98 protein-coding genes, 1 tRNA gene and 2 pseudogenes (1 of these 101 running past the window's edge) are annotated in these 115,343 nt (G+C 41.3%); 48 read left to right on the top strand and 53 right to left on the bottom strand.

The window, feature by feature from the left end; translation table 11 throughout:
- A protein-coding gene (locus tag RMZ43_RS26380; protein ID WP_322652565.1) for a tetratricopeptide repeat protein crosses the window boundary here: on the bottom strand, positions 1 to 1,830 show its 5' portion. It extends 1,653 nt beyond the left edge of the window; the window shows 1,830 of its 3,483 coding nt (coding positions 1–1,830); the start codon lies at positions 1,828 to 1,830; its stop codon lies beyond the left edge, outside the window.
- Positions 1,831 to 2,157: a hypothetical protein gene (locus RMZ43_RS26375; RefSeq protein ID WP_322652566.1), complete on the bottom strand. Its 327-nt coding sequence runs from the start codon at positions 2,155 to 2,157 to the stop codon at positions 1,831 to 1,833.
- A 243-nt stretch (positions 2,158 to 2,400) separates the two neighbouring features.
- On the opposite strand from RMZ43_RS26375, the gene RMZ43_RS26370 reads away from it, so the two are divergent.
- The 4 genes from RMZ43_RS26370 to RMZ43_RS26355 are packed head-to-tail and all read left to right on the top strand — an operon-like array spanning position 2,401 to position 4,759.
- Positions 2,401 to 3,018 (top strand): Uma2 family endonuclease, encoded by a 618-nt coding sequence (locus RMZ43_RS26370; RefSeq protein WP_322652567.1) that lies wholly within the window; start codon positions 2,401 to 2,403, stop codon positions 3,016 to 3,018.
- 12 nt (positions 3,019 to 3,030) lie between these two features.
- Positions 3,031 to 4,044: a tRNA lysidine(34) synthetase TilS gene (tilS, locus tag RMZ43_RS26365; protein WP_322648226.1), complete on the top strand. Its 1,014-nt coding sequence runs from the start codon at positions 3,031 to 3,033 to the stop codon at positions 4,042 to 4,044.
- A gap of 30 nt (positions 4,045 to 4,074) precedes the next feature.
- Positions 4,075 to 4,374, top strand: coding sequence for a type II toxin-antitoxin system HigB family toxin (locus tag RMZ43_RS26360; RefSeq protein ID WP_322648227.1), 300 nt, complete (start codon positions 4,075 to 4,077; stop codon positions 4,372 to 4,374).
- Complete coding sequence (locus RMZ43_RS26355) at positions 4,358 to 4,759, top strand: helix-turn-helix domain-containing protein (protein ID WP_322648228.1); 402 nt, start codon at positions 4,358 to 4,360, stop codon at positions 4,757 to 4,759. The genes RMZ43_RS26360 and RMZ43_RS26355 overlap by 17 nt, the downstream gene beginning before the upstream one ends.
- Before the next feature lie 190 nt (positions 4,760 to 4,949).
- Here the strand turns inward: RMZ43_RS26355 and hmpF are convergent, their stop codons facing one another.
- Positions 4,950 to 6,710 (bottom strand): pilus motility taxis protein HmpF, encoded by a 1,761-nt coding sequence (gene hmpF / locus RMZ43_RS26350; RefSeq protein WP_322648229.1) that lies wholly within the window; start codon positions 6,708 to 6,710, stop codon positions 4,950 to 4,952.
- Between the two features lie 361 nt (positions 6,711 to 7,071).
- Between hmpF and RMZ43_RS26345 the strand changes: the two genes are divergently transcribed.
- The 6 genes from RMZ43_RS26345 (at position 7,072) to RMZ43_RS26320 (ending at position 19,640) form a co-directional block, all read left to right on the top strand.
- Complete coding sequence (locus RMZ43_RS26345) at positions 7,072 to 8,250, top strand: response regulator (RefSeq protein WP_322648230.1); 1,179 nt, start codon at positions 7,072 to 7,074, stop codon at positions 8,248 to 8,250.
- A 320-nt stretch (positions 8,251 to 8,570) separates the two neighbouring features.
- Positions 8,571 to 8,936 carry a response regulator transcription factor gene (locus RMZ43_RS26340; protein ID WP_012412195.1) on the top strand — a complete coding sequence of 122 codons (366 nt, stop codon included), beginning with the start codon at positions 8,571 to 8,573 and terminating at the stop codon, positions 8,934 to 8,936.
- Between the two features lie 13 nt (positions 8,937 to 8,949).
- On the top strand, positions 8,950 to 9,480 hold the full coding sequence (locus RMZ43_RS26335; RefSeq protein WP_109007276.1) for a chemotaxis protein CheW: 531 nt from the start codon (positions 8,950 to 8,952) through the stop codon (positions 9,478 to 9,480).
- Positions 9,481 to 9,494: 14 nt separating this feature from the next.
- Positions 9,495 to 12,422 (top strand): methyl-accepting chemotaxis protein, encoded by a 2,928-nt coding sequence (locus tag RMZ43_RS26330; RefSeq protein ID WP_322652568.1) that lies wholly within the window; start codon positions 9,495 to 9,497, stop codon positions 12,420 to 12,422.
- Between the two features lie 91 nt (positions 12,423 to 12,513).
- Positions 12,514 to 18,213 carry a hybrid sensor histidine kinase/response regulator gene (locus RMZ43_RS26325; RefSeq protein WP_322652569.1) on the top strand — a complete coding sequence of 1,900 codons (5,700 nt, stop codon included), beginning with the start codon at positions 12,514 to 12,516 and terminating at the stop codon, positions 18,211 to 18,213.
- Between the two features lie 1,082 nt (positions 18,214 to 19,295).
- Positions 19,296 to 19,640, top strand: coding sequence for a DUF1815 family protein (locus RMZ43_RS26320; protein ID WP_100898754.1), 345 nt, complete (start codon positions 19,296 to 19,298; stop codon positions 19,638 to 19,640).
- A gap of 700 nt (positions 19,641 to 20,340) precedes the next feature.
- Here RMZ43_RS26320 and RMZ43_RS26315 read toward each other — a convergent pair.
- A pseudogene (locus RMZ43_RS26315) lies at positions 20,341 to 20,697 on the bottom strand (CHAT domain-containing protein); the annotation flags it as partial.
- A gap of 134 nt (positions 20,698 to 20,831) precedes the next feature.
- Here RMZ43_RS26315 and RMZ43_RS26310 point away from each other — a divergent pair.
- Positions 20,832 to 21,332, top strand: coding sequence for an acyl-CoA thioesterase (locus RMZ43_RS26310; RefSeq protein WP_322652570.1), 501 nt, complete (start codon positions 20,832 to 20,834; stop codon positions 21,330 to 21,332).
- 66 nt (positions 21,333 to 21,398) lie between these two features.
- Here the strand turns inward: RMZ43_RS26310 and RMZ43_RS26305 are convergent, their stop codons facing one another.
- Together RMZ43_RS26305 and RMZ43_RS26300 are read right to left on the bottom strand one after the other, a co-directional pair.
- Positions 21,399 to 21,596 carry a hypothetical protein gene (locus RMZ43_RS26305; RefSeq protein ID WP_322652571.1) on the bottom strand — a complete coding sequence of 66 codons (198 nt, stop codon included), beginning with the start codon at positions 21,594 to 21,596 and terminating at the stop codon, positions 21,399 to 21,401.
- A gap of 420 nt (positions 21,597 to 22,016) precedes the next feature.
- Positions 22,017 to 22,268: a hypothetical protein gene (locus tag RMZ43_RS26300; RefSeq protein WP_322648236.1), complete on the bottom strand. Its 252-nt coding sequence runs from the start codon at positions 22,266 to 22,268 to the stop codon at positions 22,017 to 22,019.
- A gap of 152 nt (positions 22,269 to 22,420) precedes the next feature.
- On the opposite strand from RMZ43_RS26300, the gene RMZ43_RS26295 reads away from it, so the two are divergent.
- From RMZ43_RS26295 to RMZ43_RS26280, 4 genes are all read left to right on the top strand, one after another.
- Positions 22,421 to 22,609, top strand: coding sequence for a hypothetical protein (locus RMZ43_RS26295; RefSeq protein WP_322652572.1), 189 nt, complete (start codon positions 22,421 to 22,423; stop codon positions 22,607 to 22,609).
- Positions 22,610 to 22,777: 168 nt separating this feature from the next.
- Complete coding sequence (locus tag RMZ43_RS26290) at positions 22,778 to 22,936, top strand: hypothetical protein (RefSeq protein ID WP_322652573.1); 159 nt, start codon at positions 22,778 to 22,780, stop codon at positions 22,934 to 22,936.
- A 125-nt stretch (positions 22,937 to 23,061) separates the two neighbouring features.
- On the top strand, positions 23,062 to 23,310 hold the full coding sequence (locus RMZ43_RS26285) for a type II toxin-antitoxin system HicA family toxin (protein WP_322648239.1): 249 nt from the start codon (positions 23,062 to 23,064) through the stop codon (positions 23,308 to 23,310).
- Entirely contained in the window at positions 23,307 to 23,537 is a 231-nt protein-coding gene (locus tag RMZ43_RS26280; protein ID WP_096575287.1) for a type II toxin-antitoxin system HicB family antitoxin, read from the top strand. Before RMZ43_RS26285 ends, RMZ43_RS26280 begins: the two co-directional genes overlap by 4 nt.
- Positions 23,538 to 23,549: 12 nt before the next feature.
- Here RMZ43_RS26280 and RMZ43_RS26275 read toward each other — a convergent pair whose 3' ends face one another.
- Both RMZ43_RS26275 and dxr read right to left on the bottom strand, forming a co-directional pair.
- Complete coding sequence (locus tag RMZ43_RS26275; protein WP_322648240.1) at positions 23,550 to 23,756, bottom strand: hypothetical protein; 207 nt, start codon at positions 23,754 to 23,756, stop codon at positions 23,550 to 23,552.
- 147 nt (positions 23,757 to 23,903) lie between these two features.
- Positions 23,904 to 25,100, bottom strand: coding sequence for a 1-deoxy-D-xylulose-5-phosphate reductoisomerase (dxr, locus tag RMZ43_RS26270; RefSeq protein ID WP_322652574.1), 1,197 nt, complete (start codon positions 25,098 to 25,100; stop codon positions 23,904 to 23,906).
- Between the two features lie 704 nt (positions 25,101 to 25,804).
- On the opposite strand from dxr, the gene leuC reads away from it, so the two are divergent.
- Both leuC and leuD read left to right on the top strand, forming a co-directional pair.
- Entirely contained in the window at positions 25,805 to 27,208 is a 1,404-nt protein-coding gene (gene leuC / locus RMZ43_RS26265; protein WP_322648242.1) for a 3-isopropylmalate dehydratase large subunit, read from the top strand.
- Between the two features lie 116 nt (positions 27,209 to 27,324).
- A complete protein-coding gene (gene leuD, locus RMZ43_RS26260) occupies positions 27,325 to 27,933 on the top strand; it encodes a 3-isopropylmalate dehydratase small subunit (RefSeq protein ID WP_322648243.1) in 609 nt (202 codons plus the stop codon).
- 330 nt (positions 27,934 to 28,263) lie between these two features.
- Here leuD and RMZ43_RS26255 read toward each other — a convergent pair whose 3' ends face one another.
- The 3 genes from RMZ43_RS26255 to RMZ43_RS26245 form a co-directional block, all read right to left on the bottom strand.
- The gene (locus tag RMZ43_RS26255) at positions 28,264 to 29,535 is read right to left on the bottom strand and encodes a hypothetical protein (protein WP_322652575.1); all 1,272 of its coding nucleotides are present in this window, start codon (positions 29,533 to 29,535) and stop codon (positions 28,264 to 28,266) included.
- A gap of 735 nt (positions 29,536 to 30,270) precedes the next feature.
- Positions 30,271 to 32,637, bottom strand: a complete 2,367-nt coding sequence (locus RMZ43_RS26250; RefSeq protein WP_428850927.1) for a CHAT domain-containing protein — start codon at positions 32,635 to 32,637, stop codon at positions 30,271 to 30,273.
- Between the two features lie 203 nt (positions 32,638 to 32,840).
- Entirely contained in the window at positions 32,841 to 33,473 is a 633-nt protein-coding gene (locus RMZ43_RS26245; RefSeq protein WP_322652577.1) for a hypothetical protein, read from the bottom strand.
- Between the two features lie 102 nt (positions 33,474 to 33,575).
- Here RMZ43_RS26245 and RMZ43_RS26240 point away from each other — a divergent pair, with 102 nt between their 5' ends.
- Positions 33,576 to 34,451, top strand: a complete 876-nt coding sequence (locus tag RMZ43_RS26240) for a hypothetical protein (RefSeq protein ID WP_322652578.1) — start codon at positions 33,576 to 33,578, stop codon at positions 34,449 to 34,451.
- A 125-nt stretch (positions 34,452 to 34,576) separates the two neighbouring features.
- Positions 34,577 to 35,749 (top strand): sulfate ABC transporter substrate-binding protein, encoded by a 1,173-nt coding sequence (locus RMZ43_RS26235; RefSeq protein ID WP_416212418.1) that lies wholly within the window; start codon positions 34,577 to 34,579, stop codon positions 35,747 to 35,749.
- A gap of 180 nt (positions 35,750 to 35,929) precedes the next feature.
- Here RMZ43_RS26235 and RMZ43_RS26230 read toward each other — a convergent pair whose 3' ends face one another.
- The 4 genes from RMZ43_RS26230 to RMZ43_RS26215 form a co-directional block, all read right to left on the bottom strand.
- A complete protein-coding gene (locus tag RMZ43_RS26230; RefSeq protein WP_322648249.1) occupies positions 35,930 to 37,336 on the bottom strand; it encodes a lysophospholipid acyltransferase family protein in 1,407 nt (468 codons plus the stop codon).
- Between the two features lie 313 nt (positions 37,337 to 37,649).
- Complete coding sequence (locus RMZ43_RS26225) at positions 37,650 to 37,910, bottom strand: hypothetical protein (protein ID WP_322648250.1); 261 nt, start codon at positions 37,908 to 37,910, stop codon at positions 37,650 to 37,652.
- A 385-nt stretch (positions 37,911 to 38,295) separates the two neighbouring features.
- A complete protein-coding gene (locus tag RMZ43_RS26220) occupies positions 38,296 to 38,739 on the bottom strand; it encodes a DUF2127 domain-containing protein (protein ID WP_322648251.1) in 444 nt (147 codons plus the stop codon).
- Between the two features lie 216 nt (positions 38,740 to 38,955).
- Positions 38,956 to 39,028 (bottom strand) — tRNA-Ala (locus RMZ43_RS26215).
- Positions 39,029 to 39,099: 71 nt separating this feature from the next.
- Between RMZ43_RS26215 and RMZ43_RS26210 the strand changes: the two genes are divergently transcribed.
- On the top strand, positions 39,100 to 40,017 hold the full coding sequence (locus RMZ43_RS26210; RefSeq protein ID WP_322652580.1) for a rhodanese-related sulfurtransferase: 918 nt from the start codon (positions 39,100 to 39,102) through the stop codon (positions 40,015 to 40,017).
- A gap of 22 nt (positions 40,018 to 40,039) precedes the next feature.
- Here the strand turns inward: RMZ43_RS26210 and RMZ43_RS26205 are convergent, their stop codons facing one another.
- The 3 genes from RMZ43_RS26205 to RMZ43_RS26195 all read right to left on the bottom strand — a co-directional run bounded on the left by RMZ43_RS26205 (position 40,040) and on the right by RMZ43_RS26195 (position 46,274).
- Positions 40,040 to 41,563 (bottom strand): hybrid sensor histidine kinase/response regulator, encoded by a 1,524-nt coding sequence (locus tag RMZ43_RS26205; protein WP_322652581.1) that lies wholly within the window; start codon positions 41,561 to 41,563, stop codon positions 40,040 to 40,042.
- Positions 41,564 to 41,573: 10 nt separating this feature from the next.
- Entirely contained in the window at positions 41,574 to 44,369 is a 2,796-nt protein-coding gene (locus RMZ43_RS26200; RefSeq protein WP_322652582.1) for a PAS domain S-box protein, read from the bottom strand.
- Between the two features lie 372 nt (positions 44,370 to 44,741).
- The gene (locus tag RMZ43_RS26195; protein ID WP_322652614.1) at positions 44,742 to 46,274 is read right to left on the bottom strand and encodes a SagB/ThcOx family dehydrogenase; all 1,533 of its coding nucleotides are present in this window, start codon (positions 46,272 to 46,274) and stop codon (positions 44,742 to 44,744) included.
- A 291-nt stretch (positions 46,275 to 46,565) separates the two neighbouring features.
- Between RMZ43_RS26195 and RMZ43_RS26190 the strand changes: the two genes are divergently transcribed.
- Together RMZ43_RS26190 and RMZ43_RS26185 are read left to right on the top strand one after the other, a co-directional pair.
- Positions 46,566 to 46,796 (top strand): addiction module protein, encoded by a 231-nt coding sequence (locus RMZ43_RS26190; RefSeq protein ID WP_322648255.1) that lies wholly within the window; start codon positions 46,566 to 46,568, stop codon positions 46,794 to 46,796.
- A gap of 18 nt (positions 46,797 to 46,814) precedes the next feature.
- Positions 46,815 to 47,096 (top strand): type II toxin-antitoxin system RelE/ParE family toxin, encoded by a 282-nt coding sequence (locus tag RMZ43_RS26185; RefSeq protein ID WP_322652583.1) that lies wholly within the window; start codon positions 46,815 to 46,817, stop codon positions 47,094 to 47,096.
- Positions 47,097 to 47,141: 45 nt separating this feature from the next.
- On the opposite strand, the gene RMZ43_RS26180 is transcribed toward RMZ43_RS26185, so the two are convergent.
- Positions 47,142 to 47,990 carry a M28 family peptidase gene (locus RMZ43_RS26180; RefSeq protein WP_322652584.1) on the bottom strand — a complete coding sequence of 283 codons (849 nt, stop codon included), beginning with the start codon at positions 47,988 to 47,990 and terminating at the stop codon, positions 47,142 to 47,144.
- A 317-nt stretch (positions 47,991 to 48,307) separates the two neighbouring features.
- Between RMZ43_RS26180 and dnaK the strand changes: the two genes are divergently transcribed.
- Together dnaK and RMZ43_RS26170 are read left to right on the top strand one after the other, a co-directional pair.
- Positions 48,308 to 50,389: a molecular chaperone DnaK gene (gene dnaK, locus RMZ43_RS26175; RefSeq protein ID WP_322652585.1), complete on the top strand. Its 2,082-nt coding sequence runs from the start codon at positions 48,308 to 48,310 to the stop codon at positions 50,387 to 50,389.
- A 142-nt stretch (positions 50,390 to 50,531) separates the two neighbouring features.
- Positions 50,532 to 51,527 carry a J domain-containing protein gene (locus RMZ43_RS26170; protein WP_322648259.1) on the top strand — a complete coding sequence of 332 codons (996 nt, stop codon included), beginning with the start codon at positions 50,532 to 50,534 and terminating at the stop codon, positions 51,525 to 51,527.
- A gap of 153 nt (positions 51,528 to 51,680) precedes the next feature.
- Here RMZ43_RS26170 and RMZ43_RS26165 read toward each other — a convergent pair whose 3' ends face one another.
- Both RMZ43_RS26165 and RMZ43_RS26160 read right to left on the bottom strand, forming a co-directional pair.
- Positions 51,681 to 51,932 carry a type II toxin-antitoxin system RelE/ParE family toxin gene (locus RMZ43_RS26165; protein ID WP_428850930.1) on the bottom strand — a complete coding sequence of 84 codons (252 nt, stop codon included), beginning with the start codon at positions 51,930 to 51,932 and terminating at the stop codon, positions 51,681 to 51,683.
- Between the two features lie 44 nt (positions 51,933 to 51,976).
- Complete coding sequence (locus RMZ43_RS26160) at positions 51,977 to 52,336, bottom strand: type II toxin-antitoxin system Phd/YefM family antitoxin (RefSeq protein WP_322648260.1); 360 nt, start codon at positions 52,334 to 52,336, stop codon at positions 51,977 to 51,979.
- A 147-nt stretch (positions 52,337 to 52,483) separates the two neighbouring features.
- Between RMZ43_RS26160 and RMZ43_RS26155 the strand changes: the two genes are divergently transcribed.
- From RMZ43_RS26155 to RMZ43_RS26140, 4 genes are all read left to right on the top strand, one after another.
- A complete protein-coding gene (locus tag RMZ43_RS26155) occupies positions 52,484 to 53,005 on the top strand; it encodes a J domain-containing protein (protein WP_322648286.1) in 522 nt (173 codons plus the stop codon).
- Between the two features lie 38 nt (positions 53,006 to 53,043).
- Entirely contained in the window at positions 53,044 to 53,316 is a 273-nt protein-coding gene (locus tag RMZ43_RS26150; RefSeq protein ID WP_322648261.1) for a DUF3143 domain-containing protein, read from the top strand.
- Positions 53,317 to 53,427: 111 nt separating this feature from the next.
- Entirely contained in the window at positions 53,428 to 53,700 is a 273-nt protein-coding gene (locus RMZ43_RS26145) for a ribbon-helix-helix domain-containing protein (RefSeq protein ID WP_322652586.1), read from the top strand.
- The gene (locus tag RMZ43_RS26140; RefSeq protein WP_322648263.1) at positions 53,697 to 54,005 is read left to right on the top strand and encodes a type II toxin-antitoxin system RelE/ParE family toxin; all 309 of its coding nucleotides are present in this window, start codon (positions 53,697 to 53,699) and stop codon (positions 54,003 to 54,005) included. The genes RMZ43_RS26145 and RMZ43_RS26140 overlap by 4 nt, the downstream gene beginning before the upstream one ends.
- Position 54,006: 1 nt before the next feature.
- Here RMZ43_RS26140 and RMZ43_RS26135 read toward each other — a convergent pair whose 3' ends face one another.
- The 3 genes from RMZ43_RS26135 to lysA all read right to left on the bottom strand — a co-directional run bounded on the left by RMZ43_RS26135 (position 54,007) and on the right by lysA (position 57,465).
- Positions 54,007 to 54,756 (bottom strand): isoprenyl transferase, encoded by a 750-nt coding sequence (locus RMZ43_RS26135; RefSeq protein ID WP_322648264.1) that lies wholly within the window; start codon positions 54,754 to 54,756, stop codon positions 54,007 to 54,009.
- Positions 54,753 to 55,676: a diadenylate cyclase CdaA gene (gene cdaA / locus RMZ43_RS26130; protein ID WP_322648265.1), complete on the bottom strand. Its 924-nt coding sequence runs from the start codon at positions 55,674 to 55,676 to the stop codon at positions 54,753 to 54,755. The genes RMZ43_RS26135 and cdaA overlap by 4 nt, the downstream gene beginning before the upstream one ends.
- 385 nt (positions 55,677 to 56,061) lie before the next feature.
- Positions 56,062 to 57,465: a diaminopimelate decarboxylase gene (lysA, locus tag RMZ43_RS26125; protein WP_322648266.1), complete on the bottom strand. Its 1,404-nt coding sequence runs from the start codon at positions 57,463 to 57,465 to the stop codon at positions 56,062 to 56,064.
- Positions 57,466 to 57,558: 93 nt separating this feature from the next.
- On the opposite strand from lysA, the gene rimI reads away from it, so the two are divergent.
- The 3 genes from rimI to RMZ43_RS26110 all read left to right on the top strand — a co-directional run bounded on the left by rimI (position 57,559) and on the right by RMZ43_RS26110 (position 62,841).
- Entirely contained in the window at positions 57,559 to 58,110 is a 552-nt protein-coding gene (gene rimI / locus RMZ43_RS26120; RefSeq protein WP_322648267.1) for a ribosomal protein S18-alanine N-acetyltransferase, read from the top strand.
- A gap of 568 nt (positions 58,111 to 58,678) precedes the next feature.
- Positions 58,679 to 61,147 carry an ATP-dependent Clp protease ATP-binding subunit gene (locus tag RMZ43_RS26115; protein ID WP_322648268.1) on the top strand — a complete coding sequence of 823 codons (2,469 nt, stop codon included), beginning with the start codon at positions 58,679 to 58,681 and terminating at the stop codon, positions 61,145 to 61,147.
- 332 nt (positions 61,148 to 61,479) lie between these two features.
- Positions 61,480 to 62,841, top strand: a complete 1,362-nt coding sequence (locus RMZ43_RS26110; protein ID WP_322652587.1) for a GUN4 domain-containing protein — start codon at positions 61,480 to 61,482, stop codon at positions 62,839 to 62,841.
- A gap of 73 nt (positions 62,842 to 62,914) precedes the next feature.
- On the opposite strand, the gene RMZ43_RS26105 is transcribed toward RMZ43_RS26110, so the two are convergent.
- Together RMZ43_RS26105 and RMZ43_RS26100 are read right to left on the bottom strand one after the other, a co-directional pair.
- Positions 62,915 to 63,409 (bottom strand): hypothetical protein, encoded by a 495-nt coding sequence (locus RMZ43_RS26105; protein WP_322652588.1) that lies wholly within the window; start codon positions 63,407 to 63,409, stop codon positions 62,915 to 62,917.
- A gap of 42 nt (positions 63,410 to 63,451) precedes the next feature.
- Complete coding sequence (locus RMZ43_RS26100) at positions 63,452 to 63,988, bottom strand: NUDIX hydrolase (RefSeq protein ID WP_322648271.1); 537 nt, start codon at positions 63,986 to 63,988, stop codon at positions 63,452 to 63,454.
- Here RMZ43_RS26100 and RMZ43_RS26095 point away from each other — a divergent pair.
- From RMZ43_RS26095 to RMZ43_RS26085, 3 genes are all read left to right on the top strand, one after another.
- Complete coding sequence (locus RMZ43_RS26095) at positions 63,969 to 64,103, top strand: DUF6972 family protein (protein WP_416212068.1); 135 nt, start codon at positions 63,969 to 63,971, stop codon at positions 64,101 to 64,103. The two genes, RMZ43_RS26100 and RMZ43_RS26095, sit on opposite strands and share 20 nt — an antisense overlap.
- Positions 64,051 to 64,320 carry a hypothetical protein gene (locus RMZ43_RS26090; protein WP_322648272.1) on the top strand — a complete coding sequence of 90 codons (270 nt, stop codon included), beginning with the start codon at positions 64,051 to 64,053 and terminating at the stop codon, positions 64,318 to 64,320. The genes RMZ43_RS26095 and RMZ43_RS26090 overlap by 53 nt, the downstream gene beginning before the upstream one ends.
- A 153-nt stretch (positions 64,321 to 64,473) precedes the next feature.
- Positions 64,474 to 66,012 carry an ArnT family glycosyltransferase gene (locus RMZ43_RS26085; protein ID WP_322652615.1) on the top strand — a complete coding sequence of 513 codons (1,539 nt, stop codon included), beginning with the start codon at positions 64,474 to 64,476 and terminating at the stop codon, positions 66,010 to 66,012.
- 165 nt (positions 66,013 to 66,177) lie between these two features.
- Here RMZ43_RS26085 and RMZ43_RS26080 read toward each other — a convergent pair whose 3' ends face one another.
- Together RMZ43_RS26080 and RMZ43_RS26075 are read right to left on the bottom strand one after the other, a co-directional pair.
- Positions 66,178 to 68,109, bottom strand: coding sequence for a DMT family transporter (locus RMZ43_RS26080; protein WP_322652589.1), 1,932 nt, complete (start codon positions 68,107 to 68,109; stop codon positions 66,178 to 66,180).
- 30 nt (positions 68,110 to 68,139) lie between these two features.
- Positions 68,140 to 69,447 (bottom strand): mannosyltransferase family protein, encoded by a 1,308-nt coding sequence (locus tag RMZ43_RS26075; protein WP_322652590.1) that lies wholly within the window; start codon positions 69,445 to 69,447, stop codon positions 68,140 to 68,142.
- Between the two features lie 291 nt (positions 69,448 to 69,738).
- Between RMZ43_RS26075 and RMZ43_RS26070 the strand changes: the two genes are divergently transcribed.
- From RMZ43_RS26070 to RMZ43_RS26060, 3 genes are all read left to right on the top strand, one after another.
- A complete protein-coding gene (locus tag RMZ43_RS26070; protein WP_322652591.1) occupies positions 69,739 to 71,088 on the top strand; it encodes a P-loop NTPase fold protein in 1,350 nt (449 codons plus the stop codon).
- Positions 71,089 to 71,238: 150 nt separating this feature from the next.
- The gene (locus RMZ43_RS26065) at positions 71,239 to 71,427 is read left to right on the top strand and encodes a hypothetical protein (protein WP_322648276.1); all 189 of its coding nucleotides are present in this window, start codon (positions 71,239 to 71,241) and stop codon (positions 71,425 to 71,427) included.
- A 61-nt stretch (positions 71,428 to 71,488) separates the two neighbouring features.
- A complete protein-coding gene (locus RMZ43_RS26060) occupies positions 71,489 to 75,727 on the top strand; it encodes a ribosome assembly protein 4 (protein ID WP_322652592.1) in 4,239 nt (1,412 codons plus the stop codon).
- A gap of 292 nt (positions 75,728 to 76,019) precedes the next feature.
- On the opposite strand, the gene RMZ43_RS26055 is transcribed toward RMZ43_RS26060, so the two are convergent.
- The 10 genes from RMZ43_RS26055 to RMZ43_RS26010 form a co-directional block, all read right to left on the bottom strand.
- Entirely contained in the window at positions 76,020 to 77,201 is a 1,182-nt protein-coding gene (locus RMZ43_RS26055) for an ABC transporter permease (RefSeq protein ID WP_322652593.1), read from the bottom strand.
- A 13-nt stretch (positions 77,202 to 77,214) separates the two neighbouring features.
- Positions 77,215 to 78,453 (bottom strand): efflux RND transporter periplasmic adaptor subunit, encoded by a 1,239-nt coding sequence (locus RMZ43_RS26050; RefSeq protein ID WP_322652594.1) that lies wholly within the window; start codon positions 78,451 to 78,453, stop codon positions 77,215 to 77,217.
- Between the two features lie 47 nt (positions 78,454 to 78,500).
- On the bottom strand, positions 78,501 to 79,694 hold the full coding sequence (locus tag RMZ43_RS26045) for a glycosyltransferase (protein WP_322652595.1): 1,194 nt from the start codon (positions 79,692 to 79,694) through the stop codon (positions 78,501 to 78,503).
- 113 nt (positions 79,695 to 79,807) lie between these two features.
- A complete protein-coding gene (locus tag RMZ43_RS26040; RefSeq protein WP_322652596.1) occupies positions 79,808 to 81,586 on the bottom strand; it encodes a glycosyltransferase in 1,779 nt (592 codons plus the stop codon).
- Between the two features lie 15 nt (positions 81,587 to 81,601).
- Positions 81,602 to 82,807, bottom strand: coding sequence for a glycosyltransferase (locus RMZ43_RS26035; protein WP_322652597.1), 1,206 nt, complete (start codon positions 82,805 to 82,807; stop codon positions 81,602 to 81,604).
- Positions 82,808 to 82,817: 10 nt separating this feature from the next.
- The gene (locus RMZ43_RS26030) at positions 82,818 to 84,005 is read right to left on the bottom strand and encodes a hypothetical protein (RefSeq protein WP_322652598.1); all 1,188 of its coding nucleotides are present in this window, start codon (positions 84,003 to 84,005) and stop codon (positions 82,818 to 82,820) included.
- A 216-nt stretch (positions 84,006 to 84,221) separates the two neighbouring features.
- Positions 84,222 to 85,958, bottom strand: coding sequence for an ABC transporter ATP-binding protein (locus RMZ43_RS26025; RefSeq protein WP_322652599.1), 1,737 nt, complete (start codon positions 85,956 to 85,958; stop codon positions 84,222 to 84,224).
- Positions 85,958 to 86,524: a hypothetical protein gene (locus RMZ43_RS26020; protein ID WP_322651838.1), complete on the bottom strand. Its 567-nt coding sequence runs from the start codon at positions 86,522 to 86,524 to the stop codon at positions 85,958 to 85,960. The genes RMZ43_RS26025 and RMZ43_RS26020 overlap by 1 nt, the downstream gene beginning before the upstream one ends.
- A gap of 24 nt (positions 86,525 to 86,548) precedes the next feature.
- Positions 86,549 to 88,603, bottom strand: a complete 2,055-nt coding sequence (locus RMZ43_RS26015; protein ID WP_322652600.1) for a glycosyltransferase — start codon at positions 88,601 to 88,603, stop codon at positions 86,549 to 86,551.
- Positions 88,604 to 89,297: 694 nt separating this feature from the next.
- A complete protein-coding gene (locus RMZ43_RS26010; protein ID WP_322652601.1) occupies positions 89,298 to 91,625 on the bottom strand; it encodes an NACHT domain-containing protein in 2,328 nt (775 codons plus the stop codon).
- Positions 91,626 to 92,244: 619 nt separating this feature from the next.
- On the opposite strand from RMZ43_RS26010, the gene RMZ43_RS26005 reads away from it, so the two are divergent.
- The 6 genes from RMZ43_RS26005 (at position 92,245) to RMZ43_RS25980 (ending at position 98,286) form a co-directional block, all read left to right on the top strand.
- Positions 92,245 to 93,318, top strand: a complete 1,074-nt coding sequence (locus RMZ43_RS26005) for an SDR family oxidoreductase (RefSeq protein WP_322652602.1) — start codon at positions 92,245 to 92,247, stop codon at positions 93,316 to 93,318.
- Complete coding sequence (gene rfbC / locus RMZ43_RS26000; RefSeq protein WP_322651842.1) at positions 93,270 to 93,821, top strand: dTDP-4-dehydrorhamnose 3,5-epimerase; 552 nt, start codon at positions 93,270 to 93,272, stop codon at positions 93,819 to 93,821. The genes RMZ43_RS26005 and rfbC overlap by 49 nt, the downstream gene beginning before the upstream one ends.
- Before the next feature lie 70 nt (positions 93,822 to 93,891).
- Positions 93,892 to 95,172, top strand: a complete 1,281-nt coding sequence (locus RMZ43_RS25995) for a class I SAM-dependent methyltransferase (RefSeq protein ID WP_322652603.1) — start codon at positions 93,892 to 93,894, stop codon at positions 95,170 to 95,172.
- Positions 95,173 to 95,225: 53 nt separating this feature from the next.
- Positions 95,226 to 96,086, top strand: coding sequence for a glucose-1-phosphate cytidylyltransferase (locus RMZ43_RS25990; RefSeq protein WP_322652604.1), 861 nt, complete (start codon positions 95,226 to 95,228; stop codon positions 96,084 to 96,086).
- 107 nt (positions 96,087 to 96,193) lie between these two features.
- Positions 96,194 to 96,847 (top strand): PIG-L deacetylase family protein, encoded by a 654-nt coding sequence (locus tag RMZ43_RS25985; protein WP_322651845.1) that lies wholly within the window; start codon positions 96,194 to 96,196, stop codon positions 96,845 to 96,847.
- A gap of 122 nt (positions 96,848 to 96,969) precedes the next feature.
- On the top strand, positions 96,970 to 98,286 hold the full coding sequence (locus RMZ43_RS25980; protein WP_322652605.1) for a DUF4910 domain-containing protein: 1,317 nt from the start codon (positions 96,970 to 96,972) through the stop codon (positions 98,284 to 98,286).
- 49 nt (positions 98,287 to 98,335) lie between these two features.
- On the opposite strand, the pseudogene RMZ43_RS25975 reads toward RMZ43_RS25980, so the two are convergent.
- The 9 genes and pseudogenes from RMZ43_RS25975 to RMZ43_RS25935 form a co-directional block, all read right to left on the bottom strand.
- A pseudogene (locus RMZ43_RS25975) lies at positions 98,336 to 98,518 on the bottom strand (IS66 family transposase); the annotation flags it as partial.
- Positions 98,519 to 98,711: 193 nt separating this feature from the next.
- Positions 98,712 to 99,074, bottom strand: a complete 363-nt coding sequence (locus RMZ43_RS25970; protein WP_322651847.1) for a hypothetical protein — start codon at positions 99,072 to 99,074, stop codon at positions 98,712 to 98,714.
- A 128-nt stretch (positions 99,075 to 99,202) separates the two neighbouring features.
- Positions 99,203 to 99,571: a hypothetical protein gene (locus RMZ43_RS25965; RefSeq protein ID WP_322651848.1), complete on the bottom strand. Its 369-nt coding sequence runs from the start codon at positions 99,569 to 99,571 to the stop codon at positions 99,203 to 99,205.
- An 85-nt stretch (positions 99,572 to 99,656) separates the two neighbouring features.
- Positions 99,657 to 100,598 carry a type I restriction endonuclease gene (locus RMZ43_RS25960; RefSeq protein WP_322651849.1) on the bottom strand — a complete coding sequence of 314 codons (942 nt, stop codon included), beginning with the start codon at positions 100,596 to 100,598 and terminating at the stop codon, positions 99,657 to 99,659.
- Between the two features lie 180 nt (positions 100,599 to 100,778).
- Positions 100,779 to 102,089, bottom strand: coding sequence for a nitrogenase iron-molybdenum cofactor biosynthesis protein NifN (nifN, locus tag RMZ43_RS25955; protein ID WP_322651850.1), 1,311 nt, complete (start codon positions 102,087 to 102,089; stop codon positions 100,779 to 100,781).
- Complete coding sequence (nifE, locus tag RMZ43_RS25950) at positions 102,089 to 103,498, bottom strand: nitrogenase iron-molybdenum cofactor biosynthesis protein NifE (RefSeq protein WP_322652606.1); 1,410 nt, start codon at positions 103,496 to 103,498, stop codon at positions 102,089 to 102,091. The genes nifN and nifE overlap by 1 nt, the downstream gene beginning before the upstream one ends.
- A gap of 367 nt (positions 103,499 to 103,865) precedes the next feature.
- Positions 103,866 to 104,831 carry a nitrogenase iron protein gene (nifH, locus tag RMZ43_RS25945; RefSeq protein WP_322651852.1) on the bottom strand — a complete coding sequence of 322 codons (966 nt, stop codon included), beginning with the start codon at positions 104,829 to 104,831 and terminating at the stop codon, positions 103,866 to 103,868.
- Positions 104,832 to 105,305: 474 nt separating this feature from the next.
- Positions 105,306 to 106,439 carry a substrate-binding domain-containing protein gene (locus RMZ43_RS25940; protein WP_322652607.1) on the bottom strand — a complete coding sequence of 378 codons (1,134 nt, stop codon included), beginning with the start codon at positions 106,437 to 106,439 and terminating at the stop codon, positions 105,306 to 105,308.
- A gap of 290 nt (positions 106,440 to 106,729) precedes the next feature.
- Positions 106,730 to 106,870: a hypothetical protein gene (locus RMZ43_RS25935; protein ID WP_322652608.1), complete on the bottom strand. Its 141-nt coding sequence runs from the start codon at positions 106,868 to 106,870 to the stop codon at positions 106,730 to 106,732.
- Between the two features lie 145 nt (positions 106,871 to 107,015).
- Between RMZ43_RS25935 and RMZ43_RS25930 the strand changes: the two genes are divergently transcribed.
- Positions 107,016 to 107,774: a HesA/MoeB/ThiF family protein gene (locus RMZ43_RS25930; RefSeq protein WP_322651855.1), complete on the top strand. Its 759-nt coding sequence runs from the start codon at positions 107,016 to 107,018 to the stop codon at positions 107,772 to 107,774.
- 65 nt (positions 107,775 to 107,839) lie between these two features.
- On the opposite strand, the gene RMZ43_RS25925 is transcribed toward RMZ43_RS25930, so the two are convergent.
- The 3 genes from RMZ43_RS25925 to RMZ43_RS25915 all read right to left on the bottom strand — a co-directional run bounded on the left by RMZ43_RS25925 (position 107,840) and on the right by RMZ43_RS25915 (position 110,403).
- Positions 107,840 to 108,049, bottom strand: a complete 210-nt coding sequence (locus tag RMZ43_RS25925; protein ID WP_094352046.1) for a TOBE domain-containing protein — start codon at positions 108,047 to 108,049, stop codon at positions 107,840 to 107,842.
- Between the two features lie 373 nt (positions 108,050 to 108,422).
- A complete protein-coding gene (gene modA, locus RMZ43_RS25920; RefSeq protein WP_322651856.1) occupies positions 108,423 to 109,361 on the bottom strand; it encodes a molybdate ABC transporter substrate-binding protein in 939 nt (312 codons plus the stop codon).
- 364 nt (positions 109,362 to 109,725) lie between these two features.
- A complete protein-coding gene (locus tag RMZ43_RS25915) occupies positions 109,726 to 110,403 on the bottom strand; it encodes a hypothetical protein (RefSeq protein ID WP_322651857.1) in 678 nt (225 codons plus the stop codon).
- A gap of 633 nt (positions 110,404 to 111,036) precedes the next feature.
- On the opposite strand from RMZ43_RS25915, the gene RMZ43_RS25910 reads away from it, so the two are divergent.
- From RMZ43_RS25910 to RMZ43_RS25900, 3 genes are read left to right on the top strand one after another with little or no spacing between them, the layout of a single operon-like run.
- A complete protein-coding gene (locus RMZ43_RS25910; protein ID WP_322652609.1) occupies positions 111,037 to 111,432 on the top strand; it encodes an IS630 transposase-related protein in 396 nt (131 codons plus the stop codon).
- Between the two features lie 48 nt (positions 111,433 to 111,480).
- Complete coding sequence (locus tag RMZ43_RS25905; RefSeq protein WP_322651859.1) at positions 111,481 to 111,669, top strand: hypothetical protein; 189 nt, start codon at positions 111,481 to 111,483, stop codon at positions 111,667 to 111,669.
- Positions 111,654 to 111,947 (top strand): transposase, encoded by a 294-nt coding sequence (locus RMZ43_RS25900; protein ID WP_322651860.1) that lies wholly within the window; start codon positions 111,654 to 111,656, stop codon positions 111,945 to 111,947. Before RMZ43_RS25905 ends, RMZ43_RS25900 begins: the two co-directional genes overlap by 16 nt.
- Positions 111,948 to 112,102: 155 nt before the next feature.
- Here the strand turns inward: RMZ43_RS25900 and modD are convergent, their stop codons facing one another.
- Together modD and RMZ43_RS25890 are read right to left on the bottom strand one after the other, a co-directional pair.
- Entirely contained in the window at positions 112,103 to 112,954 is an 852-nt protein-coding gene (modD, locus tag RMZ43_RS25895) for a ModD protein (RefSeq protein ID WP_322652610.1), read from the bottom strand.
- 442 nt (positions 112,955 to 113,396) lie between these two features.
- On the bottom strand, positions 113,397 to 114,008 hold the full coding sequence (locus tag RMZ43_RS25890) for a PEP-CTERM sorting domain-containing protein (protein ID WP_322652611.1): 612 nt from the start codon (positions 114,006 to 114,008) through the stop codon (positions 113,397 to 113,399).
- Positions 114,009 to 114,376: 368 nt separating this feature from the next.
- On the opposite strand from RMZ43_RS25890, the gene RMZ43_RS25885 reads away from it, so the two are divergent.
- A complete protein-coding gene (locus tag RMZ43_RS25885) occupies positions 114,377 to 114,538 on the top strand; it encodes a hypothetical protein (protein WP_322651863.1) in 162 nt (53 codons plus the stop codon).
- Positions 114,539 to 114,658: 120 nt separating this feature from the next.
- Here the strand turns inward: RMZ43_RS25885 and RMZ43_RS25880 are convergent.
- Positions 114,659 to 115,343 (bottom strand): CAAD domain-containing protein (locus RMZ43_RS25880; RefSeq protein ID WP_428850926.1); only part of this gene is annotated, 685 nt, incomplete at its 5' end.

The raw sequence follows: 115,343 nt of genomic DNA, 5'->3' as shown, positions 1-115,343 counted from the left end.
TTGCAGAATCATCTCAACTCCCCTCTCCGCTTCCAGCGACTTCGGGGAATTTTGCAAAATCTTATCTAACCATTCCAACAGCCGAGGATTTCCGTCTGCTGCTTGTTTGGCACGTTCGGGCAAATCTGGTTGAAATTGCCAACTGCCATTAAACGAATCCAGACGATTATACTTTTTAATTAAATCTGCCCCAGCCAAAGCCCCCAGAGGTTCGCGGTACAGACGATGATTCAGTTCCGACAATGTGAAATTGTAGCGACAGGTAATAATTACCTTGTGGGGAAGTTGGGAATTTTGCATCGCCTTCAGCAACGCCAGCAGTACATTCACAACTTGTGGTTGCAAGACATAAACCCCATTTCGTAATTCCAAATTTGCCTCAAAGTCATCCAGCACAAAGGCAAAGCGCTGTTCTTTGGTATTGAGTCCATCAGTGAAAAACTTGGTAAGGCGCTGCATCAAGGGTAACTTGCCATTGAGAATTTCATGCCCCCGTTCCGAGGTACATTGTTCAGCAAGGGTTTTGAGCAGTTTGTCCTCATCGAGTTGCCGAAAGTTCACCAGCCTGTGATAGCCAACCATCCTTTCCAGAAGTCGCGCCGTCACAGTACTCTTACCCACACCCCCCAGTCCGTGAATTAGTACCCCTAATGAAGTGCAAATCGCTTTGAGACAACGTTGCAAAGTCCGCCGTCTGCCAACAAACTCAGAGGGTTTCGCCACCCGCACCTGTTGGGTATCGGGATCTAAAAACTGTTCATAAGCAGGTTCCGGCACTGAGGGTGGCAAATCTCCCAACACATCCACCAACGCACCGGGACATTCTCCCTGGACATATAACCGTAACAAATGCCAGTCACGCACTTTCTGTTTAAACAACTGCTGGTAAGTGCTAGCGAGTGCTTCAGCTAATTGATATCCGGCTGCCAATTTCCCGTAGAGGTGCGCGGCGGCGGCTGTAGCTGTCCGGTCTTCCACAGGTCGCCCCCAACTTAAAACCGCCCTAGCACCTTGTTCAATAAGTGCCTCAGCCATAGAAGGGACAGCACCTTTATCTGCTGCTTGTCCAGTCCGACACCCAGACAAAAACACCAATTTAGGAAAGCGAAACCGAAAGACTTCCGCCAGTTCTGCGGCTGTGGTTTCGTGGCGTTCCCCGATTTCCGTCTCAGTGATAAAGTAAGGCGTGTAAGGTGCTTCAGCTTTAATTGAGGCGTGTCCTGTAAGATGAAACACATCAAAGTCATCAAGATAGCGACTCCACACCTTACCCAACTCGCTAACGCAACCGCTTTCTTCCACCCGCAAATCTACAGCAAAATCTCGCGTATCTGCCAGAATTTTCGCTTCTTCCTGTTCAAACTCTAACTTTGGTTCCACATCTTCCGGGTCGGTTGCCATAAACAATACTCGCAATTGTCGTGCTTCCACAGAAAACGGTTCCGTTTCTTTTTCAATCCAGCGCAGAGGTAACACCACTGGATTAACCCGCTTGACCAAAAAATCCTCACCATCATGCAGCACTTCCCAAGGTAGATATGCCAGTTTTTGATCGGTATCAATGGCAATTACCAACCCCTCACCGCGACAGTTAGCAATTCCCCGACTCAACCAGCGTCCATCACCATCCAACCAAAAAAATAACTGCTGCCCGATTCCTTGTAAATTGGGCAGCAGTTTATAGTAATCTCGTTCTCCTTGCTTGAGCAAATTAGCGATTTCTGCCAATTTCAGACGACGTGATTCATAGTGCTTTATTTGAGGTAGCCAATACCTGAGTTCAACTGTTTCCTGCGTACTTTCCCGAAGTTGAATGCGGATAGTTTGCACTTATTTGCTGATAGATTTGAGGATTTCCGTGATTTCCTCTATAGTAGCTTCTTCGAGTAAAATCCTGTTTCCAGTCTCAGGGTCAAGAATTACCACATCAAATTGCTTACCTGGATGGGATTTCTGCCATTCTTGATACCATTTGCGAATTTGTTCAGCTAAAGCTGCAACACCACCCACAATGCCGACAATAGTAGCAATGGCGGCGAGAGTTCCCTCTCTTTGCGTCGGAACTTCATAGCTTCCCGATATTCCAGGGATTTCTAGCAATGCTTCAGCTGCTGTTGGTGCGTCTTCGCCTTCGATTCCGATTTGAATTTGTGCCATAAGGTTATCTAGGAATTTATACAGTATTTTTATCTCACGCAAAGGCGCAAAGCAGAAAGGATTTCTAAATTATTTATTTTGTGTTGTACCAATTATCTAAAATAAGGCAACAGACGTAGCGAATTATCTTTAGAAAACCTCCGCGTACCTTTGCATTGAAAAAAATTAGGATTTGAAACAGTACTAGCAATGTAGGAGCATCATTATCAATTACTTTAAGTCTTTTTTTAGCAGGTGAACAATATGGTTCAGACTCCAGTTAAAAAACTAACTTTTGAAGAGTTTCTAGAGCAATACCCTGATGGTGGCATTTACGAACTGATCAACGGAGAGATTGTACCAGTGGAGCCAACTAGAGCGCATAAGAATGTGGCAAGGTTTTTAATGCTTGTCTTCAATGATGAAATTAGACGCTTGGGACTTGAATATATTGCTGACAAAGATGTGATTGTTAGGACGTTTACTGATATTGGGGAAGAACGAGGTAGAAATCCAGATGTGGGTGTAGTTAATGCATCACAGTGGAACAGCAATGTTCTAGCATACGGGGCGCTGATTGAGCCGATTCAACTTGCTGTAGAAGTCACGTCAACAAACTGGGATGATGATTATGTTGACAAACTAGATGAATATCAGCGACTTGGTATCTCTGAATATTGGATTGTAGATTATTTAGCGATCGCTAGTCGCGCTTATCTCGGTAATCCTAAACTCCCCACGATTTTCGTTTACCAATTGGTTGGGGATCAATACCAAGTTCAAAAGTTTACCGGCAATGACCGCATTCTCTCTACTACTTTCCCCGAACTAGCGTTAACTGTTAAACAAGTTGTAGCTGCAAGTCAAATCCAAAAACTATGATAAGTTTCAAAAATGGTATGGACTCCCCTACACGCGAAAATCCATCGCACTATCCGATCGCGCCACTTATTTGAGCGCAACCGGCATCTATTAGTCGCTGTCTCCGGCGGACAGGATTCTCTGTGTTTAATAAAATTACTTTTAGATTTACAATCCAAATGGGGATGGCATTTAGGTATTGCTCACTGCGATCATCGCTGGCGCTCTGACTCCGAAGCTAATGCTGATCACGTCGAAAATTTAGCTAAAACTTGGGATACATCCTTTTATTTAGAAACAGCGAACGAACCTATAAATAGTGAAGCTGCTGCACGCGATTGGCGCTATCAAGCTTTAAGTGCGATCGCCAAAGCAAATAATTATCAATATATAGTTACAGGACACACGGCGAGCGATCGCGCCGAAACTCTCCTCTACAATTTAATTCGCGGTACTGGTGCTGATGGCTTACAAGCCCTAACTTGGCAACGCCCCCTAACTACAAGCATTATACTAGTGCGTCCACTATTAGAAATTACTCGTTCACAAACAGAGCAATTTTGTCAAGAATTTAAATTGCCAATTTGGGAAGATTCCACCAATCAAGATTTGCAATACGCCCGCAACCGTATTCGCCAAGAGTTGATACCATATTTGCGCGAAAATTTCAATCTCCAAGTAGAATCAGCCTTAGCCCAAACAGCAGAACTTCTCCAAGCAGAAGTAGAATATTTGGAAAAAGCCGCCCAGCAGTTACGGGAAGAGGCATTGGGCATGGGTGATGAAAAATTACCTTCTCCCCTACTCCCTACTCCCTACTCCCCACTCCTCTTACGCTTAAATCGTCGGGTATTGCAGAAAGCGCCATTGGCACTGCAACGTCGGGTGATGCGTCAAGTATTGCAGCAAATACTGACTGACGCACCTAGTTTTGAACACATCGAAAAATTAACGGCTTTAATTATAGCGCCCAACCGATCGCAAACTGATCCATTTCCTGGTGGTGCGATCGCTCAAGTAGAAGGTGATTGGATCTGTTTGAAATAGTTATTTAAAGTCTTTTTGTTATCAGGGACGATGCACATTATTAGTTTTAGAATTTTAAGAGAATATGCAGAAAGCCATGCAGATTGTCAGGAAACATTAAGCAATTGGTATAAGATTGCTACTAAAGCGAAATGGTCAAATTTAGTAGAAGTACAGCAAATTTTTATTAAAGCTGAAACTGTTGGTAACTTTACAGTATTCAATATTAAAGGAAATAAATATCGCTTGATTGTTAGTATAGATTATGAAGGACAGTTAATTTATATTAAGTATATTCTCACACATGCGGAATATGATAAGGAGAACTGGAAAGATGACCCTTACTTTTAATTCAGATAAATACAAGGAATTATTAACAGCTTATCTTCCCAAACTGATAAAAAGCGAACTTGAAAATGAGCAAGCTTTAAAGATAGTAGAAGATTTAATGCACCGGGAACGCACTCCAGAAGAAGACGAACTTTATCAGTTATTAATTACTTTAATTGAAAAGTTTGAACAGGAATATTATCAGCCAATCCAGCAGAATAATCCTGTATCTATATTGTTATTTATTTTAGATGAATCTGAGAAAAGTAGAGATGATTTAGTAGCAGTTTTAGGAACAGAAGATTTTGTTAATAATATTTTAAATGGACAAGAGAAGATAAATACAGAACAAGCGCGTAAGCTGGGAAATTTTTTTAATGTAGATTCTAGTTTATTTATGGAATAACTAAGCTTGTAGTTCGTAGTTGGGCTTTAGCCCGAAAAAAATAATAAGTTAGGGCTGAGGCTTGATCGCAAACCGATCCATTTCCTGGTGGTGCGATCGCTTAAGTAGAAGGCGACAGGATCTGCTTTAAATAGTTAGGAGTTAGAAATTCTCTTTAATTCATAACTCATCACTCCTAACTTTTAACTTGCTAAGACACTACTAATTGTGGCTGAGACATTAAACTTTGGAGAGTATGACGCAACTGAGCGATCGCTTGGACTTGATAATCACCAGTTTCCTGGAATTGTTCTAAAGATTCTCTAATTTCTTGTAGCTTCTGGCGTAATCCATCTAAAGAATCTTGAATTGGTTGTAGTGCTTCTTGATAAAGATTCACTCGACCACAGCATTCAGCAGTTGTTCTTCTTAGGGATAGCAAATTTTCCTCCATTGCTTTGAGTTCTTGGCGCTTTTCATCCAAATCGTGAGTTTGATTGTCAATCATTCCCTGATTTAGCTCAATACCAGAACGAATCTGATCAATTTCACGTTCCAGCTTTTGCACTTCCTGTGAACATTCTTGTCGCTGGGTTTCAAGTTGTAACAGAATCGGTTCTAAATTAACTTTATTACCCTCTTCTTCATCAACAACAGTATGTCCTTGTCGCCGTAGCAATACAGCTTGGTGTTGCTTGAGAAACTTTTGATGCTGTAACATATTTCGGCGTTGCCCCACCAAACTGGAGTTCAGCATCTGATACATGTCTTTTTCATCTGTTAATTCCAGTTCCAAATTGATATGGTCATGGTCAGATGCTTGGTTCAATTTATTTTGCAGTTCTTTTATAGCTTCTTCTTTATATTTCAATTCTTGTTCTTGATCGTGAACAAAGCTAGCGTCTATTTCTAACTTATACTGCAAATCTTGGACTATCTTTTGCAGTTCTTCTAAAGGCATTTTCTCTAAAGCTTCCACATTAGCTTGCTGGCCGAGAACTACACTACCAGAAGTTGCAGCTAAAGAGTGAATCTGTTGATATAACTCTTCGGCGTTTCGTAGCTGCTCTTTGATTATCCGAGCATACTCTTGCTTGCTGCTAAGGTCTGCTGTATTTATTTGCAATTGGGCTGTTTGCTGGACTAGAGAATTTTGTGCTTGTTGCAATGCATTTTGGCGATCGCTAAAGGTTTGTGACAAACGCTCCACTTCTTCTTGCTGTTGTGCGATCGCAGTTTTTTGCTCCTCCAATTTTTGCCAGTGCGGGGTAAGAGTCGCTTGCTGCTTTTCGACCAATTCAAAGGCTAGATGGAGGTGTTCTCTGACTGTTTCTGTGGGAGCAACACGATTAGATAAGCGATCGAGTAATTCACTCATTACTCGACTTTGCTCCTCATCTAAAACCGTCCCCTGCTGGAAATCCGCAAGACGTTCCTCCAAGCGGCGCTGCTCACCCCGCAAATGCTCCCAAGCGCCTTCCAATTCTAGGCGGTTGCGTTCAACTTCTGTTTGTAACCGTTCAATTTCCTGGCGGGATGTGTCAACTTCCTGTTTTTGCTGCTCCAGTTGTTGCAACTCATCCTCCATATTGTGCAACTGTTCAGAGCGTACTTCCATGTCCATTTCACGGCGATTCAACTCTTGCGCCTGAAACGTCAGCGATTGCTTCCACTGATCAATTTCATCTTCCTTGAGCTTAAATTTCTCCAATTGGCGGGAAAAATTCTGCAAAATGTTGACCAGTGGCCGCCCTGCTTCTTGAATCCGTTGTACTTGACGATTTGGATTCAGTTCAACCAGTACCAAAGCACCATCATTTAATTTGCTTGCCTCCTCGGCGGCGATCACTTCTTCTGACACAGGATTCCAATTCTGGTCAGTTCGCTGACAAGCTAGTAGTTTCAGTTCAGTTTTGCCACTGCCACTGAGTAAGCCACCCTTCTGTTTTTGTACTTCTGCTAAATACAGCACACCGTTAGTCCTTTATTGATGCACTTAAAGTTTATGTTTTGGGATATACCTTAAATAATTCTGTTAACTTGTCTCACTGAACCGAAGTTTAGGAGAACAAGACAGACAAAACTATAGACGCGAGATATTACGTCTTGATATTTATAAAAGTGAGTCAATCGCGCCTTTATATTTTGTACTGATGACAGTCATGATGACTTCCGTGTTAACACTAGCTTTGCCAAAGTGTATTACGAAAGATTAAACTTTATAGCTGAATCTATAGCAGTTCTCCTTTGGATGCAAAAGATCCTAGCCAATTTAAGCCCAAACCCATTTAAAAATAATATTAACGGCATTACAAGGAGTATTTTTTAGATAAATGCAGGGAAATTTAAATGAAATTGATATTTGCAGTATCCTGCAATTGATTGAGTTGGGACAACGAACTGGGCAACTATGGGTCAGAGCTACTAGCTCTCACCATAACAACAAACTGGGCAAAGAGGGAGCAAGCATTTATCGCCTCAAACAACAGTCTTGGTTCGTCTTTTTTCTCAATGGTCAAATTATCTATTGCCAAGAAGGTGAGAGTAGTTTATCCAGAATTAGCGATTATTTACGTCATTATCGAGTCGAGATGCGACTTACCGACAAACAAATTGCCTCCTTACCATCAACCGACGCGCCAGAGTATGCCTATCTGTGGGCGCTCTTGGAGCGGAATATTATCAATCCCAAAATCGCTGGTAGTATCATTCACGGCTTGGTACATGAAACTCTCTTTGACCTGCTGAGTTTACACCAAGGAAACTTCATTTTCCATCAGGGTGCGGCACTAGCCCCGCAATTAAACACTTTCGAGATTGCTCCATTTGTTACAAAAATTACCAAGCAGGTACAAGAGTGGAAGGAACTGTATCCACATATTCAGTCTCCAGAACAATTGCCAGTGCTGTCTGACAAAGTTCACCTACAATCATCGCTACCAGAAGCAACTGTAAGTAAACTACAACATTGGGCTGATGGTAAAACATCCTTGCGTCAACTGGCTCGCTATCTTAATCGAGACATTTTGACAGTCGCTAAGGCAATATATCCTTATGTGCAACAGAGTTGGCTACAACTAGTATATTCAGACACGACTAAAATAGATACCCACACTGTTGACGCGGAATTGAAGGGAAAACACAGGGGGCGGATAGTATGTATTGACGATGCGATCGCCATCGGTGAGACTATAAATTCCATCTTACAAGCACAAGGTTATGAAGCGATCGCTCTCACCAATCCTTTAGAGGCACTGAGTCTGGTTTTTAAACTCAAACCGGACTTAATTTTATGCGACATTGCTATGTCGGAATTGGAAGGGTACGAGGTTTGCGCCATGCTGCGACATTCAAGAGCATTTCGGCTCACACCGATTATCATGCTCACTGGTAAAGATGGATTTATTGATCGAGTCAAAGCTAGTATGGTCGGGGCAACAGATTATTTAACAAAACCATTTACAGACACTGAGTTACTTATGCTCGTAGAGAAATATATCAACAACCAATGAAAATAAGGCATTGGGAATTGGGCAGAATAATTTTAGATTATAAATTCTGGATTTGGGATTGAACAATCTAAAACCTAAAAGACGCTTAATGATTCGCTAACGCAAATTGAGGGTGTATGGAGCATATAAAGTGATCCAAGATTTGTTGATCTACTAAAAGATCAGTTAAAAGATGTTATCACAGAGTCAGCTACTTAGTGAAACGTCAATATCCCGGAAAATAGTGAGAACATACAATTAATTTATACAGTTAATACTTGCGGGGGAATCAAAGAATGTTCCAAATAGGAACGTCTACATCAGGGGGTAAATAGACACTTATGAGTACAGTTCTGATTGTGGAAGACAGTATCGCGCAAAGGGAGATGATTACAGACCTCCTGAAAGCGACTGGACTAACAGTAACCCATGCCAGTGACGGATTAGAAGCATTGGAGGCAATTCAAGTAGCACCTCCCGATTTAGTGGTATTGGATATTGTCATGCCCCGAATGAACGGTTACGAAGTCTGTAGGCGCTTAAAATCCGATCCAAAAACCCAAAATGTCCCTGTGGTTATGTGTTCTTCCAAAGGCGAAGAATTTGATCGCTATTGGGGCATGAAGCAGGGTGCAGACGCTTACATAGCCAAACCATTTCAACCAACCGAGTTGGTGGGAACAGTCAAACAACTGCTGCGAGGATAAGGACAAAAGCAATATGGTCAGCAAACCGGACTTTTTAAGTGGCAGTGGTCAAGATCATTTCCGACCAGAATTACAAGTAGAAAGTCCTGAAGGTGAGTTACATTTGAGGTTTTACATTCCCTCGCATCAGGAGTTTGCACTACAAGCAACTGGCATTCGGGAGGTAATTGAACTAAGTCCCGATAGAATCACCCCGATTCCTAATGCTTCTCCTTTACTTTTGGGTACTCTAAATTTACGAGGTCGAGTTATTTGGGTAGCTGATTTGGGTCAATTTCTTGGGGAAACAAGTGCATTAAACACGGATAGAGCTGAAATTTCGGTGATTGCCATTGAAGAGCAAGACACAATAGTGGGTTTAGCAGTAGAAGAAATTGGTGGCATGGACTGGTTGGATGTCCAGAATCTTATGCCACCAACTAGTGTTCCAGATACTATGGCTCCCTTTTTACGTGGAGAGTGGTTATTAGATACTAAAAACAAACAGTGTTTGCGACTACTCGATCAAATGGCAATTTTACGGAGTGCTAGGTGGGCAGGATGAAATTGGAGGAGGAAATGGCAGCAAGTATTGATAATTACGAGCCAACGTATCAACAGGCGATGACCGCCTATATTCAAAGGAATTATGAGGTTGCCGCCACTTTAGTTGACCAAGTGGTGCAAAATTTACCAAATGACCCCAATTCCCATTTGTTAAGGGGTCACATCTACTATGTTTTACAACAGTACGATGTTGCAAAAGAAGAATATCAAAAGGTATTAGGCTTGACTGACGATCAAGAAATTATTGGTTTTGCCAATAATGGAATTGAGAATATCAATCAATATTTACAGTCATTCAGTGGGGAAATTAATACATCAGATAGTCAAGAGCAAATCAATTCCCCAGAGATGTCTGATGCACTGGTAGATAGCAAACAAGAATTAGAAGATTTGGGCGCTAATAAGGATTTTGACAGTGATAACCTTGATTTGAACTTTTTTGGAGAGCATCAAGAAACTGTTAATAGCGTTATAGAAATATCATCAAAAAGTCCATTTGATATACCAACAGAAGATACTCTTGGAACAGGAAAAATATCAGATTCTTCTACAGCTTTTGGTGAAGATCCTTTTGCCTTCAATGAAGAACTACAGGAAGAATTAAATAGCAGTAATTTTGAGGATAAAACAGAATTAGAGTTGCCTGCTTTCTGGCAGGAAGATATATCAGAAGAGAACTACGAAGAATCATTAGTAAATAGTCAGTTTTCAGATAATCAGATAAATTCTGATGAAAATAATTCAGCTATTGACAATAATAACTATTCTTCTAATTCTAAAACTGGAAATAACGAGAATAATCTCCCTGATTTGTTGAGTGAACCAAAGTCTCCAGAGGTTAGTAATGGGGAGTATGAATATACAAAATCTAGTTTAGGAGACGAAACTTTATTTCTTGTTCAAGAAGAACTTCAAAATAGTTCGTCAACAAATAACAAGAGTCAATATGATCTGCCTGAAATCGAAGCACACAATGATTGGTTGAAGCCGAAAAAATTTGCAGAAGAAGCTTTTGTGCCTGATGCATCTGATGATTCTTCATCTTTTAGCAGCAATCTACCTGAAAAAAACAAACAGTTTAAATCAGGCGAAATCATCGGTAAAAATAGCTTTGATGACGATGATAATTTTGATATGGAAGCATTTGAGTCTGCCTTTGGCTCAGAGGGATTAAGCTCTTATGAAGACTCAAACAATATAATGAATGGAGAAAATTCTAAGAGCAATATAGAATTTTTAGATGACTTTGAGGAATTTGATGATTTAGGTAACATTCCAGGGTTTGATCTGCTCGAAGGAGATTCTAACTTCGGCGATCTAGCGATGAATTCTGCTTCATTAGAAACCAGTGGCAGTAAACGTTCTCCATCTGTAGAGGCTTCTGCGAGTAATGCAGCCAGCGATCGCGAAGAGGAACTATTCACAATGACTGGTTCCCATGAAGAAGTTCCAGTCTTTAGCCAAACAGATGTCTCAAAACTAGAACCCAATGTCAGCGTTGAGCAAGGATGGTTAGCACCATTAGAAAATGCCTCCATAGAAAGGAAGCAATGGTTAATTGCTGGAAGTGTGGGCATTGTCTCGGCGCTGGTTGTTGCCACAGTTAGCTTTGTTGCCACCACATTCTCGCCAGCCCAACAACGAGAATCAGTACGAAACACTGGTTGGGCAATGTCGCTTGCAGCCGGGATTGCAGGTTTTGCTACCGCAGGCGTCATGGGGAATCTTGCACTCAAACAAATTCGGCGCACAACTGATGATCTCCAAGCTCAGTTTGAGGCTGTACGTCAAGGAAACTTGAATGCTCAAGCCACAGTGTTTTCCGAAGATGAATTGGGCCATTTATCTACTGGCTTTAATGAAATGGCACGGGTAATTTTCACAACCACAAGTGAAGCCCAACGGAAAGCTGATGAACAAGAGGAAGCTAAAGAAAACCTGCAACGCCAGGTAATTCGCCTCTTGGATGATGTGGAAGGTGCTGCTAGAGGTGATTTAACAGTCCAAGCTGAAGTTACAGCCGACGTATTGGGAGCGGTAGCTGATGCTTTTAACCTGACAATTCAAAACCTGCGGGATATTGTGCAACAGGTAAAAGTGGCGGCGAAGGATGTGACAAAAGGTGCAACCAATTCTGAAACCTTTGCTAGAGCCTTATCTAGTGATGCTTTGCGCCAAGCAGAAGAGTTAGCGGTGACGCTAAATTCTGTACAGGTAATGACTGACTCGATTCAACGGGTAGCTGAGGCAGCGCGGGAAGCTGAAACGGTTGCGCGTGATGCTAGTACGATCGCTCTCAAAGGTGGAGAAGCAGTAGAAAATACCGTGGCGGGGATTTTGGAAATTCGAGAAACTGTTGCCGAAACCACTCGAAAAGTGAAACGGTTAGCGGAATCTTCTCAAGAAATTTCTAAAATTGTGGCGTTGATTTCCCAAATTGCTTCTAGAACAAACTTACTAGCACTCAATGCTAGTATTGAGGCAGCAAGGGCAGGAGAAGCTGGACGCGGGTTTGCGATTGTAGCAGACGAAGTGCGCCAGTTAGCAGACAAATCTGCTAAATCCTTGAAGGAAATTGAACAAATTGTGATGCAAATCCAAAGCGAAACAGGCTCTGTAATGACCGCGATGGAAGAAGGCACACAACAAGTAATTAAAGGTACAAAATTGGCAGAAGAAGCCAAGCGATCGCTCGAAAACATTATTCAAGTAGCGAATCGCATCGATATTCTTGTACGTTCGATTACCAGCGACACTGTGGAACAAACTGAAACTTCCCGCGCTGTCGCTCATGTAATGCAATCAGTAGAACTCACCGCCCAAGAAACTTCCCAGGAAGCACAGCGAGTTTCAGGTGCCCTACAACACTTAGTAGGTGTATCCCGTGACTTAATCGCCTCCGTTGAACGTTTCCGAGTGGAAACTACAGAAACCAGATAAATTGTCATTTGTCCTTTGTCCTTTCTTATTTGCTAATGACCAATGACTAATGACCAATGACCAATGACCAATGACTAATGACTAAAAAACTATGCTGCCGGAACAACAACAGCGGATTTTGGGTTACTTTATCGAAGAAGCCAGGGATCACCTGAATACTATTGAGCAGGGCTTGCTGAATTTAGAGGGTACCCTGAACGACCCGGAAATGATCAGTGAAGTCTTCCGGGCGGCTCACTCCATCAAAGGAGGAGCGGCGATGCTTGGATTGACTAGCATCCAGCATACCTCTCACCGTCTGGAAGATTGTTTTAAAGTTCTCAAAGATAATCCGGTTCAGATTGACCAAAAGTTAGAGTCTTTATTTCTCGGTGTATCTGATACCCTGAAATCACTGTTAGAGCATTTGAGCGGGCCTTATGGTCTTTCTGAAGATGCGGCTAATACTTTGATGTCAGAAACTGAGCCAGTCTTTCAATGGCTGTATCAGCATCTGGAACTACTTGTAGAACAAGCAAAAAGTGGATCAGATAGTACAAGCCAACTAAAGACAACCTCTGTAGAAAATGTCTCTACACTTACAGAAATTTTCCTGCGGCCAGATATTCTCAGTTTGGCAGAAGACACCCATCAGGAATCTCCAGAAATATTGTCGGTAGCGCCCCAAGAGGTGCGAAACGACGCTGCACTATCGCCAGTTACCGCCAAAGAAAATAATAATTGGGGCGAATTTCAAGCCCAGGTGTTGCAAAGACTGCGGGAAATGTTGCAATTGTTCAAGCAAACAACAACACCTTCAACTCGACAAAAACTTCAGGAATGCTGTTACCAGTTAGTCAGGCTTGGTGAAACTTGGAATTTGTCTAGGTGGTGTGGTTTGTGTCAAGCAGCAGCCAGTGCGATCGGCAATTCTGAAAATACTTATTTGACGTTAGCTAAAATTGTCATTACCGAAATCAAGCAAGCTCAAGAATTAGTCCTGCAAGGTAGAGAAGCTGAAATTACAATTAGTCAGCAACTAGAAGCACTTTTGAACTTTGCAGAAATTGAGTTGCTAGAAGTTACCACAGATTTGTTTAACGAACAGTCTGCGCCTTTGACAGAATCATCAACTGCGTCAGAGGTAATTTTATCTGGTAACACCGAGCCGTTAGTCATAACTAACCTAGCTCAGACAAGTGAAGAACTTAATCTAGAAGAAGATACGAGCGATAGCTACGCCAACGTCAAGGGCGATCGCGCTTATGTTCAACAAGGGACACAATTAAACGCTACTACTCACACTAGTCTTAGTTTTACCTCACATGACGAAGTACACCCAATCAGTAGCAATCTTGACCACAATGGCCCAGAAGTAGGAATAGCTGAGTTAAATACCCTTGCCGATTTATTTGACGGTAATACTCCCGAACTAGATGAAAGCTGGCATCAAGAAGAAATCTTAGATATTGCTGCTACCGATAATTTTGGGATTGATTTCAACAGCACAGACACTGAGGATGCTAATAGCGATTTATCCGATTTTCTCTCTTTTGATGAAGACACAAATAACGAGCAGCAGTCAACAACCACAGCCACGACAGAAGATTTATCCCTATTATTTGGTGAAAATTTCTTAGAAAAAGAGAATTCAGAATCGCAAAATCAACAAACATCTGCTACGACTTTAGAGTTAAGCGATATTAACGTACTTAATCTAAATTTAGATTCTTCTCAAGATTTACAAGAATTTATTCATACTAGTGATACAAACCTGCCTCCTGATGTCAACAACAACGATGTGGTTGAAGATGTATTGACATTGGCACTAGATGATGATATAGAACTATTACCTACAGGCGAAGTAACTCAACCAGAAACTGAGGCAAACGCCTCTGTAGAACTATCTACCAACGAACAAAACAATTTTGATAACTTATTCTTAGAAACTAGAAATGCAAATTGGGTAGAAGAAATTACCCCTAGTGACTACGTAGCATTACCCCAGGAAACAGGCTTGTCTCTAGATAGCCTATTTGCTGAAACGGAAGAACAGTCACTACTATCTACAAGCAAACCAGAAATTAGTGATTTATTTGATACATCTCCTGTAACAGCACCAGAGTTTTCTGAATCAGAAAATGATCTGAGCAACTTTTGGAACCAAGAAAGTACAGAGGAACAGGATAAATTTGATCCCTTAATTGAGCAAAATGTGGAAAAGGCTTTAGAGGAGAGTTTGTTTGCGGCAACTAGTGACATTTTTGCCGACAGTCAGCAGCCAATCCCTTCTCCTATAGCCATTTTTGACATAGAAGAAGATTTTGATATCAATTTCCAGGAGCAAGAGCAATTAGATTTGATATTATCGTCAGATTCTGGAGATGATTTCTTTGATGAGTTAGAACCGAGTAACTCAACTATTTCCCCTGCAATCAACGATCGCCTACAGCCTTCCGCGCCTGAAACGCCTTTGTTGGCGCAGTATCCAGGGGAAGAAATTATTAAGCGATCGCAACAACCAGAAGCTTCAGATTTTGTTCCAGAATTTACTAATCAGCCACCAGAAATATCTGCTGTTGATCTGGAACTTGATTCATTCAACCCTTTCGATGAAAACCCGCAGTTGCTGTTTGAAGATGTCGCTACATCCACTTATATTCAGATGGAAACCACAGATAATACTGTGGATGAACTCTCGGCTATAGAAAATATCAGTTTTGAAGAAAGTTCAGATTTAGCATCACTTCCATCACAGCAAGATGATTTGTTCGGTTTCGATGAAAATCCGCAACTGCTGTTTGAGAATGTCGCCACATCCACCTATATTCAGGTGGAAACCACAGATAATACTGTGGATGAACTCTCGGCTATAGAAAATATCAGTTTTGAAGAAAGCTCAGATTTAGAATCACTTCCATCACAGCAAGATGATTTGTTCGGTTTCGATGAAAATCCGCAACTGCTGTTTGAGGATGTCGCTACATCCACCTATAAGATGGAAACCACAGATGATCTGGATATATCGACTATAGAAAATTCTCTAGATAACAGTTTTGGAGAAAGTTCAGATTTAGCATCACTTCCATCACAGCCAGATGATTTGTTCGGTTTCGATGAAAATCCGCAACCGCTGTTTGAGGATGTCGCTACATCCACCTATATTCAGATGGAAACCACAGATAATCTGGATATATCGACTATAGAAAATTCTCTAGATAACAGTTTTGGGGAAACTTCAGATTCTGAGCCGAACAATAACTTAGAAACTGCTTTTGAGTTCCCAGAAAACACAGATGAAGATACAAATCTGAGTTTGGCAAATGATCTATTGTTTACAGAAACTGCTCTATTCGAGGCAGAAAACCAGGAAGAATTAGGAGAAAGTGCAACAACAATTGATACGCAAACGGTTATTCAGAAAGGTGTAGAAACCGATTTGTGGAATCTAGCAGAGACATCTGAACCTGTACTACTGTCAGAGGGCGAAAACGCTCTTGTTACCTCAATTGAAGAATTGGTAACGACAGAAAACGTTGAAGCAGTTACTCCAGAAGATGATTTTGCTGACTTGGAAGCATTACTAGAAGAGGAAGTACAACTTAACCCCAAAGCTAGGGAGATACCAGAAGTAGATTTTGCAGCCCTAGAAGAATTGCTAGGTACAGATAACGCCAGCGATGCCAACGACGAGCTACGCCAACGCCAGCCCTTCAACACTCAACCAGTCGCGAAAAATGTCATTCCATTACCATCTATAGATGAATTTGGTGACTTGGAGAAGTTGCTGGCAGAAGCGGATCAAACAATATCTCATTCACCATCAGTAAAATCTAACACTAACAAAACTACCCGTCCCTCTACTCGTCGAGCTGCAAGATTTGAAGAAACTATGAAGGTTCCAGTTAAGCAACTGGACGATATGAGTAATTTAGTTGGGGAGTTGGTGGTAAATCGCAATACCTTAGAGCAGGATCATGAACGGCTGCGACAGTCATTAGATAACTTGCTGATTCAGGTACAACAACTCTCGGATGTCGGCGCGAGAATGCAGGAGTTGTACGAGCGATCGCTACTAGAAGCTTCTCTATTAGCTGGACGCAAAAACAACGACTCCGGTTTACAAGCGGCTGATTCCAATGCCGATAGGGGTTTTAGCGAGTTGGAAATGGATCGTTTTACTCCCTTCCATACCCTGTCCCAGCAGATGATTGAACGCATTGTGCGAGTGCGTGAGTCGGCAAGTGACATTGATTTCGTTACCGAAGAAACCGAGCGCGTAGCAAGGCAGTTCCGCCAAGTAACCACCCAGCTACAAGAGGGATTAACAAGAGCGCGAATGGTGCCTTTTGCTCAAACTATTGATCGCTGGCGGCGAGGAGTGCGCGACAATGCCATCAAGTGTGGCAAACAAGTGGAATTGGTAATTGAAGGTGGCGATACTTTAATTGACAAGATGATTTTGGATCATCTCACCGATCCGTTAACTCACATGCTGAATAATGCGATCGCTCACGGTATTGAAACGCCAGATCAAAGGCAAGCTGTTGGAAAACCACCTGTAGGAATCATTACTATCCGCGCCTTCCATCAAGGCAACCAAACGATCATTTCTGTAGGCGATGATGGCGCAGGCATCGATTCCGCAAAAGTTAAAGCTAAGGCGGTGAAGATTGGCATGATTACAGAAGCGCAGGCAAAAGCCATGTCTCGCCTGGAAGTCTACGATCTGCTGTTCCAGTCTGGTTTTACAATCAAAGACCAAGCAGATGAAATTTCTGGTCGTGGTGTGGGTATGGACGTAGTACGCTCCGAAATTAGCGAAATTCGGGGGACAGTGAACACCGATTCTACGATCGGTAAGGGAACCACCTTCACCATTCGTTTGCCACTGACTCTGAGTATTTGTAAAGCTCTCTGCTGCGTCTCTGATCGAGCCAGAATCGCTTTCCCGATGGACGGTGTAGAAGATACGCTAGATATACCAGTCAAGAATATCCAGCATGATGCCAATGGGGAATCATTTATTTCGTGGCGTGATACGGTGCTACCATTCCGACCTCTGAAAGAACTTTTAACCTTCAATCGCCAAATCAGTCGCGGCAACGTCTATGGCGGCACTAGAGATGATGATATGGTTTCTGTGGTCGTGGTGCGATCGGCAAATACCCTAATTGCTCTACAGATTGACCTAGTGTTGAGCGAACAAGAAATTGTAATTAAGCAGTTTGAAGGGCCAGCGCCTAAACCCATTGGTGTCGCTGGTGCTACAGTCCTGGGTGATGGTCGGATTATGCCTATTGCTGACGTACTAGAAATAATTGACATCTTCCAAGGACGGATTTCTACACAAATTGGTGGCAATTCTTGGCAACAGAAAGGAATTCCTGTAGACACCTCTCCTGCGAAGATTGACCCGACAGTGCTAATCGTCGATGACTCGATTACAGTCCGAGAGTTACTCTCCTTAACCTTTAATAAGGCAGGTTATCGTGTAGAACAGGCGCGTGATGGACAGGAGGCTTGGGATAAACTCCGTTCTGGTCTGCCTTGCGATATCGTATTTTGCGACATCGAAATGCCCCGTTGCGACGGTCTGGAGTTACTCTCTCGCATTCAGAAAGACTCTAACCTCAACCACTTACCGATCGCCATGCTCACCTCAAGAGGTGCAGACAAGCACAGACAAATTGCAGCTCAACTCGGTGCTAGTGGCTACTTTACCAAGCCTTATCTCGAAGAAGCTCTACTTGAAGCTGCGACGCGGATGTTGAAAGGGGAGAAACTTGTTAGCACTACAGGTAATGTTTAGTAAGTAACCTGAGTTCGGGTTAAGCCAGAAGCTGAAAAGCTTATTCTGTCAGGATTGAATAAAGCTGGAAGTGATGAAAGCAAGGATAAAAGTGGAATCATTTTGTCAATAAGGTTCATAAATGAAACTAATCTCAACAATATGTATTATTGACAATAGATAAAAACAGAGCTTTAGACCGAACAACGATAAGTCAAGGCTTTTGAGGATTTCTTATCCCGAACTCAGGTTAAGTAATAAAAGACCTTGACAGGTTTACTGCAAGGTCTTTTACTTAAACGAGATAAAATTAAAATATAGCAACCGCCACAGCACTTAGGACAATAGTACACTGTGGCGAAAGTTTGCCTTTTCCAAATTGCTGTGCTTTGGTTCGTAGAACTTTTTGAAGATAATCCGAAAATATCTGAAAATATTGCCTAAATGGCAACATTGCTCTGCTGAGTTTAGGTATTGTCAGTGTTAAGTTTATCCATTGTGGATTCTCTACTCAGACTTATTTATTAATTACGTAAATCTTGTATAAAAAACTATAACTAACCTAGTTTTAGTACTGAATAACAAATTTGCACTTTTATCTACTCAACTTTATATATACAGGAGGAGCGAATTTGGTATACTAAATTCCTTGTATATACCAAAATCTACGTTAGAAGGAGAACAGAGTAAACATCTAAGCAAAAGAGAGTATAACGATGTAAAACTACATTATAACCTCTAATAACACTCATTTAGGCTGCAACTCGCCTTTGAAAGCGAAATATGTAGCTTTTCTGTAGTTGACTAGTGCTAGATTTAAGTTACTCTTAAAGCTGATCGTTTCTTGTAAGAATCTACCCTGACAGAAGTGTATAAAGATATAGTTAAATTTAGAAATTCTGTCCGAGATTTTTAATTTACAAACTGAATAGTTTGATACGGCACTCAAAAACCTGATCCACTACCCTAAACAAGGTAGTCAATTAACGACTCAATATCATCTGTCTGGTAATTGTATTGAATAGTTTACAATACCAATGGATGAGAAAATCTAAAGAAAATATAAAAGAAACTCAAATTACTGTGGTGTCTGGAGGACAAAAGTGTTTCTGAGACTAGCACATCAACATCGACAATTCGTCCAAGACTTGGTAATGAACCTGCAAGCCTTGGCCGTTGTATTAGAGCGGCGCGGGTATCCTGCATCCTGCTACACCTGTGGCGATCAAATGAATAGTGCATCGTTTATGGTTAGCCTGGGTGATAACCACCTGATTCGGTTTTTAGTGTCCGATTACGGCATTACTTGGACAGAAATGCGGGATGACCGCGAATTAATGAAGCTAGAAGGTGCAGAGGCGATTAGCCAATTAGACGACCTGGCTGATCTTGTAAAGCAATCCATGCAAACCGATACAGGCTCTAAAACTCTTGCCAAGAAGTATTAAGGTTCCAAAGGTCGATGGCAAATTAGAAATTGATCATCGTAATTGGTAATGGTGGCTTAGTTAGCGATCGCTCTTAACCTGTTCTCCATTACCATTAAGTGATTGGCCCGTGGCTAGCCATCGCATGTTTTTTTGTATCTGCCAAAACCTCACAAGCCGTATTCTAAGCCTTTAAATAGAAAATTGGTAAAACGCACAAGATAATTAGTAATTACTAATTCATAATTCATAATTAAAAGCCAGGTTCAAAAAACCTGCAACTATCAAGCAAGCAACTCCGTTTTCCTTGAATCTAAATTTATTTATATAAGGCATTTATGAATTATCAATTATGGATTATGAATTTTTAATGAATTTTCTCGCTGACACATCAACCAAACAGTTAAAGTCCATTGCCAATCAAAATAAAGGCTGCTCAGTAGTACGGGTGACTAAAATCACTAACTGAGGTAAAGTGGACATCGTAGCTTCTTACCCTCAAGTCCCCAATAATTAATGAGACTTGAGCTTGGCGTAAACGACATTTCTAAAGTTAACGCGATCGCCATTCCTGAATAAAACAAATGAATCTTCTGGTTTAAGCTTTTGTGCTTACAAGTTGCACAACTAAAAATTTAGGTAAAAACTTCCAGTCCTCTCCCTTGCTCCTCTGCACCCCTGCCCCCTTGCGGTCTCAACATGCAGATTAAATGATTATTAGCTTACCTACCACAAAGGCTGCATGAGTCGCTAAATGGACAATTGTATAATCACCCATTTGGGGTACAGTAACTTTGGGGCTAAAGGCATCGTCTAAAAGCTTCGTAGTTTCAGGAACCGCAGCTGCTAGACTTTCTACTTCTCGCATGCAAAAGGCAATCCAGCGAAAGCAACCTGTAGATTCCCAACTTTGATTTGATAATTACCTTTAGTAAAAGCATCGGCTAAAACCTGCAAAGCAGATTGTTTTGGGGTATTTTAAGTTAGTCAGGTTGGCAGATGTAATGTGATTGACAGCCAAGTGCTGCACTAGCCATTGTTTGCCATTATATAAAGCAGTTAAAGGAATATAGCGTAATATCAATTCTCCAAAAGGAGGCAACAGATATAAATCACGAAAGTCTTATGCGTAAATCAGAGTTTGTGTGCAATTAATTTTTATGCTATTCAATAATTTGGAAAATTTATTTATAGGTGCTGAGGAATTTGAAGATGTCAGAAGAAAAACCTAGCCAACCAAAACTACCACCAACCAGCGCCCTTGATAATCTATCAAGTCCTGAATTTGAGAATTGGTTTGAATATCCTGTCAGAGTGCAACCTCACCAAACTGATTATGCCGGTCTTGTCTGGCACGGTTCCTATATAGCTTGGATGGAAGAAGCACGGATTGAATGCTTGCGATCTATAGGGATTGAATTTGCTGATTTAGTCGCTATAGGTTGTGATTTACCAGTAGTAGAACTGTCGGTGCGCTATCACCGTTCAATAAAATTGGGTATGGCAGTGTTAGTAAAAACGCGCATGGCTGAAGTGACTGGTGTGCGAATCAATTGGGATTATGCCATTGTCTCGACTGATGGGCAACAATTGTACGTTACTGCTAAGGTGACTTTAGTAGCTTTAGATAGCGAAAGAGGTAAAATTATGCGTCAGTTACCGGCGAGTGTTAAGGATGCACTGGCTAAAATTTCAGCATTAAATAAAAATTGACCAATAAAAGTTGTAATTTCATATTTTATACTTCACCTTTCATTAGCAAAAGTAAAGTATATATTTTTACTTTCCAGTTTGGATCTGCGACAGTTTTTGAGCAAACTGCGTTACATAATGCCAAATATCTTGTGGAGTAATGCCAAAACTAATATTTAATAAAACAAGGATTGCCGCAATAGTTAATGCAGTACTCACGGTTGCTTTCAGCAATTTCCATAATATTATGAAGATTATCCAAGCTATAATCAACGTAATAATCATATATATTAATTCCTTAATAATTGTCCTTGTCTAAGAAGGTCTTTATTTAGAAAGGGTAAATTTTTATCTGAAATAAAAATTACTAGTGCTAAAGCTATTAGACCTAATTTGGAATAGATACTAAAGCTAAGATTTTTGTCTAACTGTGCCAATGCCATATTAGCTGAAAATGATCCAATTATTCGGGTAAAAGGCAACTTATTTGGCAATTTGGCAGAATTACTGGAAAGATTTTTTTGAAATTTATTGTATCAATAATCACAAGATACAAGAGTTAGATTAGGACTCCGATTTGATTTTTGAAAACATACTGAGACTGAAAAGGCTTTTGTCTCAGGGTTGCATTTGAAATTTTGTTCAAAAATAAGACAGGAGTCCTAATAGTTGCTAAAAAAATCTATTCGGCAACTAGTAAGATAATTACTGTATCAACTCGAAGGAGTCAAAAAACTTTCTGACATCACTGACTTGAGGATTTTTATCGCTTCCAACAAAGAGTATATACAACCGTTGATTAACAATAAAAACTCTACCCGTCATAAAAATTCCTTCTTTTTCATCCCACAGCTTCATTTCTATGCCAGGATATACACCTATAGTAATATTTTCCTGACTTAGTAATTTTTTCCCATCTTCTAATATTACCTTGTACAGCGAAATCCAATAATTCACTTGAAGGAATCTGAGTCACATCATTGTTAAAGTCAGCATAGCTAACCATAAACACATTTGTTTCATTAGTACTCAGATACATTTTTGTAGACTCAACAACGTCAGGCTTTTTATTTTGCTCTGGTGTGATATCTGAAATTTCCTCACCCGGCATGAGAATAGAGAATTGGCCGTCATCTGGAGAAAATTTTTTCCATTCTGATGCTGGTGCGATCGCACTTGATGTCGTGTTTGTAGTTGATAACCTAGAAGAAATGTTAGAGCGAGGTTGTAATTGGTTGGATGATTACTTTGTTACCCGTCCTGATATGCGAAAAGAAATTTGCCCTGAGAATAAATAGCCACGCTACACTTTATTAGGGTTGAAGAGAAAGTGCGATCGGTTTATTGTTGATGGGATAGAGTGTGATCGCATTTATTAGGTTTTGGGAATTGTGCGATCTCATTTATTGTTGAGAGGATGAAGTGCGATCGCATTTGGGTTGATGGGATAGAGTGCGATCGCATTTGTGATGTTAGGAAAGTGCGATCACATTTGTTGGGTTTGTGGATGGCGATCGCCTTTTGGTTTTTTGGAAAGTGCGTTAGCGCAGCTTAACGAAGTTATCGCTTTTGTTGGGTTTACGGGAGAGAGTGCGTTAGCGCAGCTTAATGAAGTTATCGCCTAAAACAGAGTTTTGCTTACCGCCACAACCACTCATGCAAGGATATAACATTTAGAATACTAACAATTAATCTGGGACTTTTGGCTTTTAAGCAGAGAAAATAAATGAGAAGTTGGCGGTGAGGAGTAATGCCGAAAAAAGTAAGAGAGTTGAAAGCAATGGTGTCAAAAGTTGGCTATATTCTTCAACCAGGAAGAGGTAAAGGAAGTCATACATATTGGAAGCATCCGTTATTACCCGAAGAACCCTTGACCATACCAGGTAAAGACGGCGATGATGCTCCGTTATATTTAGAAAAAAACATCCTACGGGTGCTGAAAAAACTGCAAGAAATGGAAAACACGGAAAACGAAGCAAAACAGGAGCCAGAAGAATGAACTATCACTACAGCATGGTAATTCAATGGTCGGAGGAAGATAGACTTTTTTTAGTACACTTACCTGAGTTCCCCTGGCAACAATTTCATACGCATGGTAGGACTTATGAAGAAGCAGCAAAAAATGGTCAGGAAGTAATTGAGACTTTTGTGGAAATGTTGAAAGAAGAAAACAAACCACTACCAGAACCGAGAATGCTTCCTAAAAAACCGTTGCAAGTTGCGTAAGTTAAGTGGGGGCTACGCATTTATTGTAGTTACGGAAGTGCGATCGCATTTGGGTTGATGGGAAAGAGTGCGATCGTATTTGTTAGGTTTGTGAGAAAGTGCGATCGCATTTATTAGGTTAATCCCAAACTGATGTGCGATCGCATCTCTGAATTTTTGGTTTTCTTCTGGTGTAACTCGTCTTGCCCTTTCAAAAGGAAACTCAGATTCCTGACTCATATTGTTGACACTCCCTTTTTGTCGCTTTTCTTGCACTAATTATCACAACTGGATTTAACCTTTAGCCTTCAGCCTAATGCTGAAGGCTAAACAGGAATTGGACAAGAAGCAGAAAATCTGCCTTTTGGGTATCTGAACTAAAGGTTTTTATCGCAGAGAAATTATCCGCGAGTGAGTTTCTAACTTTTCAGTCGCTGCTAAAACTTCTTGTCTTGCCCATTTATCTGCTGTCAAAATGTCATCTAAAGAGGGATTAGAACGGTTATCATTTTGATGGCGATCGCATACCCATTCGATACACCGGGGAATATCTAAAAACCGAATTTTTTCTGATAAAAATAAAGCTACAGCTTGCTCATTTGCGGCATTTAACACAGCTGGCATCGAACCACCAGCCTTACCCACAGCATAAGCTAACTGCATACAGGGATACTTTTGGTGATCTGGTTCACGGAAGGTTAAGTTTCCAGCTTTGACTAAATCTAGTCGTTCCCAGTTGGTGTAAATGCGATCGGGCCAAGATAGTGCATACAGCAAAGGTAAGCGCATATCCGGCCAACCGAGTTGGGCTAAAACTGAAGTATCTTGCAGTTCAATCAGCGAGTGAATAATGCTCTGGGGATGAATGACAATTTCGATATTGTCATAATCCAACCCAAACAGGAAGTGAGCCTCAATTACCTCCAGTCCTTTATTCATCAAAGTAGCAGAGTCTACAGTGATTTTACGCCCCATCGACCAATTAGGATGCTTGAGAGCATCAGCAACGGTTACATCTGCTAACTTTTCTACATCCCAGTCTCGGAAAGCCCCACCAGATGCAGTCAGCAAAATTTTCCGCAAGCCTCCCTTTGGCACACCTTGGAGGCATTGAAAGATTGCGGAATGTTCGGAATCGGCAGGGAGTAATTTTACACCATGTTTTTCGACTAGGGGTAGAACCACAGGGGCCCCAGCAATCAGAGTTTCTTTGTTTGCTAAGGCAATATCTTTACCAGCTTCAATAGCTGCGATCGTGGGTAGCAAACCAGCACAACCAACGATCCCAGTGACAACGGTTTGAGCATCGCCGTAGCGAGCTACTTCTATCACTCCCGCCTCACCAGCCAATAAAATCGGTTGGGGATCGAGGTCAATGATAGCTTCTTTGAGCGCTGGTAATTTATCTTCTGAGCAAATGGCTGCTATTTCCGGTCGAAACTGTCGAATTTGAGCAGCCAACATCTCTACATTGTTCCCAGCTGCCAATCCCACAATCCGAAACTGATCTGGGTACTGAGTGACAATATCTAAAGTCTGAGTACCAATAGAACCAGTGGAACCAACAAGAGTAATCGCTTTCACAATTGCTTAAGGATTTACAGACAACTCCCACTATAAATTGCCGGGGACTCTTTAATAACAGGAATCACTACAATCGATACACTGATGACGACGAGGAGAGACGCAGGGAGGGGAAGAAGGAAAATTTCTCTCTGTCTCCTTGTCTTTGTGCTTGCGCCAGCCCTAATCACTTAGTTTCAAGGTTTCATAACAGATAAATCTAAAAAAATGGATGAATATTTGCGATGATAAATAAAATTGTTCTAAGCTCAAATACTGTATAAAAATAAACTTGCACATTTGGGATGCTCCCAAAAATATGACCTTGCAGAAATATTAGCTTACCAAGCTAAATTTCCTTCTCAAAAAGATGTCAAATGGGTTCTATAGGAAAATTAATTTCGCTCTCTGTAATCTATGCGTTTCTGCAATTGGTTAAGAAAGAATAAAACCACAGAGGCGTAAAGAAGCCAATGCGTTGCAAAGCGAGTGTGGTCTTCTCCCAAGGGGAGACGCCAAGGGCGATAGCGCAGCGTTAGCGAGTCCGCGAGCGTCTGGGGGTTTCCCCCATGAACAACTTGCGTCGAGGTTCCCCCCGTTGTAGCAACTGGCGCAGCACAGAAAAATAAGAGTGCAAAGGTGTAAGTAATATTTAAGTGATCTGCAAAAACCTAGACTTTTTTTGATACTATTTAAGACCAGACTCTTGAAATATTGATTGACGTATGAGCAAAGGTACCCTGTTTGATAAAGTTTGGGACTTACACACCGTTGGTACACTTCCCTCAGGACTGACGCAATTATTTATCGGGCTTCACCTAATTCATGAAGTCACCAGTCCCCAAGCCTTTGCTATGTTACGCGAGAGGGGTCTAAAAGTGCTGTTTCCAGAGCGGACTGTGGCCACAGTCGATCATATTGTGCCTACAGAAAACCAGGCGCGTCCCTTTGCCGATAACTTGGCAGAGGAAATGATCGAGGCGCTAGAAAATAACTGTCAAGAAAATAACATAACTTTTTACAATATCGGTTCTGGTAGCCAGGGTATAGTTCACGTAATTGCTCCAGAACTTGGGCTGACTCAGCCAGGAATGACGATCGCTTGTGGAGATAGTCACACTTCCAGTCATGGAGCATTTGGTGCGATCGCATTTGGTATTGGTACTAGCCAAGTCCGAGATGTTCTCGCTTCCCAAACCCTTGCTCTTTCCAAACTGAAAGTCCGCAAAATCGCAGTTAACGGCACTCTCAACCCTGGAGTTTACGCCAAAGATGTAATTTTACATATCATCCGCTCACTTGGTGTTAAAGGTGGCGTAGGTTATGCTTACGAATTTGCCGGTACGACATTTGAGCAAATGAATATGGAAGAGAGGATGACTGTCTGCAATATGGCGATCGAAGGTGGTGCTAGATGCGGTTACGTTAATCCCGATCAAGTCACCTACGATTACCTCAAAGGCAGGGATTTTGCACCCATTGATGCAGATTGGGACAAAGCAGTAGCTTGGTGGGAATCCATCAAAAGTGATGCTGATGCTGAGTACGATGATATAGTGCTATTCAACGCTGCCGAAATTTCTCCTACCGTCACCTGGGGGATTACTCCAGGTCAAGGTATCGGTGTCAACCAGTCAGTGCCTCAACCTGAAGAACTGCTAGAAGAAGACCGATTTATTGCCGAAGAAGCTTACCGCTACATGGATTTATATCCTGGTCAGCCGATCAAAGGCACTAAAATAGATGTCTGCTTTATTGGTAGTTGCACCAACGGCAGAATTACTGATTTGCGAGAAGCGGCAAAAATCGCCAAAGGTCGCCACGTTGCAGAAGGAATCAAAGCTTTTGTTGTCCCAGGTTCTGAAAGGGTAAAGGAAGAAGCGGAAGCTGAAGGACTAGATAAAATCTTTCAGGAAGCCGGATTTGAATGGCGGGAACCGGGATGTTCCATGTGCCTAGCGATGAACCCCGATAAACTGCAAGGAAGACAAATCAGTGCCTCCTCCTCCAACCGCAACTTTAAAGGAAGACAGGGTTCCTCTTCCGGTCGTACATTATTAATGAGTCCGGCGATGGTCGCCACAGCTGCCATTAAAGGCGAAGTCTCTGATGTGCGCGAGTTACTGTAACCCATCTTGTAACAAAGAAAACTCTTTTAAACTTTCTTTTCTTTCCTTTGCGTCCTACCCTTCGGGAAGCCACTTCGTGTCTATGCGTTCTTTGCGGTTCGTTTCTTATAAAAATTATGGTGAGTGAAGTTAAAACAGTTTCAGGGCGCGGTATCCCCTTAGTGGGTAATGATATAGATACCGATCGCATCATTCCCGCGCGATATTTGAAAGCCGTTACCTTTGATGGGTTAGGTGAAGGCGCGTTTATTGATGACCGGACAGCACTTAAAGGTGAACATCCCTTTGACCAACCCCAGTACCAAGGGGCGAATATTTTAATAGTCAACCGTAACTTTGGCTGTGGTTCATCACGGGAACATGCACCTCAAGCGATCGCAAAATGGGGAATCCAAGCTTTAATCGGTGAAAGTTTTGCCGAAATCTTTTTCGGTAACTGTGTGGCAATGGGTATACCTTGTGTAACAGCCGATGCTGTTACTGTCAAACAATTACAAGATTTAGTGGCTGCTAATCCCCAAGCTGACGTAACAGTGAATCTGGAAACTTTGCAAGTACAAATTAGTGATTACACTGCCCCAGTTGCGATCGGTGAAGGGACAAGAAGCACATTTCTTTCTGGAACTTGGGACGCTTGCGGTCAGTTGGTAGCCAATGCTGACCAAGTTCGGGTAACGGCAGCAAAATTACCTTACGTAGGTTGGGGCAATTTTGCTGCAAGTTAGGATTTCCTTATTCTCTGGTTATCAGCCAGGGAATAAGGCACTTCCAAATAAAAAATATACTATCACTGTAGAGGCAGAGGGGCAGGGAGCAGGGAGCAGGGGGAGCAGAAATCGTGGTAAAGTCGAGAAATTGGATGATTTATTTTTTGAAGTTCCCTAAGAAAATGCCAAAAATTTTATAACCTCCATAAAAACATCAAAAATTGAAGCTTTTCGTGCTTGCAAAGAGCAATTCACCGCAAGCACAATGGAATATTCGGCAAGATGCCCACTCTACAAAATTGGATAATTTATTTTGTTGGAAATCCCTAATTCACAATCCCAAGCACACTAGCTCTGTTGAGCAACGCCAAGAAAAGCAATTTCCTCAACATTCAATACATTCAACGTGAACTGATCCCGCGTAATGGTGTAATTGTTGGAGCTGCCTAGAATGGTATAATCACTTTTGAAATCAGGCAAAATTAGCTTATCTGATCCCGATTCACCATTGATAGTGGCATTACCGTAACCAACATCAAATGTGTCGGAGCCACCTCCACCCTTAATCAAGACATCGGCAATAACACCTCCTTGGCCTAAAACGGGATTACCGTTAGCATCAATTCGACGAGCTTTGAAGTAATCGTTACCGTTTCTACCATCAATGGTGCCACCTTGGATACCAATGCTGGTGCCATAGCCAGTAAGGGTATCTAAGCCATCGCCTAATTTTATGATGCCACCGTTAACAATGCCTATACCTTCACCGGGCCCAAGCTCCCCAAAAGGGGTATCGTAGCTCCCTTTACCGCCCTTGCCGATACCAGTAATAGAATCGTTTCCTTGCCCTGCATCGATCACGCTACCCTTGCTGTTAGAGATGCCTATACCCCTACCTGCATTGAATGATCTAAAAGGTTCTAAACTTGCATTACTGCCGTTGCCGACACCAGTAATAGAATCATTTCCTTTCCCTCCACTAATCACGCTAGCACCACTGTTGAAGATGCCTGTACCATCTTCTCCAGTTCCACCATTTCCAGTTCCCTTAATAGAATCGTTCCCTTCTCCTCCATTAATATTGCTGCTGTCAGTGTTAGAGATTCCTACAGCAGGCCCCTCAAATACTGCAATTCCAGTTCCCTCGATAGAGTCGTCCCCTAATCCTCCATCAATGCGGCTATTCTGAGTATTATTGATGCCTGTAGCAGGTTTAAGGTCATCATTGGATACCTCGGCTCCCTTTCCGGTTCCGAAGATTAAATCTTTTCCATCTCCTCCATTAATGTAGCCGCCCTGAGTGTTAGAGATACCTATACCGCGTGCAGTCTCACCTCGATAGCCCTCACCGGCAGTGCCAGTGCCCTTGATACTATCGTCTCCTATCCCTGCATTGATAGTGCCAGTGTTAGCAATGCCTGTGCCTGCGCTAAAATTGAAAGTCTCGTTACTGCCGGTGCTAGTACCCTGGATAGTGTCATTACCTGCTTGAGTATCAATGATTCCCTTTTTTTGAACCTCAATTCCAATTGCTGGGAATGCATTATCCTCTTGTCCTATTACAAGATCGGAACCAGAAGTCCCTATGAATGGGGGTAAAGAAACGATTAGTCTGGGCATAATATAATTTTCCGCAATTGTGTGTGATGAAGTTTTAATCTCTGAAAGTCTTGCTCTTTGAGGAATAATTCTCTAAGTCAGAATTTCAGTAGATCGAAAAGTTTTGATATCCCCTTAAAGATGCGGGGTAAGCAACTATTCTGCTAACCATGACCTGACCATTGGGATTAAGAGAAGATTTGTGGCAAATAATACTTTATAAGCAGTAGTTTATAAACAACGGTTAGGCAATACCAGATCAAGTAAACGATATATTAATGTTCCTCAACCTAGTTAGTAACTGTTTAGTTTACGTTGGGCGCACAAACTTTATGCAGAACCTAGCAATTTTTTATAAAAGTTCATAAAAATGCTGCATAAGTCTTTTTTATATTTCTGAGAATAGATATACCTTTTTTACCGATGTGCAGAGATTATAGGCTTATTCGTCAATATCCTTTCCTCAACCCAACCTTGTATCTTAGAAATAGTAGTAGACCGTCCCAACCCCCTTAAGAGGATGTTTGAAAAGTGGTATCTTGTGCTTTTAATCACATTTTTACCCCCCTTAATCCCCCCTTATAAAGGGGGGAAACAAGAAAAATCTGGTTCCCTCCCCTTTATAAGGGGAGGGTTAGGGTGGGGTAAAAAATATGTGATACATGAATCATGACTTTTCAAACATCCTCTAAGGGTAAAATCCCCGTTACAAAACGAAATTGCGTTAGCAAGGTACGAGCATCATTGCCAATTACTTTAACGTGCATCGCCAATCAAGACAAACGGCGACCAATAAAAAGGATGACGATGGTCTGCAATTAGCTTTAACTTAGCTTTTTGCAAAGCTTCACCTTTCGTCATCCCCTGCTTGAGATTTTGATAAAAATCAACCATTAATTCCTGAGTTGCTTCATCATCAACCGCCCACAAACTCGCCATCACAGCTTTCGCACCAGCCCGCTCAAATATATAAGCAACTCCTGCAATTCCTACATCATTAAAATTAGTATCTACAGCAGTTTGACAGGCACTAAGAGTAATTAATTGTGTGCCTTGTAATCCTAAAAGAGCAGCATTAGCAATATCTAAGGGTTTGTCAGCAAATAATAATGTATTATTTTTTAAATCTACTTTTTTACAATTTTCAGTTTGAAAGCAGCCGTGAGTTGCTAAATGTAAAAACGAAAAGCGCAATGCTTGGGAGCTAAAGTTTTCCAAGGTAGCTTTTTTATGGATATAAACTTCACTGTCTGGCAGTATTTCTTTAATCTTTGTGACTTCTGCTTCAGCACCTGGGAGATTTTGCGGCTCACTGGTTACTGGATTACCAAATGCTAAAACAGCTTGTATGCGAGGTATGGCATTTTGCATACCTAGAGATTGTAAGGAATTATTGGAAATGCGAGTGAGATAGTTTACAGGATATTTTTGGATCAGAAATTGTTTAGTTTTATTGTCGTAAAGAGTCTCAAAAGGTAAATGGCGCAGTTTACCAGTAGCAATAATACTCAGTTGTTTAGGTGATAAAGTCTTAATTTCGCCTTCTATAGGACGAATGAGAATATCATAAAGTTCGCCGCCGGTTTCAAAGTAATCAGAATCACTATCGTCTTGTACCTGTTTTAAGTAATCGGCAATAAGTTTATTAAGCTTATTGGGTTCAAGAGATTTTTTAGTAACACTAAAATGACCTTTGGTGAAGATAAAAAAGGCTACATTATTAGGCATATCTCTCACATTAGTCAACAAGATAGGTTGAACTACAACTGTTCCTGCGGGGATGGAGGATGTAAGGTTTTTAATATCTGCGGGTGTAGTTTCAAATAGTTCTGCTACTTCAGGAAAACGGCGAGAGATACTTTCGGCTTCTGAGTAAACTTGTGTTTCTACTTGCCGAATTTTTTGGGTTAGGCTTTCGGATTGATCGCTTTGTAGTTGTTGTCGCAGTGCTTCTAATTGCTGATTTTTTTTACTCCAGTAGTCAAGAACTTTCTGTGCTTCTGGGTTGGCAACTTTGGCATTAATGAGGCGAGTATAATCAGCAAGATCGGCTGTGGTGAATAGGTTAACCCATTCAAAAGCTTGATCGTATTTTTTTTGATTAATCAGGACATCGACTAAAGCAGTAGCACTCCAACCGTTTTGCTGTAAAAACTTTTGGCGATTTTCTCGTTGCAAACCCCGACGCATTTGTAAGCTGATTTTGAGAGATTGCTCTAAATTAGTAATGGCTTGGGTTGGTCGATTTGTACTCTGGAAGAGTACACCAATATTACCCAAGGTGACAGCTTCACCAGAGCGATCGCCCACAGCCCGAATAAGGGGCAAAGCTTGGTTGTAAAATGAGAGTGCTTTTTGCTTTTCTCCTAAAGCGTCGTAGACTCCACCAATATTATTGAGTGTAGTGGCAACACCAGTGCGATCACCCACAGCCCGCCAAAGGGGCAGAGCTTGGTTGTAAAATGAGAGGGCTTTTTGCTTTTCTCCTAAATCGTAGTAGACTCCACCAATGTTATTAAGTGTACGAGCCTCACCAGTGCGATCGCCCACATCCCGAATAAGTGGCAGAGCTTGGTTGAAGTAATCGAGTGCTTTTTGCTTTTCTCCTAAAGCGTTGTAGACTACACCGATGTTATTGAGTGTAGTTGCAACACCTGTGCGATTGCCCACAGCCCGCCAAAGGGGCAGAGCTTGGTTGAAGTAATCGAGTGCTTTTTGCTTTTCTCCTAAATCGGAGTAGACTTGACCGATGTTATTGAGTGTAGTGGCAACACCTGTGCGATCGCCCACAGCCCGATATAGGGGTAGAGCTTGGTTGAAAAAATCGAGTGCTTTTTGCTTTTCTCCTAAAGCGGAGTAGTTAAACCCAAGTCCAAGCAGTACAGTTGCTTCAATTTTTTGGTCTTTGAGTTGTCGTGCAATGGTTAAAGCTTGCTGAAATATTTGTATTGCCTTTTGATGTTCCTGTTGCTGTGACAGCTTTATCCCTTGCTCTAGCAATCTTTCTGCTTCTTGCGATCGCGAGTTTTGAGTTTGTCCCCAAGTGGGTTGAGGCATCAGTATCAGTGTTAAAGGTGTTAGATAAAAACCCACAGCTAAAAGACTGGTAAGAAGTTTTTTCATAGAGTAGCGCAGAGGTAGCTGTTTTCAATTGGGTGTTAGCAGAAGCTCTTGTTACAAACTCACGATTTTTTGCTATAAACTCACGATTTTTCGTTACAAACTCACGATTTTCTGTTACAAACTCATGATTTTTCGTTAGTAATGTCGAAATAAGTAAGGGCGTACAGCTAGTTGTGCGCCCCTACATCTGAAATAATTCATGATTAATAAGGTTTTGCCAGAATAGTGATCGTTCTTTGTTGCGAATTGAACTGGATTTCATCTACCACATATTGCCGATTTCTCGCCACTGACTGAATACCCTGCAACTGTGCTGTAGTAACTACAGGTGGTTTGAGCTTTACCACCGCTTGACCCTGAGTAGAATTTTTGACGGTAAACGTATTTAGGGGTATACCACTCCAAGTTACTAGTTTACCTGTGGGGCGATCGCGCTCACCCCGAATAATTTGCCGCCCATTGCTTCTGTAAACTAACGCCCCATTCTTGAAGACTACTTTTTGAATTTGGCTCAGGGGAATTGTGGCAGTTTTGCCACTACGCTGAATTGATAGTGCTTCTTGCTGTGCATCAATTCCTGTTATCTGGCCACTACTTGACTCACCACCCTTAAAAATGACCTCTGCTAACTCTGGTAACGCTACTGGAAGTTCTAATTCATCTGCGTTGACTGGTGTCTGTGCCAACAATAAATTTCCCGTTTTGATATCTTGGCTAATTACAGGTTTAATGTTTCCGGCGATCGCTGCTGCCATTACTAAGATTGCCACAACCCATGTCTGGAAAAAAGCTTTCATGGCTTTAACAGTATATTTGACTATGTTTAAGTTTCTCATTAAACTTCAAAGGCAGATACTAAATTTCCGTAAAATTACAACTAGACAAGATCCCCGACAACTTTTATGAAGTCGGGGATCTGAACTTGAATTATCTCCCCTATGACTCAAGCTCCCAACCAAGAAACTAATATTTTAGGTAAATTCACAAGTGTACTGGGCTTGCTGGGTGCGGCGCTTTTCTTTGCAGGTTGGATTTACCGTTGGTCATATTTCTACTTTTTCCAACTAGAACTTAATACCCTCGATTTACCTGCACAGTCTTTTTTGATAGTTCCTCTGCAAATATTTCTTGGAGATAGTTGGGCAATATGCAAAACTGCGATCGCTTTTTTTATAGCTGCGATCGCAATTCAAGCAACGTTATGGTTAATTAAAATCATCAGTGATACGGTAGTCTCTGCAAACCAATTGTTACTAAATCGCATCATCTCTGCAACTCAACACAAACGCTCATGGACAGCTAAACAGCTTAAATCTATAGCTGAATTTAGTTCTGGGCAACTGCGCTCAGTTGAATTTCTGCGATCGCTAGTCAATGAAATAGTAATAGTATCTTGGGTATTAATTGTGATATTTTGGTTAGCTCGTTGGCAAGGCATTGCAGATGCCAGGCGAGACGCTGGTCAAAACTCTACTTTACCTGTTGTAGCCTTGATTACACCGGAAGAAAAGTTTGCTGTGGGACGCAAACTTGATGATATATTTGCCGATCCGTCATTGAAAGGTTATCGCATTATTGGCGATCGCGGTTTATTTGATGACTTGCGAGGCAGGGAAGATAATGATATCAGCAATCCAAAAGAGCCGAGAGTCTGGCGCTTACTCTTAGAACGTGGCGGCTGGATTTATTTGTTTCGAGCATTGCCCCCAAATGCAAAATCTGATGAGCTACCCTCAGTGTTGGCAATTCAAGAAAGTGATAAGGGACATATCATCATTCGCAGTCCAGAAGTTTCTAAAACTACTTCTCCTTAAAATATCTTGAATAAGTTGTTTAAATTTAGGTTAATAAAAAGTTATTTATTCTTAACCGCTGTTTTATAATTCCCCTTAACTACAGCAACTTGCTCAAGTTATCGCAGATTCAGGGGAAAAATTTGATGAACCAGGGGCAACGTACTCCTAAAACAAGGAGATATTTGACTGAATTAGTTCAGACTTATATTGTTCAAGCTTTACACACTGCCAGACAGTGGCGCGTGCAACTAATCCGATGGTTGTACAAATATTCTTCGTGGGGTGTTGCGTCTCTATTTTTGGTCGGACTTAGCTTGAGTATCGTGATGGCTGCTTGCTCTCCACGTAATATCGATAATACTGGTAGTGCTGGCGCAGCTTCCCAGAGTGATGTAAACCTAACGTTTGTTTCCTACTCGGTTACTAGTGCAGCATACCAGCAGATCATTCCTAAATTTATCGAACAATGGAAGAAAGAACATAACCAAAATGTCACTTTCAAACAAAGCTATGATGGGTCAGGTTCCCAGACTCTTGCCGTGATTGACGGTAAGGAAGCTGATGTGGTACACCTGTCACTTGCCCTTGATATTAACAAACTTGTTGAGGCAGGTTTTATTCAACCGGGATGGGAAAAAGAAGCGCCTAATGATGCAATTGTTACCAAATCTCTAAACGCGATCGCCATTCGTGAAGGTAATCCCAAAAATATCAAAACTTGGGCAGATTTGGCACGAGATGGCGTAAATGTGATGATGCCTGACCCTAGAACCTCTGGCGGCGCTCGCTGGAATTTCCTTAGTCTGTGGGGTTCTGTGACAAAAACCGGCGGAAGTGAAAATCAAGCGATAGACTTTATCTCCAAAGTTTATAATAATGCACCTTTGTTGCCCAAAACTGCTCGCAATGCCAGCGAACTGTTCTTCAAAGATGGTGAAGGTGATGTTCTGCTCAACTATGAAAATGAGATGATTTTATCGGCACAAAATGGTGAAAAAGTCCCATTTGTTGTGCCTGATGTAAATATCTCTATCGATAATCCTGTTGCTGTTGTAGATAAAAATGTCGATAAACACCGAACTCGCCCGATTGCCGAAGCGTTTATCAAATTTCTTTACACCCCAGACTCGCAACGAGAGTTTGCCAAATTGGGATTTCGTCCCGTTGACTTAACCATCGCCAAAGAAACGGCAGCCAATTTTCCCAAAATTAAAACTATATTCAAAGCTGAAGATTTAGGAGGCTGGGACGAGATTCAGAAGAAATTCTTTGATGAAGGTGCAATTTTTGACAAAATTCGAGCTAAAAAGTCTTAAAATTTTCGTTATCGAAACAGAATTCAGGAGTCAGCAGTCAGAATTCAGTTGGATATTGTGACAGAAATTGCAGATATCGCAGCGTCTCGTAGAGAGCGTCTTGATTCTGACCGGAGCTTTCGCAGTCTCCGGCTTTGCTCCTAAATTCTGACTTCTGAATTCTGACTTCTGAATTCTTCTTCAACCAATCATCTTCTCTAAAGCAATTTGCAAATCTTTTGTCAAATCGCTCACACCTTGTCTAGCCGCCAAGCGATCGCCCTGACAATTTTTCCAGCGTTCGGTTACTGAAATTGGCTCCCCTACAGTTATTTGTGTCTCTCGCAAACCTAACCGAGGTCGCCCCGGAAGTGTTGTATCCTGAATTCTAGAAAGCATATCGTATACAAGCAAAGCTGTTTCTGCAAACCGTTCTGCCGTCGGTTGTTCCTGAATATAAGTAGCTGTAACAGCAACAAAACTTTCCACTATCCGCATGTGGCGCATTCGCAAGTCTGCTTCTTGAGCAATCCAGTCTGCCAAGCCGCGTTTAAAGGGTGGTAAAGCATTGATATCTGGCAAATCTTCCCGATAAATGTAATTCCAGCCAGCCTCTTCCAAGCGGCGACAGCGATCAATGGGATTTCCCTGTGCTTGAACTCCAAAATATTGTTCGGCAACTTGTAAAGCCTTATCTAGCAAGCGATGAAGCCGAGCAATTAATACCTGATTCGGACTAGCAGATTCATCAGTTGAGATGGTTTTTGGGATGTCTTGATGATAGAAGCGACGATAAAATTCTTCCATCTCGGTAATCAGATATTCTGCCAATCTACAGAGGCGTTGATAGTAAATTTCTTTGCCATCGCCTTGCTCAATTTCCATTGGCGGCAAACCACTATCAGCTTCTAACTTACTTAAGAGCCAATCCAGTTTAGACCAAGGTGGTTCAACGTAGCGATATTGGATAGCGATCGGCACAATAATTACAGTCTCAGTCCGATTAGCTTTTTGCAAGTCTTCTACACACCAGAACCCCATTTGAGCAACACCAGGTTCTAAGGGGCTAACAATACCACTATGACCATTAGTACCGCCTTCTGGTGCTACTGCGATCGGTAGTTCACCATTAGTAAACAACTCCCGTGCAGTTTGAATAGCTTGGCGATCTAGTCGTCTACCGCGATGAACTGGCACACCTCCTAACCGAGAAAACAACCAACCCAGCCACTTCCCAGCCCAAACCGTCATACCGCGATCGTAGAGGAAATAGCTGTGGACAAGCGATCGCAGTGTAATACCTTTCTGACGAGCAACCTGTGGCACAATGCGCGAAAGCAAATACAGCATACACAGGGGATCTTCCACCTCTGGATGGCGAAATGCCAGCAAAAAGCGAATTTTTCCAGCCTGGAATTGTTGATAAAGTTCAGCTAACACCTCAACATTCTTGGCTTCAACACGCACAATACCAGCCGTTAGCCAAGGGCGAGTGCGGAACCGTAGTGCGATCGGCAGTAACCACCGAACAATTTGGAGTACCAGCGAGTTCAACCGTTGGGGAATGAATTTTAATGGTGGTTGAGTAGACTGAATCGATCTAGGCAAGTCGCTCTCCAGATTGTATTTCTAGCGATTGTACAACGTGGGATATTGGTTTTGCGTCAACCCGTAGCTATTTGTTGTTAAACATCCCTCAGATTTACCTTTCCAACCATAGAACTACGTGCGATCATTAGTAGAGAGTATCTCTCCCAATCATTATTAAGTTAGGGTCTTTATTTGCTTGTTTGACGATATTTTATACTGAAAATAGTAAAACCCTTATAGAATAAATATTCTTAAAAGTTTCATAATAAAACCCCTCCCAGAACTTTTTGGGAGGGGCTTTACAAACATTTAATAGTGAAATTTTAAAATACTATTGACCATTTGTACCTAGTTGTTCTGTAGAATATCGCACTATATTGGATTGAGTAGCCAGTGTTCCGTTTGTTAGAGCAGTAGCACCCTGTTCTGTGCCTATTATAAATGCCTGACTACCAACACCATCATTGAGTGTTCCGTTTGCTAGAGCAGTAGCACCCTGTTCTGCACTTCCTATAAATGCTCCTCCAACTACTGCCATTGAATCAGAATCACTTAGTTCTTCAAACAGGTTTGTTTCGATTTGGTTAGCCATGATGCCTCTAAGTACTTATGAATAATGATTGCGTACTAAAAAATAGTTTATGTTAGCCTGCTTGTTATCAAACTCACATTATTGCCATAAACAGGCTAATTATAGCCATAAACACCCTAATTATTAAGTACGACTTTAGATATATTATTTTACTTTTTTGATAAATAAATTTTTAGGTACTTGTCCAATATCACCAATACCGCTCTGTTTACTCCAATACTACTATTACTTAAAAGCAAAGCTACCAATAGAACGTTTGATACAGAGGGGATAAGGGGGAACAAAAAAATTCCCCAATATTTTCGCCTCCACTGAACGAACCACCTCACGCTTTGCTGGCATTGCCTAAGATTCATATTTGATGTTTTTTGTCAATTCGTAAGTCCTATGGATGTTTAGGAAAATTTCGGAATAAATAGACCAATACTGCTAAGTTCAATACAAGAATCAATATTTTTATAGGAGAAATACCCCGAATTAATTCATAAATCTCTGGTGGAATACTGATACCCACAAGTCCCAACACCAAGACATGTGCCCAACGCTTTTCGTACCATAAACCAACGGCTTCAATACTAGTAACAATAGCATAGACTCCTGTTCCAATACCGCTAAATGCCAAGGTTCGGGGATTTAAATTGATAACTTTCTTTAAAAGCCAATCAATAATTATCGATTTACCTTCTAAAACATAGTTTTCTGAAAACACCTCTAGAGCTTGGTAATTTTTTAATGTCAATAATAAAGCGATCGAAGTAACCATAAGCAACAATGCGGCAAATGATTTGTAAAGAACAATTGCCACTAAACCCAATGGACGCTTTTTCAAACAACCTCCTATATAGATATAGCAATCTTATTTGATTTTTGAACTTATTTGCGTGGTGCGCGATAGGCAGGGAGTAGGGAATCAGCCTTTTCCAGTTGAGGGCGAGTTCTTTCACCCAATCAATCGGAGTTCTATAGAACCCAAACTTTGATTGACTTGTATGTGCGTAGGCCAGCAAAACCGCAGCGATCGCAAATTAAGATAAATTATATCCAATGGAGATTAGCGGACTCGAACCGCTGACATCCTGCTTGCAAAGCAGGCGCTCTACCAACTGAGCTAAACCCCCATAAAATTGAAGTAGTAGGTAACTTTGGTTGCCGTTGTTATTGTAACTTATATTGTTCCATTACCAAAGGGATGAAGCCAGAAAATATCCAAGTTGTTGCAGCACTGTATAAATTCGTCAAGCTCCCAGATTTTGCCGAGAAGCGAGAGCCTCTGCTGTCTTACTGCCAAACGCAAGGTGTGAAGGGGACAATTTTGCTGGCGCAAGAAGGCATTAACGGTACAATTGCCGGTTCGCGTCAGGCGATTGATTCTGTTCTCTGCTTTTTGCGTACTGACCCTCGTTTAGCAGACCTAGAATACAAAGAGTCTTATACCGAAACTCCCCCTTTTGAGCGAATGAAGGTGCGGTTGAAGCAAGAAATTGTTACTTTGGGATTGCCTGAAATTGACCCAAATGAACAAGTTGGCACTTATGTCAATCCTCAAGAATGGAATGATTTGATTTGCGATCCAGAAGTAACCGTGATTGACACCCGCAATGATTATGAGGTGAATATCGGTACTTTCCAAGGAGCAGAAAATCCTCAAACTGCCTCATTCCGGGAATTTCCTGATTATGTGCTACGCCATCTCGACCCAATTAAACACAAAAAGGTGGCTCTGTTTTGTACAGGCGGAATTCGCTGTGAAAAAGCTTCATCCTTCATGCTTGCTCAAGGCTTTGCAGAAGTCTATCATCTCAAAGGCGGTATTCTCAAGTATTTAGAGGAAGTTCCAGCACAGGAAAGTTTATGGGAAGGGGAATGTTTTGTCTTTGACGATCGCATAGCTGTCAGTCATGGGTTGGAGGAAGGAAGTCATGAGCGATGCTTCTGTTGTGGATATCCAATTTCTGAATCAGATCAGGTGTCTCCAAAGTATGAACAAGGTATCTCCTGTCCCTATTGTTTTGATAGCCTCACTGATGAAAAAAGAGCGCGTCAGCAGGAAAAATGGCGGCACTACCAAACCCAAGTTCTTAATTCCAAAAATCGGGATGGAAGTTAAAGAAGAATTCAGAATCCAGAATTCAGAATCCAGAAGCTTCAGTTAAGGATAATTCAGGATTTAAGGGCAATATTACTGTAAATGTAGTACCGATTTCAATTTGACTTGTGACGCTAATTTGACCTCTGTGAGCATCAACGCACCTTTTAACGATTACTAACCCTAATCCTGTACCCTGAATTGATTGAACATTTGAAGCTCGGTAAAATGACTCAAAAAGTCGCGCTTGGTCTGGTGCAGGAATTCCTATACCTTGATCTTGAATATGAAAAATTGCTACTTGAGCAATCGGGTCGCAGATTAAATCAAACTGAATCTTCCCACCTTCTGGAGAATATTTAACTGCGTTTGAGAGGAGATTTTCAAACAGGTAATGCAAGAGTCCTTCATCCATTACGGCATTGGTGCGATCGCTATGACAAGTAAAAACAATTTCATACAGCCTATGTTCAACAATAGAAAAATCTTCGATTAACTCTCGACAAAATTGTTCTAAGTTAATTGGTGCAGGGTTGTATACGAGTTTTTCTGCTTCCGCTCGACCCATAAACAAGACTTCTTCCATGAGTTTTTCTAGAGATTGCACAGCACCTTGAATTCGCTTTAAATAAATGGCTCTTTTCGCATCTGTCAAATTTGCTCCTTGCATTTCTATGAGTTCTACTGCTGTTTGAATAACAGTTAAAGGATTACGGAACTCATGAGATACGGTAGAGATAAATAAGGACTTGAGACGATTAAGTTCTTGCTCTTTCTCCAAGGCTTGCTCTAGAAATTTTGTTTGGCGTCGTTCGCTAAGATCCCAGAAAACAATTACTACACCATCTATCTGGTCAAGTCGTCGCTTTAGTGGTGAAGCACTATCACCAATTGGAACTCTTTTCCCTTCTCTTGTAATTAGAGATGTGAATTCCCCTAAATAAACAACCTCTTGATCCCGCAGTACTTTTGTTACTGGGTTTTCTAATGTAGTTCCTGTAAGCTCATCGACAATATGAAAAATTTTCGCAGCCTCATTTCCTAAAGCATCTTTTTGCTGCCAGCCAGTCAACGCTTCAGCTGCGGGATTCATAAATGTTATTATTCCCTGCTCATCTGTAGCGATTACAGCATCACTCATTGAGTTTAAAAGGGTTGCTAACTGATCTCGATTCTCTCGCAGTTCACGCTCTAATTGATGTTTTAGAAGACCGATTTCGATCGCTATTCTTAAATCTTTTATAGTAAAGGGTTTAACGATATATCCAAAAGGTTGGGTAATTTTAGCTCTTTCTAAAGTATGATCGTCACCATAAGCGGTTAAAAAAATTACAGGAACGTCTAACTGTTCACGAATAAGACCGGCAGTAGTAATACCGTCTATCTCACCTTTAAGAATAATATCCATTAATACAAGTTCTGGTTGAGTTTCCGATGCCTTAGCAATGGCAACTTTTCCCGATGAAGCTGTACCCGTAACAATGTATCCTAGTTGTCTGAGTTGGCTGGCAATAGTTCTAGCCACAATCACTTCATCTTCAACGACTAAAATCCTAGCTTGGCCCATTTGGTATTTACTAATGCAAAGTTAACTGCGTGAATTTAATTTTGAATACTGTTCCGTGATTGCGTTCTAGAGTAATGTCGCCTTCAAGCTGTTCTGTAACCAAGTCATACACTAACGACAGTCCCAAAGAATCAGTAGTTGTCCAATCTAAATTATCTGGTAAACCGATCCCATTATCTCGGATAGTCATCTCGATACTATTATCAACATTACGTAAAGCAATGCTAATTATGCCTGCTTGTTGGTTAGGAAAAGCGTGTTTGAGGGCATTGGAGATTAATTCGTTAATAACTAGTCCACAAGCAATAGCTTGGTCAGCATTCAAGCTAACTGAATCTATATCGGTTTCTAGAGCGATTTTTCCAGGGTATATTTGATAGGAAAATAGTAAACTTGCTGCCAAATTCTCGATATAGTCAGCAACATCAATTTGTCCAATGTTAGCGGAAGTATATAAATTTTTATGGATTAGAGATATTGACTCAATCCGGTTCTGACTTTCTCGAAGAGCTTTGATGGCTTCTGGATCTTTGAGTGTTTGAGACTGGAGTTGTAATAAACTGGAGACAATTTGCAGATTATTTTTGACTCGATGATGAACTTCTTTTAATAAAACTTCTTTTTCAGCCAAGGCATTTTTTAACTTTACTTGAGCTTTTTGTCTTTGAACAAGTTCAGTTTGAGCTTGCTCAAGGATGCTGGATTGTTGAATTGCGATCGCTAATTGGACTGTTAATTGATCGAGCAAATCTAATTGATTTTCTTCCCAGTGGCGGAAACCAGAGCATTGGTGAGCAATCAGTAAACCCCAAAGGTGAGAGCCTAGATTTTGAGAGCTTACTTCTAGTAAGATGGGCACGACTAAATTTGCTTTGACTTCAAACTGTTCTAACAAGCGAATATGGCAATCACTTAATCCTGCTTCATAAATATTAGCGATCGCTCTTTTACGTCTTTGATAATACTCCACTCCTGCGCCTGTTTGAAAACATGTATCATGAATCTGGACACCTAAAGAAGCAGTCCATCCAGGTTCCACCGATTCCGCCACAATTGTGCCGATCATCTCTGGGTCAAACTGATAAACTACCACTCGATCAACCCCAAGTAAATCTCGCACTTCTTCAACTGTTGCATTCAGGATATCTTGGAGATTCAATGATTGACGAATCCGTTGAGCAACAGTTCGCATCAATTGCTCTCGCTCTGCTTGGGCTTTGAGAGCCTGTTCAGTTCGCTTACGTTCTGTGATGTCTTGCCCAATACCGATAATTTGACCGTTGGAAAGTTTAACATTAGTCCAAGATGTATCCAATAAACGACCATCTCGTACCTGAGTTCTAAAGTCACCCCAGTTGCGTTGTGCAGACTGAATAAAATTAATTACATATTGTCGATATTCAGGATTTGGATATAGCGCTTCTAGGACATCGCCACCTTGGAAGTCTTGAAATTTCCAGCCTAAAACATTTTCCCATTCTTGGTTCACCCATTGAAGTTGACCATTGGTATCAAAAAGTGCAATCATCAACGGTATACTTTCAAAAACTATCTGCAAAAAGTTATTTTGCTCTTGAAGTTTTGTTTCTAAATTTTTGCGTTTTGTAATATCATAAAAGACCGTTAAAATCGCTGCTTCATTATTAAAATTTAAATATTGCAGTGAAGCGATCGCCCAAAAACAAGTTCCATCTGCTCTTTTTAATTGAAGTTCATAGTTATGAACAAAGTCATGTTGATTCAAGGCTTCTAATAGTAACTTGAAATCGGCTGATTTATAGTATAAATCTAAAACTTCTCGATTAATGAAATCTTTTCCTGAAAATCTAAAGTTTTTAATGAATTCTGGATTAGCATATAATATCAAATTGTTAGATACGCTCGAAATAATTAATGGAATTGGGATGGCTTCAAAAATGACTCTAAATCTCGCTTCACTTTCTTGAAGTTTTCTTTTGATTCGTTTATGTTCTGTTATATCTTGTATATTAACCAACCGAGCGTTATAACTGGCATAGTCTATTTTATGTGTGATAATTTCAACATCAATAATCTCTCCAGATTTTCGCCGATGTTGCCATTGTCCAGAAAAATGTAAGTTAGACTGCCTTTCTCTTAAATATTCTATGAATATAGGCACATCTTCTAAAGGGCGAATATCAGTTATTCGCATTTGCAAAAACTCTTCTCGTGAGTAGCCATAGTGGACAACAGCAGCTTCATTTACATCTAAAAATCGCAGATTATTCTGGTTATATACCCACATTGGGTTAGGATTTTTAGAGAAAAAAAGATTAAAACTCCTTTGACTATCATCAATAACTTTTTGCCGATGTAACTCTAAATATCTGATTACTTGTCTAGCTAACTGCTGTAAAGCTACTTGCTCTTTAACACCCAATCTTCGCGGTGCAAAATCAATTACACAAAGACTACCTAATACAAAGCCGTTGGAGGTAATTAGAGGAACACCTGCATAAAACCGGAAATAATGATTTGATGTTACAAAGGGATTTGTCGCAAACCGTTCATCTAACAAAGCGTCCGGGATGATTAATATTTTGTTTTGTAAAATAGTATAATGACCAAAAGAAATGCTTCGAGGAACTTCCGCTATAGTTACCCCAATTTTTGACTTGAACCATTCCCGTTCTGCATCAACTAGGCTAATAAGAGCGATTGGTGTTTCACAAAGATTAGCAGCTAGTTGAGCTAATTCATCAAAAATTTCTTCTGGTGGTGTATCTAAAATTTGATACTGATTAAGCACTTCTAAACGCTGGCTTTCATTCTCTGGAGATAGCATTAGGGGTTGTGTAAAAAAACTAATTTTTAGTACTAGATTTCATTTGCTGTAATCTAAAAATATAATTAATTTTCTGTAAAGTATGCAAATATTATGATGTATTAAATTTGCCTGCAATTTCAATGTGGAATAGCTGATAATTTCTCGATAAAAAACCTTAAGAGCAGCATCTACGCTCTTTGATACTTAGAAGTAAAAAATAAGTATTTGTATTTAAAGAGACTTACCAAAAAAGTATATGTTGCTTGAATCTTCATAGGAATCTGGCACTGTAAAGTATGTTTGATAGTTTACACTAAGCAAGGATAACTTGTATATATACGCAAAGAACACAGAAAAACTCTCTGCATTCTTTGCGCCTCCAGATTATTTTTATCTTGGGCGTCCCAATGTAGTGATATAGAGAACAGCTTCATCAGTAGGGATACCCAAAACTTCATTTACTTGGTCATCAAAGAAACCACCAATACCACTAACGCCTACATTTAGGTGTATAGCTGCTAAATTTAAGCGTTGTCCTAAATGGCCTGCATCCAGATGTAAGTAACGGTAAACGCGATCGCCATATTGTGCGATCGCAGCTTTTAAATCGGCTGTATGGAAAAGCACTGCTGCTGCATCCCGCCCCAATTCTTGCCCCAAACAGAGAAAATGTAACTCTCGCCGAAAGTTTTTAAAACGAATTTGGCGTAATTCTTGGGCTTTGGGTGCGTAATAATAACAACCTGCATCCAATCCTTGAACTCCGGAAACAGCAATAAATGTTTCTATTAAATTTAAATCAAAGTAATCTGGAGAAATATCTAAACTTTGGTCAATGTAATTTTGCGGTTGGTAAGTGAAATCGAGTAAACCCTTTAATTCATCGAAAGTTAAATCATCACCATTATAAGCGCGGGTAGAGCGTCGCTTATACATAGTGGTTTCCAATTCTGATAGCTTTTGTCCCCAATCTATAGGCGCAGTGGTGGTAGGAATTTTCAAACAGAAAGGAAAGTTATATTTATCCTCTAAAGATTTTTCTTGTTTAATAGCTGGTAGATTAAGATTGCCAGTTACACCTGATTGGATCTGGGTGTGTCGATGGAAATATGTCAGCAATTCACCATCGGGAATTTCGGGATAACTGGTTTCGGTGGTAGAAGGTAAAGCAGTACATCCTAATGGTAAATTTTGATTGACATCTAACAAATCTGCCAGAGGTAAAACAGCGATCGCACCTTCTTGTTGTGGATCAATATAAAGCAGATCGTTTACCGATTCATCCACAAAACCGCCGATTAAATGGGGGCGATAGTCAGTAATCGCACCAGCTAACTCGATATTGCCCAACAGGTGTCCCGTATCTAGAAAAATCCGCCGATAAGCCCGATCTTCATAGCGCCACGCAGAACGATAGAAAACCGCAGTCACAATAATTGCTAGTTGAGTATTTTCTAGGGAAGGATGCCAGAAACAAGCTGATTGGAGATTTTGCCAAACATCACTTTCCCAATAATGCATGAGAGAATGAGTCCGACACTGGTAGTTATATAGACCAGGTGGCAATAACGCCGTACCACGAGAAACCACATACACCTCAGCCGGGTATAATCCGCCTGCACTGGGAGCAGCACGTAAATACACCGCGCTACCCATAGAAGGCATTTTCGCCGTCAATCCATAGCTGCGAAACAGCAGGCGTGAAAGTCTTTGCCACCATTGAGCGTCTGGGTTATTAGCAAATCCCTCTGTTTTTTCTTGGATATAGGGTTTGAGATCAAAAGTATAGCCAATTTTGTACTCTTTGAAAGGCACTGGTTGTTTAGCCCAGTCTAACTGCTGACTTTTGGAGGCGAGAGTCTCAGGGTTGTATTTAGTCCGTTCGTGGTAATGCTGGGCAATTGATTGGTGTAATTCTGGCATAGTACTTTTAATATCCTTGGGGCATCCTTTTTTTGATCTTGGCATTCTTCAGCCTCATTGTTTCGTGTCAATTCGTACAATCCTCATAGTCATAAAGTGGTAATTGGTAACAACTGGATTGGGCGATGGGGCATTGGGCATTGAGGAGGCAGGCGTTAACTTAACCGTATTGAACTATAAACCTTTATATTGAAGATTATGTGGCGCTTCGATTCATGGCAAATCGCTGACCTTAATCTGCCACATTCAACACTAACTCTATGCTGATTAATCGCAAGAGGATCGTAGACTATGACCGAGACAGTACAGAAACTTAGGCTTGAACTATCTCAGCTATCTATGCAAGAACGTGCAGAGCTTGCTTACTTTTTGATCCACTCTTTAGATCAAGATTTTGACGATAACGCGCAATTTGCTTGGGATGTTGAGTTAACGAGAAGAATGGAAGAGATTAGTAGTGGAACAGTTTATGGTGAACTGTCAGACAAGGTATTCACTGAACTGCGAGAAAAGTACTCGTGAAGCAGATCATTATTCACAGTGAAGCTGAGAGCAGAGCTAGATAATTCAGTCGCCTACTACGAGAGGCAAAAGGCTGGCTTAGGGCTAGATTTATTATCTGAAGTGGAGCAGGCTATTGGCAAAATTCAGCAAAACCCAAGCATAGGAACGCCGTACAAAATTGCCGAGTTGCGTCGCCACGTTCTTCAGTGTTTTCCCTATCTCATCTTCTACGCAGAGTTCGAGGAGTTTATTTGGGTCGTTGCAATAGCTCATGGAAAGCGTAGACCAGATTATTGGAGGAAACGACAGGTTGAATGATACTTTAGAGGACAAAAAATAAACTTATTAATTTATCTTAACTTTTCACAACCGCCGAATTGCAATTTCCAACCCTTCACATACACCGCTAAGAAAATCTAAATTTAAAGTAGCGATCGCATCACTAGCTTTGTGATAATGGGGATTTCGCAAGAATGCCGTATCTGTCACCATCATTGCCGGATAGCCCAAATCCCAAAAAGGGGCATGATCGCTAAGTCTGGTTTGGGGAACTATTAAACCCCGATTCGGCACAGGTAGCCATTGACTAGGTACGCCAGCTTTGCGAATATTACGGCTCATGCCAATTAAGTCAGGCAATGTCCGCAAATTACCAATTAAAGCAATAAAATCGCCTCTGTCTGGGTAGAAGCGTTCCAAAGGAGGGGGGTAACTTTGGGAACCAGGCGTAGAATCGGTATAGCCCAGCATTTCTAGGGAAATCATTAAGCGTAGCTGTTGCTTTTGTTCGTGCAACAAGGCTGCATAATCGGCACTACCCAGTAAGCCGTATTCTTCCATGTCGAAAGCAACTAGCCTTAAAGGATATCTTATAGCTTGGGCAGCAAACTTTCTGGCTAATTCCAGCAACACCGCCACACCGGTGGCATTATCATCAGCCGCTACTGTTCCCGGAACGCCATCATAATGAGCGCCAATTAAAATCGGTGGCAAATCCTTTTTTTGTCGTTGCCCTTGGGAGGGTAAATTTAATATCAAGTTCTTACAAGCTTTACCCCTGACTTCAAAGGTGTGGATTTCCACACTCCCCCATTGGGAAAATTGCTGGCGGATGTATTCTTGGACAAAAAAATGTCCAGCCGTTGCCATGTAAGGATCGCGTTCTCGCGCGATCGCAGCCAGGGAAGTTTGTAATCGCTCTGTTAAATTCAAATGTTTAAAATAGTGGCAATATTAAGGTTTTCAGGCACTCAAACAAGTAAAGCAAGTATTATTAAGAGTGCATTTACAAACTTGCAGATACAGTACATAGAAAGGATAACAAGAATTTAGGCTGCTTGGACATACCAATCATCGTCAATGCTATCCTAGTCTTGCAACTATCTGCTCTAGCTGAACTTCTTAGCTTATTGCCTTAATGATGACTATTATACCATTGAGGTGTTTTCATCCAATAGCACAAAGCTAGAGGTAGTTCTGCCCAATCATAATAAATATATAAGTAAGACACTTTAGGAGAAGAGTAACGCATGGGCAAGGTAGTCGGCATCGACTTGGGTACAACCAACTCAGTAGTCGCCGTTATGGAGGGTGGCAAGCCGGTGGTGATTGCCAATGCAGAAGGAATGCGAACAACCCCCTCCGTAGTTGGCTTCAGCAAAGAAGGCGAAAGGGTAGTTGGGCAAATGGCACGGCGACAAACCGTCCTCAATCCACAAAATACTTTTTTCGCAGTTAAACGCTTCATTGGGCGCAAGTATGGCGAACTTAGTCCAGATTCTAAGCGTGTACCCTACACCATCCGCAAAGACGAAGTAGGCAATATTAAAATTGCCTGTCCCCGGCTCAATAAGGATTTCGCCCCAGAAGAAATTTCGGCAATGGTGCTGAAGAAATTGGCCGACGATGCTAGTCGCTATTTGGGTGAACCAGTAACAGGGGCAGTAATTACAGTACCCGCTTATTTTAACGATTCTCAACGGCAGGCAACCCGCGATGCTGGCAGAATTGCCGGTTTAGAGGTGCTGCGGATTCTCAATGAACCGACTGCTGCATCTTTGGCTTATGGATTAGATCGGGGTGACACGGAAACTATTTTAGTATTTGACTTAGGTGGCGGCACTTTTGACGTATCGATTTTAGAAGTAGGCGATGGGATATTTGAAGTTAAAGCTACCAGTGGAGATACGCAACTTGGTGGTAACGACTTTGACAAAGTAATAGTAGATTGGTTAGCAGAACAGTTTCTGGAAGCCGAAGGGGTAGATTTAAGACGCGAGAGACAATCTTTACAACGTCTGATGGAAGCGGCGGAAAAAGCCAAAATTGAGCTTTCTGCTGTCAGCGTCACCGAAATTAACTTACCTTTTATTGCTGCCGATCAGGAAGGCCCCAAACATCTCGAAACTCGTCTAACGCGTTCTCAATTTGAAGGCTTGTGTGGTGATTTGGTGGGGCGATTGCGGACACCAGTGAAACGCGCCCTCAAGGATGCCGGACTCTCATCCAGAGACATTGAAGAAGTGGTGCTAGTTGGGGGTTCTACACGGATGCCAATGGTGAAGCAGCTAGTACGGGACTTAATTGGCATAGAACCTAACGAAAACGTTAACCCTGATGAAGTAGTGGGAGTGGGTGCAGCAATTCAAGCAGGCATTCTTGCAGGCGAACTTAAAGATGTGCTGCTTTTGGATGTTACACCCCTTTCTATGGGATTGGAAACCATTGGCGGCGTGATGAAAAAACTCATTCCCCGCAACACCACTATCCCAGTTCGTCGTTCTGATATTTTTTCTACGTCCGAAAATAACCAGAATACTGTGGAAATCCACGTAGTCCAGGGCGAACGGGAAATGGCAGCAAACAATAAGTCTTTAGGACGTTTCAAGCTGTACGGGATTCCACCAGCGCCACGAGGAATTCCCCAGATTCAAGTGTCATTTGATATTGATGCTAACGGTATTTTACAGGTAACAGCCTTAGATAGAACCACTGGGCGAGAACAGAGTATCACTATTCAAGGCGCTTCCACCTTGAACGAGTCAGAAGTGAATCGGATGATCCAGGATGCTCAGAAATACGCCGATGTCGATCGCGAACGTAAAGAACGGGTAGAAAAGCGGACTCGTTCAGAGGCGTTGATTTTCCAAGCAGAACGACAGCTTAGAGAAGTAGCACTGGAATTTGGTATGCAGTTTGCCCGAAACCGCCGCCAAAGAATTGATAATATTTGCCGAGACTTAAAAGAGAGTCTTAAGGAAAATAGCGATCGCGGTATTGACCAAGCCTACGCCGATTTGCAAGATGCTCTCTATGAGCTAAATCGGGAAGTCAGGGAAACTTATGCTGAAGATGAAGATGACGACTTGTTTGGTACAATCCGTGACATCTTTACTGGTGATAAAGATAAAGAACGCGACTTTCCCAGAGATACATATCGGGAACGCGACTCATATAGTAGGGACTATGGCAGAGATTACGGTAAAGACTATGGCAAAGACTATAGTCGAGATCGTTCTTCCTCCTATGAAAGCCAAAGCCGTCCGCCACGCAAATCCCGTCCTAGCTACCAAGATAACTGGGATGACGAAGAAGACAATGATTGGTTGTAATACTTTTAATAAAAGCGAAAAGTGAGGAGTGAGGAGTTAAAAATTAAATCTTTCAACTCCTAACTTCTGTACAGACGCGATCAATAGCGTCTCTACTCCTAATTAATCCAAAATTCAAAATCTAAAATTTAAACAACTGACTATGCAAAATTTGTCTAATTTCCGCGATTACTACGAGATTTTGGGAGTATCTAAAGACGCCTCTGGTGAGGAAATTAAAAAGGTTTATCGGCGTTTAGCAAGACAATATCACCCCGATCTCAATCCGGGTAACAAAGAATCTGAGGAAAAATTTAAGGATATTGGCGAGGCTTATGAAGTTCTTTCGGACTCAGCCAAGCGATCGCAGTACGACCAGTTTAGCCGCTACTGGAAACAAAAAGGCTTTGCAGGCAACAAACAGACACCAAAGGCTAAAACCTGGCAGAGTGGCGCTAGCGATCGCAACGGCAATCAAGACGTAGATCCAAGCCAATTCTCTGATTTTGAAAGCTTTATTAATCAAGTTATCGGCGTCAAAAATAAAAATACGGCAAGTAAGTCTAATAATGGCAATAATACTGATCCGTTTCGTTCCCCCAGAACAAAAGTCGCCTACACAGTTAGCACCCCACCTCGCACTACCCGTCGAGACATAGAAGCTAGATTAACGCTCCCACTAGAAAAAGCTTATCAAGGCGGTAATGAACGCATTCGTTTGGAAGATGGGCGATCGCTAGAAGTTACTATGCCTCCAGGTATGGTAACAGGTCAAACTATCCGTTTGCGAAACCAAGGGGTTGGTGGTGGCGATTTATACTTGAAAATTACCGTCACTCCTCATCCATTATTTAAGCTAGATGGTTTAAATATCCTCTGCCAAGTACCAGTTACTCCCACAGAGGCAGTTTTAGGAGGACAGGTAGAAGCACCAACTCTCGATGGCCCTGTAAAAATGACCATCCCTCAAGGAGTTAGGTCTGGTCAAAAATTCCGGCTAGGGAATAAAGGCTACCCCAGCGATGACGGTAAACGTGGCGATCAATTAGTAGAAATTCAAATAGTTACCCCGAAAAATATTAGTCAAGAAGAACGAGAACTGTACGAAAAGTTACGGCAAATTGAAACCTTTAAACCCCGTGCTGATTTACTGAGTTAGAGATGAAATAGCATATCCAGCTATTGACCAAAATAATTTGTAAATAATGATATAAGTTCCTTAATTTATCAATGGAGAAAAAATGTAATCAATATTTTAAGCCCTCTGATTTATTTGTAGGGAGTTAAATATGAATTACGAATTATTTTGACCTCAACCTTCATCTTGAAAAATAGTTTCTATATCTTGTGAGCCGTGCAATATACGTACAATTTCTATACCTTCGTCTATTGGTCGATAAAAAATTAAATAATTTTTTACCGGAAAACTTCGCAAAAAAGGTACTAATTCAGATCGTTCTCTGCCCATTTGGGGAAATTTAGCCAGTTTTGGAAAGCTTTCTCGCAGAGTATCAAAAAGTCTATTAGGAACTTTTAAATTATTTGGCGCTACATATTTCCAGATATTTTCAATATCTTACGCTGCTTGAGTAGAAATCCGAAATCGACTCATAGAGAATCGCTGTCAGCCAATTTTTCCTGCCCTCGTGCTTTAATATTTGCAAAAAAAGCCGAAAGTGACTCGTCATTATATTCAGTATACTGACCGCTCTCAAGTTGCTTAATCCCAATGCCAATCTGAGTGCGTAACGCTTCTAGCTTAAATTTTTCGAGTTCTTCCTCAAGATGAGCGAGTTTATCTATCATCTGCTGAAACGCTTGCGCTTCATGTACCACAACCTCCGCTTTTCCATTTACAGTTAGTACAAGTGGCGACTTTGTGGACTTGATCCGCTCTAGGTAATCCTTGGCATTGCGTTTGAAATCGGTGAGAGTTTGAATATTTTCGAGATTAATTTTGATATCCATCGCATCTAATTCAATGCTTTATAAAATATTTTATCAAATACTTTACCTGCTCTGTCTTCTTCCGGCTTCGCCAATCACAAAGGATTTAGAATATAAAAAATATCTTTGAGCAAGGTGACTCAAACAGCCGTGAATCAAAACGGGGCAATGCCACAAAGCAGTAAACCAACTTATTACTCCCTGCTAGGACTGCATCCCTCGGCATCGGTAATCGACATTCGTCGCGCTTATCGGCAACTGAGCAAACGCTATCATCCTGATACTACAGACTTGCCTACTGCGATCGCCACTCTCAAATTTCAGCAAATCAACGAAGCCTACGCGACCCTTAGCCATCCAGAACGGCGGTTGAGCTACGATTTCAAAATTGGCTATTCTCGCTTTGCGGTGATTCAACCACCTCCTGACTTGAACCATCCCGTCTCGCGTCATGACTGGTCAAAATCAGCTTACCTCGATCCTAGCGATCGCCCCCTCTCATCTGGCGAAATTTTTGCTTTATTTATGCTGGTGTTGACATTTGTAGGTTGTCTGATACTAGCAATTGCCATTGGCTTAACTCGTGGTGAGACTGCGATCCATTCGCCTTTGCTACAGCCAACTCCATCTGTACAACAGCAAATTAACCATGTATTGCAACTAATTACCCCTATAGTAATTAAAAACTAAAAAATTTCCTAATCCAAAATCTCAAATCCAAAATTCCTATGCCTCTTCTTCCCTCTGATACCCCTTTATATAATCATCCCCTGCCACAAATTGAACAGTGGCTAAAAGACCAAGGCTGTCAACAAGACGACACACAGAGGCATTGTTGGCATATACAGCGCCCTAATTGGAAAGCTGAACTATGGCTCGATGTTGAGCAAATCGTAGTGCGATATGTCCAATCTGGCGAAAATGGGCAAGATATCCAACGTTCATTTAAGTATTCTCTCAGTCGGGATGATGTAGAACAAGCGGTGTTTTCTGGGCCATAGATGAAGTGCTAAGTCCAATTCATCGTAAAAATGTGATTGCCAATTTTGTAAGGTATAGCTGACAAAAGCGATCGCTTACAATTAAAGTTACTCCTACTCCGACAAAAATCCATGCAAATCGTTCTGCCACCTGAAGTAGAAGCGCTAGTTCAACGTCAACTCACTAGCGGTAAATATCAGAACGCGATCGCAGTTATTCTTGCGGGCGTAAAACTTCTGGAACAGCAAGAAGACATCTATCAAGGACGGCTGCAAGACTTGCAACAAGAAGCGCGTATTGGGTGGGAAGCATCCGAGCGGGGCGAAGTTGTTGATGGCTCGGTTGCAATGGCTCAAATTCGCGCCAATGTGCAATCGCGCTATGGTGTTTTAGACGAAGCATGACACCACAATTTCGCCTTACCAAACCCGCAATTCAAGATATTGAGCAAATAGCAGATTATATTGCGAGACAATCTGGTTTGGCTCAGGCTGAAGGTTTTTTAAGTAAGCTGGACGCGAAATTTACCCAAATTGCTCAGTTCCCTCGTCTTGGACGATTACGTAATGAAATTTTACCTGGTATCCGTAGCCTCTCAATAGATAATTACCTCATCCTCTACATGCCCATAGAGAAAGATGTGGAGATTTTTCGTGTCGTCAGTGGCTATCGAGATATCAAAGCCCTATTTCACGGCTCTGATTCTTGATTTATACTTTGCCAAATCGCCGTTCGCGTTGTTGGTAGGCACATAAGGCGCGGTGAAACTCAGCCCGGTCAAAATCGGGCCAGAGAGCATCGGTAATGTAAATTTCTCCATAAGCCATTTGCCAGAGAAGGAAATTTGAGAGGCGCATTTCTCCACTGGTGCGAATTAACAAATCTGGATCAGTAATTCCGGCTGTGTACAAGTGGCTCTCAAAGACCTGTTCATTAATTTCATCGGGTTGTAGCAGACCTTGCTGGACTTGTTTGGCGATCGCCTGACAAGCTTGTAATATCTCCTGTCGTCCGCCATAATTAGTTGCTACTGAAAACCGGATACCACCATTATCTTTGGTTGCTTCCATTGAACGGGATATTTCTTGTTGAAGCGATCGGGGCAGAGCCTGCAAATTTCCTACAAACTTAATTTGCACATTCTCTTCGACCATTTCTCGCAGTTCTTGGCGCAAAACTCTTTGAAACAGAGTCATTAAAAAATCCACCTCTTCCTGGGGCCTTTTCCAGTTTTCTGTTGAAAAAGCATAAGCCGTCAGCGCCTGAATTCCCCAATCCTGACAACAGCGAAGTAAATCCTTAAGAGCATCTACTCCGCGCTTATGGCCCATAATCCGAGGTAAACCTTGACGTTTAGCCCATCGACCATTGCCATCCATAATCACCGCAACGTGCTGCGGCAATAGTTCTCGTTTTAAGTCAGTAGGCAAATCTTGCAGTTTAGTTTGTTGTGCTGTCATTTTTTATCTCGAGAAGCGGTCGATGGTAATCTGAGTAAACGTGAAACCAGTGCTAGTGTCTTACTACCTATCTGACGAACAAAACTTAACAGACCAGGAGCTACAGCTTCCCTATCCACGATTGGGGACAAAAGAGCTTCTAATGACTCTTTCAGTTTTCTAATCGTTAGGGGCCTATTTAGGGTTCCCCGTTCTGCTAAGGAAATAGAACCCGTTTCTTCAGACACAACGACACAAATGCAATTTTCGACCCGCTCAGTAATTCCCATTGCCGCCCGGTGGCGTGTTCCCAACTGGCGCGAGGCTGTGCGTCCCGAAAGTGGTAAAATTATACCCGATGAGATGATCCGCGATCCGCGAATCAATGTTGCCCCATCGTGTAACAAAGTCTTCGGCTGAAAAATTGTCTGGATTAGTTCTTTAGAAACCTCCGCATTTAGCTTTACTCCTGGCACAGAAAAATCTCGCTCATCAATTGGCCCTGTGGTTTCCACAATTAGTAAAGCTCCAATACGGTTTTTTGACAATTCTTTAACAGCCTCAACAATTTCATCAATTACACTATCAGATTTGGGGATTGCCAGCCGATCGGGTTGAAACAGCTGGCGGAATTCGCCACGCCCTAATTGCTCTAAAAAACGCCGAAACTCTGACTGTAAAGCAACTGCCATCGCTACAGCACAACCAATTACCAACTTTTCCAATACAAAACTTAGCAGAGGTAGTCCTAGTCGGCCACTTAGTGCGGAGGCTAGCATTAAGATAATGAATCCCCTCACCATCCACAGTGTTCGGCGCTCACTAATAATAACTAGTATCATGTACGTCAGCGCCAGCACTAACACAATATCCAGAGTCCCAAGTAGCAAGGACTGTGACCATCCTAGGTTTATCAGCCATTGCTTCCACCAATCTCTCATGACATCTGGATTACACTTTTGCCTCTAATTACATTTAGTCATTTGTCATTTGTCATTTGTCATTTGTTATTAAACCGCGTCTACTGTGAAAACCGTAGTTTTTTATAATGAGGCTAAAGCTCAAAACTCAAGCCACGACGGAATAATATACTCTCTTTAAAAACCCTAAGTTTCAAAATAGACGGGGTTTAGCTCCTAGCTAATGACCCTTACGGGTGACGCTCCTGCGGACGCTCGATGACTCGCTACCGCTTCGCTAACGCTACCGCTTCGCTAACGCTACCGCTTTGCTAACGCCAGTCACTCATGGGGGAAACCCCCTTGGCGCTAGCCTCTCCCTTTGGGAGAAGACCGTGCTGGCTCACCAATGACCAAGGACTAATGACTAATGACTATTTTTCAGCCTTTCTGGTAGGCGATCTTGTCGAATTAAGTCTTGATAAGTTTCACGTTGCAAAATTAAATTTGCTTCGCCATTCGCCACGACAACTGCTGCCGGTCGGGGCAAGCGGTTGTAGTTAGATGCCATACTGTAATTGTACGCACCAGTTCCCATAACTACGAGAATATCTCCTGGTTCAGTCTTTGGAAGTAGTGCATTCTTAATCAGAATATCTCCTGATTCACAATGTTTACCAGCAATTGTGACTGTTTGGGTTAAAGGTGAAGACATTTTATTGGCAACTACTGCTCGATAAACTGATTGGTATGTAATCGGGCGGGGATTATCAGACATTCCCCCATCGATCGCTACATAGGTACGAATTTCTGGGATAACTTTGGATGAACCAATAGTATAAGCAGTGACGCAAGCTGTGGCAATTAGCGATCGCCCTGGTTCACTCAATAATTTCGGCAAAGGCAGATTTTCGGCTGCACATGCTTCTTGGATTACTTCACAAATCGCCTTCACCCACTCTTCAATACTAGGGGGATCGTCTGATTCTGTATACTTAATCCCTAAGCCGCCACCAACATTTAACTCTGTGATATTTAAACCATACTTCCCGGCATCCCGTAGCCACTGCACCATAACAGCCGCCAAATCTTGATGCGGTTGGCGCTCAAAAATTTGGGAACCAATATGAGCGTGTACTCCTACACAATTAAGGGCAGGTTGTTGACTGACAAAGGTAAAAACTTCATCTAAATCATTGGGATCAAAGCCGAATTTGCTATCTAAGTGTCCCGTGCGAATATATTCGTGCGTGTGACACTCGATACCGGGAGTAAGCCGTAGCATGATGCGGATTGATTGACCAGGTTGGGCAATTTCCACAAGGGTATGCAACTCATACCAGTTATCCGCCACAACGGTAACACCAGACTCGATCGCTAAAATTAATTCTTCACGAGATTTATTATTTCCGTGAAGATAAATTTTACCGGGACTAACACCCGCTTGCAAGGCGGTGTAAAGTTCGCCTCCAGAAACTACATCGATACCCAGTCCAACAGATGCTGCGATCGCACAAACTGCTAAACAATTCCAAGCTTTTGAGGCGTACAATACTTGAGATTCGCCCTTGTAGTATTGCTTGAAAGTATCTCGGTATTGCTGACAAGCCGAGCGCAGGGTTTCTTCATCTAAAATATATAAAGGTGAACCAAACTGCTCAACTAGGGTTGTGATATCACACCCACCAATTTCCAGGGAGTCATGATTATGGACTCTGGCAGTTAAGGGTAAAAGTTCTTGATTAGGCGATGGATTTGCCTTGGTGTCGTGCCTTTGAGGTAAATATTGACTTCCAGAATGTTGAACCCCAGTGGGGTGAGTCGATACCATAACTATAAAAGTTTTCCTTGTTCAAATTACGGGCTTTGAGTTCGTCTCCCGATTCCCAGTGTACAAAGGGTTTGTAACGTTATTCAATAAAATGTGATTTCATTAGACTTAGAAATTAAATTACTGACATTAGAAAATCTCAGTGCCATTCTGGAACTTGATCAAGCTTGTTTTGGCGGACTTTGGACAATGGATGGCTACAAACGAGAATTGGATAGCCCCAACAGCGATATACTCGGTTTATTTTCTACCTCCTCCAGCACAAGTTTGCTAGGAATGGGTTGCTTTTGGTCAATTTTAGATGAAGCTCACATTACAATTTTGGCGGTTCATCCTCAATATCACCGTCAAGGTTTGGGTGCGGCTTTATTATATTCACTCATTAAGACAGCTTGCGATCGCAAAATGGAGCGAGCTACCCTCGAAGTCCGAGCTTCCAACTTGGCGGCAATATCTTTATATCAAAAATTTGGCTTCAAAACAGCTGGACGACGGCGGCGTTACTACCAAGATAACGATGAGGATGCTTTAATCCTTTGGCTCCCAGATTTACAACACCGCAAATTTAAAGCAACTTTAGACCAATGGTATTCCATTGTCAGCGATCGCCTTGAAAAATCTTCTTGGCACTTGCTTTTTAAGTAGGTAGGCGAGAAAATTTATAACTATGTCATTGCAAACGGAGCGTTCGTGCAGCGTCTCGTAGAGAAGCAAACTAAAGTAATCGCAATAATTTTGAATTTTTTACATTTTGTTATATAGTTAAGTTTATTTGTGCCTACCTACTTAGTTGGGCATTATTATATTAATTTTGAATTATTGGGGCTTGCGATCGGCTTCAGCAAAAAAATGTAACTTTGCAGCGCCTATTTTGATTTAAATATTTTATTCAAAAAGCAGGTTATATAAGAGAATAATATATTAATATTTTTTACTTGATCTTAAAAAATATATATGTTAAATATAAATGTTTGGGATTAAGTCAAGAAACCCTTAATGTAAGCAGTGAACTGTCTGTAATAAATCCCAAAAAGGCTGGTGAACTATAGCTCCTCAGTACACTAGCCAGATAAGAGTAGTCAATAGTTAACAATTAGCCCATCAACTAAAGTCATAGCTTCAAGATGTCTATAATCTGTTATACAGGCATCCAAAAGCTTTGCCTGTGCTAAAATCAGCATACCGGCACGACCGCAGATGATGGGATAAAGCCATGTTTGAGCGCTTCACAGAAAAAGCCATTAAGGTAATCATGCTGGCCCAAGAAGAGGCCCGCCGTTTAGGTCACAACTTTGTCGGAACCGAGCAGATCCTCCTGGGTCTGATTGGCGAAGGCACTGGAGTGGCTGCCAAGGTGCTGAAATCAATGGGCGTCAATCTCAAAGATGCCCGAATTGAAGTTGAAAAAATTATAGGACGGGGATCAGGCTTTGTTGCCGTGGAAATTCCGTTTACGCCACGGGCAAAGCGAGTTTTAGAACTCTCCCTAGAAGAAGCACGCCAACTGGGGCACAACTACATTGGCACCGAGCATCTGCTGTTGGGCCTAATCCGCGAAGGGGAAGGCGTCGCAGCCAGAGTGCTAGAAAACCTCGGTGTGGATCTATCTAAGGTAAGAACCCAAGTCATCCGCATGTTGGGAGAAACTGCCGAAGTTTCACCAGGCGGTTCATCCGGGCGCACAAAAACCCCGACTCTGGATGAATTTGGCTCAAACCTGACTCAGATGGCAATAGATAATAAGCTCGATCCAGTGGTGGGACGCGCTAAAGAAATTGAGCGGGTGATTCAGATATTGGGTCGCCGAACTAAAAATAACCCAGTACTGATTGGGGAACCAGGGGTTGGTAAAACTGCGATCGCTGAAGGTTTAGCTTCACGCATTGCCACCAAAGATGTCCCCGACATCCTCGAAGATAAACGCGTCGTCACCTTGGATATTGGTTTGCTCGTAGCAGGAACCAAGTACCGGGGTGAATTTGAAGAACGCTTGAAAAAAATCATGGATGAAATCCGCTCGGCGGGTAATGTCATTCTCGTGATTGATGAGGTACACACCTTAATTGGTGCAGGTGCAGCAGAAGGTGCTATAGACGCAGCAAATATCCTCAAGCCAGCTTTGGCCAGAGGTGAGTTGCAGTGCATCGGCGCTACAACCCTAGATGAATACCGGAAGCACATCGAGCGAGATGCAGCGCTAGAGCGACGTTTCCAGCCAGTAATGGTTGGCGAACCTACAGTAGATGAAACAATCGAAATTTTATATGGTTTGCGCGAACGCTACGAGCAACACCATAAACTGAAAATTTCCGACGAAGCATTGGTAGCGGCGGCGAAATTGTCAGATCGTTACATTAGCGATCGCTACCTCCCAGATAAAGCCATCGACTTAGTTGATGAAGCTGGTTCTAGAGTGCGCTTGATTAACTCCCAACTGCCACCCGCAGCCAAAGAGTTAGACAAAGAACTGCGTCAGATATTAAAAGAAAAAGATGACGCGGTGCGCTCTCAAGACTTCGATAAAGCTGGGGAATTGCGCGATCGCGAAATGGAAATCAAAGCCGAAATCCGGGCGATCGCTCAAAGCAAGACCAATGCAACTGGCACAGAACATGAAGAACCTGTAGTTACAGAAGAAGACATTGCTCACATTGTCGCTTCTTGGACTGGAGTACCGGTGAACAAACTCACCGAATCTGAATCTGAAAAGCTGTTGCACATGGAAGATACCTTGCATCAGCGTTTAATCGGTCAAGACGAAGCTGTGAAAGCAGTTTCACGAGCAATCCGTCGCGCTCGTGTCGGCTTGAAGAATCCCAATCGACCCATAGCTAGCTTTGTCTTCTCTGGGCCTACTGGTGTAGGTAAAACCGAGTTAGCGAAGTCCTTAGCTGCTTACTTCTTCGGTTCTGAAGAAGCGATGATCCGCTTAGATATGTCCGAATACATGGAGCGTCACACCGTCAGCAAGCTGATTGGTTCCCCTCCAGGTTATGTTGGCTATAACGAAGGTGGTCAGCTAACTGAAGCCGTGCGGCGGCGTCCTTACACCGTGGTGTTGTTCGACGAAATCGAAAAAGCCCACCCCGATGTCTTCAACATGCTGCTGCAAATTTTGGAAGACGGTCGGTTAACTGATGCCAAAGGTCGCACGGTGGACTTCAAGAATACCTTGCTGATTTTAACTTCCAATATTGGTTCTAAGGTAATTGAAAAAGGCGGTAGCGGTATCGGCTTTGAATTCTCCGAAGATGCCAGCGAGTCAACTTACAACCGGATTCGCTCTTTGGTTAACGAAGAACTCAAACAGTACTTCCGTCCAGAGTTCCTCAACCGACTCGATGAAATTATCGTCTTCCGTCAGTTGAGCAAGCCTGAAGTGACCCAAATCGCCGAAATTATGCTCAAGGAAGTATTTGGTCGTCTAACTGAAAAGGGTATCACCTTAGAAGTCAGCGATCGCTTCAAGGATCGGTTGATTCAAGAAGGTTACAGTCCCAGCTACGGCGCAAGGCCATTACGTCGGGCAATTATGCGCCTGTTAGAAGATAGCCTAGCAGAAGAAATTCTGTCTGGTCGTATCAAAGATGGCGATACAGCCCTTGTTGATGTAGATGAAAATGGCGTTGTCCAAGTTAGTTCTCAACAGCGTCGGGAATTGTTACCCCAAGGTGTTGAGTAAGATTTAGGGTTTGGGATTTAAATCTCAAATAAAAAATTAGAAAACGGTAGAGCAATAAATACTCTACCGTTTTTTGTGTGAAAATATCTGGAGTTAATGTTGTAAAGTGTAGGACAGGCGATACCTTCTCTGCAAGACGCTGCGCGAACGGTGAGCTTCGCTAACGCCAAAGTTTTCGGTCGCTCTACTAAAGTTAGTTAATGGTTAGAGCATCAAGTTATCCTCGTAAATGTATAACACGAAAACGCAAAATTATTGTAGTGCGGGCATCTTGCCCGCTTTCAATGTACAAATTAAATACGCAACAGCTTATCTATGCTTGAGAGACAAACATGACAGAACAAATACAAACAGAAACAAAAGTTTTCATTAGCTATAGCTGGGACTCAGAAGACCACAAAAACAATGTGTTAGGACTAGCAAATACGTTACGCTCAGAATGGGGGATTAACGCAGAAATAGATAGTTATGTTCGAGCAAAGCCTCCTTATACTCCTGTTCAAGGATGGGATGTTTGGATGTCAGAGCGAATTAAGTGGGCTAAGTTTGTGCTTATGATCTTTACTGAGACATATCAGCGACGATTTGAGGGTAACGAGGAAACTGGAATAGGTTTAGGGGTTTCGTGGGAAGGAACAATTATCAGAAACGACATTTACAAAGCTCAGTTAAGAGACACTAAATTTATCCCAGTTGTATTTTCTCGATCTGACTTGGGTTATGTTTCTTCGGAACTAAATTCCAGAGATACATATATCCTTACTGACGAGAAAAGCTTTAGAGAACTTTGGTATCGTCTTAAAAAACAAAACAGCCTTATACAACCAGAAATTAAAAAAGATGTGTCTCCACCACTCCCTTCTGAACCAGTGTTATTTTCTCCTCATAAACCGCCAGTAAAATCTTTAGAGCAACCGACTCCTGAGATTGAATACCGTGAAAAGGTTGAAGGCTATGTTAACAAGGTTCCACTCTCTGAACCCTATAATGAGATTTCTAATATTAATAAGATTAACTTAGCAAAAATAAGGCAGAGAATAGGGCTAGATACCGAGAAGGCTAAAGCGATTGAAAATGCTGTTCTTCAATTACGTAGCCAACGGCACGAAGAATACAAACAAAACCTACAAGAATATGAGAATCTTCTGAAGGACAATTTAGAAACAGAAGGCTTTTTGAGCGATGACATTCTTTCTGAGTTGAAAGAACTTCAGAATAATTTGGGATTCAGTGATAAGGACGCTGAAGAACTATTACTCTATGCTCAATTAGAGTATTTGCTTAAAAAAGGAGAGTGGATAGAAGCAGATGAAACTACTAAAAATCTATTGTTGAAAGTAGCAAATGTTCAACAAAATTATTTTAATTTAACTGATTTTCAGAGAATTCCATGTAAAGATATACGTAAAATTGATAAACTTTGGACAGATTACAGTAAAGGTCACTTTGGTTACAGCGCACAAATAGATATCTGGCAACAAGTTAATAGGGAACTTCTTGATTTCTTTGTTGCATTGGATTGGGGATATAAAGAAGATCGTCTATTCGTGTATACAGATAATTTTAAATATAATCAACCCCATCGCCCAAAAGGACACCTTCCAGCATTAGTCCTATGGGACGGAGGAAATCACGAAACCCGACAAGCATACATAAACAGAATTCAGCAGTGCTGCAAAGATGTTGTTCTTTAATTGGAGATAATTTCTATAATTGTTTCTCAAAGATAAAAACAATACATCTAATAGAATGCTACCTTTTGCATTCCTATTTCGATGGCAAAGGTACATACATAAGCACCATCGTAATCAGAAAAGTAATCAAATAAGGAAGGTTTGCCCAGGATTTTAGGACACTATCCTTGCTGAAAATTTGCCTGAAAAAATCAGGTGAAGAATCAGGTATAAAAAAGTTTCTTTGTTTAATCTTCATTTGCTCTACCCATTGATAATCTTCGTTAGATGCATAACCTCCAATGATCCGAACTAAGCGATTGAAGTTCTTCCGAAATTCTCTCTCCATGTACAAATAATAGATATCCAGTAAACCGAATAAAGTAAAAGAGATGAATGCCAGGATAAATAAAATAGGGTTTCTATTTTGAAAACCAAATCCAACGATCGCAGCCCAAACCGTTAATCCAAACTTTTTAGCTTCAAGCGAATTGTCTGCCATGCGTTTAATTATAGATTGCAGCATTTCACTTTGTTTAATCAAAAAGTCTCGATCTTCTTTAACCCTTTCCAGATCGTTGCTTGGCATAGTACTGCACTATAACGAGAGCCACTCGATTGTAGAATAAAACTAACTCTCTTGAAAAAGTATCTTTCGCAGCTTAAAGAATCCAATCTGACAAGCCGAGTACTCACACATTTCTAGATAATTAAAGGGATGCCATTCGTTTCTACCAATGGACTCCAAATAAGTTCCATCCTCTTGAGCCTTATCCGGCACTATACCTGTAACATCTATATAATACAAATAACAGACTTCATTCACCTGAGTACCAACGATATACTTCCCTAAAGGTAAAACCTGAACCCTATATCCTGTCTCTTCATAGACCTCTCGAATGGCAGCGGCTTCTGGTGATTCCCCTTCATCCAATGCACCTGTAATCGGGCAGGGAAAAAGCTTTAGTCTTCCATTTACCTCTTGATTATCAATACAGAGATGCTGGTGTCGAATTAGAACATCATACTGTCCCGGATTTTCGCCGCTCTTTCTCAAAAGAAATACCGCAACTGAATCCTTACCATTTCGTTCCAAATATTGAAATCCTTTAGAAGATTCCCTAACAGCAATCCACTGGGTGCTAAAGATGACTCTATCAGTATTCATTGGCTATATTCCGGTACTTCATTTATTCAAATGTCTACTTTACTATGGGGAGATAAAAATCAATGCAGACGACCAATACCACGTCATCCCCCGCACAAGACCGAGTGAAGAATAACTGGGAATTTACAGAAGTATGGATAGATCCAATGTTATCTCCTCCATATATTCTTTTATTGCTTTGCAACAGTGAAGATAACTGTCAAGTTTATGATCCGGCGCAGGGTTATAAAATTGTATTTTCTAGTAATGACTATAATGCAGCCAAGTTATGGTTACTAGAAGATGAGTATGAACCAATTGAAGGAAGGCTTTTCGCTACGGAATTAGTCTAAGTTACTAGAAAGAATATCACCGCATGATTGACGCTGGCATTTTGAGCGATCGCAAGGTTGAACTACTCAAATCAAAGTAACCAAACTTCCATTGCAGAATCTGGGGTAAAATATCGCCTTACAGTCTTTGAGATTATTATCCCGATTTTAGATATGCGTCTATTCCGAGAAAAAGAATGGTTATTTAGCCTACTGATAATATCTCTAGTTCTATGGCTGATATGTTTGGGAAACTCCCCTTTACGAGATTGGGATGAAGGCACTGTAGCACAGGTAGCCCGTGAAATTTGGCGTGCCCCATTTGGTTCAATGCGTTGGCTTTACCCCACCTTGGGAGGTGAACCTTATCATAATAAGCCACCACTGATGCACTTACTAATTGCTTGGACTTACTCTATCGGAGGCGTGAATGAGTGGACAACACGTCTACCGGGTGCAGTGTTAACTGCTTTGGGTGTACCTTTGCTTTACTCGGTGGGATGTTTGCTTTTTAACGAAAGTTTACCAGCTTTGTTTGCCGCTTTAGTTTACTTGACAATGTTGCCTGTGGTGCGTCACGGAAGGCTAGCAATGCTAGATGGTGCAACTATTACCTTTTTTTTGCTGTTGTTGTTTTGTTTGCTAAAAGCACGTCAGAATCGTTGGTATGCTCTCGGTGTGGGATTTTGTCTAGGGTTAATAACTCTAACTAAAGGGATGATGGTTTTGCCGCTAGGAGCGATCGCTTGTTTATTTCTCATTGCAGATCGGCAATTTGCTTTGTTAAAAAGCCCCTATTTATTAGTGGGAATGTTTTTAGGAAATGCGCCTGTGATCGCTTGGTTTGTTGCTCAATGGCAACATTATGGCGAAAACTTCTTCCAAGTGAATTTTCAAGCACAAACCTTTAATCGCCTTACACAATCTGTTGAAGGTCATAGTGGGCCTATCTGGTACTATTTAATTGAGATAATTAAGTATAGTTTTCCTTGGCTATTATTTTTGCCGGGAGGTTTTTATCTAGCTTGCAAAAAACGTCATACTACCTGGAGTCGCCTAATTATTATTGGTACAATCGTTTACTTAGGAACTATCTCTTTAATGAGAACTAAGCTCCCTTGGTATGTTATGCCTATATATCCATTTTTAGCTTTGGCAATTGGTGCTAAACTTAGCGATATTTGGCAGGATGGTCATTTTAAGGGACGAATGACAATATTTCTAGCTATTATTTCTATTGCTGGTTTAGGAGGTTGTGTTTACTTTTTTATTGAAAAAGAACCTATTTTAATAGTCATGAGTATTGTTTTAGCAATAAGTATGGGCATCGCAGCATGGCTAGTTAAACAGCGCGATCGCAACTTTATTCCAGTATTATTTTCTGGGATATACTTAGTTTTAGCACTGTTGATGAGTTCGCAATCATGGATTTGGGAATTGAATGAAGCTTTTCCTGTTAAACCAGTAGCGGAATTAATTCGGGCAAATGTTTCACCCGGAACACAAATTTATACTTCTTTTGCTTATGATCGTCCTAGTTTAGACTTTTACAGCGATTGCAAGGTAACTGCTGCAACTGTGCCAGTTTTACAAAAAATGTTATCTAATAAATCTTATTTGCTATTAGACAATGATGCTTTACAGCAAATAAATTTAACAGGTAGTAAAATTATAGGAGCAGCTAATGGATTTACACTGCTTATCAAAAATTAATTATCCCAAAAGCCATAGATACCCAACTTATTAAATAAGTTAGGGATCTTATTATTGCTAAACCACCAATGAATGGAATGATATTAATCAATCTAAGCTATCCAAATATCGCGGGCAAATCGAATTTGCAAATAGATAAATGAACTTGTATTAGCTGTTATAAAGCTATGAGCCTTCGTTTGTTATTTGAACTGTGGATTGACTAGATTGGGCTAGATAAATACCCAATAAAACTACAGCGAAAGTTGCCCAATCAAACAAACCTACCTGTTCTGAAAAAATAAACCAAGCAAAAATGGAAGACAGGACTGGATTGAGGAGAAGGGTAACTGCGACAATGCCTGATGAGAGTCTGCTGAGGCTATAAGTTATAAGCCCCTGACCCAACACTTGGCAAAAGAGAGCTTGAAAAATGATGAAAAACCAACCCATCCAAGAATAGGGAAACAATCTCTCCTCGATAAATGGGAGGATAGGTAACATAAACATTGTAGTCACACCGCAGCGCCAGAGCATTATGGTTGCGGTAGTAAATCGGGTTTGCAGTTGTTCTATTAGCAGCAAATAGGTGGCAATAAAAACGGCGGTTAAAAATGCTAGCGCATCACCAAGTATTTGGTCAGTTGCAAATTGCATCTTATGAAGTTCAAAGGCGATCGCTCCCCCCAACGCTATCACCAAACCAATAACAAATCTGTTATCGAAGCGCCGACCTAATAACAGATACCCAGCCGCAGCAACAAATAAAGGGTTCAAATTAGAAAGTAAAGCCACGTTAGCAACACTAGTTTGACTCAGCGACCAAGCCCACAACAATAGGGAGGTAGTTGCAGCAGTTCCCATTGCTAATAACAGCCACACGTCCTGTTTTGTAAAAGGCTTCTGTTCTATAGGTTGACAATCAGATTGTTTGCGACGCAAAACCTCAAGCCCATTCCACAGACCAAAGACGACTGCGGCCATCCAACTGCGATGAAATCCTACAGCATTTGCACCAATTTCTTGTTGGCACAATTTTGCTAGAGATGGTGCCAAAGATATGGGAATTAGGGCAACAAATAATGAGATAGCTCCTAATAAAGCTGGTGTTTCAGAGAATTGTTGCTTTAGTAATGACAGTTTGAGCGTCATACTTTTAACGAAAGTGTTAACTATAGTTTTGACTGATTCCTGAAACGACAAATTAAGAGTAGCTTGGCTAGATATGGCTAAGTATAAACCTATTAAAACTACAGCAAAACCTACCCAATTTGAGAAAGTTAATTTTTCCGAAAATATTACCAGAGCGAAAATGCCACTAAATACTGGCTCTAACAGATGCACCAAGGAGACAACCACAGAAGAAAACTTGGCAAGGCTATAGGTCAAAAGCCCATGACCTAAAACTTGGCAGACTACGGCTAGAGAAATCACCCAAAGCCACCCATTGATTGTAGAGGGGAAAACCTGATCTTGAGTGAACAAAAGTATGGGTAAAATGACTAAAGCCGCGATCGCACTGATCCACAACTGGATTATCGCGGGAGAAAATTTAGTTCGTAATTTTTCTACAATTAGCAGGTATCCACTTAAGAAAACCGCAGAAACGATCGCAGCAAAACCCCCGTGAACTTCATTTATGGCGATTTGCAGTTCCTCAAATTCAATAGCGATCGCTCCCCCAAGCGCAATAACCATTCCAATTAGGAATCGCCTCTCAAAACCCTGACGAAATAACAGCCACACCCCTAAGCTAGTAAATATAGGAGCGAGGTTATGCAACACACTAGAAATCGCAACGCTAGTTTGAGTCAGCGACCAAGCCAAAAAGCCTAAAGTGGCAGCCCAAAAAATACCAGCGCCTAGCAATAGGCAAAGATCCTGACTGGTGTAGGTTTGCTGTTCTCCAGGTTTTTCTAAAGAAAATCGCTGCCGTATTGCCTTGTATCCCTGCCAAAGCAAAAAGACCACACTAGCAAGCCAAAAGCGATTAAATACAGTGGCACTGGGGCTGAGTTCAATTTCGCTCAATTTCATAAAAATAGAGCCAAAAGAAATGGCACCTACACCTACAAATAATGAAGCGATCGCTATCTTCGTTTGATTGGATACATTCATTAGGAAATTTAAATATATGGATCAAACCCTCTAACCAACCCAGCGCTCTTGGGCAAATCCTACAGCTATTTTGGCTAGTATTGTCACAAAAGCCCCCAATATTAAATATCCCTGACGAGGATGGCGAGATAGCAGCACACCAATGGCTATATTCAGAGGCACTATACCATAGGCAAGGCGGCTCAAAGAGATAGTACCTCCAGAAGCTAACAGCAAACCAATACCGCAAAAACCATAAATAACTGTAACTGCGGTCAGTTGCGTGTGTAAGCGCCATAACACATAGCCACCACCCAAGACCATGAACAAGTTGAGCAAGTTATTGATCCACTCTTCACTTGCCAGAATCAACAAAAATAAGAGTAAAGCATAAAAGCCATAAAATAATTTTACAGAACTAAAACGTTGACGGAAACGCCATAAAAGATAGCCACTGCCAACGATCGCACCAAACAACAACAGATACCAGGGGTCTGGAATGCCGCCAGAGGGGTTTTGAACCCAACCAAATTGCCAATTATTTGTGCCGACTACAATTTGCATGAACATATTTAACCAACCCTGCCAATCAAACCCCAAAGTTGGCCGCCATCCCCGTTGTGCTTCGATAAAAGCTAAAGGATTGCCAAAATAAATCGCACAATACAAACTGAATAGAAGTATGCCAATAGCGGTACTAAAACCAGCTATATAGGCAATGAGTGGTCGGCGTTCTTTCCACGCTGCGATCGCAAATGCTGGAATTAATGCCATACCTGTAGGACGTGTTGCTGTCGCCATCGCGCCCCAAAGGGCAGTCCAGCCATACTGCTTTTGATCAAACGACCGCAAAGCCGCCGTACTCAAAAACAAATACAGCCCTTCTGTGTAAATCACCCCCGTAAACATGGAAGATGGATACAAAGAAACTACAGCAGTCGTCCATTGCGCTGCATTGATGCCATGATTCTCTTTAATCCAAAAGTACAAACAGTAAAGGGCTGCGAAAAATGCCAAGTTGTTGACTAACGTACCTGCTAATTCAAACGGCAAGCCCAGTTTCATCAAAACCCAAATGCTTAAGGGAAACAGGGGAAAAAAGGCCAGATTGTGTTGCTTGCCATCATTGACAAATTCATATCCAGAAGTAGCGATCGCTCGGTAATGCATACTATCCCATGCATCAACAACCCCCCAGCCAAAATGGGGCAAAAATTCTTCTGTTGGTAACGGTAGTTTTGGTGCAATCAGCAACATAGCAGTCCAAATGAAGATTCGGCTGGCAAGCCATATTGCTGCTGGAAATAGGAAATCATTTTTCCATAAAACTTTTTTTCTAACTATCTGAACTTTAACCATAATCCTGAATACTTCAACAAACTCCTTTACGCATCCTTTTACATATACCTGCAAAATAGCAATTTATGAATAACATTTTGCATATTACATCTTCTAGCAACATCATTCACCAACTAGACAGATTACTAATTAATTGAAATCTTTGTTTTATTCGGTTGATGCTTAAGAGGCTTGCTGCAACTTTTGAGATGTCAAATCGGTTCTCTAATCTAGATGCAAAAATGTAAATAATTTTATCCTTTTCAACAAGGATATGTTAAGACAATACCAGATAATTGCACTACCAGCATTATGCCCATAGATTTACGAGAATTTTATCAGGCTAGCGATCCCAGCAGAACTCTGTTTGTCAACCATAGCTCTGATAGCAAATATTACATAGATTTTTCCTCAGTACGAGGTGGTGATATTCTTGGCAAGCTGAAACAGAAAATTACTTTTTTTAAGCCCAATGAACCCACTTGCACGTTATTTACTGGGCATATTGGTTGTGGGAAATCGACAGAACTATTACGGTTACAAGCAGAACTGGAAAAATTAGGCTTCCATGTGGTCTATTTTGAGTCCAGTGACGATTTGGAAATGACCGATGTCGATATTGCTGATGTGCTGCTAGCGATCGCTCGGCGGGTGAGTCAAAGTCTGGATAAAATTACTCTGGAGTCACCTAACAAGTTTAATGAGTTGCTGCAAGGTGCTTGGAAGGTCTTAAACTCCGAGGTGACGGCGGCAAAAGTAAAGGTTCCGGTGCTTGGTGATGTCGGTTTATCCGCAGAAAAAGAAAAGCTTTCTCTGTCTGTGGGGATTGGTGAAATCACTAGCAAAATGAAAAATGACCCAACCCTGCGAGAAAAACTCAATCAGTATTTAGCACCGCAAAAAACTAAACTGCTAGAAGCGATTAATCAAGAATTATTAGAACCTGCGATCGCTAAACTCAAACAGCAGGGTAAAAATGGTCTGGTGGTAATTGTCGATAATCTTGACCGCATAGATAATCGTGTCAAACCTTGGGGTCGTCCACAACAGGAATATTTATTTGTCGATCAAGGTGAGTTTTTGACGAAGCTGAATTGTCATCTCATCTACACCATGCCCTTGTCTTTGAAGTTTTCCAATGATTACGGAATGCTAACTCAGCGTTTCCCAGAAGACCCCAAAGTGTTGCCAATGGTACCTGTACAAAAGACTGATGGCAGTGTTCATACACAGGGAATGGCACTCATGCAGCAGATGGTATTAGCTAGAGCTTTTCCTGATATAACACCAGAGGAGCGTTTAAATAAAGTTACCGAAATTTTTGATAATGCTGCTAGCCTAGAACGCTTGTGTAAAATGAGCGGTGGTCATGTGCGGGATGTGCTGAGGCTGCTAAACACCTGGATTATGGAAGAGATGAGTCTTCCCTTAACCCGTGAAACCTTAGAGCAAGTTATTCGTTCTCGGCGGAATGAAATCATGTTGCCAATTTCTGAAGATGAGTGGCAATTGTTACGTCATGTCAAGGAAAGGAAAAAGGTGAGTGATGACCACGGATATCAAAAACTGATTCGTAGTCGGTTTGTGTTTGAATATCGGGATAGTGGCGAGACTTGGTTTGATGTGAATCCGATTTTGGCTGAGGCCAGAGAGTTGCAGTGAGGAATCAGGTAGTGTATAGACAAGTTGAATTACCCCCCTTAATCCCCCCTTATAAAGGGGGGAAACAGGAAATCTCTTTCCCTCCCCTTTATAAGGGGAGGGTTAGGGTGGGGTAAAACCCAGATTCGTAATTTCAGAACAGGAGGAAATATGAAAACAATCCCAGAGTTAAAGACTCGTATTCAAGAACTCAGTAAACAAGCTGTTCAATTTAGTAGAAAAGCATCTGAAGTGTGTTTAAGTGACCGTCAGCAAGCCAAGTATTTTAGACAGCAAGCAAGAGAAGCTAGCAAACGTACTCAAGTATTGATACAGGAGTTAAAACGCCAGGAAGTTTAACTTGTAATCTTTAATTCTTCCTTTGCCTCCTACACTTTAGATTTACGTCAGCTTATGACTTATGACAGACTTGCAACCATCACAAGATGACCATGTAAACAGCAATCGCTCTCTGAAACAATTAGCTTGGGCGATCGAATCCTCCGTGGGACAGTTTAAGCTGATATTGGCACGGTGTAATTATGCTAGCTTGCGCGATCGCTTAATCTCCAGATTGCAAGAAATTTGTCAAGTTGAAATTCGTGTCTTGGCAGTGCAGCAATCTAACAAAACTCTTTATACTGCGGTTCAGGAAGAATTTGGCGCAGAAATACCAGCCTGTGTGATGGTTGTGGGTTTAGAATCAGTGCAGAATTTGTCTGTGATGTTAACTTCTGCCAATCAGGTGCGGGAAGAGTTTCGCAAGAATTTTGCTTTTCCTTTAGTGTTGTGGATTGACGATGAAATCTACAAGCAACTAATACAGCTTGCGCCAGATTTAGAAAGTTGGGCAACTACGAGAGATTTTGCCATATCAACGCAAGAATTAGTAGATTTTATTATCGAAACGGCTAATAAATGGTTTAGTAATAACTTAAACTTTAGCGCCGATGTATATATTAAATTGGAGAATGAGTTAGAATCGGCGCAAAGATATTTACTTAAAAAGCCCGATGTTTATAATTTAGAAATTCAAGCTGATTTAGAATCTTTGTTAGGTTTTATCAAACAGATAAATAATCAAAAAGATTCAGCGTTAGAGTATTATCACAAAGCTTTAAAGCTTTGGCAGGAAAATAAAAATTTAGAACGACAGGCAAAAATCCTCGGTGACATTGGCTTTTGCTATTATTTAAAAGCTTTTAAACATCAAGATATCAATCATCCAGATTGGCAAGCTACTTGGCATTATATTCAAGAGTATATAAATTTTATTAACCAGTTCCGAAATCCAGATTTAATTGCTAATGCAGTAGTTAAGTTCGGTGATATCTTGCGAGACTTGCAAAAGTGGGAAACCTTGCAGAGCCTTACAGAAAATGCTCTAGTAATCCATCAAAATAACAACCAGCTAAGAGAATTAGCTAAGGATTACGGTTTTTTAGCTGAGATGGCTTTAGCTCAAAAAGACTGGGTAAAAGCAAATCAATTAGTTCAGCAAGCCTTAAAGGTTTTTTCTACGATTCCCAATCTGGAATCAGCAAATACATCAGGAATTTTATCTGATATTCCCGAAAGAGATTTAAAATCAAAAGATTTAAGCTTATATCAGTTTATTTTAGGTCGTTCTCAATACCATTCAGGTGAAATTAAACAGGCAACTCTCAGCTTAGAAAATGCTAGTAATGTTGGTAATCCCTTAGAAGATGTCAGACTTTACTTGGATATTCTCAGGTTTTTGCAGCAGCTTTACTTTAAACAAAAAGAATATCTCAAAGCATACAAAATCAAACAGGAACGGCTTTCTATTGAACAGCAATTTGGTTTGCGGGCTTTTATTGGTGCGGGTAAATTAGAAGCTACAAAACAGGCATTTGTAGAGACATTGCGCTCAAACTCTCCCCAAGGAAATATTGCCCCAGAAATTGCTGCATCTGGTCGCCTATTGGATGTAGAACGTTTAATTGAACGCATGGGTCGCCCTGATTATAAGTTGATAGTAATTCATGGGCAATCGGGTGTCGGCAAAAGTTCTCTAGTGAATGCGGGATTAGTACCAGCTTTAAAGAATAAAGCGATCGGTGTTCAAGATTATTTACCCGTGATAATGCGTGTTTATACCAACTGGGTGGAAGAATTGGGGAGGCTTTTGGGAGGAAGTGGGGAATGGGGAGAGTTAGAACCTCAACTTTCAGCTTCGGAAGGTCAACTTTCAGCTTCGGAAGGTCAACGTCGAGCCTCAGAAGGTCAACGTCGAGCCTCAGAAGGTCAACTTTCACCCTCAGAAGGTCAACGTCGAGCCTCAAAAGGTCAACTTTCACCCTCAGAAGGTCAACGTCGAGCTTCAGAAGGTCAACTTTCACCCTCAGAAGGTCAACGTCGAGCTTCAGAAGGTCAACTTTCACCCTCAGAAGGTCAACTTTCACCCTCAGAAGGTCAACGTTCAGCCTCAAAACTCGGAACTACGCAATATTTGATATCCAGACTCAAAGAAAACGAACAGCATAACCTCCGCACAGTCCTAATTTTCGATCAATTTGAGGAATTTTTCTTTGTTTACACCGAACCTGCACAAAGGAAGCAATTCTTTGAGTTTCTGGGAGAGTGTCTGAATGTTCTATCGGTGAAAGTTATCTTATCGCTGCGGGTAGATTACATTCATTACTTGCTAGAGTGCAATGATTTGCCCAGTCTCAAGATTATTGGCAATGACATTCTCAGTAATAATGTGCTTTACAAATTGGGGAACTTCTCACCTGCTGATACAAAATCAATTATTCAGCGTTTAACCGAAAATACTAGTTTTCGCTTAGAACCTGCTTTAGTTGAACAACTGGTGCAAGATTTAGCCGGAGAATTGGGTGAAGTTCGTCCCATTGAGTTGCAGGTTGTAGGGGCACAACTGCAAACGGAGAATATTATAACTCTGGCAGAATATCGGCAGCGTGGCACTAAAGACGAATTGGTTAAGCGTTATTTAAATGAAGTTGTTCATGATTGCGGTGAAGAAAATCAGCAAGCAGCAGACATATTACTGTATTTGCTGACCGATGAAAAAGGAACTCGCCCACTCAAGACTCGCGCTGAATTAGAACGCGATTTAATGCCGTATTTCTCGGAGATCCCCCCAACCATTCTAAAAAAGGGGGGCTTTATTCTTTCAACCCCCTTTTTAAGGGGGTCGCCGCAGGCGGGGGGATCAGAAACTAGGGCGGAACAAGCTTCTGAAATCAGTAAATTAGATTTAATATTAGAAATTTTTGTCCAATCTGGCTTAGTGGTTTTGCTACCAGAAAACCCCGCCGACCGTTATCAACTGGTACATGACTACATCGCCGCCTTTATCCGCCAGCAACAGGAACCGAAGTTAAAGCAGGTAATGGCAGAACTGGAAAAAGAACGAGAACAAAGAAAACAAAGTGAAGTAAAACTTAATCGTGTTTTCAAACGCGCCCTTTTTGGTTCCATAACCGCAGGTTTAGGATTTGCTGTTTTAGCAGCAGCAACATTCCAGTGGGCAGTAGAGGCAAATGTTAATCAAATTAACGCCATCAATAATTCTTCTGAAGCCTTTGCTGTCTCTGAACAATACCCAGATGCTTTAATAGCAGCCTTAAAGGCAGGTAGCAAACTCAAGCATACACTTTGGGCACATAACAGAAGCGATACCCTAATGCAAACTGTGACAACTTTACAGCAAGCGGTTAACTTAAAGCCAAATGAGAAGAAAGAAAATCGTGCGATCGAGGTTAATACCTTAGAAGGGCATAGCAGTAGGGTCTTTAGCGTCGGATTCAGCCCCGATGGCAAGACACTGGCTTCTGGCAGTTTAGACAACACGATCAAACTCTGGGATGTCAGCACAGGCAAAGCCATCAAAACCCTGACTGGGCATAGCAGTCCGGTCTATAGCGTCGGATTCAGCCCCGATGGCAAGACACTGGCTTCTGGCAGTGGTGACAAGACCGTGATTTTATGGGATTTGGATTTCGATAATTTATTACACAGTGGTTGCAACTTGTTGAATAATTACCTAGTTATCCATCCAGAAGTGTTAGAAGAGTTGCAATCATGCCAAACTCCATCTCGCTTGGTGTTGGGGGCAACAGTGTTAGTCATCCAAGGTGAGAAGTTAGCGCGAGTTGATGATATTGATGGCGCTGTTGAAAAGTTTGGCAAAGCACAGCAGTGGGATAATACATTAAAGTTTGATTCACAGTCCAGAGCGAAAGAGTTGGCGAATCAAGGTAAGGTTGAACGTTTAGTTGATGAAGGGAACAGCCGCTTACAAGAGAAAAAGTTTAAGGAAGCCCTAGCTGCTTATACCGAAGCTCTCAAGCTCGATCCAAAAGCCGAAGTTCCTGCTGATTCTTGGAATACACTATGCTGGGACGGTAGTCTGCAAAAACAAGCTGCTGATGTGTTACCAGCCTGTGAAAAAGCCGTTGCACTTGCACCTAAAGATGGCAATATTCGTGATAGTCGTGGCTTGGCTAGAGCGCTGACAGGCAACTATCAAGGGGCGATTGAGGACTTTGAAGCATACATCGCCCAGCCTGGAGATAAAGATAGTAAAGCACAACGGCAGCGCTGGGTAAAAGATTTACGCGCGGGGAAGAATCCGTTTACAGAAGCAGAGCTTAAGAAGTTACAGAATTAGTGAGATATTGTGCAAAAAAATGAAGTCATCTCACTTTTGTAAAAATAAGTTTATGACCTCTCTCCAAACCCTCCCCTAAGAGGGGCTACGGTGTACACACAAGTCTGAAGTAGTTTAAAAGGCTGGTTTTTACCCCACCCTAACCCTCCCCTTGTAAAGGGGAGGGAACTAGATTTTCGGCTTCCCCCCAATACATCGGGGGGATTGAGGGGGGTAATTCGACTTGTGTGTACACCGTAGCCTAAGAGGGGAGAGGTTTTGAGTCTTACTCCCCAACCGTAATAGGGAAGGTCTATTCTAAACGTAGGGCTTTTACTGGGTCGATTTGGCTGGCCCGCACCGCGGGAAGCAAACTAGCTCCCACCCCTACCACTAGCGCTGACCCCAGTGCTAGCACTGCAATTTTGCTATCAAACTCATAGGGCAAACTAAAGGTATCAGTAACCACAACTGTCAATCCATGCACCACTCCCAACCCTGCTGTCCCTCCTATTAAACTTAAAAGCATCGCCTCTAGAATAAATTGCAGCATGATTTCTCGTTGGGTTGCACCCACCGCCCGTCTCAAACCTATTTCAGCAGTTCGTTCAGTTACTGAGGCAATCATAATATTTGCAATCCCAACACCGCCAACTAATAGCGCGATCGCTCCTACTGCTGTTAGACCTTGAGAAGCCATCTCTAGAGTTTTCTGCTGCTGTATGATATCTGATACATTATTCCAAAATTTAAATTTGTAACCTGGAAATCTTTGTAGAAGCAATTCCTCTGCTTGGTGGCTTAACTCTTCCACATCTTCAAGTGAATAAGGGCGCATTTGGATGCTCCCAATGTCTCGGCTACCCGTCAAAGCGTTGTAAATAGACATCGGCACATACAGTTGACCCGCCGGGGGCGCATCTTCATTTAAACTAGTCGCTACCACCCCAACGACGATATAAGGTCTTTGCCCAGCATAAATCAGCTGCCCCACAGGTTCCTGCTTTTGGAAAAGCTGTTCTGCCAGCAATTGATCGATTACTATCACCGGACGGTAGTTGGCAAAATCTTCAGATGTGAAAAACCGTCCCGACAGCAATGATTTCCCTGAAGTTAGCAAAAAATCTTGGGAAACAGGTGACATGGATGGAGTAAACTCCTTGTCTCGAAAAACAGTTGGCGTAGAACCAGCCCAATTAAAAGAACTGATCGCCTGTAAGCCTACCATTCGCTGTCGTAAGAATTCCATGTCTTCCAACTTGAGTGAGGTACTTTGACCACCAGAATCCCAGTTTGGATAAACTGAAACTTGAGGTGCGCCTCGTTTTGCCAATTGTTGGGCGATCGCAGCCCGGCTAATAGTACGAACCTGAAGCGTAGCGCTGACAGCAGCCACACCCATAAATACCCCCAGAATAGTCAAAGCAGAACGCAAGGGGTTCCTACCTAAGGAGTGAAAGGTAATATTTAATAAGTCAAAAGCTGAAAGAGCCATAATAGTCGTGCCGTTACTTTTCACTTGCCTTAACTGGCAGCCCTGGCTTGAGTTGCGACTCAACAGGCGGTAGTATGACCTGTTCGCCAGGTTGCAAACCAGAGGTTACTTCTACAGTCATTAACCCTTCCAATCCCAGGTTAATAGTGCGTTTTTGGGCTTGATTTTGGTTATCCCGAACCCACACAAAGGGATGTGGTTGCGATCGCACAATAGCATCCGTCTTCAAAACTACTACGTTCTGCCGTTGCTGCAACACAACCTCGACATTTACCCTACTACCAGGGAGCAGTGTACGAGTAGGGGTATCAAGCCGAATGGTTGCGGGTACAGTTGGTTGATCTGATTGATTTTGACCGCCTCCCTCTGGTTTCTGAGCTTCAGATGTGAGTGCTTGAGGATACAGGCTTTGTACATGTCCAGTGAATGTTTTGGCATTAGGCCCGATCGCATTAACGCGGGCAAGTTGGTTAACTTGAACTTGAGCAGCGTTGAGAGTAGAAAGCTGGAGTTTCACCAATACTTTGCTGGGATCGCCCAAGGTAAGCAGGTTGGTACGCAACTCTACTCCATCACCATCCTCTACATTCACACCCAAAACTACGCCATTTAATGGTGCAGTTACAATATTATCCTGGAGTTGCTGCTGAATAAGTTGACGCTCCAATTGCAAACTCTGAATTTTGAGAGCCGTTGTACGTGCCTCTGCTTGAGTATCTCGCAAACTAGACCGAGCAACGCGCACTGTATCTTCTTGCGCTTGGGCTTGTTGTTGGGCAATAGCTCCTTCACGCACTAGGGGAGCAAGCCTCTGGAGTTGTTGTTCCTCGGCTGTTAATCGTTCTTGGGCTTCAACAATTTTCTGGCGACTACGTGCTAGGTTGAGTTGCTCTTGTTGAATTTGCAACTGCTGATTGGTAAGAGCAATTTTTCGCTCAGGGTAGCGCAGGGTGAGCAGCACTTGACCAAGCTTTACCCTGTCACCAGGTTTTACCATTACTCGTTCCACTGCACCCTCTTTTGGCGATTTCAAGATCCGTTGTTCTTCCAACTCAACAGTACCAGTCTCATTGATTGTGGTTTCAACATTACCTCGCTCCACGGTGAGTAAGCTTACTGCTATTGGCTCAGGAGGTTGATTGAGAACTAAAAAGTATGTCAAACCACCCACACCGACGACAGCCAAAACTCCTGACCAGGCTAGCCATCGACCTGCAATCTTGAACTTATTTTTTTCATATTTCCAGATCATGAAACTTGTCCCAGTGTGAGTTTGCAGTTAACGACAAGTGAGGACAGCTAATACTGCCGTAAATCGAAGGCAACGAGGCGGCTATTTTTTAGTACACAGCGAAAATTGGAGCGCAGATAGCGATGCAACGCGTCATAGTGATACAGCCACCAAAAGGCTGGCCATCCAAAAACGATGAAGCTAGCTCCAAAGGAACGCGATCGCTCTAGTTCTGAAATTGCCATCTCGTCGTCTGTTGGTGGCCCCCAATACTGTCCATCTCGTTCCAGGAAAGGTATAGCATGACGATCTGCTAATGGCTGTCCCCACTGATTTTGGTCAACTAGAATGAAACTATTTCCTGGGGGAATCAGTGCAGTTATGTCTTCTACTGCTAGTTCTAATCGTTCTGCCCAACTCCAATAGAGGTGCGGTACAAGGTGGTGTATCGACTCACTTTTTCTGGCATTCAAAGCTAGCAAGCGCTCTGCTAGTTGCTGACGATAGGTTGCATCAGCAGCCCGCTCAGATTGGAGAAGGTAAGCGATCGCATCGATGGACTCTGCTAGTACCGCAAACTTCTGCCAAGGGTTATCTGATATCTGTCCTGGATGAGCGCGAATTTGGGCAAGTTCCTTATTCAAGAAAACAATGTCAAAACGCGCCGCTAGCCTAAAGGATAGGTTTGAGTCAATCGTGTTCCAGGAGTGTGGACTATCAAACGAGCCGACTTCAAAAAGTGCAGCAGCCCGCATCATTGTAGTAGCAGTATAAATAGAACAACCGCGCCAGGCAATACATAAGTCGATATACTCCAAGCCGTTGATTAAGCCATCGGGCATATCTCCAACGTCTTGTTTTTGAGGCAGGATCGTGCCATTGTCATCCATGAATTTAGGCAACGCTAGAGAAAACCCAGCGCTGGGATGTTCATCCAAAGCTTGAACGGATTCACGGATAAAACCAGGGAGAATCAAATCGTCGTCCGGCACTATGGTTAGATATGGACTCTGATTCACTTCAATGATGCGGTTCCAATTTCTGGCGAAACCAATATTTGTTTCGTGCCTGATATATGTAATTCGCTGGTCTTCTTTTGCAAGCGATCGCACAACCATCTCAGTATCGTCATCGGAGGCATTATCTAATACCAACAACCTTAAATCTGCATAGTCTTGAGCTAACACACTTTCGATACAGCCCTGAAGTAACCCCGCCCGATTGTATGTAGGAATTGCAACAGTCACTTTTTCTTTAGACATTTTTATACTAAGTAATTAAATATGTAAGACTTATGTAAATCTCTCAAACTCTTATCCCTTTGAGGACTTCGCATACTTTGCGGTTCGTTTTATATTCAAAGTTAACCATATTATCAACTAGCAATTTGGTCAAAATCAGCACACATTTGTTTTGCAATACGCTCCCACGTCCAGTTTGAATGAACTCGCCGTGCTGCTTTTTGCCCCGCCACAGCAGCCTCATTTGGATGTTCGTACACCCACCGCATTAGATAGCGGAGGTGTTCATAATCAGGTTCTGCCCACAAACCGAAGTAGCGAACGCGATTTGATTCGATGCCTTGTGCATCTACGAGATGATACTTTAGTAAAAAGCTATCTTCAGGATCGAGGTATTCAGAAGGGCCACTCCAGTTTGTCGCGATCAATGGTAAACCCGTAGACATTGCCTCTAAACCACAAAGACCAAATCCCTCTCCACGGGACGGGAGAATGAATATATCAAGCTCCTGTAAAAACTTTAATAACGCCTCTTGATTCATAAAGCCGGAAATGAATTTTATGCGGGGATCATTTACTTCATAAGCCGCCGCTTTTGCCGAACTCTTCATCAGTAAGCGTACTGATTCTTTAGGAGAAAATTCGTCTTGAAATGCACGCACTAACACATCTATTCCTTTTCTAGGACTGAAGTCACCGAAGGTTCCAAAAGTGAAAATTTCTGAGTGACAGCGATTCAGTAAAGGAAACTGTTGTGGAGCAACTCCGTGGTGCAGAACTTTAATTGGAACGCGGACACCACATTCCAAAAAGCTCTCTACGTTCTGCTGGCAAGGGACATATTGTAATGTTACAGATTTGTTGATTTCCTCAACAAAATCTTTGGGAACTAAAGTAGATTCCCACATGCAATAATTGACGATGCGATCGCATTGCAGAACACTGGGACAAACAGCATAGTGATAGTAAAAGCCAATTCTACTCCAGCGATCCAGAGGTTTAAAAAAGTTTTCAAAGCCTTTTGGCGCTTGATTTTTTGTTGGTGCAATTGTAATATCAACACCTTGATTAGCAACAGCTTTCAGCAGTTGTCGCCCCACAGAACCATAACCTTCATTTGGACGTAGTATCGAGTGCCAGATTAATTCCTTCCGTCCTGGCTGCCAAGTACTGGGATCAAAAGCAGCAATTTCGGCAGCGTCAGGTATTAAATCATGTTGAGCAGCAGCCCCCGCTTTGGCTAATCTGTGCTGGTGATTCCAATAGACTTTTTCCCATTCTTGCCAGCAATTTCCTGCTGACACACAATTTTGATGCCAGTGATGAGATGTGATCGCCACTGGAATATGCCGGAGTAAATGCACCTGACTCATTCGCAACCACAAATCCCAATCTTCATAGGCTTGTAATGATGAGTCAAAACCCCCTACTTCAAGTGCCGCACTTCTTCGGTGCATGACATCAATAGCAAAGATGTAATTTCCATAACCCAGAAGTGTGCCGTCATACACAAATGAGTAAGCGACTGGGGACGGTGACACGCCTGCTTGCACCCATTCAGAATCACCGTACACGAGGCTGATATCTGGGTTCTCTCTCAAGTACTGCAAAAGTATACTTAGATGATTCGGTTTCCATTCGTCATCATCATCACAGTAGGCGACGAATGTACCCCTAGCAGCATTTAATCCTTCAGAACGGGCAGATCCTATACCATGATGCTCAGTTCGGATTAAACGTATAGACGTATGATGATGTACCTCTACTGGTTCATCACTACCATCATCAATAATGATCAGTTCAAAGTCTTGCTCGTCTTGCTTCAAAACAGAATCAATTGCCTTTTGTAGGTTTGAGTGTCTGTTATACGTGCATATAATGACGCTGATTGTAGGGGGAACAGAATTACTCATCTGAAATCTTCCTCCTTAAATTATGCAATTGAGGAGTTGGGTTAGCACTTTACGGGCATCAAAGTACTCTTCGGCAATTTCTCTAGCTGCTTGACAGTGGAACTTGTAGCGGCTGTTAATTTCTTCGATTCCCGCCAGTGCTTCTTCAAGCGTATTGAATGGAACAACGCCATATCCTGTCTGATGCAACCAGTCAGAAAAGCCTGTTTCTTGAACGAGTACTGGGCGACCACTGGCGAGGTAAGCAGCACTCCGCTCACTAAACCAACCACTGCGACTAATTACATAGCCATGTTTAGCGACGGTGAACTCTGCTTTGGACTGTTGAATGTAGTGCTGATAAGTCGAAGGGGCTAATGTCGTCTCGTGGGGATCTTGTAGTATCCAGCCTTTACTAGCAAGTAGCGATCGCGGTGCTGTTGGGCTACCTAACGCCAACTCAAATATAGATTCCGTCTTCTGGGGTAAATCTAAGTAAGGCTGAAAAGAGTCAGACTTCATGCCGTAATGTTGCCCATTGTATTCACGGGCTGGGTAACTGTCCCAGAGCATGACAGTGGTAAACTTCCCTTCCTCAACTCCTAGTATGGCAGGCCAAGCATCTAAAAAGATGGGATGGCGCGTAGCTTGCCAAGGTAGTCCATCATTAGGGATGGTGGAGAGATTGCACTCAATATTTTCTCCAAAGGTTAAGAAAGCTGTGTGTTGCTTGGCTAAATTTAGAGCTGCGGGATCGGTTAAGTGGCGAATCTGGGTAAAAACTGGATCTTTATCGATGAATGCCCGTGCTGGGATCTCCATCAGCCAAGGGCGCAGAGGATTCACACCGGAAAAGTTCAAAACGACATCGGCGGTAGCACAGACGCTTAGGATATTGTGAGCGCAGGGGCCATACCAAGATGATGTGTGAGCATCGTAATACGCCCAGTGATCGCCTAGTCCGACTTTGGCAAAAATGCGCGTTGCAAATTCCAGCCCGTAGGTTGGATCTGTATCCATCACACCTCTAACTGGGTCATAGCAAGAGGGGTAGTCGTCGCTATCCTCAACGAAGTAGACATCGTGTCCCAAGCTGGCAAGACCTAAAAGGTAGTGCAAATCGCTCCAAGCCATGCCACCTATAGGGCCGCGCACGATGTAGCCAAGCACAATAATCCGCAGACGGTTGACCGGATCGGAATTGGTTGGGGTGCTGGTAATGTTAAAAGGTAGGTTAGTCATGACGACCTCCTCAAGATAGCGCTGCATTAAGTAGTTGGCTGAGTACTAAATTCGAGTCGAAATACTCGTGGGCAATGTTACGTGCCGCTTTTGTGTGCCATGTATAATTTGCCTCGACTTCATGGATAGCTGCGATCGCTTCTTCCTGTGTTGTGAATGTCAAAATCCCCTCTCCTACAGGCAGGATGGCACTAAAGCCAGTATCCTGAACAACTACAGGACGAGCAGCAGCCAAGTAGCAAGCGGAACGGCAACTAAACCAACCACTAGCCATCGCTACGTATACGTGTTTAGCTGGGGAAAGTTCACCTCGTGAGTTAGCGATAAATTTCTGATAACTTTCTGGAGTTAATGTTGCGCTAGGCCCATCCACTACTTTCCACCCTGCACTTGCTATCTCCATTAAGGGAGCTTTCACACCACCTACTGCCACAGAGAGAGGTACACTTGTGCGTTGAGGCAAAGTCAGCAATTTCTCAAACTCACTGCCTTTGCTGTTATACTCTACACCTTTGTAAACTAACTTTCCTTTGAAGGCGTTCCAAGTCATGATCGTCGTCCACGCTCCCATTTGGGGCGGTGGAACGCAGGCGACACGCTCCCACAAATCCATCACAACTGGCATCCGCGTTGTTTGCCATGCAAAATCTACCTTGGGGATGAGGCAATCTGCGTTGTGGATGTTCTCTGCATAGGTAAAGTGTCGGTCGTGGGCTGCTACTGAATCGCACCATCGCTCAACGTTCTCTGACCAAGCAAAGCGCTCACTAAGCATGAGTTGGTTGTAGCCAGGATCGGTGTCGAGGAAGATTTTTACGCACCGCGACGAGAGGCGATCGGGAATTATGCACGATCCACTAACATTTAGAAATACATCAGCTGTCCGTGCTACTTCGTCGAATTCTGCTCGGTTCATGCCGAAGCTGGTTGAATGCAAGTGCAGGTAATGCCACCGCTTTTTTAGTTCTGGCGCGTACTGCTCCCAGAAATCTTGAATGTATTGCGTTGAGTAGCTAGCGTCTGAGGTATAGGTTTTTTCGAGGGGATGATATGGCCAACTCCAAGTGTCTTCGTGATAGTATACGTCATGCCCCAACCGCGCCAGTCCGATGACGTACTGGAGATAATCCCACGCTACCCCACCGACTGGATACAAGCCGACGAGTCCTGTGACGATGATGCGAAGTTGTGAAGACATTGGTAGCTACCTAGTACCGCAAGGCGGAATTAAAAATTAAAAATTAAAAATGAATACAGCGTAAGTGTTTTATTCATTTGGAATGGGTGGTTTATTTCCGCCGACCTGTACTAGTAATGTAAGGAGGCAGAAAAATTTTAGATTTTGGATTGCCGATTTTAGATTGAAATATTTTCCTAATCTAAAATCCAAAATTGATTGACTCAACACTCACGATTATGCAGCTATTAAATTGATGAGTCGTCCGTCTTCGATTTCCATCCGCAAATCGCAAATCTCTAGGGTACTCAGGCGGTGGGCAATCATAAAGGTGGTGCGTCCGTATACAAGACGTTCCATTGCTTCCATAATTGCAGTTTCGGTTTTGGTATCGACGGAACTGGTGGGTTCGTCAAGGATCAAGATGGGAGCATCTTTGAGGAAGGCACGGGCCAGGGAAATTCGCTGACGTTCGCCACCTGAGAGGCACATACCGCGTTCGCCGACTTGAGTTTCGTAACCTTGCGGTAGTTTGGAGATGAAATCGTGGGCGTTGGCTGCTTTGGCTGCGGCAATAATTTCGCGATCGCTCGCATCAGGTTTAGCGTATGCAATATTTTCGGCAATACTAGTCGAAAACAGTACAGGCTCTTGTAAAACGATCGCAAACTGGTTGCGGAGATCGGCTAATTTGTAGTCGCGTAAGTCAACGCCATCAAGCAAAATCTTTCCATTGGTAGGATCGAAGAACCGCATCAGCAGGTTTACCAGGGTTGTCTTACCCGCGCCTGTTCTGCCAGCAATGCCTAAGTGGGTTCCAGCCGGAATTTCAAAGGAGATGCCCCGCAAAACTTGGTGGTTGTCAAAGGCAAAGGAAACATTATGGAAGCTGACAGCGCCTAAAGCACGAGAAATCGGTTGAGCCTGTTTGCTCTCAACTACATCTGGTGCTTGATCGAGAAGCAAAAAAGCTCGCTCGGCACTAGCTAGCGATCGCTGTAGCCCTGTGACTTGATTACCGATAGATTGCAAGGGCCCATATAGCTGTATAATATAAGCCTCTACTACAAGTAGCTCACCTAAAGTTAAAATACCCGTTTGGACGTGTCGGACACCCATGTAAAGGATGACAGCATACCCTACAGCAGTTATCACATTGATCAGGGAACTGACAAAATTTTGGATGGCGACGACGCGCATACGTATCCAAATGGCTTTGCTAAAGTTGCTGACAAAGCGTTCTCGTTCGCGCTCCTCCCGACCAAAAGCCTTGACAACACGAACGGCTCCCAATACCTCCTGGACAACTGACATTGCCAAACTTTCAAACTTTTGATAGTCAAGCCACTGAGTACGTAAGCTACCACTTGAGATCCGCGTCACTAAAAACAAAAAGGGTGAAACTAACAGTGCAATCAGAGCTAGCTGCCAGTCAATCAGGGCAGTGACATAGAACATGCCAACGAGCCACAAACCTGTAATAAATAACGGTACAATGCCATCAATCGTTGTCCATTGAATGGCAGGAGCATCGTATTGGATGCGGTATGTAGAGTCGAATGTGCCTACGGAATCATGGTAAGAAAGTGAAACGCATTGAGCGTGATGCAAAAGGCGGGCCCGGAAGTCCAAAACCATCTTTTCACTTGTATACGTTCGCAGTAACGAACTTGCCAGCCCAAGGAGTGGACGCAGTAAGGCAATGAATATCACGAAGCTGGCAGCGAATATCAGTAAAGTAGTTTTGGAACGCGTCAAGGTCGCTGGGAGGAGTGCATCCAAGAAGCTAGGGAGCGGTTGAGAGCCGATAACGTTGTCAACAACAATCTTTAACGGCAGTGGGGTAAGCAAGGCGAGGGGAGTTGACAGCAAGTCAAGCACAAAAGTACCCACAATGTGAAACCAGTAGGGTTTTACTTGAAGCAGCAACCGCCGATATATCTTCAAATCTATAGCGAACTTTGCGGTAGTCATTATGGCTGTAATATTGCACTTTGCGGGGCAGACTTATTACCCGTGGCTTGTATTGGTAGTAAGTACACTCTTTTAGCAATAATCTCCAGTACTTGGTAGAGAATACGTCCCAACTGAAAGTTCTGATATAAGATGACGGTGGCGTTGAGTATACTTACTGCAATTGTGACTGTTGCTACTTCTGGCATTCCCAGAACGATCGCCACAATTGTGAACAGGCAATAGGCAATCATAGCCATAATGGCTAACTGTGACATTCTCAAGGCACACCGCACTCTCAAAACTCTTTTGTTACCCCCATGATTTTCAGTACATACTTTCAGCTGAACTTTTGACCAAATCCCCTGATAAATTTCTAAATCCCAGTCGCTCCAGCCTTGATCCATTGCAATGAAATACTTGCAAGGCAAGAGTAAATCCATTACCTTTTGCAGCAAGTTCTCCTTCTCTATTCCTGCTTCTGTCCAATAGGACAACTCATAAGCGCGATCGCGCCAGGAAATATTTACTTTGTGGGCTGGCGAATCAAACTGAATTAAATCTGCTTGAGTTAGTGTTTGAGTCATTTTTTTAGAGGCTTCCATTTTTATTTACAGTTCATCAAGCTTTATCGGCTCGGCTTTCTTGAGTTCTTTGATCCGCCATTTATAGCGCTCTATACTACGTACAAGCGGCCCCAGATAAATCAGTAGCGCCACAAGCAACCGTGCCCTTCTTTTGAGGAAACGAGAATCAATCCGCGCTTGTATAGCACCAGCTACACACCAGGTAAAAGAGATAAGGAACATTGCTGCACTCAACCACGGGCGATCGCCAGATAAAAGCGCAGACACAAATAGGATCAAAGCTGCGACATTCCACTCTAGTGTTAGTGGAAGGTAAGAAATGAGAGATGAGGAAGGCTCGTACAAGGTTTGAAACAGACCCCGACCAAACACCCCAGAATAGATAACTGGTTGACCAATACGAAGAAATGTAGATAAATCTCCGTAGATTCTCCCCAACCAAGAGGGCTGCCCCAAAAGGTTAAAGCGGTAGGGATGCTGAAAATAAACGAGTGCTTCTGCCTTTCCATAGCCTTGCTGCTGTTTGAGATAGGCAGCTACTGTGTTACGGCGAAAATGCCATACGATTGCAGCCGGGCTAAAACCAATGATGTAACCTTTATCTTGCAGCCGCCAGCAGATATCGACATCATCACCAGCAGTGCGAAATATCGGGTTAAAGCCGTTAATTTCTTGTAGAACCTCCCGACGAAAAGCCATGTTGCAACCAGCAATATGTTCGGCTACCTCATCATTCAAAAGTATGTGGGTAGGTACACCGGGAGAGACAGCAACGCAAGCGGGAACGAGAGAGTCCTCCGGGGGAGATAAGTTTGGCCCGCCTACAGCAGCGACATCAGAGGAGAGAAACTTGGCAACCAGGTAGGTGAGCCAGTCTGGATCTGCCATACAATCAGAATCGGTATAGGCGACAATTTCGCCAGTTGCGGCAACCATCCCAACATTGCGGGCGACACTTAATCCCTTGTTTTCTTGACTAATTAGGCGTACATAGTCGTAACGCTGAGTAATTTCGAGAGTGCGATCGCTCGATCCATCATTAACTACAATGACTTCATAGTTGGGATAGTTTAGTTCTTTGAGAGAAGCTAAACAACTGTCCATCGTGCGTTCAGCATTGTAAGCACATACAATCACTGAAACTTTAGGATACTCAGGTAGCAGTGGCGGCAAAGGCGCTGTGTAATACTGCTGTACCGTATGGAAAGCTGGTTTCTTAAGGCGTTCGGCATCAACTACACCAAAAGCCCAGTCCTGTATGGCATATCCGCCGGTAAACCACTCATCCGTCCAAGAAAAGATGATCGTTCCTGCTGCTCCCATCTCAAAACTAGATGACAGCTTTTGAGAGAGAATTTCGGCTTGGGCTTGGGTTCCTTCACGCATCGAGTCAACGCCAAACTCACTCAGTACTAGAGGTTTATCCTCGGCAAGGTTATGAAGCCGAGAGAGGTAGCGGCGAAAATCTTGTTCTCGATGCAGGTAAACGTTAAAGCACGAGAAATCAGTAAAGTCAATATTTAAATACTCAGTACAAGGATAATTAGCATAACTTACTAAACCTCCGGGATCACTAAATTTTGCTACCTCCATTAACTCTTTAATAAAAGCCCGAACTGGTTTTGCTCCATGCCATCGGACAATATCTGGAGGAATCTCATTGCCCACCAAATAGGCAAAGGTGGCGGGATGATCCCGGCAAACTTTAACTCCTTGAGTAATGCAGTTACGGATTTCTCCTTTCACAGCAGAAGAGTCGAGGAAGGCGATATGCTGAGACCAAGGTATACCAATTAACAGCCTAAGACCATAGATTGCAGCTAGATCCAAAAGCCAATCAGGTGGAACAGTATAGGTACGCAGGCAGTTAGTCCCCATTTCTGCCATCATAGCGAAATCTTTTTCCACAACTGATTTTTCTGGAAACGACTCACCGTGGCTACCAATGGAGAATGGGCCGTAACTAACTCCTTTAAGAAAAAACTTTTTATCTTTAATAAAGAAAAACTTACCTTTTACTGTGACTACCTCGCCTTTGACAAGTGGTTCAGCACAGAAGCCAGAAGGTGTTGAAGTCAAATTTTGCAAATTACCCCCGACAATTCACTGCAAGTTTATTTCATTGCTGCTGAAACACTACGTCGAGTTTACTTAAAAAGGGAAACACACACACTTAGCTCAGTAACGCATTTGCAGCATATTTTTGCGTTAGTACCACCACAATCGCTATTAGTTAACAGTCTTGTAATAATTAAAGTTTGTCAGAAGTGCGTTTGCGATCGCGTTTACGAAAATGTATAAATTAACGTATAGTTTCAGTCTAGTTTTGTATCCATTTGGTCAGACATTTGGGTAAAAATATTCTGACTCAGCAACGCCAGTTGCTGAGTCAGTTCAAAAATTTGCGCTTGAATAGATAGATTCAGCCTTCAATTTCAACCTAAAGACGAAATGCTACAAAAAATTTGATACTACATATACTTCAATACTTTTCGGATAAACTCAATAATCTCTCTTTTGGTCTGGGGAAAGGTTAAAGGGCAAAGGGGAAAGGTAAATTCAAACCCTTTCCCCCTTAACCGAAAAGTACCGAAAAGTATTGACATATACTTGTCTTGAAAGGGATAGTTCCAAAACTGTTAGTAAGTCAGTGCAATAAAACCAAACTATGTAAATAGAAGTAAATAAGGCTCAAACTCTTTCTCTCCCTGCTCCCTACCTTATTGCAACAATAATTATTTACGCCGATCTACTTACTGTGATTCATAAACCGCTATATGTTGTATCTCATGAATATTTTAGGGGCGGGTAACAATAACGTTACCAAAATATCCTCTGTTACGGTGGGAGTTACTTTACAAGTACTCTTGAGGCAATCTACCAATAAATAGTTGGCAGTGTAGTACTGCTTGAGTATTTCTTTATGCTGCTCGCTAAATTGCCACTGATGACCAATATTGCGAGACCGAACTATCACCAGTCTCAATTCATTAGCCCAAGTCTGACCGTTAGCACTCCACCATTCTTTTAACTTTTCTCTGCCTTGAAATGGAGTCGGTAATTGCTCTTTGAGTTTTTGCAAAGAATGCTGTAACTCAGGGTTACAAGCAACAGTTCCGTTATCAGGGAGAGCAAACCTTAAAGCCAAAACTCGATCTAAAGTCTGCTCGTAAGGAAGAGCAAGGCTTAAACGAAGGGCAAACTGGAGAGCTATATCTAGAGCTAAATCAGGAGTAAGATTGCTAGTAAGCCTGAGATCGATACCAAGAGAAAAAGCTAAGTCGTTAGTCAAGTTCAGGTCGTCGAGAAGTTCTAGTGTCAAATAAAAGGCACGAACACTTACTCTTTTGTGGGTAGACTGAACTGAAAGAGACTTATGGTTGAGCCAGTTGAAGAACTTTTGCAATTGCTTATCAAAGCTGACAAGCTGATCAATATGTTGCTTCATTAATTGCAACAGACAAGTGGGATTATCCAAGATGCCAGCAGTTAATAAAAAGATTTTGTGCCAACGTGCTTCACTCAAATGGCTAACCAACTCAATTATTTTTTTTTCTAATATTTGTGGATTGGGACTAGTAACAATATTTTTTGCTGTTAAATACTGCTGAAATGCTATATGCGAGAATGAGTAAATCCCCCGTGCTTGCTCTATCAGTAGTCCATCTGTCTCAAGCAATTTTAGCACTGCTTCACTGCTGAGTTGCAGTACCTCTGGCTCAGTTTGCTTCATGAGATAGTCCGTAATGTATTGCTGGACATTACTTTGTGTGAAAAAGTAATTACCTTGCTTAAAAGTAATAGCAGCAATTTGACTCAACAGTTCAAGCTTATGAGGTAAAGACAAATGAACATAAATTTCATTTCGTTTAATGTTCCTCACTTTATCCCAGCGATTGAGCAAAATGTCTAACCCTTGCTTATAAAGTTCAACCCTTCTAACTGGAAAGTCTGAGCGGGCTTGAAATACACAACAAATTAGGTTAAGCAAAAGTGGCCTTACGGCTATTTCTCGAATTTGTTGATTCTCCAACAACTGTAATTTTTGCACGAACTCACAAGCTAAAGCTTTTCCTTTTTCTAGGGAATTTTTGCTAACGTTGACAAACCAATTTTGGACAAAAGCCTCAATCTGGGAAGAGTCAAAATCAGCAATTTCAACATCGCTAAATCCCTCAAACTGATAATATTGATAACCAATCCGACATGTAATAATAGACTGATTTCTATAATACTTTTCAGTAAAAGTATCTATTTCACTGATGATTTTAACATTATTATCTTCTGGAATTTCATCTAAGCCATCCAGCAGAATTAACATTCTACCATCAACCAGTAATGTTTGGATTTCTTGATCTGAAGCACCGCAGTCCGCAAGCTCTTGACGAATATAGTTAAATAAACTATGAGTCCCGGTTTTTTTTGCATCCTCAGCAAAGTTTTTCAAACGAATAAAAATAGGTATCCGGTCTGATAGTAATTTGCCTTGATTGCATTGAATGGCAATATGCTGTAAAAATGTGGTTTTACCAGATCCTGGTTTACCTAGTACCATTAGTTTAGGATAGGTAATAACTGCCTGTATTGCAGATAATCGTTCTTGATCAACTTGATTTAAACCAGAACAGTTTAACTCTTCTGGAATTAACTCTTGTAGATCAAGGATATCTAACCATCTTCGACTTGTAATATTATTCAGAATATTCGTGCTGACATAAATTTTTTCTAATTGAATTGGTTGAGCAATATCTAATAATCGCGTAGTAGCACATTGGGATTGAATTTTATTACTTAGACGCGATCGCAACATTTGCACTAAGCTTTCCACATCCTGGCAGTTTTGCCATCCTTGGTTGCCTTCTGTCAGTAACTTCTGATCGGGTAGTTGAGCAATGTCTTGCCAATCTAAACCAAGTTGGAAGCAAATCTCCATGAAATTCTGTCGGTCTATCGGTTTGCCTGTGAAAAACTTCCAGATTGACTGGCGAGTTTCAAGTCCTACCTCACTAGCTAAATACTCTTGCGTCCACTCTCTGATTTTAAAAGCCCTTTTTGCTTTTTCAATACCTACAGTAGATGCTTTCAACGAACGTCGTGCCATAAACCTGTTTTGAATCTCCAGTTATTAACTTAAAAAACCATATCAGGAATTAATTGTTTATCCTTTAAGTTTGTAATAATTTTACTTTAAAGTTTGACTTTAATAAAATTATTTTGAATAGTATAGAAAATAAAAGTAGCTCAGAAAAAAGTGTAATTAGTGTAAGAACACGTATTATTCATATTAGTTTTGTTACTGGTTTTTAAAATTACCTAACTTAATTTAAAGTTTTCTTCCCCCTTATGGCTTATTTATCTTTAGAGAGAGTAATGGTTGCGAGTTTTTTGTGATTTTAATTACTGTTAAAATGTAACAAAAGTAGGAAAAGTAACAAAAGTAGGAAAAGTAGGAAAAGTAGGAAAAGTAGGAAAAAGTTAAATAAGATAAGTGATACATTAAGTCATACATTTTCTTAGACGCGATCGCAAACACATTTATTACAGACTGGAATTTATGTAAAGGAATTGTGCTAGTACCACAACATTAGGCACAATCGAGACAGTTTTGTAAGCGGTTCTTCGTGCGAGATAGCTCGTCTTGAGGAAATGGTTTTGTAATTAAGTTAACAAAGGTTTTTTACAAAACCAAGCTATATCTATCAGGATTTGACATCTAATCTATGAAAATACTGGTAACTGGAACTGAAGGCTATATCGGTTCTTTATTAGCCCCAATCTTGATAGAACATGGTCATGAAGTTATTGGGGTTGACACAGGATTCTATAAAGTTGGTTGGCTGTACAACGGTACCGAACTCACAGCCAAAACTCTTAATAAAGATATCCGCCACATCACAGTTGAAGATTTACAGGGTGTTGAGGCAGTCATTCATTTAGCTGAACTCTCTAACGATCCCGCTGGACAGTTACGTCCTGATGTGACTTATGAAATTAACCATCAAGGCTCAGTTCAACTTGCTCAACTAGCTAAAGCAGCCGGTGTGCGTCGCTTTATCTATACGTCTTCGTGCAGTGTTTATGGCATTGGTACAGATGACTATGTTACGGAGGAGTCTTCTGTCAACCCCCAAACGGCATACGCTGAATGTAAAACCTTGGTAGAGCGAGATGTTAAGTTGTTAGCTGACGATAGTTTCTCTCCTACCTTTTTGCGGAATGCCACCGCCTACGGCGCATCTCCCAGAATGCGTTTTGATATTGTGTTAAATAACCTGTCTGGGCTGGCATGGACGACTAAAGAAATTAAGATGACAAGCGACGGTACTCCTTGGCGGCCGCTAGTTCATTTGCTAGACATTTGCAAAGCAATTGTATGTACGCTAGAAGCCTCGCGCGACATTATTCACAACCAAATTTTCAATGTGGGTGACACCGCTAGCAACTATAAAGTCAAAGAAATTGCCCAGATAGTAGCTGAAGTTTTTACTGGATGCCAGCTTTCTTTTGGTGACACTAGTGCTGATAACCGCAGCTATCGGGTTTCTTTCGAGAAGATTAACACCAGGCTACCGGGATTTAAGTGTGAGTGGAATGCAGTTAAAGGCACGCAGCAGTTGTTCGATGTGTTTACTGCTATCGATATGTCAGAATCCACTTTTTTATTTAAAGGATTCACTCGTTTGAAACAGCTGGAATATCTGATTCGTACTCAGCAAATAGATCAAAATTTCTTCTGGGATCAGTCATGCTATTCACAGAAACTGCACTCAAAGGTGCATTCGTTATTGACATAGAGCAACGGCAAGATCCTCGTGGCTTCTTTGCTCGTACTTTTTGCGCCCAGGAGTTTTTGGCTCACGGTTTAAAGCCAACAATTGCACAATGCAATCTAGCCTTCAACCACAAAAAGGGTACTCTGCGGGGTATGCATTATCAAGTTACTCCAGCAACCGAGGTAAAGTTGGTTCGTTGTACTCATGGCGCTATTTATGATGTAATCATCGACTTGCGCCCTGAATCTCCTACATACAAGTTACATCTTGGTGTTGAGCTATCAGCCGAAAACCGTAGAGCTTTATATGTGCCTGAGATGTTTGCTCATGGTTATCAGACGCTAACTGATGCGGCTGAAGTTGTCTATCAGATGAGTGAATTCTATGCGCCAGATTACCAGTGTGGCTTGCCCTATGACGATCCAGCTTTTGAGATTGAATGGCCTTTACCTGTAAGTGAAATTTCTGAGAAAGATACAAGCTGGCCTTCGTTTGAATCTGTTTTAGACTCTACCCCCGTCTAAGCAGACGTGAGGGTGTAAGGGTTTTCATATACCTCTATTAAGTTACATATAACAGTGTGGGAGCTAACAAATGACTACGACAACTTTGCAACCCTCTGTACAAAATGGTACAAATGTGAATCTTTGTGGCTGTCGATTCTGTGGGACAAAGTTAAAGCACACCTTTGTAGATTTGGGAATGTCACCATTGTGTGAAAGTTACGTGACAGCTGAACAGCTAAACCAAATGGAACCCTTTTATCCATTGCATGTCTACGTGTGCGATCGCTGTTTTTTAGTTCAACTTCAAGAATATGTCAGTCCGCAAGATATCTTCAGCCACTATGCCTATTTTTCGTCTTACTCTGATTCTTGGCTACAACACGCAAAAAATTATACCGAAAAAGTAACAGCTCGCTTTGGACTTAACTCTTCAAGCCAAGTAGTAGAAATAGCTAGTAACGATGGTTACTTATTACAATACTTTGTAGCAAACGAAATACCTGTCCTGGGTATAGAACCAGCAGCTAATGTCGCTGAGGTAGCGATCGCAAAAGGCATTCCTACAACTGTCAAATTCTTTGGACAAAACACAGCAGATGAATTAGCTGCTAATGGTAAGCAAGCAGATTTATTAATCGGTAACAATGTGCTTGCTCATGTACCTGATATCAACGATTTTGTCGCAGGTTGTAAAATTTTACTTAAGCCTGAAGGTGTCATTACTATGGAGTTTCCCCATTTAATGCGACTAATAGAGGGAAACCAATTTGATACTATTTATCACGAACACTTTTCTTACTTATCCTTACTCACAGTAGAAAAGATTTTTGCTACTCATAATTTAAATATCTTTGATGTAGAAGAGCTGTCCACACATGGTGGTTCTCTGAGAATTTATGCTTGCCATGTAGACGATAGTTCTAAATCTATCACTCAGCAGGTAAAAGAATTAAGGGCAAGAGAAGAAGCAGCAGGATTTAGCAACATAGAAAGTTATTTTTCTTTTGCTGAAAAAGTCAAAGAAACCAAGTTTCAACTTTTGGAATTTTTGATTGCAGCTAAACGGCAAAAAAAGTCAATCGTTGGTTACGGCGCTCCTGGTAAAGGTAACACTCTCTTGAATTATTGTGCAATTAGAGAAGATTTCCTTAGTTACACTGTAGACCGAAATCCCTTCAAACAAGGTAAATTTTTACCAGGAACTCATATCCCAATCTTCCATCCAAATAAGATTCAAGAAACTAAGCCAGATTATCTGTTGATTTTACCTTGGAATCTGAAAAATGAAGTCATGTCCCAGATGTCTTATGTACGTGATTGGGGTGGAAAATTTGTCGTCCCGATTCCTGAAGTCAATGTCTATTCTTGAGCAAGAAAGCAACTTGAATTTAATCTGATTTATCAATACCAAAGGATATTACCATGAAAGTAGTTTTATTTTGCGGTGGTTTAGGAACAAGATTAAGAGAATTATCCAGCAATATTCCTAAACCAATGGTTCATATTGGCTACAGACCAATATTGTGGCATGTGATGAAATACTATGCTCATTATGGACACAAAGATTTTATTTTGTGTCTTGGTTACAAAGCAGATGTGATCAAAAATTATTTTCTCAATTATGATGAGTGTGTTTCAAACGATTTTACTTTACAGGAGGGAGGCAGAAAAATTCAATTGGTAAATAGTGATATTGAAGATTGGAATATTACTTTTGTTGATACAGGCTTGACTTCAAATATAGGTCAAAGGTTCAAAGCAGTTGAAAAATACTTAGACGGGGAAGAGGTCTTTTTAGCCAATTATAGCGACGGATTAACAGATTTACACCTACCTGACTTAATTGAAGATTTTTATAGACATAAGAAAATAGCCAGCTTCCTGTGTGTCAAACCATCGCAAAGTTTCCATTTAGTTTCAACACAAGAAAATGGTCTAGTAAATGATATCCAAAGTGTGCAGCAAGCTGGTATTAGGATAAATGGCGGTTTCTTTGTATTTAACAAAGACATTTTTAAATATATTGAATCCGGCGAAGAATTAGTACTTGAACCATTTCAAAGACTAATTAAAATAAAAGAACTAGTAGCTTATAAATACAACGGTTTTTGGGCGTGCATGGATACCTTCAAAGAGCAGCAGCAGTTAGATGATATGTATTGCCAAGGTAATGCTCCTTGGGCAGTATGGAATCTTCTTGAAAGGAAGGCAAAATACTTGGAATATAGCCGAAATTATCAATTTACTAATGATTCGGTACCAATTAGTTTGGCTAATAGTTAAATACCAATATATTTTATAGTAGATATTTAGTAAGGATATCTACTGTAACTATTATTTAAAATAACTATCTCAAATAAATTATTCTCTAAAAAACAAAAATCAGCAATATGCTAAAATTTACTTTCGAGGATAAAAAAAACTTCGACTATAAAGTTTTATGTTTAGGAGCACATTGTGATGACATAGAAATTGGTTGCGGAGGTACGATATTAAAATTGGTAGAAACTTACCCAAATATTATGTTTTATTGGGTTGTATTTAGTTCAAACTTACAAAGAGAAGAGGAAGCTTATAACAGCGCTAATAGATTTCTAAAAAATACACATATAAAAAATATAGTAGTTAAACAATTTAAAGATGGATTTTTCCCTTTCATAGGAATTGAAATTAAACACTTTTTCGAGGAATTAAAACGAGAATACAGTCCTGATTTAATTTTTACTCATTATCGCCAAGATTTGCATCAAGATCATCGCTTAATTTCCGAATTTACTTGGAATACATTTAGAAACAATTTAATTTTAGAATATGAAATACCTAAATATGATGGTGATATGGGAAATCCTAACTTCTTCGTTAATTTAAGTAAAGAAATTTGCCAAAATAAAATTCAATATATTATTGAGAGCTTTCCGTCGCAAAATAATAAACAATGGTTTACAGAAGAAACCTTTTTATCAATTTTAAGGCTGCGAGGAGTTGAATCTAATTCACCCAATAAATATGCAGAAGCTTTTTATTGTCGCAAAATAGTTTTTTAGCTCGAATCTCCTTCGAGCTACTGTAAGGATTCAGAATAGTATAAATAAATTTTATTTATATAAAATTTTTATTCTGAATAACTTTTTGCAACACAACCCATATTTTACAGTGATTTAATAAAATGTATAACAATATTGATATAAACAATAGTATTAATATAGAAGATATTAGCAATGAGATGTATCTGTTAATGTCGGTACTTTATCCTATTTGTCGTAGTATTACCGGCGATGGCTTACGAAAAACACTACAAATTATTCAACAACATATTCCTTTAGTTATACATGAGGTTCCTAGTGGTACTCAAGTATTTGATTGGACGATTCCCAAAGAATGGAATATCAGAGATGCCTTTATTAAGAACTCACAGGGTGAAAAAATTATAAATTTTCATCAATCTAATCTCCATATAGTTAATTACAGCATCAATATTCATGAAAAGATGTCATTGCAAGATTTAAAAGGACATCTTTTTACATTAGAAGATCGCCCTGATTGGATTCCCTATAGAACTTCTTATTACAAAGAGAACTGGGGCTTTTGTCTTAGTCATAATCAATTATTGGAGCTAAAAGATGAAGAATATGAAGTTTACATCGATTCTTCTTTAGATAATGGCTCTTTAACTTACGGAGAGTATTACATTAGAGGAAAAAAAGCAGATGAAATTATAATTTCGTGTCATATCTGCCACCCATCGCTTTGTAATGATAATCTCTCAGGTATAGCATTAGTAACCTTTTTAGCCAAGCACCTCAGCCAAATTTCACCCTCTTATTCCTATCGTTTTCTGTTACTTCCTGGAACCATTGGTTCCATTACTTGGTTAGCTTTAAATGAAGCGAATGTTGACAAAATTAAACATGGTTTAGTTGTAACCTGTGTAGGCGATCCGGGCAAGTCTCACTACAAAAAAAGTCGTCAAGGTAATGCCGAAATTGATAAAGCTGTTACTCATGTCTTGAAAAATTCTGGTCAAGATTATGAAATTATGGAGTTCTCTCCTTATGGCTATGATGAACGGCAGTTTTGTTCACCAGGCTTTAACCTTCCTGTCGGTTGTTTCATGAGATCACCTCATGGTACTTATCCTCAATATCATACATCTGCCGACAATTTAGAACTTGTACAACCTCAATATCTTGCTGATTCTTTATCAAAAATTTTGTCGGTTTTAAATATTATAGAGAATAATAAAAAATATTTAAATCAAAACCCTAAATGTGAACCGCAGTTAGGTAAACGAGGGTTATACAGTGCTATAGGCGGGCAGATTGATCCAAAGAAGAATGAAATGGCTATGTTGTGGGTTTTAAACTTATCTGATGGTAATCAAACACTATTAGAGATTTCGGAAAAATCAGGCATAGAGTTTGATGTGATTAAGAAAACAGCAGATACATTATTGCAGTTCAATTTGTTGGAAGAAAAAACTTAATTTTCTGATTAATTACCTCGACAATACCTTGAGTAGTTCGGGTAAGGATTCAGGTGTAATGTCTAGGAAGCAGTGATAGGTGAGACAGATAATTATTAGAGTCAGCCACTAATGCTTGTACAAAAAAATCAATCACAGACTTACTTTGACGACAACAAATCTGCACTACCGTTAACAATTTGGGAGTGTGTTTAAATCTCTCTATCGAACGGGAGCAGCCACTAATACTTTTTCACTTTAAAAGTGATACAAATAGACGGCAGGGGAGCAAAAGGCAAAGGGGAGAGAATTAAAGACGAATCATTTGTATCAAGTATCCTAATTATGCAATTTAAATGGGGAATAGATGATAAGGGGTAAGCACTAAAAAAAGTAAAATACTACTGCCTTGGTTAATACCAAATTTTCGTCATTTACCTGTTTGACTAGGCTTCATCATCTGATGTTTCTTCAATCTCGATTTCCCAAGGTTGTCCTTTATAATCTGGTGAAAAAAGGTGAATTTTGGCTTTATTGGAAAACTGCTTCAGCTTTTTGATGAACTGGGGAATAGCATCGACTATATGCAGATAACTTTCTATGTCATAACAGATAATGAGTAACATCAAAGGGCTAGTATTTATCTTGAAATACCAGTGACAATTTGATAGTAAAACTCGCATAATTGGCCCGCAGGCTTGATAAAATCGCCTGCAAGTAGCTTCTTCTAATTGCCTGTAGAATAACTCGTTAAGTATAGGTGATCCAGTTGGAGGCAAATCATCTGCCGGAAGGGGGGATTTATTCATAGCAAATAACTAGGGATTGGGAATTATTAGTCAAAAAAAACAATGCTCCTGCATGTTTTCATCACGCAATCTTTGAATAGATGGCGCAACAAGCAAGCACTTTTGTAGTTACACCCAAAGTCGGAAAATCATAGTAAATGTTCTTGTTTTTGTGTTGCAAGCCATTGCAGTTCTAACCACAAACGCGGATCTGTCTGCTTTACCTTCGACATCGGATCTCGCAGCAGATGTGTAGCATTTAGGCAGACAACCTCAACTAATCCTGCATATTCTGCGACTTCTCTGAGTATAGATATCTGGGCTTTAACAGCAGCAATCAGATTGTCAGGGCAATAAATTGTGAAGTATGGCAGAAAGTGAACACGAGGTCTTCCCCAATAAGACTCAATGAGTTTAACATGACAGTGTTTTAGCAATTCATTGACTTGTGGGAAAGAATGAGCAATAATCGTTTTGAATTCTTTGACTAGTTCTTGTTCATACCAACTTGTGTTCATAGTTATAACTTTCATGTTGAAAGTAGCAATTGGGAATTTTTAATTGTGAGTTAGTTTTTCTACTAATCACTTGATAACTCGGCATTTACCAGCTTTTTCGCGAAGGTTTTTTTAGGTACTGTGTAGTACAAAAAGGTCGGCGAAGCAATTTTTTACTAATGTTGGTTCCGTTTCCCTCAAACACTATCAAGTGCAACACTTGCTCTAGAAAACGCCGCTTGTCAAAAATACCTTGAATCAGCACTTCTAGTTCAGTTGCACCCTTGGCAGGAAAATCTTCTCCATCAATGGTGCACCAGGGTAAAAACTCCTGCCAGTCTGAGGTTAATGTACCGACTCGTGCTCGATTTCCATAAGTAATAACTAGGAATGTATTGTAGTCAAACAGCTTTGGTATTTGTTGACAGTAGGTCTGAATTCGCTGATAACCTTCTTTGAAAGTCGCTTGTTCATCACTTAGCTGAATCGAGACAATAACTGCCAAGGGTAAACCGTTGATAAAGACAACTACATCAGGACAGTGAGTATAACTCCCCTCAACTACAGTCAAGGGATGAATAGCTAGCCAATCATTGTTCAATAGATTAGACGTATCAATGAGCCACACAAAGTCATGAACTATTTCTTCGTTATACAGGTATTCAACTTCCACACCATTGGTCAATAATTTGTGAAAGCGACGGTTATTTTTCAGCAAGTCGGAACTCGGAATGTAAGTAATCTGATGGATAGCTGCAACGATCGCTTCATCCGGTTTTGTCGGGTTAATTTTCTGCAAAGCGTTATGGAGGCGCTCACACAAAACCACATCACTATAATTACTCCGTCCGATCTGGTGCTTACCTAGAGTAATGTCTGGCTCTAATAAAACTGTGTAGCCAATGACCTCGAACCAAGTGAGCGCACAATCTGCGATCGCTTTACCCACCGCAGGCATCGCAGATTGTGTGGAATCAAAACGGCGGCGAAGTTTTTTTGTAACACGACTCGCTTTGGCAGTTGTTTTTTTTAGCTGTGCTGGATTCATGAAGAAGACTTAATTTGAGTCAATGCAGAAGCTAGTGCCTAGTTACTGGCATTGGTTGGTATATTCACAGATGGAATATACGACTTGATAGTAACTATCAAAGCTAAAGTTGATCGGCAAGATTGTATCTTGTGCTACTTATTACCAATAATATTGGTAATAAATTAGAATTACCTCTGTTTAATGCTTAACTTTTATCTCCTGCTCTAAAAACAGGTTTCCAATATCAAATAAAAGTTGCATAGTACCTCGGTAGCCAACCTTGGTGAACTGACCATGATCTAAACGGTCAAAAATCGGAATCCCTTGACGGTAGAGAGGAATTTTTAAGCGTTGAGCGATCGCCACTCCATGAGAGTTGGTAATGAGTAAATCAGACCCAACCGCCAATTGCTCAAAGTCTTCCAAATCACCGATAGTGACGCTCTTGATCGGAAGTTTTTCTAACAGAGGAAAGCGTGTTGTTGTCACTGCTGCGTGAATCTCAACTCCTAGCGATCGCAAAAAAGCAACTGTTGACCAAAGTAAATCTGGTTCTAGCGCCAAAGAAACTCGCTTGCAACCAAAGTAAAAGTGATTTTCCAACATTACAAATTGCAACTGACGGCGTTGACGGCGATATTTTTCCGGAACTCTGACACCACTGATATCCGCCAATGCTTGCAGAAATTTATCTACTGCTGCTAGCCCCGTCAATTCACCAAATACTTCGTAAGGTATATTGAATCTCTGCTCTAAAATTTGCGCCGCACCCCGCATACTATCACCTAGTGCCAAAGTGAATACAGAACTGCCAATTGAGCGTAATTGTGCTGCATTTGTACCATTAGCTGTAATGGCACTAGAAGAATCTTCTATATGACCATCTAATGAGCCAGAAAGGTCAGGTATAACAATAGGTACAAGTCCAAAAGAAGTGACAATCTCTTTAATTTCCTGTACATCACCTGGTGTGAAGGCAGAACTCGCCAAAATAGTTATTTGTGTAGGACAAGCATCTTGCTTAGAGCTTTTTTGAGGGATTTCCCTGACTATACTCTCAACCGCCCCAGCAAAACCATCCTGTAATGTACCTTTGAAATCTGGTGTAGAGACAAGCACAATTGGTAAATAATCCAGTTCTGGGTGACGGTGGCGAATCTCCTTCACAAAGCGTCCCATATCATCGCCTCTGGTTTCCACCAGCCCAGTGCTACAAAGACCGATAATTTCCGGTTTGGATCTCTGCACCAAAGTTAAGATTGCTTGTTCAACTCTTTCCTCGCCCCCCAAAATGGTTGCAACTTCGGTCATTGCTGTACTGGAAAGAGGAATCGACTGACGGAAATGTTGTACTAATACTGCCTTAGTCAAAGCAGTACAACCTTGAGAACCATGTAATAAAGGCATGATTCCCTTCAATCCCAAAAAGGCTAAAACTGCACCCACAGTTTGGCTTTGCTTCAGGGGATTAACTGCAACTGATGTACTCGTAACGCTAATAATCGCCATTAGATTTCCTCCTGTTGAGAATTTCCTGCTTCTTCTACTCCTACTTCCCAGGGGGCTGGCTGGTATACTTGCTCCCACACAGGGTTGTAAAAAGCGGCATACAATTCTCGTGCTACTTCTAAAATTCCTATATACCCTGCATAAGGATGGTTGCGTTCTTGATTAACGTCTAGGAATGGAATTCTAGCTGTGAGAGAAGTATCTTGATAGCGCTTCTCAGCAATTAACATATCAGCTTTATTTTCGTTAATTATCTGTAGGATTTCTTCAGGATTATTTTGCTCTAGAATTATGCCATCTTGACCTAGCAAACTTTTGACTCTAATTTGATCCTCATCAGTATTATTCTTAGTCAGAATAGGAATAACTTCCATCCCCAATTTTTTAGCAGCAAAGATAATTAACCAACTCTTGAAACTTCCAATAGAAAGGATAATGCGCTTACCTTGTAATTGGGTAATATACAGAGCGAGTTTTTCATCTATTGCAACAGTTTCTTCTGCAATTAGTTTTTCTGTACGTTCCTGCAAATCAGAATTACCTAACTTTGCAGTAATATTCCTTAAACATTGGTTGATTGACTCTATACCATAGATAGACTCTTCAATATAGGGGATACCATATTTTTTCTCCATCCCTTTTGCCATGTTAATTAGTGCTTTAGAGGAGAGCAACAAGTTAAGTTTGGCACGATGGGCATAGCAAACTTCTTTGTAGACAGCATCGCCTGTAATTTTTGCTAACACTCTGATACCTAATTTCTCCAATAACGGTATAAAATTCCATATTGCACCTGCGATATTATGTTCACCAATTAGGTTGATGTCATAAGGTGTACTAGTATCTGGTTCAGATGTTCCAATAACGTGTTCTAGCAACGCTTCACCAGCAACACGATTGCCCAAATTTTGGTTCCCAATAAAGCCAGGACAATGTACAGGGATAGTGGGTATTCCTGTTTTTTCAGTAGCATTTTTGCAAACTCCCTCGATATCATCCCCAATCAAGGCAGTGATGCAAGTGGAGTAAACAAATACCGCCGTCGGTTTGTAGCGTCTTGCTAATTCTAAAATGCCTTTGTACAGCTTTTTGGCTCCACCGAAGATGATATCATTCTCATCGATGTCGCTGGTAAAACGTATTTTGTACAGCATCGAACCAGAAGAGAGACTGCTGTAACTTCCCCAAATACTGGCAGCACAGCCACTTGGCCCGTGAACTACATGAGCAGCATCAGTGATTGGTACTAGGGTAATCATCGCACTATCAAAAGCACAACTTCCTTGAGTAGTTCCAGGTTGGGGTAATTGTGTGGAGGACTTTTTTTTATGCAGTTTCTGCTGCTGAGGAGTACCTTCGGAATTTGACTCACTGAATGAATCGTTGATTTTTTCTGGGGTAGGATTCATTTGTTTGGTGACAATAGGTAGAAGTTATTAGATGTTAAGTGAATTCCAAAAGGCTTTGATATTTCATTTATTAACCGTGTATCTAAAGCATGGAATAAAAGGGAATGAGAAAAATAGTTTCCCATCCCCTAGAACATAAACACCAACTACGTTAGAGAAGGAGAAAACAAAAACACGAACTAGACTATTAAAGTATTAATTTTGCCGTGTACACCTTGGTAGATTAGTGTTAACACAGTGATTCAAATGCAGAGAGTTAAGATTGGCTATTCCACTACCTCCATTTTAAAGGATTGGTCAGAGGGTGGGCCAAAATAGCCCACCTAATATTTACTCTGTATTTAGCACTGGGGTCTGAATGAGAACCTTACTTTTTCTCGCTACCAGAAACTATTTCTACATTGCCTTTTTTCAGTGCTTCTAGTGCTTCACCTTCAGCATCTTCTTGCTTCTTAGCAGCATCTGCTTGGCTAATTAGTTTGGCAGCATTTTCCTCACTTTCAAGAATACCGAATTCAATCAACAAATCTTCTAACTCATCCATTTCGATAGGTGTGGGAACAGCGAGATTTGTATTATTGATAATCTTGTCTGCTAGTGTACGGTATTCATTAGCTTGGTTGCTATCGGGTGCGTATTCGTTTACAGTCATCCGACGCAATTCGGCGTGTTGCACGATATTGTCACGGGGGACGAAGTGAATCATTTGAGTACTTAATCTAGCTGCTAGAGTGCTAATCAGTTCGTCTTCCCGATCAGTTTTCCGGCTGTTACAAATCAGTCCACCCAAACGTACACCACCAGTGTGAGCATATTTGAGAACCCCACGAGCAATGTTGTTAGCTGCAAACATTGCCATCATTTCACCAGAGGTAACAATGTAGATTTCTTGGGCTTTACCTTCACGAATTGGCATCGCAAAACCACCACATACAACGTCGCCCAATACGTCGTAAGATACGAAATCTACATCTGAATAAGCGCCGTTTTCTTCGAGGAAGTTAATGGCTGTGATGATACCCCGACCGGCGCAACCTACACCAGGTTCTGGCCCACCTGATTCTACACATCTGATATTGCGGAAACCTGTGATTACAACTTCTTCGAGTTCAATATCTTCCACAGCGCCCCGTTCAGCAGCTAAATGCAGCACAGTAGTTTGAGCTTTACAGTGTAAAATCAAACGAGTGGAGTCAGCTTTCGGGTCACATCCGACAATCAAGATGCGTTTACCCACTTCTGCCATTGCAGCAAGGGTGTTTTGGGAAGTGGTAGATTTACCAATACCACCTTTACCGTAAAAAGCAATTTGTCTAATTTTGTCGTCGGACATGATAATTTATCCTGCAATTGTTTGTTTGTTGAGTGTGTCGGTTTATGAGGGGATTGTGCTGTAAAATTACAGCAGCGACCTTATGTAGAACGTCATTGGAGGTGCTCGTTCTACAGCAAAAAGAGTCCGAATAAAGAACATATTCAAGTTTTAGTCAGTTTTCGTTGACTTAGAGTTATTACTCAAGGAATATTGCAAGTATTACCATCCACTCACTTAAATGATTTCTCTAGCGGTAGCAATACCAATTGGAAAAAAGAAAGCCACAAATAGACCATTTGTAGAGACGCGATGAATCGCGTCTTTACTACAGATTCCAAGCCGGAAACTCAAATTGAAATCCGAATTACGAATTGAGCATCATCAGTTGTTGTAATCTTCTGAAGGTTGCTCATACCTAAAGAGTGATTGCAGCAGGATTTAAATTTATGCCAAATTTTCCTCTAACCACACAACCAACCATTGCAATCCACTCTAAACAGTCGCTACAACTTCCCCGATTTTGCTAATATCGTAACCGCCGAGAATTTCAAATTGGGAGTGAACCATTCGATGTCCCAAAGTACTGAGCAACTGCTGTACAGGTGCTTCTTCTAAATATTCCTTGAGAATCACCAAATCATATCGTGACTGATGTAAAGGGATAAATCCCAGCCCAAAAGCGGTAGCTACAGATGCCGTACTCATACCAGCATCGGCAACTCCTCTGATTACAGCTTGGGCAACATCTTGGTGAGTTTTGAGTATATTGTCAAAGCCCTGAACAGCATCGAACGGTATCTGCTCCTTTTGGAGTGTTTGTTCCAAAAGCATCCGACTACCAGAACCGATTTCGCGGTTAACAATAGTCGCTCCAAGGGCAACTAAGTCACTAACTGTTCTAATTCCCATTGGGTTCTCTGACTTCAACAAAAGTCCCTCTTCCCAGACACCAAGGGTAATCAGAACTGCTTCCCTACCAGCCAGAACATCTCGAACAAAGGGAGTATTATACTCACCAGTTTCAGGATCGTACAGATGCATCCCAGCGATGTGGGCTTCACCTCTGCATAGACTGTGCAATGCAGCCATGCTATTGGCAAAGTTATATTGGACTCGCAGTTGGGGATGCCAGCGTTCCGTGGCTCTTGCCCATAGTGAAATCACAGGGGCACAACCAGCAATGACAACTGTATTGTGAAGTGTGTCGAGATTATCGTCTAAAAGACGGACTCGAACCTTATTTGTACCTGTAAGGCTTGTACTTTCACCGTCAGCCGGAATCATATCTTGGCGAAAAGCATCCTTACCAATCAAGGGATAAGCTATCCATTGTCCGCCCACACGAGCCATGCTAACTCGTAGTTGCTGACCATTAGAAACAGGTTTGGCAAGAACGGCTTCAATTTCAGGTAAATCCCGCTCTAACCAGAATAGATCCTCAACTTGACAGCCAAGGGCTTTGGCCAAGCGAAGTGTTATGGCAACAGAGGGAGCATATAGTCCCGACTCTACACCACTAATAGTTTGACGAGTCACATTAGCGATGTTAGCCAAATCTTGTTGGCTCATGCCTAAGCGAGTTCTAATCGACTTCAAGTTATTACGGAGGTCACTATCCTGCTTCATTGGCTTTGTCTCTTGGTTTCAAAAAGCCGTAGCGGATTTAAATATTGCATCTGCCAAGGCGAAAGTCTGGTCTTTGAGTTTATATCATTTCTCTTTGACGAGTTTTTGTGCTTTCGCTGTCTTGATTCCCCATATAAAAAGACTATCACAGAAATTGCCAATTTGCTTGCCAAGCGCAAATTATTTTTGCGGGTGGTTACTTTTTAGGCACTTACCAGTAATAAAATACCCTGCCGTCGATGAAAGCCCCTATCCTATCTCGTAAAGCCAGGAACTTTCGCAGCTTTACATCAATCCAGATGAGGATTGATGCCACGGCGATCGCACTCAACTTTAATACTGTCGTTGATTATTGGGAGCAACCAACGCGATTTTGTGAGGTTCGGTGAAAAGAGCAGCACCACATTTGCTCCCGGTGTAGCCCTAGACATCACTATATTTGCACATAGCTCTTTTAATAGTGCCTGGAATAAATACCAACTTTACAGGTATTAAATTAGAAAAATGTATAGACAAGTACAATACTTGCTACCAACTAGGTGGTAAATTTTACGACTGATAAAGAATTAAAAAGCGATGAACTTAACACCCAGTGAGTTAGAACGCTATCACCGCCAAATGATGCTTCCCAATTTTGGAGAAGCAGGACAAAAGCGCTTGAAGTCTGCAACGGTTCTGGTTACAGGTGTAGGTGGATTAGGCGGTACATCAGCACTTTATTTGGCAGTAGCAGGTGTTGGGCGGCTAATTCTAGTTCGGGGTGGTGACTTACGCCTAGATGATATGAATCGTCAGGTTCTGATGACAAATGATTGGGTAGGTAAGCCAAGAGTATTCAAAGCCAGAGAAACTCTGCAAGCTATTAATCCTGATATTCAGGTGGAAGCAGTTCATGATTACGTTACAAAAGAGAATGTAGACTCTTTAGTGCAATCTGCTGATATAGCTGTTGATTGCGCTCACAATTTCACAGAACGGAACTTGCTCAATCAAGCTTGCGTGCGCTGGCAAAAACCAATGGTGGAAGCTGCAATGGACGGAATGGAAGCTTACCTAACGACGATTATTCCTGGTGTCACTCCTTGTCTATCATGCTTGTTTCCAGAAAAACCGGATTGGGATCAGCGTGGGTTTGCGGTTCTCGGTGCTGTTTCTGGGACACTAGCTTGTCTTAGTGCATTAGAGGTAATAAAGCTGATTACTAAGTTTAATGAACCCCTATTGTCACAACTGCTAACAATTGACTTAATGCGAACGGAATTTGCCAAACGACATTCTTATCGAGATCCTTCTTGTTTGGTGTGTGGTAGCAGTTCTTGCTCGGAAGATTTGTAAATAGTTGGATACTTGTAGCGATCGCTCCATAAGCGGATCGCCACAACTTATCTACTCATATCGAGCTATTCTGTAGCAATTATGACATCTGACGCTTTAATCACAGCGATCGCTTGTTTTCCCTCTTGAAGTTGGAGATGCTCTACCGATTCCTTGGTAATAATTGCAGTTACTTCCACCCCAGGCACAATTTCTAATGTTACCTCAGAGTTGACTGCTCCTGGATGAATTTCCTTAATAGTTCCTTTTAAGGAATTACGAGCGCTAACTTCCATACTTTAATACTCCTTAGTTATAAGATAATTGTGAACTAAGTAATAGTAACAATTATCAAATTGTTGGATTATCCTCATTTAGTGAGATGTTATCTTCTCCCTTACAGAAGAACTTAGATATCATACTGGTATTAGAAGATGCTGAAAAAGTTGATAATAGACAGTTAAAGTTTGGCAGAACATTCATTCAAAACTGTTTTTAGTAATGTGTCTACTTAATTATTTTGGTACATTCTGATAATTATTGGTACATAAGCTAATCGTCATTCATTTTTCTAGAATGATTCACTCGTAGTAAGGACTATACAAATGATTGCCGCTGCCAATAATCATTTTCTGAACGCTGCAATTTTGATTCAGTTTATCCAAGATTTTAAACTTGTATCTTTTGCTTTGGATCTGCCAATTTTTTTTTCAGTGCTAAACTCATAGTCGCAGCTAGTAATAGTCCCCAAACATAGTTGGGTTCGGGTACCGATTTGGTGGGGCTAGTAAAGCCATACTTATGCAAAACTTGCTGTCCTTTCTCTGATAAAATATAATCTGCTAGTTTCTGTGCATTCGGGTCAGCATTTTTGATAACTGTTAAACCGAATGGTGCTGCAACAGACAAATAATCTGGTAGTCCAACTACTTGCAGACTCGGATCAATTTTTTGCGATGCGATCGCGCCAGTATAGTAACTTAGGAAAACATCTGCTTGCTGAGTTTTGTCAAGAAAATATACTAAGCTGTCCTGTCCTGATGGGACTATTGGGGAGTTCGTTCCACCTGTTAATTGCAAGGCTTTATTATTGAGGGTATCAAAACTACCAGGTTTTTTTGAATTAGCTTGAGTAAATATCTGTTGAGTGTAGTCTCCAAGAGGATCTAATATAGGTGTTGCAATTCCCAACTTGATGTTGGGATTTAATAAGTAATCTAACACCTGATTTGGTGTAATTTTTGCCTGAGAATACTTTGAGGAAAACACGGCTACAATCTGGTTTTGAGTAAATTCCACTGGCTGACTGCTCAACCCCTTAATGTAGAGTTTTTGGGGATTTCCAATATCTGCACTAGCAAAGACATCAGCAGTAGGCTGTCCCAGTTGGAGTTCTGTTTCTATTGCTTGCTCTCTAATCCCTGATGGCCCAAATACTGTATTTGTTCCTATTCCTGTTTCTTGGGTGAAGTCTTGACTTACTTCCGTTAGTGCATTTCTTAAACTACCTGCTCCATATAAGTTGAGATTAGCTGCAAAAGCTTGATTTGGTATCAGAACACTAAAGGCACAAGCTGCCAAAGAACCTGTCAAAAAATATTTTTTCATCTGTTCCCTAGAACCTTCAAGTTTTTGAGTATTTTATCTTCAAGTCTCACATTACCAACTTAGTTGGAAAAATGTCAATCACTTTATATAGACAAATGTTGGCTTTGTTACTTACAATCCTCGGTTAAGAAAGTTATCAGTTGAGGCAAGCAGTTATTGAGCAGTTCTTGAGAAAGCATTATTGCTCAATAACTCTTTTTCATACCCTGCCTCAACAGCTTATCCAAACCGTATTGGGCTTTGTTAATTATTGAAGATATGGTGGGCGTAAAGCAAGTTTTACGCCAGTCATGCTCAATAGATTTGCAAATGTCTCCAGAAGTTATTGCTGATATTATTGAGATTGACAACCTTAGTCTCTATGTCAGAAATATTTTGGTTTCAAAGGAGAAGGAGGAGCAGATAATATGACGATATTTGTCACATTACTAACGTAACGACCTCCAGCTTTGTCACCTGGAACTACTAAACGAGCAAATCCTTCCTCTGTTAAAGGCACGATTTTACCATCATTACCTTTTTTTGCAAATGCAACTAGCACTGTTTTCCCTTCAAAGTTAGGTTGAATTTCACCAATAGCTACGACTGCACCATAGCAATCTGTGGCGTCAACTAGAACATATTGCCTCAAAAAAGAGTTTTTACTATTCACCCCAGAATTCCCAGGTTTTAGACCACCTCCGGCTTTCGGATTATTAATTAATTCCCATAGGGGGATTCCATAGTATGTTTCTGTTCGTGGCCCCGAGCCGGTTTGAAAGCTGACAGTGATTTCTGTAACTAATGCTGGATTTTGTTTTTTTAAAGCATCTTGTAAATTTCGCAGTTTTTGCAAGTTATAAGTAGCTGGATTATTGAGTTCTCCACCCAAGCGAAAACTTTGCGAAGAACCTCCAAGACACTTATTTTTATCCCAGACAGAGGGTGTTTTTTCTTCTTTTTTTGAGGGAAGACTACTTCTTGAGTCAGCTAAAGTAGGCTGCCATAAAACCAGTATCGATAGCATTAAAGACGCAATGGGTATCGTGCGGGTAAAACGCATAAAATCCTTCTCCGTTTACTATTGAATATTGAGACAATTAGATAGTTTTGCTCAACAAAAATTAGTATCGTCATCGCCAAAATTGAACAATTTGACAAGAGATTCTGTTAGATAAAAATCAAACCGCTTCTATCGTTAAACTTTCAACTCTTTACCAAACGCTACTAAATAGCTAGTTTTTAATATGAGTTATTAAAAACTAATAAATCCTGACGCCAAAGTTAGTCGCAAACCTCTTGTTAGATTTGCGTTTTTCCAAATGGATAAGTGTATCTGTGTAATCTAATGAAGATAATACCAACTTATTGAGTAAAATACCAACTAATATAGTAATCAAACACGAACAAAATTAATTTTTATTTCTTTTTAAAATAGTTCAGCTTAATATTGTATAAAAACTAAGCTGTCGTTATTTGCCTTATAAATAGGTAATTATCAAGTTAATAAACTCTTGATAAGTAAGACTCACCTATAAATTGGAAAACTGTCCGAGTTATGGGGAAAGGTTGTAGTTGTTCCGACATTATAGTTAAAGCAAAACCATAGAGCGACTAGACTACTCCGTATATATAGCAGTCGCCATCTGAATTAGGACGTAGGATATATAGAGAAGTGATTGATTTCTGCATTCCTATGGCAAACGCTTACAGTTATGACCTACGACGGAAAGTGATAGAGGCGATTGAACTCAATGGGATGAAGCGCTGCGAAGCCAGTGAATTCTTCAACGTCAGTCGTAATACCATCAATACATGGTTTCAGCGTCGGAGGGAAACGGGTGACTTTAATGCCAAAGTCAGAAAGCATCAGGGCAATGGGCACAAAATCACTGACTGGGAGAAGTTTCGAGCATTCGTAGAAACCTACGGAGACAAAACTCAGGTGGAGATGGCCCAACTGTGGGAAGGTGATATTAGCGATCGCACCATCTCACGAGGGCTGAAGAAAATCGGATTTACGCGAAAAAAAAGACCTATGGGTACAGCGAACGGAATGAGGACAAACGGTGAGAGTTTCTCCAACAGTTAGCCACTATTAAGCCTGAGTTGATTGTGTATGCCGATGAGGCTGGCATGAATGAGCGCGACGACTATGGTTACGGCTACAGTCTCCCTTGGATTTCGCTTCTATGATTTCAAGTCAGGTCGCAGAACCGGGCGAGTTAATATGATTGCGGCGTTGTGTGCCCAGCAGTTACTAGCACCATTCACGATTGAGGGAGCAAGAATCGCCAAGTCTTTGAGACGTGGTTGGAAGTATGCCTGATTCCGGCATTAAAACCAGGGCAGAAGTTGGTGATTGACAACGCCACCTTTCACAAAGGTGGACGCATTGACCAATTGGTGCAGGCTGCTGGTTGCGAGGTCTGGTACTTGCCACCTTACTCTCCTGATCTAAATAAAATTGAGCGGGGAAAAGTCTTGGCTAAAAAGTCGTATCCGCAAGCAACTGGAGTACTTCCCTACCTTGCGAGCGGCGATGGAGTCTGTTCTGAGTTTAGTGTCCTAACCAACCTGGCGGTTGCTATACAACCAATAGACTAAATAAATGCTACGATTCTTATTGCAGTGAATAGAGCGATAGATGGCTAATCGCTCAATTTCATCAACTGCTTAAGAACTTCGCAAAATGTTCTTTCTGGCTCAACTCCTGCGTTTTAACAACTGCAATCTTAAATATCAAACTAAATTAAAAATGCCTACTGTACCATCGTCATTTTGACTGCAATATCGCATGGTTTACCAAAGTACGCTGAACTTGTCACTAAAATATCTACACCAGTGCTAGCATAATCCTTTATATTTTCAGAGGTAATACCACCAGCTGCTGCTAGTTTTAAGTTTGGATACTGCTGCTTCAATTTCAAAACTAGAGGCTCAAGGTCTGGTAGGGGAATTTTATCAAACTGAATTAAATCTACACCTGCTTGAGCAGCCATCCAAGCATCTTTTGGTGTATCTACTTCAAGGCAAATATGTTGTTCTGGAAACTGTCGTCGCAGTTCATTCATGCGCTCAATTAACCCACCTATACCTCCCAGGAATATCAAGTGTTGGTTAAAGATCAGAACTGTTTCAGATAATCCTAAGCGATGAAAAAATCCCCCACCAGCTAGAACTGCTTTGATGGAAAGCGCCCTAGTACCTGGAAAACATTTACGAGTAGTCACAATAGAAACAGACTGATTTACTGATGAAGCAGTATCTACTAATACTCTTGTACGCGAAGCAATGCCGGAGGCGTATTCCATCAAATTTAAAGCAACTCTCCAGCCACTGTGCAAAGCTTGAGCAGTGCCACTAGCTTGAAGAATTAATTGCTTTTCTTGGCAGACTGCACCACTTTCGATTTGATAATGAACTTCGGCACCACAATATTTTAATACTCTGGCTGCTTCTTCAGTAGCGCAGATGGTCATCGGGTGACGGGTAGAAAACTCGATTTCACCAGGTTGCTTGCCAATGCCAAGTCCGTAGGTTGTCAAATCTAAGTAAGGAACATCTTCCTGAATTAACCTAGCGATCGCCTCATCTGAGAAGAAAACACTCATTTTAGTTTTATGATCGGCTGACAAATAAATAGCTAAATCAAGATTCCCATTAAACCTAATCTCATTCAGTTGTAGGAATTGTAATAATTACTACTATTGTCCCAAATAGTTGGTAACAAAATAAATTTGTTAAGAAAGAATATCTACCTCAGTCGCCAAAATTCGTTAAATGCTGAAAGCATTACAGTGCCGATTGGCTCTCAGAATTACTTTTTTTTACAATCTCGATGCAGGTGCTTAGTCTTATTCGATAGGAAAAATTCAATTTCTACACAAAAGGCGATCGCCTCTATTTTCTGGAAACAAGTAGTTAACTAAACAATACAAAAGGCAGTTAGCTTTCTTACAGATTATTCTGATTATATAAATGCAATTATAGCAGTCATACCTACTTTGTAAGCATATCCCCACTCAAAAAGTTGGAGATATGCTTACAGTTGATTTAGAAATGCTGTATTTTTAAACCTACTTTTCGTTTATACAGTAGTAAAGTTATACCACCCGTGACTAACATGGCAGGTATTGAATCTGATTCAGGAATTGGTGTAATTTGACCCGAACCGCTGATTGTGTTGCTAAACTGGCCAAAATCATTCACTCGACGACCGGTAGTAACTAAAAAGTATTTCTGTCCTGTAACGAGTTCTCGGTTGAAAGTAACAGTACTACCATTAGTAGTGGTATTTGCTATAAGAACATTGGTTAATTGTTCAGTAGGATTGAAACTATCCTGATATAAAGTTAAGAAAATATCCCATTTTCTATTTGCAGGTGGTGTAGGTTCAGATTCACCACTTATATTATATAAACCTGATTGATCGACCGTAAAATCAAATACACTGTAAGGTACACTCATTCCCAAATTTCCATCTTTTTCACCACTGATAAGAGTGGGAGGATTTCCTGGTGCTACACGCCGCCAAATCGGTTCATTTGTTGTATCTCCCTGATAAGTAAAGGTAGCAGCTTTGGAGGGTTGAGCGGTAGAAACAGTAGCTAGTGCTAACCCTAGAATAACCATTAATGGTTTTTGAAAAAACTTTGTTTTTAACATAAATTATCTCCTTGGATTTACTAATAGCTTATTTCAAAAATCTTGAGAGCGAGAAACTTCTCAAGCAGATTCTCGGTTGTGAGTGAGACTTGACAGATGGCGATCGCATAGATAGGATTCTGGCAGATGTCTCAACTTCCTCACTAATAATGCTTAAATAGTCCTTGATATGAACATTTAAACTTTATGAATTATTCAACAGTATTTATGGCATATTTTTTAATACAAATTTGTGTTTTTGACTGAAGCTATCATACCAACTTGGTTGGAAAAAATCAATTCAACTACGTAATTAAACGCTGACTTTATCAAAACTTTAAGTAAAAAGTTTTTTTATTTTGCACGACTTACACACATGACAAGACTTCATGAGTAACTACGACTGTGGTGCTTTTACGATGCCTATGGCGAGCGTACCCCTCCTCAAAAGCCAGCTATGCAGAGCATCTTGTTGGCGCAACCTCTGTCTCCGACACGCTATTCGCGTTCGTAGAGAAGCGATCGCAATGTCTACGACGGGCTACGCCTAACCAACATAGCTATTTGATCTCAAAATCCGAGCAACTTCTTACATAGCGTGGAGATATGTTTGTTTGCCTTGTGCCTTCTTTCACTATGAAAGAAAGTAAATGTGGAGACATAACAGCTTATTAATCTTGTCCCTCGACAATTTCTTTTTGGATAAAACTAATTTGTGCAGCTAATTCTTGCCGAGTAGCAGCTTTGAATAGATATCGGAAAACAAACCAGATTAAATAACCAATTCCAGTCAACTCAAAAACTAGATTTAACTGGGGGATGTCATTTATTACATCTAATACAGCTAGAATTATCTTAATTGTAAGAGTCGCTGTAATAATTGTAGCAAAACAAATAATTGGCATCTGGTATTCAGTGGAAAAACTACCTAAGTATTTAGGCAATTGCTCCAAAAACGCAGAGAAGTTACCACCAACTTGCTGCCACTTAGGTAAGGGTTGATTTTCAGATATTAGCAATGGTTGAGTATTAATTTTTGAACTTTCAAATCCTGCGATAGCTTTGGTTGATGTAATATCAAAAGATTTGGATTCTTCTACTTCGCTCTCCCGATGTAATGGTTTATCAGCAGCTAGTAGCAATGGCTGAGTATCAATTTTTGAACTTTCAAGTACTGCGATAGGTTTGGTTGATGTAATATCAAAAGATTTGGATTCTTCTACTTCACTCTCCCCAAGTTTACTATTTTCTTCAGCGATAACAGTTTTCTTTTGCGCTACACGGATATCATCCTTAGCCAACTTCATCAAAGGGGAGTAAATGGCATTGTACATATCGCGTGCCATATTCACCGCA

The sequence above is a fragment of the Nostoc sp. CmiVER01 genome (assembly GCF_034531135.2).
GTDB lineage: Bacteria > Cyanobacteriota > Cyanobacteriia > Cyanobacteriales > Nostocaceae > Nostoc.
This window is presented reverse-complemented; position numbering and strand designations above follow the sequence as displayed.

What these genes read in the sequence shown, in the direction of transcription:
- RMZ43_RS26055 (WP_322652593.1), bottom strand. Translation starts at nt 77,201, where the DNA reads ATGGCTCTTTCAGCTTTTGACTTATTAAATATTACCTTTCACTCCTTA.
- RMZ43_RS26155 (WP_322648286.1), top strand. Translation starts at nt 52,484, where the DNA reads ATGCCACAAAGCAGTAAACCAACTTATTACTCCCTGCTAGGACTGCAT.
- RMZ43_RS25890 (WP_322652611.1), bottom strand. Translation starts at nt 114,008, where the DNA reads ATGTTAAAAACAAAGTTTTTTCAAAAACCATTAATGGTTATTCTAGGG.
- RMZ43_RS25965 (WP_322651848.1), bottom strand. Translation starts at nt 99,571, where the DNA reads ATGAACACAAGTTGGTATGAACAAGAACTAGTCAAAGAATTCAAAACG.
- RMZ43_RS26010 (WP_322652601.1), bottom strand. Translation starts at nt 91,625, where the DNA reads ATGGCACGACGTTCGTTGAAAGCATCTACTGTAGGTATTGAAAAAGCA.
- RMZ43_RS25930 (WP_322651855.1), top strand. Translation starts at nt 107,016, where the DNA reads ATGAACTTAACACCCAGTGAGTTAGAACGCTATCACCGCCAAATGATG.
- RMZ43_RS26340 (WP_012412195.1), top strand. Translation starts at nt 8,571, where the DNA reads ATGAGTACAGTTCTGATTGTGGAAGACAGTATCGCGCAAAGGGAGATG.
- cdaA (WP_322648265.1), bottom strand. Translation starts at nt 55,676, where the DNA reads ATGAGAGATTGGTGGAAGCAATGGCTGATAAACCTAGGATGGTCACAG.
- RMZ43_RS26115 (WP_322648268.1), top strand. Translation starts at nt 58,679, where the DNA reads ATGTTTGAGCGCTTCACAGAAAAAGCCATTAAGGTAATCATGCTGGCC.
- leuD (WP_322648243.1), top strand. Translation starts at nt 27,325, where the DNA reads ATGGTGAGTGAAGTTAAAACAGTTTCAGGGCGCGGTATCCCCTTAGTG.
- RMZ43_RS26025 (WP_322652599.1), bottom strand. Translation starts at nt 85,958, where the DNA reads ATGACTACCGCAAAGTTCGCTATAGATTTGAAGATATATCGGCGGTTG.
- RMZ43_RS26285 (WP_322648239.1), top strand. Translation starts at nt 23,062, where the DNA reads ATGCCGAAAAAAGTAAGAGAGTTGAAAGCAATGGTGTCAAAAGTTGGC.
- RMZ43_RS26205 (WP_322652581.1), bottom strand. Translation starts at nt 41,563, where the DNA reads ATGGGCCAAGCTAGGATTTTAGTCGTTGAAGATGAAGTGATTGTGGCT.
- RMZ43_RS26305 (WP_322652571.1), bottom strand. Translation starts at nt 21,596, where the DNA reads ATGATTATTACGTTGATTATAGCTTGGATAATCTTCATAATATTATGG.
- RMZ43_RS26045 (WP_322652595.1), bottom strand. Translation starts at nt 79,694, where the DNA reads ATGTCTAAAGAAAAAGTGACTGTTGCAATTCCTACATACAATCGGGCG.
- RMZ43_RS26150 (WP_322648261.1), top strand. Translation starts at nt 53,044, where the DNA reads ATGCCTCTTCTTCCCTCTGATACCCCTTTATATAATCATCCCCTGCCA.
- RMZ43_RS25940 (WP_322652607.1), bottom strand. Translation starts at nt 106,439, where the DNA reads ATGAAGCAGGATAGTGACCTCCGTAATAACTTGAAGTCGATTAGAACT.
- RMZ43_RS26095 (WP_416212068.1), top strand. Translation starts at nt 63,969, where the DNA reads ATGACTCTATCAGTATTCATTGGCTATATTCCGGTACTTCATTTATTC.
- RMZ43_RS26040 (WP_322652596.1), bottom strand. Translation starts at nt 81,586, where the DNA reads ATGAGTAATTCTGTTCCCCCTACAATCAGCGTCATTATATGCACGTAT.
- RMZ43_RS26065 (WP_322648276.1), top strand. Translation starts at nt 71,239, where the DNA reads ATGAAAACAATCCCAGAGTTAAAGACTCGTATTCAAGAACTCAGTAAA.
- modA (WP_322651856.1), bottom strand. Translation starts at nt 109,361, where the DNA reads ATGAAAAAATATTTTTTGACAGGTTCTTTGGCAGCTTGTGCCTTTAGT.
- RMZ43_RS25960 (WP_322651849.1), bottom strand. Translation starts at nt 100,598, where the DNA reads ATGAATCCAGCACAGCTAAAAAAAACAACTGCCAAAGCGAGTCGTGTT.
- RMZ43_RS26075 (WP_322652590.1), bottom strand. Translation starts at nt 69,447, where the DNA reads ATGGTTAAAGTTCAGATAGTTAGAAAAAAAGTTTTATGGAAAAATGAT.
- RMZ43_RS26135 (WP_322648264.1), bottom strand. Translation starts at nt 54,756, where the DNA reads ATGACAGCACAACAAACTAAACTGCAAGATTTGCCTACTGACTTAAAA.
- RMZ43_RS25990 (WP_322652604.1), top strand. Translation starts at nt 95,226, where the DNA reads ATGAAAGTAGTTTTATTTTGCGGTGGTTTAGGAACAAGATTAAGAGAA.
- RMZ43_RS26195 (WP_322652614.1), bottom strand. Translation starts at nt 46,274, where the DNA reads ATGCCAGAATTACACCAATCAATTGCCCAGCATTACCACGAACGGACT.
- RMZ43_RS26090 (WP_322648272.1), top strand. Translation starts at nt 64,051, where the DNA reads ATGCAGACGACCAATACCACGTCATCCCCCGCACAAGACCGAGTGAAG.
- RMZ43_RS25980 (WP_322652605.1), top strand. Translation starts at nt 96,970, where the DNA reads ATGTATAACAATATTGATATAAACAATAGTATTAATATAGAAGATATT.
- RMZ43_RS26295 (WP_322652572.1), top strand. Translation starts at nt 22,421, where the DNA reads ATGAGAATAGAGAATTGGCCGTCATCTGGAGAAAATTTTTTCCATTCT.
- RMZ43_RS26190 (WP_322648255.1), top strand. Translation starts at nt 46,566, where the DNA reads ATGACCGAGACAGTACAGAAACTTAGGCTTGAACTATCTCAGCTATCT.
- RMZ43_RS26250 (WP_428850927.1), bottom strand. Translation starts at nt 32,637, where the DNA reads ATGAAAAAACTTCTTACCAGTCTTTTAGCTGTGGGTTTTTATCTAACA.
- RMZ43_RS26145 (WP_322652586.1), top strand. Translation starts at nt 53,428, where the DNA reads ATGCAAATCGTTCTGCCACCTGAAGTAGAAGCGCTAGTTCAACGTCAA.
- dnaK (WP_322652585.1), top strand. Translation starts at nt 48,308, where the DNA reads ATGGGCAAGGTAGTCGGCATCGACTTGGGTACAACCAACTCAGTAGTC.
- RMZ43_RS26080 (WP_322652589.1), bottom strand. Translation starts at nt 68,109, where the DNA reads ATGAATGTATCCAATCAAACGAAGATAGCGATCGCTTCATTATTTGTA.
- RMZ43_RS26020 (WP_322651838.1), bottom strand. Translation starts at nt 86,524, where the DNA reads ATGACTCAAACACTAACTCAAGCAGATTTAATTCAGTTTGATTCGCCA.
- RMZ43_RS26005 (WP_322652602.1), top strand. Translation starts at nt 92,245, where the DNA reads ATGAAAATACTGGTAACTGGAACTGAAGGCTATATCGGTTCTTTATTA.
- RMZ43_RS25910 (WP_322652609.1), top strand. Translation starts at nt 111,037, where the DNA reads ATGGCAAACGCTTACAGTTATGACCTACGACGGAAAGTGATAGAGGCG.
- RMZ43_RS26070 (WP_322652591.1), top strand. Translation starts at nt 69,739, where the DNA reads ATGCCCATAGATTTACGAGAATTTTATCAGGCTAGCGATCCCAGCAGA.
- RMZ43_RS25970 (WP_322651847.1), bottom strand. Translation starts at nt 99,074, where the DNA reads ATGAATAAATCCCCCCTTCCGGCAGATGATTTGCCTCCAACTGGATCA.
- leuC (WP_322648242.1), top strand. Translation starts at nt 25,805, where the DNA reads ATGAGCAAAGGTACCCTGTTTGATAAAGTTTGGGACTTACACACCGTT.
- RMZ43_RS26200 (WP_322652582.1), bottom strand. Translation starts at nt 44,369, where the DNA reads ATGCTATCTCCAGAGAATGAAAGCCAGCGTTTAGAAGTGCTTAATCAG.
- RMZ43_RS26255 (WP_322652575.1), bottom strand. Translation starts at nt 29,535, where the DNA reads ATGCCCAGACTAATCGTTTCTTTACCCCCATTCATAGGGACTTCTGGT.
- RMZ43_RS26235 (WP_416212418.1), top strand. Translation starts at nt 34,577, where the DNA reads ATGAACCAGGGGCAACGTACTCCTAAAACAAGGAGATATTTGACTGAA.
- RMZ43_RS26105 (WP_322652588.1), bottom strand. Translation starts at nt 63,409, where the DNA reads ATGCCAAGCAACGATCTGGAAAGGGTTAAAGAAGATCGAGACTTTTTG.
- RMZ43_RS26370 (WP_322652567.1), top strand. Translation starts at nt 2,401, where the DNA reads ATGGTTCAGACTCCAGTTAAAAAACTAACTTTTGAAGAGTTTCTAGAG.
- nifE (WP_322652606.1), bottom strand. Translation starts at nt 103,498, where the DNA reads ATGAATCCTACCCCAGAAAAAATCAACGATTCATTCAGTGAGTCAAAT.
- nifN (WP_322651850.1), bottom strand. Translation starts at nt 102,089, where the DNA reads ATGGCGATTATTAGCGTTACGAGTACATCAGTTGCAGTTAATCCCCTG.
- RMZ43_RS26335 (WP_109007276.1), top strand. Translation starts at nt 8,950, where the DNA reads ATGGTCAGCAAACCGGACTTTTTAAGTGGCAGTGGTCAAGATCATTTC.
- RMZ43_RS26085 (WP_322652615.1), top strand. Translation starts at nt 64,474, where the DNA reads ATGCGTCTATTCCGAGAAAAAGAATGGTTATTTAGCCTACTGATAATA.
- RMZ43_RS26030 (WP_322652598.1), bottom strand. Translation starts at nt 84,005, where the DNA reads ATGTCTTCACAACTTCGCATCATCGTCACAGGACTCGTCGGCTTGTAT.
- RMZ43_RS26100 (WP_322648271.1), bottom strand. Translation starts at nt 63,988, where the DNA reads ATGAATACTGATAGAGTCATCTTTAGCACCCAGTGGATTGCTGTTAGG.
- lysA (WP_322648266.1), bottom strand. Translation starts at nt 57,465, where the DNA reads ATGGTATCGACTCACCCCACTGGGGTTCAACATTCTGGAAGTCAATAT.
- RMZ43_RS26050 (WP_322652594.1), bottom strand. Translation starts at nt 78,453, where the DNA reads ATGATCTGGAAATATGAAAAAAATAAGTTCAAGATTGCAGGTCGATGG.
- rfbC (WP_322651842.1), top strand. Translation starts at nt 93,270, where the DNA reads ATGCTATTCACAGAAACTGCACTCAAAGGTGCATTCGTTATTGACATA.
- RMZ43_RS26330 (WP_322652568.1), top strand. Translation starts at nt 9,495, where the DNA reads ATGGCAGCAAGTATTGATAATTACGAGCCAACGTATCAACAGGCGATG.
- RMZ43_RS25935 (WP_322652608.1), bottom strand. Translation starts at nt 106,870, where the DNA reads ATGTCTAGGGCTACACCGGGAGCAAATGTGGTGCTGCTCTTTTCACCG.
- nifH (WP_322651852.1), bottom strand. Translation starts at nt 104,831, where the DNA reads ATGTCCGACGACAAAATTAGACAAATTGCTTTTTACGGTAAAGGTGGT.
- RMZ43_RS26345 (WP_322648230.1), top strand. Translation starts at nt 7,072, where the DNA reads ATGCAGGGAAATTTAAATGAAATTGATATTTGCAGTATCCTGCAATTG.
- RMZ43_RS26060 (WP_322652592.1), top strand. Translation starts at nt 71,489, where the DNA reads ATGACAGACTTGCAACCATCACAAGATGACCATGTAAACAGCAATCGC.
- RMZ43_RS26325 (WP_322652569.1), top strand. Translation starts at nt 12,514, where the DNA reads ATGCTGCCGGAACAACAACAGCGGATTTTGGGTTACTTTATCGAAGAA.
- tilS (WP_322648226.1), top strand. Translation starts at nt 3,031, where the DNA reads ATGGTATGGACTCCCCTACACGCGAAAATCCATCGCACTATCCGATCG.
- RMZ43_RS26170 (WP_322648259.1), top strand. Translation starts at nt 50,532, where the DNA reads ATGCAAAATTTGTCTAATTTCCGCGATTACTACGAGATTTTGGGAGTA.
- RMZ43_RS26375 (WP_322652566.1), bottom strand. Translation starts at nt 2,157, where the DNA reads ATGGCACAAATTCAAATCGGAATCGAAGGCGAAGACGCACCAACAGCA.
- RMZ43_RS26210 (WP_322652580.1), top strand. Translation starts at nt 39,100, where the DNA reads ATGAAGCCAGAAAATATCCAAGTTGTTGCAGCACTGTATAAATTCGTC.
- RMZ43_RS25905 (WP_322651859.1), top strand. Translation starts at nt 111,481, where the DNA reads ATGAGCGCGACGACTATGGTTACGGCTACAGTCTCCCTTGGATTTCGC.
- RMZ43_RS26360 (WP_322648227.1), top strand. Translation starts at nt 4,075, where the DNA reads ATGCACATTATTAGTTTTAGAATTTTAAGAGAATATGCAGAAAGCCAT.
- RMZ43_RS25885 (WP_322651863.1), top strand. Translation starts at nt 114,377, where the DNA reads ATGAGTAACTACGACTGTGGTGCTTTTACGATGCCTATGGCGAGCGTA.
- RMZ43_RS25985 (WP_322651845.1), top strand. Translation starts at nt 96,194, where the DNA reads ATGCTAAAATTTACTTTCGAGGATAAAAAAAACTTCGACTATAAAGTT.
- RMZ43_RS26355 (WP_322648228.1), top strand. Translation starts at nt 4,358, where the DNA reads ATGACCCTTACTTTTAATTCAGATAAATACAAGGAATTATTAACAGCT.
- RMZ43_RS26035 (WP_322652597.1), bottom strand. Translation starts at nt 82,807, where the DNA reads ATGACTAACCTACCTTTTAACATTACCAGCACCCCAACCAATTCCGAT.
- RMZ43_RS25915 (WP_322651857.1), bottom strand. Translation starts at nt 110,403, where the DNA reads ATGCGTTTTACCCGCACGATACCCATTGCGTCTTTAATGCTATCGATA.
- RMZ43_RS26310 (WP_322652570.1), top strand. Translation starts at nt 20,832, where the DNA reads ATGTCAGAAGAAAAACCTAGCCAACCAAAACTACCACCAACCAGCGCC.
- RMZ43_RS25995 (WP_322652603.1), top strand. Translation starts at nt 93,892, where the DNA reads ATGACTACGACAACTTTGCAACCCTCTGTACAAAATGGTACAAATGTG.
- RMZ43_RS25925 (WP_094352046.1), bottom strand. Translation starts at nt 108,049, where the DNA reads ATGGAAGTTAGCGCTCGTAATTCCTTAAAAGGAACTATTAAGGAAATT.
- RMZ43_RS26225 (WP_322648250.1), bottom strand. Translation starts at nt 37,910, where the DNA reads ATGGCTAACCAAATCGAAACAAACCTGTTTGAAGAACTAAGTGATTCT.
- RMZ43_RS26160 (WP_322648260.1), bottom strand. Translation starts at nt 52,336, where the DNA reads ATGGATATCAAAATTAATCTCGAAAATATTCAAACTCTCACCGATTTC.
- RMZ43_RS26275 (WP_322648240.1), bottom strand. Translation starts at nt 23,756, where the DNA reads ATGAGTCAGGAATCTGAGTTTCCTTTTGAAAGGGCAAGACGAGTTACA.
- RMZ43_RS26140 (WP_322648263.1), top strand. Translation starts at nt 53,697, where the DNA reads ATGACACCACAATTTCGCCTTACCAAACCCGCAATTCAAGATATTGAG.
- RMZ43_RS26245 (WP_322652577.1), bottom strand. Translation starts at nt 33,473, where the DNA reads ATGAGAAACTTAAACATAGTCAAATATACTGTTAAAGCCATGAAAGCT.
- RMZ43_RS26110 (WP_322652587.1), top strand. Translation starts at nt 61,480, where the DNA reads ATGACAGAACAAATACAAACAGAAACAAAAGTTTTCATTAGCTATAGC.
- RMZ43_RS26240 (WP_322652578.1), top strand. Translation starts at nt 33,576, where the DNA reads ATGACTCAAGCTCCCAACCAAGAAACTAATATTTTAGGTAAATTCACA.
- RMZ43_RS26280 (WP_096575287.1), top strand. Translation starts at nt 23,307, where the DNA reads ATGAACTATCACTACAGCATGGTAATTCAATGGTCGGAGGAAGATAGA.
- modD (WP_322652610.1), bottom strand. Translation starts at nt 112,954, where the DNA reads ATGAGTGTTTTCTTCTCAGATGAGGCGATCGCTAGGTTAATTCAGGAA.